Consider the following 115,343-nt stretch of genomic DNA (forward strand, 5'->3'; position numbering starts at 1 on the left):
TCATAGAAAAAACGTGCAAACCAGAGTTCGCGCCCTGAGGAACGCTCCCGCACCACAAATGGGCGAATCAACGGGTCATGGCTGTCCATTTCCACCACGTCGATCAACCACGCCTTGTACAACGTCAAAAGGCCCTCCGAGGTGGGGGCCCCGTGAAGGATCATGCGATTACGGGCCAGCGACGCCTGCTCCTGAAAGCGTATGACTTCGTCATACAGGGCACTGGGTGTGTTTTTGAAAAACTCCAGTAGTTCCTGATGCTTCGGCGAGTCAGCAGGTACTTTCAGTGCATCGATCAGCAAATCTCGTTGCCGGACCATCTTGTTCGCATAGTTCAACCACTCTCTGCGCACCAGTCGTGGTGAGAACCGAGCGAATGCCTCCATCTGGAGGAGCTGGGTAAACTGGTTTCCCGCGCCGCGCCACAAGCGATTGGCTTCACCGCCGATATTCGCCAGTTGCTCATGGGCAGCAAGCTCATCCGCAGCCTTCACAAGCGGCGCAGGCACTTCCCGCCACATCGGTTCCTCCTGCGTACCTTGCTGCTTGAAAGTCCAGATACTGCGGTGGTCAAAGGGTTCAAACACGTCGACATAGGCTTGTACTTCACCCTCCTCCACGACACTGCGACGGTTGCCTATCACTCGACCGACAAGAACATCGTCAATGATGCGCTTTGAGCCGCTCGCGAGCACCGCGTTAACATCCTGGATCCTGGCGGCCTCGTACCGATGATAAACATCAATCAGATCCTGCTCGGCGACCTGCAGCAAATCGCGCACAAAACTGCGGTAGTTGCCCAACGCCCAGCTCTTGATGTAGCGGGGAGGCCGATCCAGTTGATAGGACAACCGGCCGGAGGCCAGGGCCAGCGCGTCCAGCACATCGTTCAACACCTGCACCTGCTGGCTCAGGTTGAAATGACCGGGAGTGAGCAGCTCGCGCCAAGTCATCAGCTTCAGACTGCATAACGATGTGACGTCCTGGATCAGGTCCAATGTGGCGTCACTAAAACACGCCGCGCTGGCATCGAAGCACAGTAGCGCCAACGTCCGAAGTTGCAGTTCCTGCCACTTTAGCGAGTTTCTACGCCCGACCCAGGCACCGGACTGCAACGCCGCTACCGAGGTATCGGCGATGCGTCCATGGCGTTTCATCTCTTCGAATCGTTGCTCGGCATCGAGCACTGCGTCGATGGCCTTCTGTTGCAATGCCGCGTAGTCCGGCAACTTCGCCGCAACGCTACGCAAGGTCGCAGGCGTCAAAACCACGGCAGTCAGGTTGGGTGCATCGAATGAGGCGCTCTGGAGTTGGTGGTCCATCAACATCAAGCTTCGCTTGCCACTGTAAAGCACTGCCTGGTTTCGTCGCGCCCTCACCGCGCCGGCGGAAAACTTGTTGGACAATGCGTTGAAATCCCGCACCAGCACCCGTTGTCGGCGGCGGGTCAACGCGTCCATCAAGGTGATTGCACACCAGTGAGTCACATCGGCCTTGAACAACTCTTCATCGAGCAACTCTCGACTACCCGGCTCGAGATACCGATGCGTGATGCCTTGCAGGGTTTCAGGATCTGTAAGGACTTGAGCATCAAACATCATCGACAATCGGCTGTATTCCGCATCCAGATCCAGCCGCTGCCGTTCGTCGTCCTTGAGTTGAAACAGACGCCACTGCTCCTGTTTCAACGCCAGCTGAAGATCCTCAGGCTGGCTCGGCTCAGCAACGAAGCTCCATAGCCCGGCGCCGGTAGACCGGATTTGCGGCCCCTGACGCCCGGCCATGTCGTCGTTCACAATCCGGAAAACCCCGGCATGGTCTTCAACTTTGAACCAATCACCCTCCATGTCGACGTAAAGGTTGCCATTGGCGCTGTACAAACCACGATGAGAGCCGGTGTGAATACGCTGCGCGTAGGGCAGCATACGGACCTTGTACAACGCCAGTTCAGCCTGGCGAATGACCGAAAGCCGGTTGTACAGACCGCTCCAAGTCTGCTCCAGCGCCCAGTCGCCGCGCGCCAGCAACGAGGAGCCTTGTTCGGCGGGCAATTGCACCTGGGACGCCTTGGTGGAAGCCCCTCCCTCAAGCAGAACTTGCGGCGGTTCGTACCAGTTCATCTCGATGGACGCTTCCACATCGGCACCGTCGGCCATTTCGATCAATGTGTCGGCAGCGCCCAGTGCCGATGCGGGTCGGGAAACGCGCCCCCGACTCAGCAAGACCAAGCCAATGTCGAGCAGCAAGTTGATCACGCTCGACGTGGAACTATGGGCGGTATCGGTGGCGAGCCGGTAGATATCCTGGGTGGCCGACCATGCCACCAACAGCCAACCTGCCGCCCCGCCCAGAGGCCCGCCATATGCTGACAGCAGCAACATCAGGCCCAGGCCGAAGAAGCGCCGCACCCAATCCCAGAATCCAGCCATTGCATCCACCGACTGCGCTCCCGGCAGGCTGGACATGGCGGCAACAGCACTGTTGAACAGGTGCTCCAGATAGTCGCCTTCGACCTCCTCCCGGGACTGGGTGAGCGCAGCATCGGTCCACAGGCTGTCATTGAAATCCACCGACTGAAAGACCTGTGGTCCCGGCACCGTCACACCCGGCACTAGGTAGCGAGCGCGTGCATCCTCCGGCAACCAGGCCAGCACTTGGTACTGCACGGGGCCGGGGCGGCGAATATAGGCGAGGATGGCATCCCAAACCGGGAACTCGATCAGTTTCACCTGCGCCATGGGTCGGTACAGGACATGCGGCCCTGCATGAACATCCCGCGGACCAATGACAAACAGGTTGCGCACCCGGTCCACCGGGCCATCGCCGATCTTGAATGCCAGGGGCCGCAACACGATAGGCTGGCCGTCGACACGGCGCGCCGTCACGGCCGGCCGCAGCACAGCAACAACAGCGTCATAGGCCCAACGCGAGAACGCCTGGGGGAACTTGAGGTGGTATTCCAGCGCGAGCATCGGCAATTGCAGGCGCTGCTGTTCGATGAAGCGGGCCTTGCGCCAGGCGAGTTCCTCCGGGTTCTTGAATGTCTGCGCAAACAATTGACCATAGGTGCCGCTGATATTCGCGCGGTTGATCAGCGTGACAGCCTGCTCGGGGGTCAACCAGACCGGCTGGGCGTCATGGTCACCCAGGATCAGTTCCAACTGTTTGGTATCAACGCCAACGAGCCCCAGCAAGGCGAATCCCGGCAAGCTCCACACCGCATCTTTGAGCAACGGCGGCACATGCCAGAACGGCTTTTGCGCCGGCGGTTGCCCAGGCGCGTCAACGCTCATCCTGACGTTGATCTGCCCAGGCCGCAGCGGCGGCTTATCCGGATAGTCCTTGGCCCACTGCGCCGCCAGCGCCTGGTCGGCGAAATCATTCAGGGAAGGAATGCCCTCGTCAAACGGCTTCCAACCGGGCTGGCTGACGGCTCTTGCCAGTTCCATGGCGTATTGGGCCATCTCCATTTGCCGCTGAGGATCTGCCTGCACCAGCCATGTAGGCAACGCTGCACGCAGCCGAGCCAAGCGCGTCGAATCAATGGGCGTACTGTCAAAATCACTGGTAATCACGCGCAGGGCCCGCTCCAGCACGCGGCGCTCACTTGGATAGCGCCGCACCTGTGGCAGAACCGTACCGATATCTGCCAACTGCTTGGCCAGGAAGGTCAGGCTGAAACTATGGAAGATGTTGCCTTTGGGCTGGTTAAGCCGCCATTGCATGTGTTTGCCGGGGGCGATATCCGTCAACAGGTTGACCAGCCACTCACCCAGTTTTTCCAGGGATTCGAAGACCTGAATCCCCCTGGACAGCGTAAACAACAACACACAGGGAGCGTGTTCGTCCTCTTTGACCAGTACCAGCCCGCGCAGCATTTCCAGGTTGATCGCCCCAGACTCACCCCACTGGTCAACAATGTAGGCCTTGGTGCCATTGGTCAGCTCAGGATCGCTGACCACGCTGATCACCATATCCAATTGCTCGCCCGTGATGCCCGAGCGACCTGACGCAACCAGCAGCGCATTCTTGAGCGTATCCGCCAACCACAGAAAGCGCGCCTTGCCGTGGGTGCCTGATTCCATCCAATAGTTGACCAATGCCTCTTGATAGCGCTCGAGCAACTGCGGGCCACGCTCATTGATCACGGCTTCCACGTCACTGCTTTTGACATGCAGTGGAAGCGGTGAATTCGGCTCCGCACTTTGTGCCAGGAACGTCCCGTCGGAATAGTCGACGAATGTCCCGGTGGCACATCGTTCGATCAACGCATCGACCAATGTCAGGCTGTTGTGGCCGGCCAGCTTGAAGGCCTTGCCGTCAAAGACGTAGACCGGCTCCAGCAGCACCGGGTGAGACGGGTTGATAACCAACCACCGATATTGATTGCCCAAGCTTTGCTGCAAGACGGCAATTGCCACTTCTTGCAGCGTGGGGCAGGAAAGAAAATGGCGCCTGATTTGTTGTATCGGGTACAGCGAGAGCCCATTGAGGGCAGAGGATGCGTGCGTGGCCACGGGACGACTCCTTGTCGTGTCGTGGCGCCCCGTCGATCAGGGCGCCAAGGTCGGCCAGCAGTATCGAGGTATAACGCAGAGGGCCTGTGGTAGCTGTCTATCGCAGGCCGGCAGACAAGATGAAACGTTCGAAGGCTTCGGCAGCGCCATCCTCGACATGACTGCCGGTGACTACGCTGGCCTGACGCTTGACGGCCTCCTCGGCCTGCCCCATGGCAATCGAAAACCCGGCCACCTGGAACATCGCCGGGTCATTGCCGCCATCCCCAATCGCCGCCGTTTGCTCCAGCGGCACTCCGAGGTGGGCGGCCAGAGTCTTCAACGCCTCGCCTTTGTTGGCCAGCATCGCCGTCACGTCCAGGTACACCGGCTGTGAACGCGAGACCTGCGCCAGCCCTTGCACCCTGGGCTGCAACTGCGTTTCCAGTTCAATCAAGCGTTGCGTATCGAGGCTGGCGGCGACGATTTTGTCGATGCGGTCCAGGTACGGCTCGAAACTCTCCACTACGACCGGGCCATAACCCAAGCCATCGGTCTCGCGCTGCACCATCGGCCCTGGTGGGTCGCGGCGCAGCCAGTCACCGTCGGCAAACACCCAGGTTTCGACGTCCGGCGCGGCCGAAAACAGCGCCAGGGCAATCAGCGCCGCTTCAGCAGGCAGATGATGGGCGACAAGCACGCGGCCATCAGGACTGATCAACGTGCCGCCATTGAAGCCAGCCACCGGAATATCGATACCGAAAGTCTCGACCATATGCAGCATGGCCTTGGGCGGGCGCCCGCTGGCCAGGCTGAAAAACACCCCGGCGGCGCGCAACGCACGTACCGTATCAACGGTGCGTTGGCTGGGCCGGTGATCGGGATGCAGCAGGGTGCCGTCCAGGTCGCTGAGGATAAAGCGGATGGGATGAATCGCGGCATCACTCATCCGAGGGAGTGCCATGTGCGGCCATCACGGGCCAGCAACGCGTCTGCCGCGGCGGGGCCATCTTCGCCGGCCTTGTAGGGCTGGATGCCGTCGTCCTGCTTCCAGGCATCGAGGAACGGTTGCACCGCACGCCAGCCGTTTTCGATGTTGTCGGCACGCTGGAACAAGGTCTGGTCGCCGGTCATGCAGTCGTAGATCAAGGTTTCGTAGCCTGTCGACGGCTGCACTTCAAAGAAGTCCTTGTAGGCAAAGCCCAGCTGGATATTGGCCATGTCCAGGGTCGGCCCAGGCTTTTTGGCCAGCAGGTCGAACCACATGCCTTCGTTCGGCTGGATCTGGATCTTCAGGTAGGTGGGCTTGAGCTCATCCACCTCGGTATCGCGGAACTGCGCATAAGGCGCAGGCTTGAAGCAGATGACGATTTCGGTGTCGCGCACACTCATGCGCTTGCCGGTGCGCAGGTAGAACGGCACGCCAACCCAGCGCCAGTTGTCGATCATCACCTTGAGGGCGACAAAGGTCTCGGTACTGCTGTCGGGCGCGACGTTGGCTTCTTCGCGGTAACCGGGCAGTGGCTTGCCGCCGATTGCACCGGCGGTGTATTGCCCGCGTACCGAGTTGGCTCGCGCATCCTCCAGGGACCAGGGCCGCACAGCTCCAATCACCTTGGCTTTTTCACCGCGTACCGCGTCGGCACCAAACGCAGCGGGAGGTTCCATGGCCACCATCGCCAGCAACTGGAACAGGTGATTGGGCACCATGTCGCGCAAGGTGCCGGTTTTTTCGAAGAAATTACCCCGGGTTTCAACGCCGACGGTTTCGGCGGCGGTGATTTGCACGTGGTCAATGTAATGGTTGTTCCAGAATGCCTCGAACAACACATTGGAAAAACGGCTGATAAGGATGTTCTGGACGGTTTCCTTGCCCAGGTAATGGTCGATGCGATAGATCTGCTTCTCGCTCATCACCTTGAGCAGGCTGGCGTTCAACGCTTCGGCGGTGGCCAGGTCGGAGCCGAAGGGCTTTTCGATGACCACGCGGCGAAAGCCATCCTCGGTTTCCGACAATAGCCCCGCGCTGCCCAGGCGCTGCGCCACTTCACTGAAGAAGCGCGGCGCGGTGGCCAGGTAGAACACCGCATTGGCGGTGCCGCTGTCGGCGATCTTCTTGCCGATGTCCACGTAGGTGCTGTCGTCGAGGAAGTCGCCCTCGACGTAGCTGATGTTCTTGGCCAACTGGGCCCACAACTGTGGGTCCAGGGCATTGTCGGCATTGCCCTTGACCTTGCTGGCGGCCTCGGTGCGGATGAAGTCCTCGAGCTTCTTGGCAAAGTCGGCGTCGCTGATGGCGTTGTGATCAACGCCAACAATACGCAGGCCATCGCCCAGCAACCCATCTCGACTGAGGTTGTACAGCGCCGGCATCAGCAGGCGCTTGACCAGGTCACCATGGGCGCCAAACAGAAACAATATGGTGGGTGGAGCAGGTTCGGCCTTGGACTTCTTGCCGTTGGCGGTCATTTTTTGGACGTCTCCACATGGCCACCAAAGCCGAAGCGCATGGCGGAAAGCATTTTGTCACCGTAGGTGCTCTGCTGGCGCGAACGGAAACGGGCGAACAACGAAGTGGACAGCACCGGCACCGGCACGGCTTGTTCCATGGCCGCTTCGATGGTCCAGCGGCCTTCGCCACTGTCGGCCACGGAGCCGGAGTAGCCGTCGAGTTTCGGGTCGGTGGCCAGGGCGTCGGCGGTCAGGTCCAGCAGCCAGGACGACACCACGCTGCCACGGCGCCAGACTTCGGCGATGTCGGCGACGTTGAGATCAAAACGTTGATCTTCCGGGAGGTTGTCCGAGTTCTTGGTCTTGAGGATGTCGAAACCTTCGGCAAACGCCTGCATCATCCCGTATTCGATGCCGTTGTGGATCATCTTGACGAAGTGCCCGGAACCCGCGGGGCCGGCGTGGATGTAGCCCTGCTCGGCGCGCGGGTCAGCGCTGTCTTTGCGGTCTTTGGTACGCGGGATGTTGCCGATGCCCGGGGCCAGGGTCTTGAAGATCGGGTCCAGGCGCTGCACGGTTTCGGTGTCGCCGCCGATCATCATGCAATAGCCGCGCTCCAGGCCCCAGACGCCGCCGGACGTGCCGACGTCAACGTAGTGCAGGCCCTTTTCCGCCAGTGCCTTACCGCGACGCACGTCATCCTTATAGTTGGTGTTGCCGCCGTCGATGATCACATCGCCAGCCTCCAGCAGCGTGCTCAGCTCATTGATGGTGTCTTCGGTGGGCGCGCCTGCTGGCAGCATGACCCATACGGCACGCGGCTGTTGCAGCCCGGCGACCAGTTCCTTGAGGCCGCCGACGCCAGTGGCGCCCTCTTCGCTCAAGGTTTTGACAAATGCTTCGTTACGGTCGAAAACAACGGTGGTATGCCCATTGAGCATCAGGCGCCGTGCAATATTCCCGCCCATGCGGCCTAGTCCGATAATCCCCAGTTGCATGTGCTGATGCTCCTAACTACTAAAAAAATGTGTGACATAGTTTATAGCGCAATGCGCCTAATGAGGATCAGAACCGCACAGATCCATTCAGTTTCATGACAAAAAAATAGCCATCGTTTCAACATCACGGCAGCGAAAGTCACACGACCGCCAAAAATAAAAAAGTTCCCTTGCTGCAAAAAAGAATTCAGACTTGCTCCCGACTGATGCCGAGAACCTCGAATCAAGCGTTCTGGCACCGCGATCCACCGGCTATTTGCGAGGCAAGCAATGAGCACAGCACAGATGACCCGCCCTCCACAGACCCTCTACGTCACTGTCCGTCGCGATGAACTGCGCCAGTTGAAGGATGAGCGCGATCAATTGCAGCAGGAAGTGCTGCGCCTGCGTTCGCACCTGCAAGGCCAGCTCAGCCAAGCCCCAGCCCCGGCACTGAGCGCCTTGTAAGGTAATCCTTACAAATAACTCACAAAGTTTTCACACCCCCTTCTCGATACTCCAGCCCCCAAGGGCCACCCCATGCAAGGGTGGCTTGTGTTGCGTGCGTCCCTGCACACAGCTGAAAAATAACCGGGTTGGAGCGCTGGATGGCGATGTTCAAACGCAGCACTAAGTCTGCGAAAGGCTTTGATTGGGCTGGCCTGTGCTGGCTGTTCCTGTTTTTCTGGTACTTTTCGGGCATTACCCAACTTCTGATCCAATTGACCGGTGTTTCCGGTTTTGCGGGCTTTCGCCAGGCATTCTTCATGAGTGCGCTGTGGCTGGCCCCGTTGTTGATATTCCCGCGCCAAACCCGTTTGCTTTCCGCCTTGATTGGCGTGGTGCTGTGGGCCTGCTCCATGGCCAGCCTGGGTTATTTCTTCATCTACCAGCAGGAATTTTCCCAAAGCGTCATCTTCATCATGTTCGAGTCGAACATCTCTGAAGCCGGCGAATATGCCACCCAGTACTTCGCCTGGTGGATCGTGCTGGCGTTCATTGCCCACACCGCCGTGGCCATATTCCTCTGGACCCGTGTACGCCCGGTCTACCTGCCACGCGGACAGGCGTTGGTGGCGGCCGCCGCTATCGTGATTGCGATTGTCGGCTACCCACTGGTCAAGCAGATCGCTCGCAGCGACACCCTGGAAGACGCCTTCGACCGCTTCGAAGCCCGTATCGAACCGGCGGTGCCATGGCAGATGATCGTCGCCTATCACCGCTACACCCAGCAGTTGGACAACATGCAGGGCATGCTCGACAGCGCCAGCCAGATCCCGCCGCTGCGTAATCTGAAGGACAACATGGCCGGCCAACCGTCGACCCTGGTGCTGGTAATCGGCGAGTCCACCAACCGCCAGCGCATGAGCCTCTATGGTTACCCGCGCAACACCACACCGGAGCTGGACAAGCTGCGCGATCAGCTGGCGGTGTTCGACAACGTCATCACCCCGCGCCCCTACACCATCGAAGCGCTGCAACAGGTCCTCACCTTCGCCGACGAAGAGAACCCGGACCTGTACCTCAAGACCCCATCCATCGTCAGCGTGATGAAGCAGGCCGGTTACAAAACCTACTGGATCACCAACCAGCAGACCATGACCAAGCGCAACACCATGCTGACCACCTTCTCCGAACAAGCTGACGAGCAGGTGTACCTGAACAACAACCGCAACCAGAACGCCCGCCAGTACGACGGCGACGTGTTGCCACCGTTCGCCAAGGCCCTGGCCGACCCGGCCGAGCGCAAGTTCATCGTGGTGCACTTGCTCGGCACCCACATGAGCTACCAGTACCGTTACCCGCCGACCTTCGACAAGTTCACCGACCGCCAGGGCGTACCTGCCGGGATCAGCGACGACCAGTTGCCGACCTACAACAGCTACGACAATGCCGTGCTGTACAACGACTTCGTGGTGTCGAGCCTGATCAAGGACTACGCCAAGACCGACCCGAACGGCTTTTTGCTGTACCTCTCGGACCATGGCGAAGACGTATTCGACTCCGCCGGCCACACCACCCTGGGGCGCAACGAAGGCAAGCCGACGGCACCGATGTACACCATTCCGTTCATGGCCTACGCCTCGCCGAAATGGCGCGAAAGCCACGACTGGAGCTTTGCCGGCGACTTGCAGCGGCCCTACAGCAGCTCGCAGTTGATCCACACTTGGGCCGACCTGGCCGGGCTGAGTTTCGACGAACTGGACCATAGCAAGAGCCTGGTCAGCGACAGCTTCAAGGCGCGCCCACAGATGATCGGCAACCCGTACATGCGCCAGCAGAAGCCGTTGATTGATTTCAGTTTGATCAAACCGAAGAAGACCGAGCCTACGGATGTGGTGGCCAAGTAAACGACCGCTCGTAACAAAAAGATAACAATCATTCTCATCCAGCCCTAAAGTTCGGGCGCTCCTTTCGTCTTTGAGCCAAGGCCTTTTCTTACCGAGAAGGCCTCAAAGACGACAAGGAGTCTTCCGCGATGCTCGCGCCTTTTACCCGTTCCATGACCTTCTCCCTCGGCCTGTTCAGTGCCGCACTGAGCCCGCACCTGCTGGCTGAAACCGACCCCGACGCCACGCCGAGCAAGGCCCTGGAGCTGGGCAGCACCAGCATCACCGCCGAAGGCCTTGGCACCACCACCGAGCACACCGGGGCCTATACGACCGGCTCGATGAGCACCGCCACCCGGCTGAACCTGTCGATCAAGGAAACCCCGCAGTCGATCTCGGTGGTGACTCGCCAGCAGATGGATGATTTCAATCTCAATACACTGACTGATGTACTGCGCCAGACCACCGGGGTTACCGTCCAGCATCTGGATTCGGACCGGGCGGGCTACTCGTCGCGTGGCTACGGCATCGATAACTTCCAGATCGACGGCATGCTCAACACCTTCGGGCGCATGAAGTCAGACGCCGACACCATCATCTACGACCGTATCGAAGTGGTGCGGGGCGCCACCGGATTGACCACCGGCGCCGGCAACCCTTCGGCCACGGTCAACATGATCCGCAAACGCCCCACCGCCCAGTGGCAAGCCAAGACCGGCGTCAGCGGTGCCAGCCATGACAACTACTACAGCTACCTGGACGTCGGCGGCCCACTGGCATTTGACGGGCGCCTGCGCGGGCGTACGGTGCTGGCGTACCGCGACAGCAAGTCGTTTCGCGACAATTACGCGCTGCAACGGGAAGTCGGCTACGGCATTCTCGAAGGCGACCTGACAGACGACACCGTGGTCGCCGTAGGCTTCGATTACCAGAACAAACATGTGCAGGGCAGCTCCTGGGGCACCCTTCCCTATTGGAACAGCGACGGCAGCAAGGCACGACTCTCGCGCTCGGCCAACCTGGCGGCAGATTGGAGCTCCTGGCCACTCAAAGACAAGACCACCTTTGCCTCCATCGACCACAAGCTGTCGGCCGACTGGCGTCTCAAAGCCGCTTATACCCATCGACAAAGCGATACCGACGGCAAGGTGTATTACGGCGGCGCGGGCTTCCCCAATCCGGATGGCAGTGGCATGACCGCCTGGACCAACCAGATGGTCGGCACTTCGAAAATGGACGTGGTCGATTTGAATCTCAACGGCACCTATGCGCTGCTGGGTCGCGAGCATGAGCTGATGGTGGGTTACGGTGAGTCCCAGCAGCGCGATGCTTCGCCCTACCAGCGCTTCACCACGCCTGACGGCTACGAAACCATCGAGGACTGGAAGCACATGGGCGCCATCGCCAAGTTCCCCGACCGCACCACCCACCTTCAGGGCGAACACTCGCGCAAGAAACAGAAGGCCGGTTACCTCGCCACGCGCCTGAGCCTGACCGACAAACTGCACGCCGTGCTGGGCAGCCGTTATGGCAGTTGGGACATCGAAAGTGTGTCGCCGGAGTACGACGCCAGCTTCAACCTGACCAAAGCCACCAAAACCAGCCAGACCCACAACGACATGTGGACCCCCTACGCGGGCCTGCTGTACGACATCACGCCGCAGTACACCGTGTACGCCAGCTACACCGACATCTTCAACCCGCAAAGCGTACGTGATGTCAGCCGCAAATACCTTGAGCCCGTGGTCGGCAGCAACTATGAGCTCGGCATCAAGGGCAGCCTGCTCAATGAGCGCGTAAACCTGGCCGCTGCGTATTTCTGGAGCACCCAGGACAACGTCGCCGAGCTGGACAACGCAGCCGAACCAGACCCAGTGACCCGCGAACAGTTCTACACATCCAGCGGCAAAGGCAGCAAGGTCCAAGGGTTCGAGGCCGAGGTATCGGGCGAAGTGCTGCCCGACTGGAACCTCACGGCGGGCTACAGCTACACGCACTCGCTCAATGGTGATAAGCAACGCAACAACACCAACGTGCCGCTGAACATGCTCAAGGTGTCGACGTCCTACCGCCTGCCGGGCGAATGGCGCGGGCTGACAGTGGGCGGCGGAGTGAACTGGCAGAGTGATTTCTACCAGTTCGCCGACCGCCCCAGCGGTGGCCGGGACGATGAGGGCTACCTGAACACCGAACGCGCCAAGATCACCCAACAGGCCTACACCGTCGTCAACTTGATGTCGCGCTACCAGTTCGACGAGCACGTGTCGGCTTCGGTGAATGTGAATAATCTATTCGATAAAAAGTACTACGAACGCGTCGGCTTTTATAACGGCGTGTATTGGGGCGACCCACGTTCTATTACACTGGCGCTGGACTGGAAACTTTAATCCCCCTGCCCTGCGGCGCTTCGAAACTTAACAAAAATATTAAGTTTCGACGCCGCTCAGTTAAGCCTCTCTTAATAAAGCCTGCACATAATCGGCCCCACGAGTCTGGTCCAAGCGGACCGACACCCCTCAAAACCGACTGGGAATACCGACGATGAAACTCTCTACGCTGATGCTTGCAGGCTTGATGACCCTGACCTCTGCTGCCGCTTTTGCCGAAGGCGGCGCCGAGCGTTCGAAGGAGTTCTACGCCAACTTCAAGTTCATGCAAGAGCAGTCCAATGGCAAAGCCGAGCAAACTGCGGCCAATGACGCAAAACAACCAAAGCCTGAACAAGCGGCTCAACGTGGCGACGAGCAACAACCGAAGATTTAATCAACGCGCAACTTCCTTAGCCTTCCCGCTCCTTTGGCCAAGGTAAACTTGGCGCCAGATTCTGGCGCCTTTTTTTTGCACGCTTAACAACTCACTACTTACAACGGTTTATTCCAGAACAGCATACGGCCGTGCGCCGGATCAAACTTCGAATCGTCAAAACCAAACTTCCGATACGCCGATTGTGCGACTGCATTCCCCTCAAGTACTTCCAGGGTAATCTTGCAGCAACCACGCTGACGGGCGATTTCTTCGACCTTCTGCAGCATTTTCTGGCTGAGACCCAAGCCACGGAACTGTTGCATCACCACCACATCATGGATGTTGACCAAGGGACGGCACGCAAAGGTCGAGAACCCCTCGAAGCAGTTGACCAACCCCGCCGGCTCACCGCCGACAAATGCCAGCACGCTGAATGCGTGTGGGCGCTTGGCCAGCTCGCCAGGCAGTTGCTGCAACAGGTCGGCAGGCAAGCTGTGACCGCCCCCCATCGGGTCTTCGGCGTAATGGTTGAGTACCAGGCTGATGGCCTCGGCGTGCACGGTATTGGTGTAGCTGGCTTGCAGCACCAGAATGTCTGGAGTGTCCATTGCCTTCCTCGATCGCGACAACACGGGAATCGTCTCCCTTTGAGGCGAACGATTGTATGCGCGGTGCAGGCTATAGATGAAGGAGATTTACTACCAATACCCGACAGAAACGGCACAGGTTGTGCGCATCCACACGCACCAACAGGGCAGTGCGCGGATTTTTTCTCACATGCCAAAGCGCTGTAACTGCATCTCCTGCAAGCGGCTGAGCGTGCGACGAAATGCAAATTCCAGGTAGCCTTCGGTGTAAAGACACTCCAGAGGCACCGCCGCCTCGATGAACAACGGCACCTTGCGGTCGTAGCACTCATCCACCAGCGCAATGAAACGCCGCACGCTGTCATCGTGTACCGACAGTTCGGGTAACTCCCGATCCCCCGCCGCCACCCGCTGTGCACCGTCCTCAGTGCCACGTGCAATGCGTCCCGGACGCTTCTGCGCGCTCAGGTTGGGCACCTCGCCCACCAAGATCGCACGGTAACGATCGCACAACTGCATGAAATCCATCGCCGACAGCGGTTGCTCGCATAGGTCGGCATAACGGCACCAGAGCACGGTCTCGCTGGCCTGCACTGCCATGATCGAACGATAACCGACGCTGACCGCCCCCCTGCTAACGGCTTGCCCTTCACTCAAGTGCTTGAACACCTCGGCCAAGGCCTCGGGCCGATTCACCCAATAACGCTGCAGCCCGGTGCCAGGGTGTAGACGGTGATCCTCAGCGCCGTCCACTGCCACCACCTGCATATGCTGTTTGATCGCCGCGATACCCGGCAGGAAACGCTCGCGGTTGAACCCGCCGGCGTACAACTGGTCGGGCGGCTGGTTGGATGTGCAGACCATCACCACCCCCTCGTCAAACATCACCTGGAACAGGCGACCGAGGATGATGGCGTCACCAATATCATTGACGAACAGCTCGTCAAAACACAGCACGCGCACCTCCCGGGCCAACTCTCGGGCCAGGGCTTGCAAGGGATCGTGGATACCCGTGAGCTGAAACGAGCGCTGGTGCACCCAGCCCATGAAGTGATGAAAGTGCTGGCGCCGCGCCGGCACGCGCAGGCTTTGATAGAACTGGTCCATCAGCCAGGTCTTGCCACGCCCCACCGGCCCCCACAGGTAAACCCCGGCGATGGGTGAACGGCCTTGATGCAGCGCCTCGTGACACGCTTGCAACGCCTCCACCGCCCGACGCTGGGCCTCGTCGGTGACGAAACCCCGCTCGGCGATGGCGTGCTGATAGGCGGCCAGTGGCGAATCAAATGCCATGGGCTTTACGCAAGGCTCTTGCTGACCACCTCGAACACGTCGCTCGACAACTCGCCCGAGGCGCGAATGCGCTCCAGCTCTGCCTTCATCAGTGCCTGACGTGCGCTGTCATACTTGCGCCAGCGGGTCAGCGGCGCCAATTGACGCGAAGCAATCTGCGGGTTGAACCCGTTCAACTGGATCACCAGATCCGCCAGGAAGCGATAGCCCGAGCCATCTGCCGCGTGGAAGTTGATCAGGTTCTGCCCGGCAAACGCGCCAATCAATGCACGCACCTTGTTCGGGTTCTTCAGGGTGAACGCCGGGTGCTCCATCAACGCCCGCACCCGCGCCAACCCGCCGGGCAAGGTGCTGCCGGCCTGGACGCTGAACCACTGGTCCATGACCAGCGGGTTGTCCTTGAAGTTCTCGGCAAATACCGCCAATGCCTGGGCCTTCTCGGCGTCAAACGGCGAATTGACCAACACCGCCAGTGCGGTCAGGCGCTCGGTCATGTTGTCGCTGGCGTCGAACTGTTCCAACGTCGCAGCCAACACCTCGGGCTTGCTGCTGAGCATCAGGTAGGACAACGCAATGTTCTGCAACGCACGACGGGCAAAGTGCTCGGCCGCGGCCACGTAAGGGGTCTTCTTCGACAGCTCGCGATTGGCCTGGTAACGCAGCCACAAGGCGTCATGCAGCTTGTCCGCCAATTGTTTGCGGGCAAACTCGCGGGCAGCGTGGATGGCATCGACATCCGCCACTTCGCTGATTTCCGTCAGATAGGCTTCGCCTGGCAGCGCGAGCATTTCCGCAACCATTGCCTGGTCCAGCGATTCATCGCTGAGCACCGTGCCCAGCGCGTCGACCAGGCGCTGGTCCAGCTGCAGGGGCTGACCGGCCTGATGCTGGCCGATCAGTTCCTGCAACACCTGTACCGCCAACTGCTGGCCGGCGTCCCAGCGGTTGAAGCCGTCGCTGTCGTGCTGCATCAGGAACATCAGTTGATCGCGGTTGTACGGGAAGCTCAACTTCACCGGCGCCGAGAAGCCGCGCAGCAGCGAAGGCAGCGGCTGCTCGGGGATGTCGACGAACGTGAAGGTCTGCTCGGCCTCGGTCACCGAGATCACCCGTGACGTAGCACCAGCGCTGGCTTCGCCGGCCAGACGCAAGGCGATAGCCGCGCCCTGCGCGTCCAGCAAGCCCAACGCCACCGGAATCACGAACGGCAGTTTTTCCACCTTGTCCGGGGTTTGCGGACAGCTCTGGCGGAAGGTCAGGCTGTAGGTTTTTGCCACGGCATCGTAGGACTCGCTCACAGCCAGGCGTGGGGTGCCGGCCTGGCTGTACCAGCGCTTGAACTGGGTCAGGTCGGCACCGTTGGCGTCTTCCATGGCCTTGATGAAGTCGTCGCAGGTCACGGCCTGGCCGTCATGGCGTTCGAAATACAGGTCGCTGCCTTTGCGGAAGCCTTCGGCACCGAGCAAGGTATGGATCATACCGACCACTTCCGAACCCTTTTCGTACACGGTCAGGGTGTAGAAGTTGGATATCTCGATAAAGCTGTCCGGGCGCACCGCGTGAGCCATGGGGCCGGCGTCTTCAGCGAACTGGTGCGTGCGCAGGTACGCCACGTCCTGAATGCGCTTGACGGTGGCCGAGTTCATGTCGGCAGAGAATTGCGAGTCACGGTAGACGGTGAACCCTTCCTTGAGCGACAGCTGGAACCAGTCGCGGCAGGTCACGCGGTTGCCCGACCAGTTGTGGAAGTATTCGTGGGCGACAATCGCCTCGACCCGCTGGTGCGCGGCATCCGTGGCGGTTTCGGCACGGGCCAGCACGGCGCTGGAGTTGAAGATGTTGAGGCCCTTGTTTTCCATGGCGCCCATGTTGAAGTCGTTGACGCCAACGATCATGAAGATGTCGAGATCGTACTCACGGCCGTAGGTTTCTTCGTCCCAGCGCATGGATTTTTTCAGGCTGGTCATGGCGTGCTGGCATTTATCGATGTTTTCCGGCTCGACGTAGATGCGCAATGCCACTTCACGCCCGGTCATGGTGGTGAAGCTGTCTTCAACGCACCACAGGTCACCGGCTACCAGCGCAAACAGGTAGGCCGGTTTCTTGAACGGGTCTTCCCAGGTCGCCCAGTGGCGGCCGTCTTCGCCCGGGCCGCTGGCAATCGGGTTGCCGTTGGACAGCAGCACCGGGTAGCTGTGCTGTTCGGCGATCACCGTGGTGGTGAAGGTGCTCATCACGTCAGGGCGGTCGAGGTAGTAGGTGATCTTGCGGAAGCCTTCGGCTTCGCACTGGGTGCAGAACATGCCGCCGGATTTGTACAGGCCTTCAAGGGCGGTGTTGGTTTCCGGGTGGATTTTTACCGTGGTATCCAGGGTAAACGTCTCACTTTTCGGCTGCAGCGTGAGGTGACTGTCGGTCAACTGGTAATCGGCGCCAGTCAGTTGCTGGTCCGCCAGGTTCACGCTCAACAGCTCAAGTTGCTGCCCATCCAGCACCAGCGGCGGCAAACCCTGGCCGCGCTCAGGGTTACGGCGCATTACCAGTTGCGCGTGGACCAGGCTGTGGTCCTCGAACAACTCGAAGGTCAGGTGCGTCTCGTCGATCAGGTAGTCCGGCGCCTGATAGTCCTTGAGGTAAATCATCTTCGGTTGTTCGGTGCGCATGCTTGGTGTCCTTCTACTGATGCACGGCGAGCTGGTAGGCCGTGTACTTGCGGATATTGATGACGCCGGTATCGAAGATCAGGTATTGGCCCTTGACCCCCAGCAGCGTGCCTTCGGCAATCGGGTTCTTGTCCAGATTGAAGCTGACGATCTTGGCGGGATATTGCTCCACCGGGTAGCGGATTTCTATCGGCTCGATGTCGGTAACGGGTTGGATGGCTTGTAGGCCAAAGCGTTCCTGCAAGGCGCTGATGCCTTCGGCACAGGACGTGAACAGTTCATCGCGCACTTGCTTGAGGTCCACGGACGCGGCGTCGCCTTTGAGCAATGCGCGCCAATTGGTCTTGTCGGCCACTTGGCTACGGAACACATCTTCGACGAAACCGGACTGCTGGCGGGTCGCCACGCGCATGATCGGCAGCGCCTGGCTCGCGCCCTGGTCCAACCAACGGGTCGGCAACTGAGTGGCGCGGGTGATACCGACCTTGATCCCCGACGAGTTCGCCAGGTACACCACATGGTCGGTCATGCAGAATTTCTCGCCCCAGGACGGTTCACGGCAGGTGCCTGCGTCGTAATGGCAACGCTCGGGGCTCATGATGCACAGGTCACACTGCGCCAGCTTGGTCATGCACGGGTAGCAATACCCCTGGCTGAAGCTGGTCTTGGTCTTGCGGCCGCAATGGCTGCAATGGATGGCGCCAAGGTATTCCAGGCGGATATGGCTGCCGATCAACGGATTGACCGGCACCTCGGCATCGCCCAGGCGAAACGCGTATTGAACGGTCGGCTCACCGAGTTGCGCCGACATTTTGCTGACTGCACCACGACCGATTTCAATCAATGGATCGCATCCGACTTGAACAGGATGTTCGGTACGGTGGTCGACTTCGACTGGCATTCCTGCGGGCCCATGTAGCCGGTGCGCTGCTCTTCCGGCAGGTTCTGGATTTCCCAGGCAATCATCGCCTGCAACGACAGCTCGCGTTGCTCGGCACTGAGCTTGCGGCCATCGGACCATTTGCCGATTTCCACGGCAAGCTTGAGGCTCGCGTAGATGTCCGGGGTGATGTTTTCGATCATTTCAGCAAAAGAGGACATGAGCTCTTCCTTATCAAATAGAAGATTTGCGGCGATTGTACAAACCACCCAGCAATCCGGTCAGGCAACCGATAACCAAGCCACCGACGTGGGCCGCGTTGGCGATTTCGCCGAAACCGATCATCGAGACCAGCCCGGACATGCACAACACCAGCCACACCAGCATCATCGCCAGCACCCCACGGGGCAGACGATACGCCGGGTTGGGCGACAATAATTGAAAAATCCAGCAATGCCCGAGCAAGCCATACAACACGCCGGATAAACCGCCGAACAGGCTCGGACCGCCGTAAGCGTATTGCGCGTAGTTGGAGACCAGGCTGAACAACAGGGTCAGGCCCAGCAGGTTGATGCTGCCCTGGCGCACTTCGATGCGCCGGCCCAGCTCCCAGTACCACATGCCGTTCATGGCCAGGTGCAGGATGCCGAAGTGGATCAGCATCGGCGTGACCAGGCGCCACCACTGGCCCGACGCAAGGCTGTCGGCCAACGGCGTGAACTGGATGTATTCGCCCATGATGCGAAACGGCAGAAACGTCAGCCAGGCCATGGCCTGCAGGTTTTCACCAAGCAAGGTCACCGCACCAACGATGATGCTCGCCAGCAGCACCAACGCGGTCACCGGGCTGTGGCGCAGTTGCTGCACAAAGCTTGGGCGCGTCACCGGCGCCTGCTCGGGAATATCCAGTTGCTGGTCCGGGTCACCGGCAGGAAAGCGTTGATACAACACGCGCACGTCGTCACTGATGGTTTCCGGCACCCACAACACCTGCTCGCCCGCCTCCTCGCTGACGCGATGGGGCACCTGCATGCGTTGCAGCAGCTTGACGAAACCGCTCAGGTCAACGCTCAGGGGCAAGCGCAATACCGCCACGCTACTCATACAATCACCTCGGGTCGCTCAACGTCGACCCATACGAATTTACGTGGGTCCAGGCGGGTTTCCTGGTCCAGTCGATACGCCACCAACTTGCCGTACAGCACCGCGCTGTAGTCCAGGCAGGCCAGGTTCTCGCGGATCGGTGCCGGTTTACCGCTGCGCCAGTAATGCCCGACGAACAACATTGGCTCGTCGACGCCATAGCGCAGCAGGGAATTCTTTTCGGTGGACGACAACGGCGTACGCGCCACCGGTTCGGGCAGTGCGTCGGGCTGGAACACGATGTCGCCGTAGGTTTTCGGGTCGTCTTCCCAGAATTTGGTGCGAAAAAACGAGCGCGTCAGGCCATCACCGCCGGTCAGCGTCAAGCCGTCCGGCAAGCGCATGTCGGTACCGCGCAACAGGCGATCAAAGGCGTTGCAGGCAAAGCTGCCCGGCACGGCGGCGGCCTGCAGGAAATGCTGGTCGATGCAGCCATCCGGGAACGTCGCACGCAAAGGTTGGATGAAGCCGTCATCCCAACACGCATGCACCACACGAAAGCGCCCGGCGTCGACAAACAGCGGCATGTCGTAGAACCAGCCGAGGAAGTCATGCCAGTCGCCGGGGTGCTGTTCGAATTGGGTCAGCGTCTCGTGGAGCAACCGCGCATGCCGTGGGTTGTGTTCGCGCACGAACTGCTTGCCACTGCCCGGCGGCGCCGGTGTGCTCCAGCCCAGCGCATTGAATTCATGGTTACCCATGATGCACAGCGCCTGGCCTGCTTCGGTCATGTCGTGGACGATATGCAGCGCCTCGCGAATACGCGGACCGCGGTCGATGATATCGCCCAGGAACACCGCCATCCGCGACGGGTGGCGCCAGGTGCCACCCAGCTTGTGGTAGCCCATTTGGTCGAGCAAGTGCTCAAGGGTATGGGCGCAACCGTGCACGTCACCAATCAGGTCGTAGCTACGCGCGGGATCGAGCATCAGTCGCCTCCACCCCCCAAGCGGCTGCCCCAGCCCAACTTGGTGCGGCACACTTCGTAGTAGTTGTGGTCCAGCGGGTGGATCAACCGCAACTTCTGTGCCTTCTTGCTCACGGTGATGGTGTCACCGGGGGCGCAGGTGAAATGGTTCTGCCCGTCGCACGATACCTGCGGGTAGATCTGCATGTCTTTGGACACCACGATTTTCAGCTCACTGTTGCCATCGACCACAATCGGCCGGCTGGACAACATATGAGGGTACATCGGCACGATCACAATGGCATCCAGCTTGGGATGCATGATCGGACCACCGGCGGACAGCGCGTAGGCGGTGGAGCCGGTGGGCGTGGCGACGATCAGGCCGTCAGCCTTCTGGCTGCACACGAACTGGCCGTCGATATACAGCTCGAACTCGATCATCCGCGTGGATTTGCCGGGGTGCAGCACCACGTCATTGAGGGCATCGCCCTGGCCGATGGCTTCACCATGGCGGCGCACTTCGGCTTGCAGCAGGAAGCGGTTTTCCACCAGGTAGTGGCCGTCGAGCACCTTGGCCACTTCGACTTCCAGCTCATCCGGGCGGATGTCCGTCAGGAAACCCAAGCTCCCCCGGTTGATCCCCAGCACCGGCACGTTATGCCGCGCCAACGCCCGGGCAGCGCCAAGCAGGCTGCCGTCGCCCCCGACCACGATGACCATGTCACAGACTTCGCCGAGCATCTTGCGCGACGAGGTCTGCAGGCCATGGCCCGGCAGGATTTCGGCGATGGTGTCTTCGAGGATCACATGCAGGTGGCGTTCCAGCAGGAATTTTTTCAGCCGGCGGACGGTGTCCAGCACCTGGGTACTGCCCAGGCGACCGATAATGCCGATATTGCGAAACTGCTCCATGGGGCTCCTGCGGGGTGTGCGGCGTGGCGGAAACCGCGATTATGGGCGAAAGGCCGCCCCAGGCAAAATCCTTTGTCGCCGCGAAGCCTTGATGACAATGGTTCTCAGCCACCTGCACGGCGGTTATACGGCTATGCTCGGACCATGACTGTGTTCCCGGACCTGCACGACCTGCCCCGCCAGTTGCGCCGCCCTGAGGTGCGCGATCTCGCGTGGGTGATGCTCGCCCCGCCGATGCTCAGCCAGACGCCGTGGCCGCAACGCCATCCATTGGCGGGCAGCGATTGGGTGCAAGCGCCGCATTTGCTGGAAGGCTGGCTACGTCAACTCGATCAAGACAGCAGCGCACTGCAACAGTGGCTGAGTCTGTCCCGCACCCGACGCCTTGGCCTGTACTACGAGCGGTTGTGGCAGTTCGCCGTGCAGCACGCGCCCGGTGTGGAATTGCTGGCCGCCAACCTGCCGATCCGCCGTGCCGGACATACCCTCGGGGAGCTGGATATGCTACTGCGCGACCGCGACGGCGTGCATCATCTGGAATTGGCGATCAAACTGTACCTCGGGCCCCAAGCCGGCGACGGCAGAGACACCGCCTTGTGGCTGGGCCCTGGCTGCCATGATCGGCTGGACCGCAAGCTGACGCACCTGGCCCAACACCAATTGCCGATTTCTGCGCGGGCGGAGAGCCGCGAAGCACTGGACGCTCTGGATATTCAGCAGTTCGACGCGCATTTATGGCTGGGTGGCTACTTGCTCTACCCCTGGCCCGGCGAAGCCGACGAACCCCTTGGCGCCCACCCTCAACATTTGCGCGGGCGCTGGCTGCATCAGCGCGACTGGCAAGCATTCTCCAGCACCCGCCAACCCGGCCGCTGGCAACCCCTGCCCCGCCATGCCTGGCTGGCGCCAGCACATTACCCTGCGAGTGAGGTGTGGAGTGAAGCGCAGATGCAGGGGTGGCTGGAAGAACTCGACCCCATGGCGCCGGCGCAGTTGTTAGTGCGGATGGTGCAGATGGACGGGGATTGGGAAGAGGCGGAGCGGTTGTTTTTGGTGGCGGATCTTTGGCCGGATGTGCCGGGGGGTGGTTAGGCACATTGCGCACCGGAGCGTCCCAGCGAGGCGTCCAAGTCGTTAGCTCCTTGCTTCTAGCTTTTGTCTTCAACTTCCTACTCTTCTCGGAGGATTTGTGGCAGACGCTATTCAAGATAGGTAGCCAGATAGTGCTCAGATCGATGCACAGTCGAACCAACCGCAAAGGCTCAAATTAGATAAGAGGTTTCAGTTGCTGACTCAGAGTTTCAAACTGAACAGCATCAAAATCAAAAATTTTCTTTTTGAGAATCTCACGGCAACTATGTGCATTGTCAATATTCGGCGGGTCGCAGGCGATCAAATTTTCGAATGAAGTTTCTGGAGAGCCAGCAGGGACCGTCTACCCACTCAAATGAAAAAATCTTTTCATAACGTATTCTTCAATTGCTTATATCGCGGAGGGTTCAGGCACGCCGAGTTCGAGCGGCGTCTGAGCGATTTCAAGGACACTTCCCCACTGCTATATCTTTTAAATCCTGCTCCTCCATCCGCTGAAGCAACATAGGCTCTTCTGAACGCAGGACGTCAAGATATATGAAGCCCGATTCATTTTTATCGAGTAAGACCGGAAAGCCAACAGCTTCACGAAAGTTGAAACATCCCGAACGACTTCGAATAACTTTTTGAGGCAATGCATTTTCCAAAGCATCAGCAGACACGTATCTGTCAAAAATCTCAACCTCCCCTATCCTCCCCAACAAAAAGTCCCTGCCCTCGCCACTCTCAATTACCTCCCTAGTATCAAAAGAAAAGATTGAAGACCTCCATTCATTTGAGTAAACCTGGGCGATCTCATCATAATCACTATTCAGAGGCATACTTAGCCCACATACTCCGCCGGATGCCTTTGCTCCATTATAAGAATTTCGCACATCAAAATACGCACAATCGACTAGCACGCCCCCCTCCTCAACTACCAATGTATAGTAGTAGTCATACCTTGAACTCACATGCAGTGCAGAAGCCCCGTTAATACTTATCAACGAACGACCAAATCCTTCTCTATTTCCGATTACATTCTCATATATTTTTTCACGACCATTATCGTGCAACACGATACTTCCTGGACTCCCCCCCGGCAAAACCACTCCTAAAACAACATCGCACCAAGCATAGAAAAAAAACAAAAAAACTGAATGTTTAGACATATTAAAACTCCAACGACAGCCTAGAGGACTTTCGAAGAATAGCCTCAAATTTATTTGCATATGAAGCAATCAAACGCTGCTCATCAACACCATTAATAATCTTTCTGGCCGAGAGATAATCCACGCCTTGAGCATTAATATAGTGGGCCAACTTCCTACCCGGGCCAGAATCCCGGCCGTACGATGGCCGGATCCGCCTGGTACACCGCCCAGTCGCGCAAATGCATGTACAGGCTGTAGAACACCAGGCTTGGCGGGGTGTCTGGGCTACCCTCTATTTTTGGTACCTCAAGACGGTGACGCACCAACACGAAGTTGCGTGAAAACGGCTTTTTCACCGTCAGTTTTTCAAAGAAGTAGGTCGTGCCGGGCGAGTGCTGATCGATGCGATAAGCCACCACTTCACCATCGGCCAGGCAATGCACGCCGGATTGATCCAGAGTCCCCGCTGTGCCACCGTCGAAATGCACGCCACCGTGCCACAGGCCATTGCGTCCCACGGGGTAGTAACCTGCTGCAGCCTTGGCCATTTGGGTCAGTTGCAGAATCGGATGAGCTTTGTCCTTGAAGGGATGGCTCCAGTTCTTCAGTGGCAAAGGTGTTGGCGCAGGCGCAGTTGAATGAGCAGAGCGGCTCTGTGCCGTGGGCGAGTCGGGTAAGTAGATCGGCGTGTGTCGAGCGGGACTGAAGAGCTCGAAAAACCGAGAAAACAAGTTGGCCATGGCATAGTTCACTCCTGGTTTCGCAAGGGAAACAGCCAGAGAAACCCGGAGACCACGGACTTATGCTCGGTCAGTTGAGAGGGCTGAGTTTTGACCCTGGACGACGGCAGATTGAAGCTCGCGGCTCTGCCTAGGTTGAGATCAAAAAATAGTGCAGACAATACGCAGGAAATCATCCCTTCACTCCTGAGCGTGTAAAAACCCAGAGAGTAAAGAGTGGCTATCAACGATTAATGTCGGAATATTCGACTTTAAAAGAACGACCCTTCCCGATCGCGTATCAACACCTACAAGCCATCGATATGCCGGTAATCCAAATTCAGCCCCAACGCCAGGGCTTTCGCCCGCCCCAGTCTGATCGGACCACGCTCAATATCCACCAGCACTCCGGGACACTCCATCGCGGGCAACCCGGCGATGTCCCTGAGTCGCCCATCAGTAATCAGCAACAAGCGCTGTTGCTCAGCCGGATAGCGTTTACGCCGCGCCGCCAACCAATGTCCGGCCTCGGTCAGTGCGGCGAGCAGCGGCGTGCCTCCGCCAGCGCCGAATTGGGCCAGCCAGCCCGCCAAGCCTTTGGCGGCCTTCAGACCCTGCACTTGCCACGTGGGCGCGTGCCCACTGGCCGTCAGCAACGCCATGCGCGCACGCTGGCGATAGGCGTCGTCAAACAACTGGGCCAGTAAGCCCTTGGCGTCGGTCAATGCTTGATGGCGGCGGGTGGAGGCCGAGGCATCGACGATCACCAGCCACAGCTCATGGGCCGAGCGACTGCGCAGGTGAAACAGCAAGTCTTCCCGCGATTGCGGGCGGCCGCCGAGCAGGGTGCCCGGCCAGTTGATCGAGCCGTACTGCGCGCTACGTGCCTTGCCGTGCCGGCCTTTCTCCACGCGTCCTGCCTTGGGTCGGGCATCCGCCCCCGCGTCAGGTCGAGGGCGAATGCCTAGGGCTTTTTTGGCCAGGTGGGGACTTCCCGCCGGGCGCCCGTGGGTAAGGCGGCGGCGGGCATGTCGCCCCATTGGCCTTGGCCGGGAGAGGTGTCAGAGGACTTGGGGGATTGCCCTTGGTTCGGCGGGCTGGCCGGCGGAGATTGCTCTTGGCGGCGATGGCGCAAGGCAAAGTCGGCGACGGCCTCGATGTCCTCTTCGCCAATGGCGCTGGCACCACGCCAGGCCGCATGGGCCCTGGCGCCGCGCAGCCAGACCAGGTCCGCGCGCAAGCCGTCGACTCCGGCGGCGAAACAACGCTCGGTGATCTGCGCCAAGGTCTGGTCATCCAGCGCAATAGCCTCAAGCCGCGCTCGCGCCTCGGTGCAGCGCCTCTGTAGAGCGGCTTGCTGCTCGGCCCACTGCGCGCAGAACGCCGCGGGGTCAGTGTCAAAATCCAAGCGCCGACGGATGATCTGCCCGCGTTCCGTGGGCAAGGTCTGCCCGCTCAGCGCCACGTTGAAGCCGAAGCGATCAAGCAGTTGCGGGCGCAGTTCGCCCTCCTCCGGGTTCATCGTGCCGATCAGTACGAAACGCGCCGAATGGCGATGGGAAATGCCGTCACGCTCGATCAGATTGGTGCCGCTGGCAGCCACGTCCAGTAACAGATCCACCAGATGGTCGGACAGCAGATTGACTTCGTCGACATACAGCACGCCGCCATCAGCCTTGGCCAACACCCCCGGCGAAAACTGCGCCCGCCCCTCCCCCAATGCCGCGTCCAGATCCAGCGTGCCAACAAGACGCTCTTCCGTCGCGCCCAACGGCAAGGTGACAAACTGACCACTGACCAGCAGGTCCGCCAAGCCCCGCGCCAGGGTGGACTTGGCCATGCCACGCGGGCCTTCGATCAGCACACCGCCGATCTTCGGGTCGATGGCGGTGAGGCACAGCGCCAGTTTCAATGCGTCGGCGCCGACCACGGCGGACAGCGGGAAATGGGGAATATCAGTCATCAGCTGTCTTCTTCTATATCCAGCAACAGGTTTTCCAACGCCTCACGGTAAGCCCCCGGCTCCTGCCACATGCCGCGCTGCTGGGCTTCAAGCATGCGTTCGGCCATGTCGCGCAGGGCGGCGGGGTTGTGTTGCTGCACAAAGGCGCGGGTGTCGGGGTCGAGCAAATAAGCGTCGGCGAGCAGCGCGTATTGGTGATCGTCGATCAGCGCGGTGGTGGCGTCGAAAGCGAACAGGTTGTCCACGGTCGCAGCCATTTCAAACGCACCTTTATAGCCGTGGCGTTTCACGCCTTCGATCCACTTGGGATTGGCGGCGCGGGAGCGGATCACCCGGTTCAGCTCTTCCTTCAAGGTACGGATTTTCGGCAAGTCCGGCTGGCTGTGGTCGCCATGGTAACTGGCGGCCTTGTCGCCGCTCAGGGTTTCCACGGCAGCGAGCATGCCGCCCTGGAATTGGTAGTAGTCGTTGGAATCGAGCACGTCATGCTCGCGGTTGTCCTGGTTCTGCAACACCGCCTGTACCTGGCTCAGGCGCTGGGCAAACTGCCCACGGGCGGCGGTGCCCTCGTCGGAGCCGCCATATGCATAGCCACCCCAGTTCAGGTAGACCTCCGCCAGGTCCTCGCGGCTTTGCCACAGGCGGCCGTCAATCGCACCCTGCACGCCCGCGCCATAGGCTCCAGGCTTGGCGCCGAAGATGCGCCAGCCGGCCTGTTTCGCCGCAGCTTCTGCGTCCAGGCCAGACGCCAGCAACGCCTCGCGCTCACTGCGCACCTTGGCCGCCAACGGGTTCAGGTCGTCCGGCTCGTCCAACGCCGCCACCGCCTGCACCGCCGCATCGAACAGGCGGATCAGGTTGGCGAAGGCATCACGGAAGAACCCCGACACCCGCAGCGTGACGTCAACACGCGGGCGGTCCAGCAGGCTGATCGGCAGGATTTCAAAGTCATCCACCCGCTGGCTGCCCGTGGCCCAGACCGGGCGCACGCCCATCAGCGCCATGGCCTGGGCAATATCGTCGCCGCCGGTGCGCATGGTGGCCGTGCCCCACACCGACAAACCGAGCTGGCGTAGGTGGTCGCCGTGATCCTGCAAGTGCCGCTCAAGGATCAGGTTGGCGGATTGAAAACCGATGCGCCAGGCCGTGGTGGTCGGCAGGTTGCGCACGTCCACCGTGAAAAAGTTACGCCCGGTGGGCAGTACATCCAGGCGCCCGCGACTCGGCGCACCGCTGGGCCCCGCCGGCACGAACCGACCGCTCAAGGCATCCAGCAGGCCGCGCATTTCCGCCGGGCCGCAGGCATCCAGGCGCGGCGCAACGACGATGCGCAGGCTTTCAATGACGGCCTTCACGCCTTCCCAGCCAGGCTCCTCCAGTTGCTCAAGCGGGCCTTCCAGAGCCTGTTCGATCAAGCGCGCCGCGTAGAGCTCCAGGCGCTCGCGGGTATCCCCGGCGGTACGCCACAACTGCGGGTCGATCTTCTGCAACACCAGGGGACGGCGACCGGTCCAGGGTTCGGCGAGTGCACAATCCAACGGATCGAAGCCCAACTCGAAGGCCTTGGCCAATACCCGCAGCAAACTCGACTGCGCACCGCGCCCATCACCACGGGGGATACGCAGCAGCGCGAGCAAAGTGTCGATGCGCAAACGGCCGTCAGGCGACTGGCCAAAAATGTGCAGGCCGTCGCGGATCTGTGACTCCTTCAAGTCACACAGATAAGTGTCAAGGCGCGGGAGCCAGATGGCGGCGTCAGCTTCTTTATCCAGTTCAAGCTCTTGATCGATGCGGGTTTCGCGCACCAACTTGAGGATGTCCTTTTGCAGCTCGAGGGCGCGGCGAGGATCGAGCAGTTGCGCTTCGTAATACTCGTCTGCCAGCAGTTCCAGGTCACGCAATGGGCCGTAGGTTTCGGCACGGGTCAGCGGCGGCATCAGGTGGTCGATGATCACCGCCTGGGTGCGGCGTTTGGCCTGGGCACCCTCGCCCGGATCGTTGACGATAAACGGGTAGATATTCGGCAACGGCCCCAGCAGCGCATCGGGCCAGCAGTTTTCCGACAGGCCAACGCCCTTGCCCGGCAGCCATTCCAGGTTGCCGTGCTTGCCCACATGGATAACGCCGTGGGCGCCATAGGTGTGACGCAGCCAGAAGTAGAACGCCAGGTAGCCATGAGGCGGCACCAGATCGGGATCGTGGTACACCGCGCTGGCGTCAACCTGATAACCCCGCGCAGGCTGGATGCCGACGAAAGTCAGGCCCAGGCGCAGGCCGGCGATCATCATGCGGCCGTCGCGGAACATCGGATCGTTATGGGGCGTGCCCCACCGTTCAATAACCGCCTGGCGATTGGCTTCGGGCAGGCGTTTGAACATCGCCTCGTAGTCGTCCAGGCCCAGGCTTTGGTGACAGGGACGCAGATCAATACTGTCGAGGTCGTTGGTGACGCCACCGAGCAGGTCATGGATCAGGGCCGTTCCACTCGGAGGCAATTCGTCGGGCAGCGGATACCCTTCGGCTTGCAGGGCACGCAGGATGTTCAGCGCCGCCGCCGGTGTGTCCAGACCAACGCCGTTGCCGATACGGCCGTCGCGGGTCGGGTAGTTGGCGAGGATCAGCGCGATGCGTTTCTGCGCATTCGGTACCCGTGCCAATTCGACCCAACGGCGCGCCAGTTCGGCAACAAAATCCATGCGCTCGGGCGCGGCGCGGTAACACACCACATCCGACTGGCTGCGCTCACTGCGCCAGGCCAGATCCTTGAAGCTGATCGGCCGGCTGATGATGCGCCCGTCCAGCTCCGGCAAGGCAATATGCATCGCCAAGTCGCGCGGGCCCAGGCCTTGTTCACTGGCCTGCCAGCCCGGCTCGTTGTCTTGGGCGCAAATCGCCTGGATCACCGGGATATTGCGGCGAAACGGGCGCAAATGCGGCGCTTCCGGGCTGGATTGGGCAAACCCGGTGGTGTTCAGGATCAGCCCCGCGCCGACCTCATCGAGCAGGTCCTCGACGACCGTCAGGCAGCCGGGCTCTTTCAAACTGGCCACCGCTATCGGCAACGGGTTCAGGCCCGCAGCCTGCAAGCGTTGGCAAAACACATCGATAAAACCGGTATTGGCCGCCTGCAAGTGAGAGCGGTAGAACAGCACCGCCGCCACCGGAAACTCGGCCTGCCAATCCGCCTGCCAGTCATTCAAGCGGGGGTTGGCTTTGTGCGGGTGATAAATCGCCGTGCGCGGCAGGGTTTGCGGCTCGGCCCAGGCATAGTCGCGCCCCAGGTAAGCGCTGGCCAGGCAGCGATAGAAATCCAGCGCATTGCCCAAGCCACCCTGGCGCAGGAAGTGCCACAGGCGATCACGTTCTTGTGCGCCAACGGTGCTCAAACCGCTGAGTTCCGGGTCGGGGCGATCGTCGCCCGGCACCAGGATCAGTTGTACACCGCGTTCGGCCAGCTCCACCAGACGCTCGATGCCGTAACGCCAATAGCCGATGCCACCATGCAGCGAGATCAGGATGACCTTGGCGTGGCGCAACACCTCGTCGACATACAGGTCGACCGAGGCGTGGTTCTGCACCTGCATGGGGTTGGCCAGGCGCAGGCTCGGGTAATCGTCGGGCAACTGCTGGGCCGCTTCGGCCAGCAGCGCCAGGCTGGAGTCGCCGCTGCACAGGATCACCAGTTCAGCGGGGGTTTGGCCAAGGTCGGCAATATTGTCGTCCGAGACGAAACCACCGGGCTGGGTCCTGAGCAGGTGCATGGGTTAAACGCTGAGCGCAGCGCGCAGTTGCGCTTCGAGGCCCGCCGCATCGAGGTCCTGACCGATCAGTACCAGACGTGTGATGCGTGCTTCGTCGGCCGCCCAGGCGCGATCGAAGTGCTTATCGAAACGCGTGCCTACGCCCTGGATCAGCAGGCGCATCGGCTTGTTCGGGATCGCGGCGAAGCCTTTGACGCGCAGGATGCTGTGTTGCACCACCAGCTGGGTCAGGGCGTCGAGCAAAAGCGCCTCGTCGGCTTGCGGCAGGTCGATGGAAATCGAGTCGAAGGCGTCGTGGTCGTGGTCGTCTTCACCTTCGTGGTGATGATCGTGATGGCTGTGGCGAGCGTCGATATGCTCTTCGGAGCCCGCGCCCAGGCCAATCAACACGTCCAGCGGCAGACGGCCGCTGCTGGCTTCGACGATCTTCACGGCCGGCGGCAGTTCTTCGGCGACTTCCAGGCGCACACGGGCCAGGTCTTCCGGGCTGATCAGGTCGGATTTGTTGAGGATCACCAAGTCGGCGCTGGCCAGTTGGTCGGCGAACAACTCGTGCAGCGGCGATTCGTGGTCCAGGTTCGGGTCGAGTTTGCGCTGGGCGTCGACTTGGTCCGGGAATGCGGCGAAGGTGCCGGCGGCCACGGCTGGGCTATCGACCACGGTGATCACCGCGTCAACCGTGCAGGCGCTACGGATTTCCGGCCATTGGAAGGCTTGTACCAGGGGTTTTGGCAAAGCCAGGCCAGAGGTTTCAATGAGGATATGGTCGAGGTCGCCGCGCCGGGCAACCAGCTCGCGCATCACCGGGAAGAACTCTTCCTGCACGGTGCAGCACAGGCAGCCGTTGGCCAGCTCGTAGACACGGCCGTTGGCTTCTTCTTCGGTGCAACCGATGGAGCACTGCTTGAGGATTTCACCGTCAATGCCCAACTCGCCGAATTCGTTGACGATCACGGCGATGCGACGGCCCTGGGCGTTGTCGAGCATATGGCGCAGCAAGGTGGTCTTGCCCGAGCCAAGAAAGCCGGTAACGATGGTGACGGGGAGTTTGGCCAGTGTTTTCATCGGATGCCCTTGGGGGCGGGCATACGGGACGATAGGCCCTGCGACAGTGCGCAGCAGCGGATTTCGTCACCGGATCACCCCGCCCGGTTGAATTGAAAAATCGATTGCGAGGCAGGTCTCCTGGCTTGGGGCTTGCAGATCTTGCGACCGGCGCTGGCTGCGCCTTCCCGCCTTGTCGGCAGTGGCGTGGCAGTCAACTGGACCCTTTACAGTTGCGGGGGCAGCCGCGGCTTGAACCGCGTTCCCTTCTTAGCTTCGGCCTGGGCCGAAGAACCTCGAGGGTGCAAGGCTACGCAGTGCTTGGGGGATGGTCAATGATGGGGTTGGGTTCGTGTACATATCCGATATTTAGGTAACGGCGACTCCTTACGGCAGCTCACTTTAGGAAAGAGCCCAAAAGTAACCAAAGGGCTCTTGCCCCAATACTCGGCACCTCGCCCAGGCTCGGTGTGCCCTTAATCCGACATGGATTTGGGCGGCCTGACAGCCGGCCTGATCGAGAAAGCGGGCGGGCTCCCCTGTGGGAGCTGGCTTGCCTGCGATGGCATCAACTGGGTGTGCCTGATGTACCGAGGCGCCTGCATCGCAGGCCAGCCAGCTCCCAAAGTCGAGGGTGAACACCATAAAAAATACCGGTCGGCTCCAAGGCCGCCGCGCTCTGGCTTTTGATCTCACTTGCCCCGTTAAACACGCTGGCCGAACGCAGGCTTGAATCCGTGGGCAACCCGGCAGGACGCCGGGTTAGCCGTCCTGGGCCTGGGATGGCCCATGACGGCGGCCCACGGATTCAAGCCGGAGTGAGGGCACACCGAGCCTGGGCGAGGTGCCGAGTGTTGGGGCAAGAGCCCTTTGGTTACTTTGGGGCTTTTCCAAAGTGACCCGCTGTAAGAGCGGAACCATAAGCCGCCGTTACCGAAGAAACGGATATGTACCCCACCACCACCAAAAACCACATCCCAATTGACTCCCCTCCCACCCCCATGCTCTCCTACACATCTTGTTTCGGGTGCCCTGCAAAGGGTGAAACGGGAAACCGGTGACTCATGTGCGCATGACAGTCCGGTGCTGCCCCCGCAACGGTAAGCGAGCGAAACGTCATATCCACTGTGCCCAAGGCATGGGAAGGCGACGTTTTCAGGCATTGAGCCCCTCGCAAGCCCGGAGACCGGCCCGAAAAAATCAGATAACAAACCCGCGGTGGGCGGGCGCTGTTCAGAACCCTGCGTGCCTGGCTCGCGGGGTTTTCATGCGCTCGTTTCACCCAGACACCTGAAAGGGACGCGCCATGTCGATCATCAGCAGCACCTCGCACTCCGCCAGCCGCACTTCTACCCTGAGCCAACGCCTGACCGCCGCCATCGGTGCGTCGATCCTCGGCGCGTGCCTGGTGTATTTCGCCGGTTTCTCGCATATCGAGGCGGTGCACAACGCTGCCCACGATACCCGCCACAGCGCCGCGTTCCCGTGCCATTGAGACCTGCCGACATGATCAAGCGTATTGCGCAAACCGCAGGGTTCAGCGGACTTTTGGCCGCCCTGCTGCTGACCCTGCTGCAAAGCTTCTGGGTCGCCCCGCTGATTTTGCAGGCGGAAACCTTTGAAAAAGCCCCTGCCGAGGTGATGCACGAGCATACCGCCGGCACCGCTGCCCATACCCACGACGCCGAAGCCTGGGAGCCGGAAGACGGCTGGCAGCGCGTACTCTCTACCACAGGTGGCAACCTGGTAGTGGCGGTCGGTTTCGCACTGATGCTCGCCGGCCTGTACACCCTGCGCGCGCCAACCCGCACCGCCCAAGGACTGCTGTGGGGGCTGGCTGGTTACGCGACCTTCGTACTGGCGCCGACCCTGGGGCTGCCGCCTGAGCTGCCGGGCACGGCTGCCGCCGACCTCGCACTGCGCCAGACGTGGTGGATCGGTACCGCAGCGTCCACCGCGGCCGGTATCGCGCTGATCGTATTCGGGCGCAACTGGCTGCTCAAAGCACTGGGGGCGGCAATCCTGGTGGTTCCCCACGTGATTGGCGCACCGCAACCGCAGGTGCATTCGATGCTGGCCCCAGAAGCGCTGGAAGCGCAGTTCAAGATCGCATCGCAGTTGACCAACGTGGCGTTCTGGCTGGCCCTGGGCCTGATCAGCGCCTGGCTGTTCCGCCGCAACCGTGACGATCAATACTCGGCATGACCCTGGTGGCCGGCCTGGGCTGCCAGCGGGGTTGTGATGTTCACACCCTGCTGAGCCTGTTCGACGCCGCCCTCGCCGAGGGTGGTATCGAGCGCCGGCACGTTACGGCCTTGGCGAGTATTGATCGCAAACGCGATGAACCCGGATTACTCGCCCTGGCCGCGCTGCTGAATCTGCCACTGCACTGCTTCAGCGCGGCCGGGCTAGGGGCTTATGCCGACCGCCTGAGCCACAGATCCGCTGTCGCTTTCGCCCATACCGGCTGCTACGGCATCGCCGAAAGCGCCGCCCTGGCACTGGCCGAGCACCTCACTGGCGCCCCTGCGCGCCTGCTGATCACCCGCAAAAAAACCGCCCAGGCCACCTTTGCGTTGGCTTGCGCCGACTAAAATCCCGATAATCGCCCTTCCCGATCATGAGCAATCTTCATGCTCGCCCGCTTTTCAACAGGAATTCCCCATGACCGTCTACTTCATCGGCGCAGGCCCCGGCGACCCGGAATTGATCACCGTAAAAGGCCAGCGGCTGATCCGCAGTTGCCCGGTGATCATCTATGCCGGCTCCCTGGTGCCAGCGGCGGTTTTGGAAGGTCACCAGGCAGGAATCGTCGTCAACAGCGCTGAGTTGCATCTGGAACAGATCATCGAACTGATCAAAACCGCCCACGCCAAAGGCCAGGATGTGGCACGCGTGCACTCCGGCGATCCGAGCCTGTATGGCGCGATTGGCGAGCAGATCCGCTGTTTGCGCGAGCTGGGCATCCCTTTCCAGATCATCCCTGGCGTCACCGCCGTGGCCGCCTGCGCGGCGCTACTGGAGACCGAGCTGACCCTTCCGGACATCGCCCAGAGCGTCATCCTGACCCGCTATGCGGATAAGACCAGCATGCCCCCCGGCGAGGACTTCGACAGCCTGGCGCGGCACGGCACGACCATGGCGATTCACCTGGGGGTCAACCATCTGGAGAAAATCGTCGCTGAACTGCTGCCGCACTATGGCGCAGACTGCCCGATTGCGGTGGTGCACCGGGCGACGTGGCCGGATCAGGATTGGGCGGTCGGGACCTTGAGTGATATTGCCGAGAAGGTCGCAGCCAAGGGGTTTCGGCGTACCGCGCTGATTGTGGTGGGTCGGGTGTTGGCCAGTGACAGTTTCAGCGAGTCATCGCTGTACCGGGCAGGCCACGCACACCTTTACCGCCCATGAAGGAATGCGGGCAAGCCCACTCCCACACTTAAACCCATTTGTTAGAAAAACAGCGTAAGGCGTTGAAAAGCATGCATAAAAAAACGGCGCTCACGGGGCGCCGTTTTTTCTTCGCAGTGAACACCTTACTCAGTAGTAGGCGTTTTCTTTCTGCGTGTGGTCGGTCACGTCACGGACACCTTTAAGCTCTGGAATACGCTCCAGCAGGGTGCGCTCGATACCTTCGCGCAGGGTCACGTCCGCCTGGCCGCAGCCCTGGCAACCACCACCAAACTTGAGCACCGCGATGCCGTCGTCCACGACATCGATCAGGCTGACCTGGCCGCCGTGGCTGGCCAGCCCCGGGTTGATCTCGGTCTGCAGGTAGTAGTTGATACGCTCGTTCACCGGGCTGTCAGCGTTGACATTTGGCACCTTGGCGTTGGGCGCTTTGATGGTCAATTGGCCGCCCATGCGATCGGTGGCGTAGTCGACTACCGCGTCGTCGAGGAAGGCTTCGCTGAAGGCGTCGATATACGCGGTAAAGCTTTTCAGCCCCAGCGCGGTGTCTTCAGGCTTCTCTTCACCTGGCTTGCAGTAGGCAATGCACGTCTCGGCGTACTGGGTGCCAGGCTGGGTGATAAAGACGCGGATACCGATACCCGGGGTGTTCTGCTTGGACAGCAGGTCAGCCAGGTAATCGTGGGCGGCGTCGGTAATGGTTATGGCAGTCATGGAAACTCCTCACAGGCTTGCCGGCAGTTTACGCCAAAATATTACGCAGGTACAAAGTCCTAGTATTTTTGTCGGGAAAGGATGGGCGGCTGATCAATGCCCAACCACTGCTTGAGCCTGCTGTACGCCGCTTTTTCCAGCCAGTGGTAGCTGCCAAATGAGGCGAACGCCGTCACCAGGATGCAAACCGGCAGCATCACGTAGGGATCAACGCCCGTGCGCTCGGCAAACCATCGCCCGGCGCACAGCACCATGGTGTGGAGCAAATACACCGAGTAGGAGCAATCTCCGAGCATCTTCAAGACACGCGAATGACGAAAAAAAGGCTCCAGCGTGACAAAGCAGATGACCAATATCGCGCTGGGCACCCCCCACTCCAGCGCGCGCGGAACGTCCGCGCCGTGATAAATCGCGGCCAAGGCCGCCACGATACCCAGCAACGGCAACCACGCCGGGGCTCGGCACAGGCCACGGTGATACAGCATGCCGATGACGATGCCCATCAGAAATTCGAGGACAATGTCGTTGCGGTAAAAACCGCCAAACAGGTCAAAGGCGGGGCTGATGACGCCACACACCAGGTACAGCAGTGTGGCGACTATCCACAACCGGTAAGCCCTGCGAAAACACAAGGTCAGGGCGAACAGCCCATAAAACAGCATCTCGAAGTTAAGGGTCCAGCCGACATCCACTAGCGGATAACGCCCAAAGCCGCCGGGGTGTTCCGCCGGAATAAACAGCAGCGACTGCAGCACATGGCTGGGCACCACATACGTTTCTAGAAACATCGAAGGCACCGTCATGACCAGTAACGCCATGAGCAGCGTATAGAACCAATACGCGGGAGCGATCCTGGCCACGCGCATGAGCATGAAACGCCCTGGTGTCTGCGCCTTGTCGGCTGTTGCGAGAAAAATCACCAGGCCACTGATGACAAAGAACACGTCCACGCCGATGGCACCTTTATCGGCGAACAAATAGGCCAGCGGGGTATCGACCTCAAAGTTGAAAAACACCTGGATGAAGTGATGCCCCACCACAACCCAAGCCGCCAAGGCGCGTAGTGCCTGCACTGAAACCAGCATCTTCGGGGTACCTTTTCCATTGCTGCATGGTAGATATCCGACTGCTTCAGCACCCGCCTAGAGGGATGAGCGGATCACTGACACCCTTATAGGTTTTCATAGCGATTCATGTCCAGCACGCCCTCTTCCACCGGCGTGGTTTCGCGTATGTACTGCGATAAATCGTGGAAGTACTGCCAGAACAATGGATGACTGCGACGCACACCCCAATGATCGACAATTTTTTCAAAGCGATCGGCATCCTTGGCCCGCTCCATTTCGGCGACGAACTCAGGCACATCCTGCGCCGGAATATTGAACATGAAGTTCGGGTAGCTGCTCAGCACGCCGGGATAGATGGTCACGGTGTCCAGGCCCGGCTGGTAGCGATAGGCCTCACCCAGCAGGAACGCCACGTTACTGTGGGCACGGTTGCGCAGCATGCTATAGAACACGCGCTTGCCATTGCTGGTTTCGATGCGCAGCATCGTCGCTTCCGGCAATTGGTCGATAACCTTGAGCCCCGCCGCCGGGCGCGAGGTCAATCGGCTGAGGGCCTGCTCGGCATCCTGTAGTGCCGGATCGATGCCGTCACGCGAGCAGTAGGCGCCGTTGCAGCGGTTGATCGGGTCCGGGCTGGCGTTGAGGTCGCCGTAGCGGCTGAGCAATTGGTTGGCGAAGTCGCGTTTCGGGTCTTTGGCGTCCAGGTGCAAGCCGCTCGGCTTGTCGTCGTCAATAGCTTCGTAGTCCAGCCACAACTTGAGTTTGCCGCTGTTCTGGTACCAGTCATCGAGGAAATCGTCGCGGGAGTTCGCCGGCATCAACCGCAAGAAGTTCTGCTCGGCACCGTTGCGGATCAGGTCGAAATACAGGCGTGTCTGGGCTTGGTGCGAAACGTTGCCGAACACGTCGAAGTTCACCGCCAACTGGTAATAGGTGCGCTCCAGCAACGGATAGTCGAACAACCACATCGTTTGCGGCACTTCACCGATCAAGCCCTTGTTCACCGAGGCGCTGTCGAAGTGGCGGAAGATGCTCAGCAACGCGTTGTCATTACCGACCCACAGGCTCGACCAGCTCGGCGGCGGTACATCGGCATAACTGTCACGGCGCAGGGCCTCGTATTCGTTGCGCTTGTCGCGGTAGGCCAGCCACAGGCTGAGCACACTGCCGACGTCGTCGTTCTGCCCCGGCATGGCCAGCAGTGGCGTGGCCTGGCCACGATAGCGCGCATCGGTGATGTACAGGTCGTGGTCGGGGTCCTGGAACAGGGTCCAAAAGTTGTCGCGGATGACGTCCGTGGCGATTTGTCCACGGCAGACCGGCCCGCGGATAAAGGTGCGCACGAAGTATTCGGCGTTATCCAGCATGAACTGGTAACGCGCCTTGGCCGGTATGGCCTCGAACGTTTCGAACGGATTGGCGCGACGGCCCGGCCCGTAACCCGGCAAGGCGTTGACCTGCCAGTTGCCGGCGTAGAACAGCGCCTTGATCCGCGCCATTTTCTCGGCACTGAACGGGTACGTGATGTGGGTTTTATGCACGATCACCCCCTGCACCGGCCACAGGCGGTAGTACACGCGGGTGCCCGGGTCATCATTCGGGCGGCGAGTGGCGATCAGGTCAATCGGCTGACCACTGGGCGTGCGCGAACGCACCCACTGGAAGAAATGCCCCGGTTCGCCGTTCTCGAAATAGATATGAGCAAGGAACAAATGCTCGAATAACCAGCGCGCCACCAGGCTCTCACGGGCGCCTGGCTGGTTGAGCAGGTTCTCCCACTGCTGCACTTGCAGGGCTTCCCTGGCACTCGGCGCCAAGCCCTGCTCATCAATCGGCGCGCCGGACGCGAGCCAGCGCTGCAGGGTCTGGTATTGCTGATCGGTCAGGCCGGTGACAGCCAACGGCATGCCTTCCTTGGGATGGGCGCCGGCATAGGCATTGAACTCGCCGGGCATGGCGCACATGTTTTCGCGGTTGAGCCCCAGCACGATCTCTTCAGGCAATTTGGCATTGGGCTGCAGCGGCGCGTTGTGGCCCAGTTCGAGCATGCGCGCCATCAGCGCGGCCTGGCTGCCCTGGGCGTCCAGCACCGAATGGAAGCCTTTCTGCTGCCAGGCGGCTTTGCCAAAAGCGTCATAGAACAATCGGGTGGTCGGGGTGGCCTGGCTGCGCTCGCCGTCATACACCGGCACTTTGCTCGCCCCACGTGCCGCACCCTCGGCGCTGCCCAGGTTGAGCTGGCAGGCCGAGTCGTAGCAGGCATGGCACGCCACACATTTCTCGGTGAAGATCGGCTGGACATCACGGGTATAGGAAATCGCCGGGGCGGGCCCTTGAGCCTGGGCGGTACTGGCAATCAAGGCCAGAACGGCGCTGACGATAAGACGAAGTGACATGTATCCGGTCCCGATTCAATGCGTGCGATGAAAATTTGCCGGTGATTCTACCGGGCCACCCCCCCTGACAACATGAACGATATTCATGCAAAACCTGCACATGCTCCAAATCGGCACAGGTTTGCTATGATTCACGCCCTCCGTAATGCCTGACCTAGAGTAGTCCCATGTCCGATCGTAGCGTTCGTCTGCAAGCCCTTCATCAAGCCCTCAAGGAACGTATCCTGATCCTCGACGGCGGTATGGGCACGATGATCCAGAGCTACAAACTGGAAGAAGAAGACTACCGCGGCAAACGCTTCGCCGACTGGCCGAGCGACGTCAAGGGTAACAACGACCTATTGGTTCTCACCCGTCCGGACGTGATCGGCGGTATCGAAAAAGCCTACCTGGATGCCGGCGCCGACATCCTTGAGACCAATACCTTCAACGCCACGCGCATTTCCATGGCCGATTACGGCATGGAAGCACTGGCCTACGAGCTGAACGTAGAAGGCGCACGCCTGGCGAGAAAGATCGCCGACGCCAAAACCCTGGAAAACCCGGCCAAGCCGCGCTTCGTCGCCGGCGTGCTGGGCCCGACCAGCCGTACCTGCTCGTTGTCGCCGGACGTGAACAACCCCGGCTACCGCAACGTGACCTTTGATGAGCTGGTGGAAAACTACACCGAAGCCACCAAAGGCCTGATCGAGGGCGGCGCCGACCTGATCCTGATCGAAACCATCTTCGACACCCTCAACGCCAAAGCCGCGATCTTTGCCGTGCAAGGGGTGTACGAAGAACTGGGCCTCGAACTGCCGATCATGATTTCCGGCACTATCACCGACGCTTCCGGCCGCACCCTGTCGGGCCAGACCACCGAAGCGTTCTGGAACTCGGTGGCCCACGCCAAGCCGATCTCCGTGGGCCTCAACTGCGCCCTGGGCGCCAGCGAGCTGCGTCCGTACCTGGAAGAGCTGTCGAACAAAGCCAACACCCACGTTTCCGCGCACCCGAACGCCGGCCTGCCCAACGAGTTCGGCGAATACGACGAACTGCCATCGCAAACCGCCAAGGTCATCGAAGAATTCGCCCAGAGTGGCTTCCTCAATATCGTCGGCGGCTGCTGCGGCACCACGCCAGGCCATATTGAAGCCATCGCCCAGGCCGTGGCCGGTTATGCGCCGCGCCCGATTCCGGACATTCCCAAGGCCTGCCGCCTGTCGGGCCTGGAACCGTTCACCATCGATCGCAGCTCGTTGTTCGTCAACGTCGGCGAACGCACGAACATCACAGGTTCGGCCAAGTTCGCCCGGCTGATCCGGGAAGACAACTACACCGAAGCCCTCGAAGTCGCCCTGCAGCAGGTAGAAGCCGGCGCCCAGGTGATCGACATCAACATGGACGAGGGCATGCTCGATTCGAAGAAGGCCATGGTGACCTTCCTCAATCTGATCGCCGGCGAGCCAGACATCTCCCGCGTGCCGATCATGATCGACTCCTCCAAGTGGGACGTGATCGAAGCCGGCCTGAAGTGCATCCAGGGCAAGGGCATCGTCAACTCCATCAGCATGAAGGAAGGCGTCGAGCAGTTCATCCACCACGCCAAGCTGTGCAAGCGCTACGGCGCCGCGGTGGTGGTGATGGCCTTCGATGAAGCCGGCCAGGCCGACACCGAAGCGCGCAAGAAGGAAATCTGCAAACGCTCCTACGACATCCTGGTGAATGAAGTCGGCTTCCCGCCGGAAGACATCATCTTCGACCCGAATATCTTTGCGGTCGCCACCGGTATCGAAGAACACAACAACTACGCCGTCGACTTCATCAACGCTTGCGCCTACATCCGCGATGAGCTGCCGTATGCGCTGACCTCCGGTGGCGTGTCCAACGTGTCGTTCTCGTTCCGTGGCAACAACCCGGTGCGCGAAGCGATCCACTCGGTGTTCCTGCTGCATGCGATTCGCAACGGCCTGACCATGGGTATCGTCAACGCCGGCCAGCTGGAGATCTACGACCAGATCCCGGCCGAGCTGCGTGACGCCGTGGAAGACGTGGTGCTCAACCGCACCCCGGACGGCACCGATGCCCTCCTCGCCATCGCCGACAAGTACAAGGGCGACGGCAGCGTAAAAGAAGCCGAGACCGAGGAGTGGCGCGGCAGGGAAGTCAACAAGCGCCTGGAGCATGCACTGGTCAAGGGCATCACCACCCACATCGTCGAAGACACCGAGGAGTCGCGCCTGTCGTTCGCGCGCCCGATCGAAGTGATCGAAGGCCCGCTGATGTCCGGCATGAACATCGTCGGCGACCTGTTCGGCGCCGGTAAAATGTTCCTGCCGCAGGTGGTTAAATCCGCCCGCGTGATGAAACAGGCCGTGGCCCACTTGATCCCGTTCATCGAGCTGGAAAAAGGCGACAAGCCGGAAGCCAAGGGCAAGATCCTGATGGCCACGGTGAAGGGTGACGTACATGACATCGGCAAGAACATCGTTGGTGTGGTGCTCGGCTGCAACGGCTACGACATCGTCGACCTCGGCGTGATGGTGCCGGCGGAGAAGATCCTGCAGGTGGCCAAGGAGCAGAAGTGCGACATCATCGGCCTGTCCGGCCTGATCACGCCGTCCCTGGATGAGATGGTGCACGTGGCCCGTGAGATGCAGCGCCAGGACTTCCACCTGCCGCTGATGATCGGTGGCGCGACCACCTCCAAGGCGCACACGGCGGTGAAGATCGAGCCCAAGTACAGCAACGACGCCGTGGTGTACGTCACCGACGCCTCGCGTGCGGTGGGTGTGGCCACGCAGTTGCTGTCCAAGGAACTGAAGGCCGGTTTTGTCGAGCGCACCCGCGAAGAGTATGTGGAAGTGCGCGAACGCACCTCCAACCGCAGTGCCCGCACCGAACGCCTGAGCTACGCGGCGGCCATTGCCAAGAAGCCGCAGTTCGACTGGAGCAGCTACACCCCGGTGACGCCGACATTTACTGGCGCCAAGGTGCTGGACAACATCGACCTCAACGTTCTGGCCGAGTACATCGACTGGACGCCGTTCTTTATTTCCTGGGACCTGGCAGGCAAGTTCCCGCGCATCCTGACCGATGAAGTGGTAGGCGAAGCCGCTACCACGCTGTACGCCGACGCGCGGGAAATGCTCAAGAAGCTGATCGACAAAAAACTCATCAGCGCCCGTGCGGTGTTTGGTTTCTGGCCGGCCAACCAGGTCAAGGACGATGACCTGGAAGTCTACGGCGACGACGGCCAACCGCTGGCGACCCTGCATCACCTGCGCCAGCAGATCATCAAGACCGACGGCAAGCCGAACTTCTCTCTGGCCGATTTCGTGGCGCCAAAAGACAGCGGCGTGACCGACTACGTGGGTGGTTTTATCACCACCGCCGGCATCGGCGCCGAAGAAGTCGCCAAGGCTTACCAGGACGCGGGCGACGACTACAACTCGATCATGGTCAAGGCTCTGGCCGACCGCCTGGCCGAAGCCTGCGCCGAGTGGCTGCACCAGCAAGTGCGCAAGGACTATTGGGGTTACGCCAAGGATGAGCAACTGGACAACGAAGCGCTGATCAAGGAACAGTACAGCGGCATCCGCCCTGCCCCGGGCTACCCGGCGTGCCCGGATCACACCGAGAAAGGCACCTTGTTCCAATTGCTCGACCCAGAGGCACGTGAGATGGAGGCCGGCCGCAGCGGCGTGTTCCTCACCGAGCACTATGCGATGTTCCCGGCGGCGGCAGTCAGCGGCTGGTACTTCGCGCACCCGCAGGCGCAGTACTTTGCCGTGGGCAAGATCGACAAGGACCAAGTCACCAGCTACACCGCACGCAAAGGCCAGGACCTGGCCGTGACCGAGCGCTGGTTGGCGCCAAACCTGGGTTACGACAACTGATCCTGGGCACGCCCTTGTAGTGAGCGGGCTTGCCCGCGCTGGGTGGCGAAGCCGCCCCAAACCCAGGCAACTCGGTGTATCAGAAAGACCGAGGCGCCTGGATTTGGGGCGGCTTCGCCACCCAGCGCGGGTACATTCGCAGGATCGTCGGCTATGCTGTCCCTCACACACCTTGTGTCGAGGGATGTATGGACGATCCAGTCAACAACAAGCCTCCAACCTTCTGGCAGATGCTGCACAGCGTCATGGCGGCGGCCTTTGGCGTGCAGAGCGGCAAGAACCGCGCCCGCGACTTTACCCACGGCAAGCCCAGTCATTTTGTGCTGCTGGGTATCCTGTTCACGGCGGTGTTTGCACTGACGCTGTTTGGCATCGTCAAGCTGGTACTGCTACTGGCCGGGGTTTAATGCAGCAGCAGTTGCAGGCTGAACGGGTAGCGGTAGGACTCGGGCTTGCCCTTGGCCGACAGTGCGCGAAAATTCACCGCCGGCAACGGCCCCAACAGTTGCTGGGCCTGCACGCCATCGATCAACTGGAACAGCGCGGCCTGGCGATCGCGCCCGCCGTGGGCGGCCAGATCCACGCCCTTGGCATCGTCACTGATCAAGACCAGCGCCCATCCGCCCAGGGTGAAATGCCCGGCCACCAACGTCGTCAAACGCCCGTCCAGGCGTGCCCGCAATATCTCGGGTGAACTGTTTATCGCGCTGAACAACACGTCCTTTCCCGGCACCCGCCCGCTGCCTTGCAGCGCCTGCATCGCGCCCAGCGCCATCTGATCGTTGGCCGACCACACCAGCGCCGTCTGCGGGTAGCGCTTGAACAACTGAGTGGCTTGCTCGAAAGCCCGCTCACGGTTCCACTCGCCATAAACCAACTGACGCAGGCGCACTTGCGGATACTGCGCCAATGCACGGCGCAAACCTTGTTCACGCAACTGTGCGGACGGCGTGTTCTTCGCGCCGGAAAAGGCCAGCAGGTCGAGGGTCTGGCCGGGGGCTATCGGCCCATGCTTGCGCACCAGATCGACGAGCATCATATGGCCCGCTTCTTCGTCGTTGGGCACCAGGCTGCCGATCCAGTGAGCGTCGTTGCGCTCATTGAGCATCTGCACTTGGTCGGGGGTTGGCGTGCTGTTCACGATCAACAGCTTGACCCCGCTGCCTTGGGCCATGCGCAGAATCTGTGGGGCTACATATTGCTCGTTCACCAGCATCAGATAATCGGGTCGTACGGGGCCTTGCAGCGTGTCCCTGGCCTGCGCCAGGGTGTTGCCGGAATCACGTTCGGCATAACGCACACGCAAATCCAGGCCGAGGTCCTTGGCCGCGGCCTGCATGAATTGCGTGTAGCTGACCCAGAAGGTTTCCGTCGACGTACCAGGGTTGAGAAACACCACGGACGTCGCATGGGCCGCTGCGCCATACGCCGCCCCCAGCAACCACATGCACTTAATCAGAACCTTCAGCATCGTTATCCAAGCCTTGAAGAGTGGCCGCCATGATAGTGGCAATTAACCGCTCAATCGAGGCTCAATCAACGTCGTTTATTGGTGGCTCACCCAGAATACAGCGGTGCCGACCACCAGGATTATCAGAAACAGAATGGCCCAGGCATCAACGGTACTGTCGGGCTTACGGGCTTTGGTTGGATTGCTCATCGCATCGCCTCTTATCGGTTTTATTAGGTGACTGCATCAAGACTCGACCACAGTAAAGTTCAAGATTGCCCGCATGACAAATGTGGGTATAGCGATAACAGTTCTCATTAGTCGATTTGGTTATTTGCATATACTCAAACATCACTTTTGCGCATAAACGCAAACTGGTATCGTGCGGCGGCTCCGTTGGGAGTGCGCGGCCGTGCGCGCAGATTTGCCGAGAACAGGACCTATATGTACGTATACGACGAATACGATCAGCGCATCATCGAGGACCGCGTCAAGCAGTTCCGTGATCAGACCCGACGCTACCTAGCAGGTGAACTGAGCGAAGAAGAGTTCCGCCCTCTGCGCCTGCAAAATGGCCTTTATGTTCAGCGCTTTGCGCCGATGCTGCGGGTAGCCGTGCCTTATGGCCAACTGACCTCGCGTCAGGTGCGCATGATGGCCAAGATTGCCCGCGACTTCGACAAAGGCTACGCGCACATCAGTACGCGCCAGAACGTACAGTTCAACTGGCCGGCGCTGGAAGATGTGCCGGACATCCTGGCTGAACTGGCCACCGTGCAGATGCACGCCATTCAGACCAGCGGCAACTGCCTGCGCAACGTGACCACCGACCAATTCGCCGGCGTTGCCGCCGACGAACTGATCGACCCGCGCCCCTGGTGTGAAATCGTCCGCCAGTGGACCACCTTCCACCCGGAATTCGCCTACCTGCCGCGCAAGTTCAAGATCGCCATCAATGGCTCGACCTCGGACCGTGCCGCCATCGAAGTACACGATATCGGCCTGGAGCCGGTGTACAACGCCGCTGGCGAGTTGGGCTTCCGTGTCCTGGTCGGTGGCGGCCTGGGCCGTACCCCGGTGGTCGGCGCGTTCATCAACGAGTTCCTGCCGTGGCAGGACCTGTTGAGCTACCTCGACGCCATCCTGCGGGTCTACAACCGCTACGGCCGTCGTGACAACAAGTACAAGGCCCGGATCAAGATCCTGGTAAAAGCGCTGACCCCTGAGGTGTTCGCCCAGAAAGTCGACGCTGAAATGGAACACCTGCGCGGCGGCCAGACCACTCTGACCGAAGCCGAAGTACATCGCGTCGCCAAGCACTTCGTCGACCCCGAGTACAAGGCCCTGACCAATCAGGACGCCGAACTCGCCGCCCTCGACGCAGAGCACCCGGGTTTCGCCCGCTGGCGTGGCCGCAATACCCTGGCGCACAAGAAGCCGGGCTACGTTGCCGTGACCCTGTCGCTCAAACCTACGGGTGTTGCGCCGGGTGACATCACCGACAAGCAACTGGACGCCGTCGCCGACCTGGCCGAGCGCTACAGCTTCGGCCAACTGCGCACCTCCCACGAGCAGAACATCATTCTCGCGGACGTTGAGCAGAGCCAACTGTTCACCCTGTGGGGCGAACTGCGCGAAGGTGGTTTTGCCACGCCGAACATCGGCCTGTTGACCGACATCATCTGCTGCCCGGGTGGCGACTTCTGCTCCCTGGCCAACGCCAAGTCGATCCCGATTGCCGAATCTATCCAGCGCCGTTTCGACGACCTGGACTACCTGTTCGACATCGGCGAGCTGGACCTGAACATCTCCGGCTGCATGAATGCCTGTGGTCACCACCACGTCGGCCACATCGGCATCCTGGGCGTGGACAAGAAAGGCGAAGAATTCTACCAAGTGTCCCTGGGTGGCAGCGCCAGCCGCGACGCGAGCCTGGGCAAGATCCTCGGCCCGTCCTTCGCCCAGGAAGCCATGCCCGAGGTGATCGGCAAGCTGATCGACGTGTACATCGAACAGCGCACCGAAGATGAGCGTTTCATCGACACCTACCAGCGCATCGGCATTGACCTGTTCAAGGAGCGCGTCTATGCAGCGAATCATTAAGAACAACGAAGTCCTCGACGAAACCTGGCACCTGCTGCCCAAGGACGCGAGCTTCGACGGCATCTCCAACTGCGACGACCTGATCGTGCCGCTGGCCCTGTGGCGCGAGCACGCTCATGCGCTCAAGGCCCGCGACGGCGGCCTGGGTGTATGGTTGGACGCCGATGAAGAAGCTGAAGAAATCGGCGACGACGTGGAACACTTCCAGGTCATCGCCCTGAACTTCCCGGCCTTCACCGACGGGCGCAACTACTCCAACGCGCGCCTGCTGCGTGACCGCTACGGTTACAAAGGCGAGCTGCGTGCGATTGGCGACATCCTGCGCGATCAGTTGTTCTACCTGCACCGTTGCGGGTTCGATGCCTTCGCCTTGCGCGCCGACAAAGACCCGTACGAAGCGCTGGAAAGCCTCAAGGACTTCTCGGTGACGTACCAGGCTGCAACGGATGAACCGTTGCCACTGTTCCGTCGCCGCTGAGTTTCAGCGCATGATCAAGCCCTGGCCTGCCAGGGCTTTTTTTATCCATTGAATTGGATCGACGCCAGCACCTGCTTCTGCCCCATGGAGCACGGCACGCCTTCCGGCTGCGCCCGAACCGCTTCGATCACACCCAATAACTGGGCCTTGCTGTGGGCCAGTTGCGCCTGCATCTGCTCAATCTGCGCCACCTTGCGCTCCAATGCCTCGATCAGCTCTTCACGCTTGTGTTCGCCCGGCGTCGGCATCAACGCCTTGAGCTCCTGCAAGGTGAAGCCCGCCTGTTGTGCGCTCTGGATCAGTTGCAAGGTCTGCAACGCCTCGGCCGAATAACGTCGATAGCCGTTGGACTGGCGCCCCACCTGACTGATCAGGCCTTGCGCTTCATAAAAGCGGATGCGTGACGCCGCCAACCCACTCTGCTTTGCCAGCTCGCCAATATTCATCACCATCACCTGCTTGACATTAAAGTTAACTTTAAGCTTAGCCTGAGGCCTCCCCCGCTCAGGAGTCAACCCATGTCACCCTTTGAAGCCCTGCAACTGCCCAATGGCCAGATCATCTCCAACCGCATCGCCAAAGCCGCGATGGAAGAGAACATGGCCGATGCGCAACAGGCCCCGTCCCGCGAATTGAAGCAACTGTACAAGGCCTGGGCCGAGGGCGAGCCCGGCTTGCTGATCACCGGCAACGTGATGATCGACCGCCGCGCCATGACCGGCCCCGGTGGCGTGGCCCTGGAAGACGAGCAGCAACTGGACAGTTTTCGCGAATGGGCCGCTGTGGCACGCGACAGGGGCGTGCAGTTCTGGATGCAACTCAGCCATCCCGGGCGCCAGACCCCGGCCAACCTGCGCCAGCAAGCCATGGCACCGTCTGCAGTGGCCCTCGACCTGGGTGGATTCTCGAAGATGTTCGCCAAGCCACAGGCCATGACCGAAGACGACATCCAGGAGGTGATCAAGCGTTTTGCCACCAGCGCGCGCCTCGCCGAAAAGGCCGGGTTTACCGGGGTACAAATCCACGGCGCCCACGGCTACCTGTTGAGCCAATTTCTCTCCCCCTTGAGCAACCATCGCAACGACCGCTGGGGTGGCTCGCTGGAAAACCGTGCACGCCTGCTGCTGGAAGTGATCCACGCGGTGCGCGCCAGCGTCAGCCCGGCGTTTTGCGTGGCGCTCAAACTCAACTCGGCGGACTTCCAGCGCGGTGGTTTTGCAGAGGCCGATGCGCGCGCCGTGGTCGAGATGCTCAACCCGTTGCCCATCGACCTGCTGGAGTTGTCCGGCGGCAGCTATGAAGCGCCGGCGATGCAGGGCGAAGCGCGGGACGGGCGCACGCTGGCCCGTGAAGCGTATTTCCTGGACATGGCCACCGAACTGGCAAGCATCGCCAAGATGCCGGTAATGGTCACCGGCGGCATCCGCCGCCTGCCGATCGTGCAACAGGTGCTCGACAGCGGCATCGCCATGGCCGGCATCGCCACCGCCCTGACCCTGGAGCCGCAGTTGATCCAGCACTGGCGTGAAGGGCGCGACCCCAACCCGCAACTCGAGCCCATGAACTGGAAGCGCAAGCCTCTGGCGTCCCTGGCCATCCTTGCGGTGGTGCGTCACCAGATGCGCCGCCTCAGCCACGGTCGCGCGCCAAGCGCCAAGGTAGCGCCGTGCATGGCGCTGGTGCGTGACCAATGGTTTCTGGCCAGGCGCACCCGGCAGTACCGTGCGGCCATGGCGCAGTCTTCACAATAAAGGCGGAGCATTCGCCGTGATCGAACTGTCCCCTATTGATCAGCAGTTTTTAACCTCACTGACGATTGGAGTTTTTCATGGCGAAAATCAACCTGGCCCAGCAATTGGCGACCACGCTTGAACAGGCGGGTATCAAGCGCATCTGGGGCCTGACCGGTGACAGCCTCAATGGCCTCACCGACGCCCTGCGCACCATGGAGAGTATCGAGTGGATGCATGTGCGCCACGAGGAAGTCGCGGCCTTCGCGGCGGGTGCCGAGGCCGCTGCCACCGGCGAGTTGACGGTGTGTGCCGGCAGTTGCGGGCCCGGCAACCTGCATTTGATCAACGGCCTGTTCGACTGCCATCGCAACCACGTCCCAGTGCTGGCGATCGCGGCGCAGATTCCCTCCACCGAGATTGGCCTGAACTACTTCCAGGAAACCCATCCCCAGGAACTGTTCAAGGAATGCAGCCACTTTATCGAACTGGTGACCAGCCCCGAGCAGATGCCCCACGTGCTGCATCGCGCCATGCGCTCGGCGATCCTCAATCGCGGCGTCGCGGTGGTGGTGATTCCGGGCGACGTGTCGCTGCTAGAAGTGGAAGACAAACTCAAACCGTGGCCGGCCTTGCACGCACCGCGCACCTTGCCAGCGGAACAAGACCTGCTACGCCTCAGCGAAATCCTTCAAAGCAGTCAGAAAACCACCCTGCTGTGCGGCAGCGGCTGTGCCGGTGCCCATGATCAAGTGGTCGCCTTGGCCGACGCCCTTGGCGCCCCCGTGGTACACGCCCTGCGCGGCAAAGAGCATGTGGAATGGGACAACCCGTTCGACGTGGGCATGACCGGTCTGATCGGCTTCAGTTCCGGCTACCATGCGATGCTCGACTGCGACACCTTGATCATGCTCGGCACGGACTTCCCTTACCGTCAGTTCTACCCCACCGATGCGAAGATCATCCAGGTCGACCGCGACCCACAAGCGCTGGGGCGCCGCACCACCCTGGACCTGGGCATCTGCGCCGACGTCAGCGAAACCATCGCTGCCCTGCTGCCGCGCCTGACCCGCAAGGCCGACCGCAGCTTTCTCGAGACCTCGCTCAAGCATTACGAGAAAGCCCGCCAAGGCCTCGACGACCTGGCGCAACCGTCCAAGGCCAATCGGCCGATCCACCCACAATACGTGGCGCGCCTGCTCAGCGAATTGGCGGACGACGACGCGATCTTCACCGCCGACGTCGGCTCGCCCACCGTGTGGGCCGCGCGTTACTTGAAAATGAATGGCAAGCGTCGACTGATCGGCTCGTTCAACCACGGCTCGATGGCCAACGCCATGCCCCAGGCAATTGGCGCGCAGGCGGCGTTTCCAGGTCGGCAGGTTATTTCAATGTCCGGCGACGGTGGCTTTGCCATGCTGATGGGGGACTTCATTTCATTGGCCCAGTTGAAACTGCCGGTCAAGGTGGTGGTGTTCGACAACTCATCCCTGGGTTTTGTCGCCATGGAGATGAAAGCCGCAGGTTATCTGGATGCCGGCACCGAACTGAAAAACCCGGACTTTGCCGCCATGTCCAACGCCATGGGCATCCTCGGGATTCGTGTGGAGCAGTCCGAGGACCTGGAACCGGCCTTGCGCCGCGCCCTGGCCCATGACGGGCCGGTGCTGGTGGATGTGGTAACCGCGACTCAGGAACTGGTGATGCCACCGACGATCAAGCTGGAGCAGGCCAAGGGGTTCAGCCTGTACATGCTCAAGGCGGTCATGAGTGGCCGTGGCGATGAGGTCATTGAGCTGGCACGCACCAATTGGCTACGCTAGACCCAATAAGTAAGAAGGCTTGGCAGCGGACTCGTCTGCCAAGACTGCCACACATCCAAATGTGGGAGCGGGCTTGCCCGCGATGGCGGTGGGCCAGGCAACATTTCTGTCACTGGCACACCGTCTTCGCGGGCAAGCCCGCTCCCACACTTCGGTCTCATTACCAAGTCAGGACTTCTGTTTTTCTACCCAAGAACCATAGGCATCGATAAACGCCTGCAAGAACGGCCGGGTCTTTTCCGATAGCTTGCCAGCCTCATCAAACAAGCTTCCCGCACCGCCCACATAAGCTTCCGGCTGCTGCATGCACGGTACATCAAGGAACACCAGGGATTGGCGCAGGTGATGGTTGGCGCCAAAACCACCGACGGCCCCTGGCGATACACTGATGATCGCACCCGGCTTGCCACTCCAGGCGCTTTGGCCGTATGGACGGGAGCCCACGTCAATCGCGTTCTTCAACGGCGCAGGCACGGAACGGTTGTATTCCGGGGTCACGAACAACACCGCGTCGGATGAACTCACCTGCTGGCGGAAAGTGCTGTAGGCTGCCGGCGGTGTTGCACCGTCGATGTCCTCGTTGTAGAGCGGCAAATCGCCAATTTCGACAATCTTCAACCTGAGGTTGGCAGGGGCCAGTTCGGCCAGGGCCAGGGCGACCTTGCGGTTGATCGACTCTTTTCTCAAGCTGCCAACCAGGACGGCAATCGTGTAGACCTTGCTCATGGAGGTTTTCCCGACGTCTGAATAAAGGAGCTTGTAGTTATAGAGTCTTCGCGGCGGGTTCACCAGAAGGTTTTTGATAATCCTCCAAACGCCCCACCTTGTAGGATTCATCCGAAATCGCCAGAGAATAGTATTTTTTTAACGTAGGTAAACTACACCGCTCCATAACGGTCTACAGAACCGCAAATCGAGTGATTATCTCCAGAGGTTCTAAACAGATGGCAGCAGTACTAGTCGGACAGTTTCATGCCAGAGACGCAGAGGGACGCGTGTATTCGGTGCATGAGTTCCAGGAATCCAATCCGGCGCAGGGCGACCTGGCAGGCTCGACGCCCACCACTACCTACAAGCTGGCCATTGGCGACCGTGTAGAAAAGCTGGAAGGCGATGAGTTCAAGTTGATTCAGTCGGGCATCATTATCGTGCGCGAGTCGCAAACTACCATCGCTTCGTAAGACCTCGCCCTGCCTACCAGCCCAGTCCTGGCCATGCATGGCGTTGGCTGGGCTGGGGTGATCAGGGGCGGCGGATCTCCGTGACTTCGATTTCCCGGCCCCCCGCTGCCTCCTTCAGCGTCACCAGCAACTTGCCCCGCTCGCCCTCCACCGCATACATCGAACGCGTGTAGCCCGCTGCGTTATTGCTGGGGTGCGCGACCACCTGCCTGACCAGCGCAATATCCAGCACCGCGCCTACCTGCTCGATCACCTGCTCCTCAGAGCGGACAAACGCTTCAAGGGTCAGGTTGTCCGGCGCAGTGTCGTCATGATTGTTGAAGAGATAAGCAGCCACGCACCCCACGGTCACCAGGACCAGCAGTTGCTTGGCCGTTACCCCGAGGAATATCGAGGGTAGAGGCATATGAGACCAGACCTGTTCTTGTTGTAAGTGCCGCTAGCCGGCTTTGGTCGTTGTTGATCAGCGCAGCCATTCTATTGAATCCCCGGCGCGCTGCACATAGACTCCGGCGATGCGTTTACGTCATATCGAAGTGATTCAGGCCATCTTGCAGACCGGACACCTCGGCACGGCCGCCGAATGGTTGCAACTCTGCGTGGGCGATGTGGACGCAGCGCTCAAGGACGCCGAGCAACAGCTTGGTTTCATGTTGTTCGCCAGTGTGCGCGGACGCTTGCAGGCCACCCGGGAAACCCTGGAACTGCAAGCCGAAATCGCCCATGTGTACGAAGCGTTGGAGCCGCTGCAACGCCTGGCCAGCCGCTTGAAGCACCATCACGCCCCACCCCTGCGCGCCCTGTGCACGCCACCGCTGGCCAATCAGTTGTTGCCGCAAAGCATCGCGCTGCTGCGCCGACGCTTCCAGGACACCCCGTGCAACCTGTCCAGCCAGCCGACCCGCGACATCGTCCGCAGCCTGCTGTTGCACGAGGCCGAGGTCGGCCTGAGCCTGCATGACCCGGAACACCCGCAAATCCACAGCAGCGTGCTGGCCCAGGGCAAGTTGCAATTGCTCGCGCCCCACGGCTGGCTCAAGCCCAAGCAGAAGTACATCGCCCTGCAAGATCTGGCAGGCCAGTCAATGATCGGCCTGGAAGGCCAGGACCCGCTGAGCCGTCTGCTGGACGCCAAGCTGCAAGCCTTGCGCCCGCTGCCCGTGGTGCAGACCCGCGTGCAGACCTACCAGATGATGCGCAGCATGGTGGAAGCGGGAGAAGGATTGGCGATCGTCGACCCCTTCACCGCGTACGGCGCACGCGACACGGGCCTGGATGCGTGCCCGCTGTCACCGCCCGTGATGGTCAACCTGTATGCGCTGACCCTCAAGGACGGCGTGACGTCCCCAGCACTGAACGCACTGCTGGAGATCGTCACACAGAAGGCTGAAAGCCTGTTGGCCGGTTAAGGTTTGTCGACTTCGGTCTTGAACAGCCGATACCAGAAAATCGCCACCTCACGGGTCTGCGGATCAATGCCGCGATAGCGTAAGTGGTCGATCCCGCCCATTACATAGCCGCAACGCTCATACAAGCGGCAGGCCCCGAGGTTGTTGTTCTGGGTTTCCAGCATCATGCCCGGCAGGTTTTTCTTGCGACTCCAGAACTGCGCCACATCCAGCAACGCCTTGGCCACCCCGTGGCGCCGCGCAGGCAAGGCCACCGCCAGCTCATCGACATGGGCAAAACCATTCCAGTTGGTGCTGACCACGATATGCCCCACCGCCCGGTCGTCGAGGTACGCCATGAAGACCGCGCTGTCGGGCGCATCGCGGAAACTGGCGAACTCCTCCGGATCGATGCCATAACACTTGCGGTACGGCAGGATACGCTCCACACGCCATTGATCGACCCGCGCACCCATCTCGGGCACGCTGTAGCCGCTGACCTCAAAGCTGAAGTCATTGCCCCACACGTAGGCATCGAAGCCTTCGTCGGCGACCCGCACACTGAGCCCTGGATACTTCGGGTTCATTACAGCTTGCATAAACATCCTTAACCCTTGATGCAATCGACGGTGTAACAACGACCACTGCCGTCGTCTTCGTGTTGCAACCCGTGAACATCCGCGACAAAACCAGGAAAGCTGCTATCGAACGTGCGAGCAAACGCCAGGTAGTCGATGATCGACCGCGTCGACTCGGTAAAGCGCTCCCCCGGCATGATCAGCGGGATGCCCGGCGGGTAAGGCACCAGCATTACCGCTGCAATGCGTCCTGGCAAGGCGTCAATGGATACCGCTTCCACTTCACCTCTAACCAATTGGTCGTATGCGTCGGCCGGTTTCATCGCAATTTCCGGCAACACGGTGTACATGCGCTTGAGGTGTTTGGCGGTGGCGTTGCTGCGATAGCAGTTGTGCAATTGGTTGCACAGGTCGCGCAATCCCAGCCCTTGGTAGCGCGCCGTACCTTGGGCATAAACCGATGGCAGGCAACTGGCCAGGCTGATATTGGCGTCGTAGCTGCGCTTGAATTCGAGCAACTCGGTGAGCAAGGTGCTCCACTTGCCCTTGGTGATGCCCATGGAAAACAGCACGAGGAAGGAATACAATCCGGTCTTTTCCACCACCAGCCCACGCTCCCAGAGGAATTTGCTGACCACTGCAGCGGGAATCCCGCAATCGCTCAACGCGCCACCGGCATTGAGGCCGGGCATCACCAGCGTGACTTTGATCGGGTCAAGCAAGACGTAATCTTCGGCAACATCGCCAAAGCCGTGCCAATCATCCCCGGGATGCAACAACCAATCGGCGGTTGCAACCCGATCGATGCCCGCGACGGAGGGCGGCTGCCAGATGGAAAACCACCAGTCTTCGGCGGCGATATGCTGGCGCAGGTTGGCCAGGGCGCGACGAAAACTCAGGGCCTCATCGAACATCTCTTGCAGCAACGAACGCCCGGCCGGGCCTTCCATCATGGCCGAGGCCACGTCCAGCGAAGCGATGATGCTGTACTGCGGCGAAGTGGAGATATGCATCATGAACGCTTCATTGAAACGGTCGCGGTCCAGCTGCCGTGCACCGCCGTCCTGCACATGGATCATCGACGCCTGGCTGAATGCGGCCAGCAACTTGTGCGTTGAATGGGTGGTGAACACCAGAGGGCTGTCCGGCGTGCGCGAAGTGCCCATGCCGTAGCGCCCGGCGAAAAATTCGTGGAACGCCGCATAGGCATACCAGGCTTCGTCAAAGTGCAAGACCTCGACACTGTTGCCCAATTGCTGCTTGATCAGTTCGGCGTTGTAACACAGGCCGTCGTAGGTGGAGTTGGTAACCACTGCCATCTTCACTTTCGGCGCACGGCCACGGGTCAGCGGGCTGGCATCGATCTTCGCGCGGATCGACTCCGGGCTGAACTCACTCAAGGGAATCGGGCCGATGATCCCCAGTTCGTTGCGCTCGGGGCACAGGTACAGCGGGATCGCGCCGGTCATGATGATCGAATGCAGCACCGACTTGTGACAGTTGCGGTCCACCAGCACCAGATCGTCACGGCCGACCATGGAGTGCCAGACAATCTTGTTCGCGGTAGATGTGCCGTTGATCACAAAGAACGTATGGTCGGCGCCGAAGTTACGCGCAGCGCGGGCTTCGGCTTCGGCCAGGGGGCCGGTGTGGTCCAGCAGCGAGCCCAGCTCCGGGACGGAGACCGACAAGTCCGAGCGCAGCGTGTTTTCCCCGAAGAACTGATGAAACGCCTGCCCCACCGGACTCTTGCGATAAGCCACGCCGCCGCCATGGCCGGGAGTGTGCCAGGAATAGTTGGAGTCGGCCGTGTGCTGCACCAGCGCCTTGAAGAATGGCGGCAACAGGCCATCCAGGTAGCCACGGGCAGCACGGGCCACTTGGCGGGCCAGAAACGGTACGGTGTCTTCAAACAGGTAGAGAATGCCGCGCAACTGGTTGAGTTCGCTCATCGCATCGGCCGGAGCGTTTTCCAGGGTGACTTGCTCGCCCAAGGCAAAGATCGGCAGGTTGGGCGCACGCAGCCGTGCCAGGCGGATCAGTTCGACCATATTTTGCAGCAGGTGAGTGTTTTCCCCGGCGCCTTCGGCGGCGATCAGCATGCACGCCAGGCCATGATGGGTAGAAGCCACCAGCCGGCCTTCGGCGTAATCCATTGCAGAGAAAATACTGAAGCCTTCTTGTTCCAACTCCCGAGCAATGCCGCGGACCCGGTCACCGGCAACGGTATCGGCCTTGATGTCGCGGTGCACGATAAGGACAGGGAACTTCAGGTCTTTGTACATGAGTGCGGTTAGTCCAGGGGGCTATGCACTCAAGGGTAGAAGCTGGGAGCGGATGTAGCGAATGAAGATTTCGAAGCCGATATAGATCAAATGTGGGAGCGGGCTTGCTCGCGAATGCGGTGTGTCAGTTAACAACCCTGTAACTGATCCACCGCATTCGCGAGCAAGCCCGCTCCCACACAAGCCAGCTCCCACATGTTGGATGGCATTCCGCCTGGGCTTACTGTTCGCTCAGTTGGGTCCACAACGCCGGCGCACCCGCCGACTTGGCAATCGCTTCCAACCGTGCGGCATGCTCGGCCAGATCCTGCTCGCTGGCGCGAATGATGGTGGTCGGTTTGCGATCCGCCGGCAGGCGGCGGATTTCCGAAGGGCGGTTGCCCGAACCTTCCGCCGAACCACTGCCATCGGACGCGTTACCGGCCAGGGACAGGCTGGTCTGCCCGCCGGTCATGGTCAGGTAGACGTCGGCAAGAATCTCGGAGTCGAGCAAGGCGCCGTGGAGTTCACGGCCGGAGTTGTCGACGCCATAACGCTTGCACAATGCATCGAGGCTGTTGCGCTGGCCCGGGTGCCGCTCACGGGCCATCATCAGGGTGTCGAGGATCGAGCAGTGCTTGGAAATATCCGCACGATCCATCTGGCCCATGAGGGCGAATTCGTTGTTGATGAAGCCTACGTCGAACGCCGCGTTATGGATGATCAGCTGGGCGCCGTTGATGAATTCGAAGAACTCATCGGCCACTTCGGCAAAGCGCGGTTTGCCTTTGAGGAATTCGTCGGTGATGCCGTGGACGCCGATCGCGCCTTCGTCACTGTCACGGTCCGGTTGCAGGTAGACGTGGAAATGACGACCGGTCAGGCGTCGACCCATGAGTTCGACACAGCCGATTTCAATGATCCGGTGGCCGTCGGTCACCGGCATGCCGGTGGTTTCGGTATCGAGTACAACAGATCGGATGGACATCAGGGTTCAGCTCTCAACGGTGTGGTGTGTGTCAAAGGGCACGATGTTAACACGTGAGCCGGCATCAGCCCTGCTTGTAGCCCCGCACTTCGTCCACACCCCGGTTGGCCAGTTGGTCGGCGCGTTCGTTGCCGGGGTGACCGATGTGGCCGCGCACCCATTTCCAGGTAATGTCATGGCGATTGCATTGCTCGTCGAGCAACTGCCACAAGTCGGCATTTTTTACCGGTTCCTTGGCGGCGGTCTTCCAACCGCGTTTTTTCCAGTTGACCATCCACTCGTTGATGCCTTTCATCACGTATTGCGAGTCGGTCACCAGCAGCACGTTGCAACGGCGCTTGAGCTCCTCCAGGCCACGGATGGCACCCATCAGCTCCATGCGGTTGTTGGTGGTGTTCGGTTCACCGCCCCACAGTTCCTTCTCCACGCCTTTGCACACCAGCAACGCGCCCCAGCCGCCAGGGCCCGGGTTGCCTTTGCAGGCGCCATCGGTGAAGAGTTCTACGCTATCGGTCATCGGTTGCTCGGTCTGAAATCAAAAAAGGTTTACGGTTCGCTCTGCTTGCGGTTGACCTTGGCCATCGGCATCGGCACCAGCTTGCCCATGGGCTCGCGTCGCACTTGGCGCACCGGCCGCAGGCCCACCGCGATCTTGCGCGCGACCAGTAAATAGAAGCCGCCACCCGACAGTTGCCAGGTACCCGCACGGCGTTCCCAGCCGGCCAGGCGAGCCTGCCACTTGGTGGAGGCAAGCGGCGGACGATAGCACCCGAAGCGGCGTTTCTCCAGCGCGAAGCCCAGCAGGTTCAGCCAGTCGCCCACCCGTTGGGGCGAGATACAGCGCGCCTGGCGCAGCCCATCGTGGGCGAACACATGGCGCAGCCCCCAACTGCTCCAGGGATTGATGCCGACAATCAACAAATGCCCACCCGGGCGCACGCTGCTCGCCGCTTCACGCAACAGGCCGTGGGGCGACAGGCAGAAATCCAGGCCATGCTGCAACACCACCACATCGGCGGCATGCTCGCTCAGCGGCCAGGCCTGCTCCTCGCAGACAATCTCCACCCCCGGCAGTGGCGCGCCCAGGCGTACATTGCGTTGCACCTGCGGCGCCGAGGGCGGAGTCTCGGCCGACGGGCCGTAATGCACCAGGTAGCCACCAAAGAACCGGCCCAACTCGTCTTCGAGCATGCGCCGTTCTTCATCCAGCAAAAATTGCCCGATCGGCCCGGACAGCCATTCGCGGGCCGCGCTGATCAGTGCCAGCCACTCAGGATCGGCCTGGGCGAACGCTTTATCAGTCATTGCATTCTCCAACTCGCCTAGACGTTCTAAGATGCACCAATGTGTTCAGCTTGGCGAATCGAAGAATGATACAGATCAGTGCCCTGCCCGCCTTCACCGATAACTACATCTGGTTGTTACAAGACTCCCGGAGCCGACGCTGCGCCGTGGTCGATCCCGGCGATGCCGCGCCCGTGCTCGACTGGCTCGAACGCAACCCTGGCTGGGAGCTCAGCGACATCCTGATCACCCACCATCACCATGATCATGTCGGTGGTGTCGAGCAACTGAAAAATGTTACAGGGGCCAAGGTCTACGGCCCGGCCAACGAAAATATCCCGGCGCGGGATGTGGCCCTCCACGATAACGACCGCATCACGGCGCTGGGTTGGGACTTCGACGTTTATGCAGTGCCCGGCCACACCCTCGGCCATATCGCCTTTTATCACCAAGGCGTACTGTTCTGTGGCGACACCCTGTTCGCCGCCGGCTGCGGGCGCCTGTTCGAAGGCACGCCGGAGCAAATGCACACCTCTCTGGAACGCCTGGCCGCCCTGCCCGCCGATACATTGGTGTACTGCACCCACGAATACACCCAAAGCAACCTCAAGTTTGCCCAAGCGGTGGAACCGCACAACGCGGACATCGCCGAACGGGTGGAAAACGTCCGCCAATTGCGCGCTCGTGGCGAGATCACGCTGCCTTCCAACCTGGCGCTGGAAAAACGCACCAACCCTTTTCTGCGCACCGCTGAAACATCCGTTAAACAAAAAGCAGACGAACGGAACGGGCGCGACAACCGCTCTAGGGCCGAGGTGTTTGCTAGCTTGAGGGCTTGGAAAGATAAGTTCTAAGCCAACGCAATCTGATACGTAATTTCTGAATGGTTGACCGGAACCAAACGGGTTTCTAGAATCGCCCGACATTTTTGCCCGGAACTTACTTCCAGCCAATGTCGTCATCTATTCGTAAATCCAACCATTCAGACGCATTGACCCGCCTGGCTCAAGCTGTGGCGGTGGCTGTGTCCGCCACGCTGGCGGGCTGCCAATCAAGCAATTTCACCGCACAATCCACCGTGCAACCCAAGCCAAATCTTAGCGCCAAGATCAAACAGAAACCCGTCATCTGGCTTTCGGAAAAGCCGGCTCCCGAAGTGCCCCAGGATGTTTGGGAGCGTATGCGACGAGGCTTCCAACTGCAGGACGGCGTAGGTGTCAACCCGCGCATCGAGCAACAGCGCCTATGGTTCGCCAGCAATCCATCCTTCCTGGAAAGCGCCGGGGAACGCGGCAGCCTCTACATTCATTACATCGTCGAACGTCTTGAAGAACGCAACATGCCCCTGGAGCTGGCGCTGCTGCCAGTGATCGAAAGTGCCTACAACCCAATGGCCTATTCGCGCAGCGATGCGGTCGGCTTGTGGCAGTTCATCCCCTCCACCGGGCGCTACTTCAACCTGCGCCAGACCCGCGCCTACGATGGCCGCCGTGACATCACCGCCTCCACCACCGCCGCCCTCGACTATCTGACGCGTCTGCACGATATGTTCAACGGCGACTGGCTGCTGGCACTCGCCGCCTATAACGCTGGCGAAGGCACCGTGAGCCGGGCCATCGAGCGTAACGAGAAACTTGGCCTGCCGACCGACTACTGGAACCTGCCGCTGCCCCAGGAAACCAAGGACTACGTGCCCAAGTTCCTGGCACTGTCCCAAGTGGTGCTGGCGCCCGAAGCCTACGGCGTGAACCTGAACCCGATTGCCAACCAGCCGTACTTCGAAGTGGTTGAAGTCAAGCAGAGCATGGACCTGTCCCGGGTCGCGGCGCTGGCCGAGATCGACGAAGACGAACTGTTCCAGCTCAACCCCGCACTGAAACAACGCACCACCCTGGATGGCCCGCAGCATTTGCTGGTGCCGAGTTCCAAGGCGCAGTTGCTCACCAGCACCCTTTCGACGATGAAGCCAGAAGAGTTGCTGGCGATGCGGCCGAAAAAGCAGGTGTTCGACGAAGTCGAGACCGCGCGCGTTGCTGGCCGTACCCGCAGCTACAAGGTACGCAGTGGCGACAACCTGACGCTGATCGCGAAGGCGAACAAGGTCGACGTGCATGACCTGCAGCGCTGGAACAAGCTCAATGGCCAGCAGCTCAAGGTCGGCCAGACCCTGGTGATGCAGGACACCCGCAAGCTGGTGGCCAAGGCCGACGGCAAGAAACCGGTGCAATACAAGGTCAAGAAAGGCGATTCGCTGTACATCGTCGCCAAGCGCTTCAACGTCGAGATGCAACATCTCAAGCGTTGGAACCCGCGCACTGGCCAGGCGTTGAAGCCGGGGCAGATGCTGGTGGTTTCAGGCCCACGCTAAGCCCGCCTACTGACTATATGGAGGCTGGCTTGTGTGGGAGCTGGCTTGCCTGCGATGGCATCACCTCGGTGCTTCAGATGTGCCGTGCCGATGCCATCGCAGGCAAGCCAGCTCCCACATATGCTTTTCACATAGATCAAGCCCTCGGCTCGCCCTACCAACAACCTTTTTCCAACCGGAACAAGCTGTTACTGTACCGATCATAAAGCCCAAGCTGCCTGGATCGGATCCCTGATTTGAAGCGTCCCCTCCTTCTACTAATAAGTCTGGCCTTGAGCTTTGCCGCGAACGCGACGATTACCGAGAGCCACGGTTACACGCAGTTCGGCGTACTCAAATACCCGGCCAAATTCACCCACTTCGATTGGGTAAACCCCGCAGCGCCGAAAGGCGGAACCTTGCGGGTCATGGCCTTTGGCACCTTCGATACGCTCAACCCCTATACGTTCAAGGGTTCCAGCCCGGTTTCCACGCCCAACTTCCTGCAATACGGCGTCAATGAGCTGAACGAACCGTTGATGGTCGGCACCGGCCAATACGCGCCCTCCGGCGATGAGCCCACCTCCAGCTATGGGCTGATTGCCCAATCGGTGGAATACAGCGAAGACCGCAGTTGGGTGGTGTTCAACCTGCGCCCGGAAGCACGCTTCCACGATGGCCACCCGATTACCGCCTATGACGTGGCATTCTCCTATCGCACCCTGTTGACCGAAGGCCATCCGCAATACCGCACCAACCTGCAAGAGGTGGCGCGGGTCGACATCCTCAACCGCCATCGCATCCGTTTCGTGTTCAAGCGCGCCGGCAATCCGCTGCTGATCCTGCGCCTGGGCGAGTTGCCCGTACTGCCCCAGCATTACTGGAAAGACCGCGATTTCAAGGCCACCACCTTCGAGCCACCGCTGGGCAGCGGGCCATACCGCGTGACCAAAGTCACCCCGGGCCGGCAATTGGTGTTCGAACGGGTCAAGGATTATTGGGGCAAGGCCCTGCCGGTCAACCAGGGCTTGTATAACTACGACAAGGTCGAAGTCGAGTTCTACCGCGACAGCGATGTGGCCTTCGAAGCCTTCAAGGCCGGCGAATTCGACATCTATATCGAGCACCAGGCCAAGAACTGGGCGACCGGCTACAACTTCCCGGCGGTCAACCGTGGCGAGGTGATCAAGGCGCAGATCGCCCACCAGATCCCGACCCAGAGCCAGGGCCTGTTCATGAACACGCGGCGCCCGACCTTCAGCCAGGCCAAGGTCCGCGAAGCCCTTGGCCTGATGTTCGACTTTGAATGGACCAACCGCACGCTGTTCAGCAGCGCCTACAAGCGCACCCTGAGCTACTACCCCAACAGCGAATTCTCGGCGACGGGTGTACCGATCGGGCATGAATGGCTGCTGCTCTCGCCCTACCGCGACCAGTTGCCGCTTGACCTCTTCACCCAGCCGTTCAGCCTGCCGCAGACCGACGGGCGCGGCATCCCCCGCGACACCATGCGCCACGCCCTGACCCTGCTCGGCGAGGCTGGCTGGAAGCTGTCCGGCCAACGCCTGCTCAACGCGGACGGGCAACCGCTGCGCTTCGAGATCCTGCTGGTCAACCCGAACCTGGAACGCATCCTGCAACCCTATGTCGAGAACCTGATCAGCATCGGCATCGACGCGCGCCTGCGCACCGTCGATCGCGCCCAGTACAAGCAGCGCCTGGATCAATTCGACTACGACATGATCCTGATCACCCTCAACCAGACCTTGAGCCCGGGCCTTGAGCAGTGGCAGTACTTCCACTCCAGCCAGGCCACGATCAAGGGCAGCAAGAACTACGCAGGCATCGCCAACCCGATTGTCGATCACCTGCTGGAACAACTGCTGGCCGCGCAGACCCGCGACGCGCAACTGGCCGCCGGCCGCGCCCTGGACCGGGTGCTGCTGTGGCAGCACTACAGCATTCCCAACTGGTATCTCAACTATCATCGCCTGGCGTACCGCAACCGGTTCGCCTTTGTCACCACGCCGCCCTACAGCCTGGGCTTGAGCGCGTGGTGGCTGAAAGCTTCGGAGAAAGCCCAATGATGTCTTTGCGACCTGCACTGTTCGCCGGCCTGCTGCTCTGCAGCGCGGCCCACGCCGCCCCGCAACATGCGTTGACGCTCTACAATGAACCGCCCAAATACCCTGCAAACTTCAAGCACACCGACTACGTCAACCCCGACGCCCCCAAGGGCGGCACCTTCCGGGAATCCAGCCTGGCCGGCTTTGACAGCTTCAACCCGTTCATCAGCAAAGGCGTGCCTGCCGACAACATCGGCCTGATCTACGACACCCTCGCCACCCAAAGCCTTGACGAACCGTTCACCGAATACGGCCTGGTCGCCGGCAAGATCGAGAAGGCCCCGGACAACAGCTGGGTGCGTTTCTACCTGCGCCCCGAAGCGCGTTTCCACGACGGCCACCCGATGCGCGCCGATGACGTGGTGTTCAGCTTCCAGACCCTGATCAAGGACGGCACCCCGCTCTATCGCACCTACTACGCCGATGTCGACGAAGTGGTCGCCGAAGACCCGCTGCGTGTGCTGTTCAAGTTCAAGCGCACCAACAACCGAGAACTGCCGCTGATCCTCGGCCAATTGCCGGTATTGCCGAAACACTGGTGGGCCACCCGCGACTTCACCAAGGGCAACCTCGAATTCCCGCTGGGCAGCGGTCCTTACAAGGTGGCCGAGGTCAAGGCCGGGCGTTCCGTACGCTACGAGCGGGTCAAGGACTACTGGGGCAAGGACCTGCCGATCAACAAGGGCCTGTACAACTTCGACCAGCGCATCACCGACTATTACCGGGACGCCACCGTCGCACTGGAAGCGCTCAAGGCCGGGCAATTCGACTACTGGGCCGAGTTCAGCGCCAAGAACTGGGCGAACGCCTATAACGTCCCGGCCGTGACCGAAGGACGCCTGATCAAGGAACAGATCCCCAACGGCAACCCCACCGGCATGCAGGGCTTCGTATTCAACGTGCGCAAGCCAATGTTCCAGGACGTGCGCGTGCGCAAGGCCATCAGCCTGTTGCTGGATTTCGAGTGGAGCAACAAGCAGCTGTTCAACGGTGCCTATACGCGCACCCGCAGCTACTTCGAAAACTCCGACATGGCCGCCACCGGCCTGCCCGGCCCGGATGAGCTGGCGATCCTGGAACCGCTGCGCGACAAGATCCCGCCGCAAGTCTTCACCGAGGCCTTCGAACCGGCCAAGACCGATGGCAGCGGCATGATCCGTGCGCAGCAGCGCGAGGCTTACCAACTGTTACAGGAAGCCGGCTGGAAGATCGTAGAAGACAAGATGGTCGACACCAACGGCAAACCCGTGGTCATCGAGTTCTTGCTGGCCCAGACCGAATTCGAACGCATCCTGCTGCCGTTCAAGCGCAACCTGGCGGACTTGGGCATAGACCTGGTGATCCGCCGGGTCGACGTCTCCCAATTCGTCACCCGCCTGCGTTCGCGGGACTTCGACATGCTGGTGGGCAGTTTCCCGCAGTCCTCCTCGCCAGGTAACGAGCAGCGCGAGTTCTGGAAGTCGACCAGCGCCGACAAGCCCGGCAGCCGCAATTACATGGGCTTGAAAGATCCGGCCGTCGACCAGTTGGTGGAGCAACTGATCGATTCCGACACCCGCACCAGCCTGATCGCCCACGCCAAGTCCCTGGATCGCGTGCTGCAATTTGGCTACTACGTGATTCCCAACTGGCACATCAAGACCTTCCGCGTGGCCTACTGGAACAATCTCGGTCATCCAAAGGTTTCGCCGCTGTACGACGTCGGTATCTCCACATGGTGGAGCAAACCGAATGTGCAACCGCCCGTTCCCCCCCAGACGAGCGCCGATCCGGCGAGCGGAGGCGATTAAATGTTGGCCTATATCTTTCGCCGCCTGTTGCTGATCATCCCCACGCTGTTCGGCATCCTGCTGATCAACTTTGTCATCATCCAGGCCGCCCCCGGGGGCCCGGTGGAGCAAATGATCGCCAAGCTCGAAGGCTTTGACGGCGCCACCAGCCGCATCGCCGGTGGCGGTGCCGAAGTCGCCGTGGCCGGTTCCAGCTACCGCGGCGCCCAGGGCCTGGACCCGGCGCTGATCAAGGAAATCGAAAAGATGTACGGCTTCGACAAATCGGCGCCGGAACGTTTGTGGATCATGGTCAAGAATTACGCGCGCCTGGATTTCGGCGACAGTTTCTTCCGTGACGCCAAAGTCATCGACCTGATCAAGGAAAAGATGCCGGTGTCCATTTCCCTCGGGCTGTGGAGCACGCTGATCATGTACCTGGTGTCGATCCCCCTGGGGATCGCCAAGGCCACGCGCCACGGCAGCCACTTCGATGTGTGGACCAGCTCGGCGATCATCGTCGGCTATGCGATCCCGGCGTTCCTGTTTGCGATCCTGTTGATCGTGGTGTTTGCCGGTGGCAGTTATTTCGACTGGTTCCCGTTGCGCGGGCTGACCTCCAACAACTTCGACGAGTTGAGCTGGGGCGGCAAGATCCTCGACTACTTCTGGCACCTGGCCCTGCCGATCACTGCACTGGTGATCGGCAACTTCGCGACCATGACCCTGCTGACCAAAAACAGCTTTCTCGACGAGGTCAACAAGCAGTACGTGGTCACCGCCAAAGCCAAGGGCCTGACCAACCACCGCGTGCTCTACGGCCACGTGTTCCGCAACGCGATGCTGCTGGTGATCGCCGGTTTCCCTTCGGCGTTCATCGGCATCTTCTTCACCGGCTCGCTGCTGGTGGAAGTGATCTTCTCCCTCGACGGCCTCGGCCTGATGAGCTTTGAAGCCGCGATCAACCGCGACTACCCGGTGGTGTTCGGCACGCTGTTCATCTTCACCCTGCTGGGCTTGATCGTGAAACTGATCGGCGACCTCACCTACACCCTGGTCGATCCGCGTATCGACTTCTCCAGCCGGGAGCATTGAGATGAACCTATCCCCCCTCAATCGCCGCCGGTTCGAACGATTCAAGGCCAACAAGCGTGGCTGGTGGTCGCTGTGGCTGTTCCTGATCCTGTTCGTGCTGAGCCTGGGCGCGGAACTGATCGCCAACGACAAGCCGCTGGCGGTGCACTTCGACGGCGGCTGGTACTTCCCCGCGCTCAAGCGCTACCCGGAGACCACCTTTGGTGGCGAGTTCCCCCTGGAAGCCAACTACAAGAGCCCGTACATCCGGGAGCTGCTCAAGGCCAAGGACGCCTGGACCTTGTGGGCGCCGATCCCGTTCAGCTACCAGAGCATCAACTACGACCTGAAAGTGCCCGCGCCGGCGCCGCCATCCAGCGTCAACCTGCTGGGCACCGATGACCAGGGCCGCGATGTGCTGGCGCGGGTGATCTACGGCTTCCGCGTGTCGGTGCTGTTCGCCCTGACGCTGACCATCCTCAGCTCGATCATCGGCGTGATCGCCGGGGCCTTGCAGGGCTTTTACGGTGGCTGGGTCGACCTGGCCGGGCAGCGTTTCCTGGAGATCTGGTCGGGGTTGCCGGTGCTGTACCTGCTGATCATTCTCGCCAGTTTTGTGCAGCCCAACTTCTGGTGGCTGCTGGGGATCATGCTGCTGTTCTCCTGGATGAGCCTGGTGGACGTGGTACGGGCCGAGTTCCTGCGCGGGCGCAACCTTGAATACGTGCGGGCAGCCAGGGCGCTGGGCATGCAGAACGGCGCGATCATGTTCCGCCATATCCTGCCCAACGCCATGGTCTCGACCATGACCTTCATGCCGTTCATCCTCACCGGCGCCATCGGCACCCTGACTGCGCTGGACTTCCTCGGCTTCGGCTTGCCGGCCGGTTCGCCGTCCCTGGGCGAACTGGTAGCCCAGGGCAAATCCAACCTGCAAGCGCCGTGGCTGGGCATGAGTGCGTTCGCCGTGCTGGCGATCATGTTGAGTTTGCTGGTGTTTATCGGCGAGTCCGCTCGCGATGCCTTCGACCCGAGGAAATGAGATGAATCAGGACAATCTGATCGAAATCCGCGACCTCAGCGTCGAGTTCGTCACCGGCGAACACGCTCACTGCGTGGTGAACAACGTCAGCTTCGACATCAAGCGCGGCGAAACCCTGGCCCTGGTCGGCGAAAGCGGCTCCGGCAAATCGGTGACCGCCCACTCGATCCTGCGCTTGCTGCCCTACCCGCTGGCGCGGCATCCGTCTGGCACCATTGGGTATGCGGGGCAAGACCTGCTGACCCTGAAGGAAAAATCCCTGCGGCATATTCGCGGCAACCGCATCGCGATGATCTTCCAGGAGCCGATGACCTCGTTGAACCCGCTGCACTCGATCGAGAAGCAGATCAACGAAGTGCTCGGATTGCACAAGGGCCTGCAAGGCAAGGTCGCCACCCAGCGCACCCTGGAGTTGCTCGAGCTGGTCGGCATCCCCGAACCGCACAAGCGCCTCAAGGCCCTGCCCCACGAGCTGTCCGGCGGCCAGCGCCAGCGGGTGATGATTGCCATGGCACTGGCCAACGAGCCGGAGCTGTTGATCGCCGATGAACCGACCACTGCGCTGGATGTGACGGTGCAGTTGAAAATCCTGGAATTGCTCAAGGAGTTGCAGGCGCGCCTGGGCATGGCCTTGCTGCTGATCAGCCACGACCTCAACCTGGTACGGCGGATTGCCCACCGCGTGTGCGTGATGCAAAAAGGTTGCATCGTTGAACAGGCCGAGTGCGAAACGCTGTTCCAGTCGCCCCGGCATCCCTACACCCAGGAATTGCTGGCGGCTGAACCAAGTGGCGGCCCGGCCACCAATGTGGTCGGCCCACCCCTGCTGGAAGTGAATGACCTCAAGGTGTGGTTCCCGATCAAGAAAGGCTTTCTGCGCAGCACCGTGGATTACGTCAAGGCGGTGGATGGCATCAACTTCAGCCTGCCCCAAGGGCAAACCCTGGGCATCGTTGGCGAAAGCGGCTCGGGGAAATCCACCCTTGGCCTGGCGATCCTCCGGCTGATCGCCAGCAAGGGCGGCATTCGCTTCGAAGGCCAGCAACTGGACTCACTCACCCAACAGCAGGTACGCCCGCTGCGCCGGGAAATGCAGGTGGTGTTCCAGGACCCGTTCGGCAGCTTGAGCCCGCGTATGTGCGTGAGCGAGATCGTCGGTGAGGGCCTGCGCATTCACAAGATGGGCACGCCGGCCGAGCAGGAAGCGGCGATTATCGCGGCGCTCAAGGAGGTCGGGCTGGACCCGGAATCCCGGCATCGCTATCCCCACGAGTTCTCCGGCGGCCAGCGCCAACGCATCGCCATCGCCCGCGCCCTGGTGCTCAAGCCACGGTTGATCCTGCTGGACGAACCCACCTCGGCGCTGGACCGCACGGTGCAACGCCAGGTAGTGGAACTGCTGCGCAGCTTGCAGGCCAAGTACAACCTGACCTACCTGTTTATCAGCCATGATCTGGCGGTGGTGAAGGCATTGAGTCATCAGTTGATGGTAGTGAAACAAGGCCAGGTGGTGGAGCAAGGCGATGCAAAGGCAATCTTCGCCGACCCGCAACACCCCTACACCCGACAGTTGCTGGAAGCTGCGTTCCTCGTACCGGCCTGACCCGTACGGTTCAACATTTGGCAGCTGGCTTGTGTGGGAGCGGGCTTGCTCGCGATTGCAGTGTGTCATTCGACAGATTCGGCACTGACAGGACGCCATCGCGGGCAAGCCCGCTCCCACATTTGACCGTGCCCAACCCGAACGACAGCCTCAACGGCGGCGATTCGGCACGGGCTTCTATGGCGAGCCACGCAGCCTGCAACGGGCGACCAAATGGGACTTCTGACCTGAAGCCAATACCCCGGGGCCGACGACCTGCACCGGATGACACTCGCGCAATCTTGAAGCCTTGAACATTGCGCGATTTTGTATAACGCTGCCGGTCCGCCTATACGGTTCTTCGCCAGGGAATGCCCGCCATGACCCCTTCCACCGCCCCGCACTTCTGGCGTGACCCTGCGCTGGCGTTTATCGAAGCGCGCACCATCGCCGACGGGCGCAAGGTCACCTACGCGCGGCACGCTCACGAGCATTTTTCCATCGGCGCGATCACCAGCGGGCGCAGCTATTACCACTACGGCACGGACACCTTCGAGATCAGCGCCGGTACGGTGGTACTGATGAACCCTGGCGATGTGCACGCGTGCAATCCGATCCGTAACGAAGCCTGGTCCTATCAGATGCTGTACATCGATACGCCCTGGCTGACCGAATTGCAGCACCAACTGGGCTTCAGCACCGACCAGGGCTACCGGCCGTTCGACATCCCCTACGTGCGCGATGAAGCGCTCTACGCTGGGCTGTTGGAGCTGTACCGGGTCCTGGTGGATACCCAGGCCGAGCACCTGCACAAGCAAAGCGCGCTGGTGGGTTTCTTCACTGAGGTGCAGCAGCGCCTGAACCCGTCCGACGCACCGTTGCGCGAGGTCAACCACAAGCTGGAGCGCGCCGCCGAGTACATCCGCGCGCACTGCACCTGCGCCTTGAAACTGGAAGACATCTGCCTGGCCGCCGAACTGTCGCCGTCCTATCTGATCCGTGCGTTCAAGCAGTATTACGGGTTGACGCCCCATGCGTTCCTGATCAACCAGCGTATCCAGTTCGCCCGCACGCAACTGCGTCAGGGCGAACTGATCGCCGATGTGGCCCTGGCCGCAGGTTTCGCCGACCAGGCGCATTTCCAGCGGGCGTTCAAACAGCATTTTGCGGCGACGCCGGGGCAATACCGCGATGTGCTCAAGCCATCAGCAAATAACCCACACTGGCCACCAGCAACGCGGCCATTGAACGGTTGAACACGCGCACGCCCTGCGGGTTGCCCAGGTAGCGCCGCAAAAAGGTCCCGGCATACGCCCAGCACGCCACCGACAGGTAGCAGATCACCAGGTACAGCGCCGCAAACAGCCACACTTGAGCGGCGTCGCCATCCGCCACAAACAACCCCATCCCCGCCACGCAGGCCAGCCAGGCCTTGGGGTTGAGCCATTGCATAATGGCGCCGTACAGCATCGACGGCGCGGTGGCGGCGTTATCGGCTTGCAGGCGGCCATCGTCGCACGCCAGTTTCCAAGCCATCCACAGCAAGAAAACCACCCCGCCCCACTGGATCAACTGGGTCAGCAACGGCCAGCGCACCAGCACTTCGTGCAAACCCAGGCCGATCAACACCAGCAACAAGGTAAACCCTGCGGCGGCGCCGAATACATGCTTCTGGCTGGCGGCAAAGCCAAAGCGCGCACCGGAGCTGAGGGCCACCACGTTGACCGGGCCCGGTGTGATGGAGGTGGCCAGGGCGAAGGCGGCCATGGAAATGATCAAGCTCATTGCAATTCCCTTTTTCTGTGACGGTGAGGATGACGTCACGGTAAAGGGCGGCACGCGCCAGGTATTGAACAAAATGCCCCTCGGGGCGTTACGGCGCAGGCGCTTGGGTGACGACGTCGTCAACGCCCAGCACGCGGCCGTCCTCAGACACGATCTCGACCTTGCGCAGCGGCTTGAGCGAATGCGCATCCAGCAGCCGCGTGCCGAGCAGTTGCGGCTGAGTGTGGGCCTCACCCCATTGCGCCAGCGTCACCAGCACCGGCATCAGCGCGCGCCCCTTGTCGGTGAGTTGGTACTCGTTGCGCGCGCCGACTTGGTCATCGGCGTGCACCCCGCCTACATCGACACCGACATGGTCGCCGACGTGCAGGCCCCCAAAAGCACGCCCCAGGAAGTGGTCGCCCTCACGCTGCAAGCACTGGCCGAAGGCCGTGAAGAAGTGCTGGTCAGCGACACCAGCCACGGGGTGAAGGCGTCGCTGTCCACGGACAGCCCGGTGTATCTCAACCATTGATCACGGAAATGTGCGGGCTGCCTTAGCGCTGCGCCGGAATGCGGATGTCGCCCTCGCGGCATTGGCTTTTGACGCTGCGCGGGCAACCGGCGAACGCCAGATCCTTGGTCAGGCACACGCGCACTTCCGACAACACCTTGCCCTTGCAGATCACCGCCAGGCCATGGTTGCCCAGGCGCGGGTTGCTCTCGCGAAACAACGCCTCGATCTCGCGGGCCGGCAACGCCGGTGGCGTATTGAACGGTTGCAATTGCGGCGGAATCACCACCACGCCCAGCGCCTGGTCGGTCTTGGCCAGGTAGTCCAGCGGCTCAAGCCCGGAACAGGTGCCATGCTTGGCCCATTCGTGCTTGAGCAGCGCACGTGTGGGAAACAACGCCGCGCCCTTGTCCAATTCCTCGCGGCTCAAGCGCGACTGCGGCGCACACGACGCCGGCCAGCCGCCCCGCGCGTACTGCGGCCACAAACCGTGCAACACAAAGCCGTAGCCCTTGCCCGAACACTGCTCGTTGTCCGGGTGGGTCAGGCAAAACGTCGGCGACCACGACAGCGACAACACATAAAAATCAAACTCCCCAGGCGTGCCTTGGCTACGCGCCGCCGCGCCTGCGCTTGTGGCGATGGCCAGCCACAACAGCATCCAGTATTTCATCGGTGTGTATCCTTGAAAAAATAAACCCTATCGTGCTTACCCAGGGTGATGGGGGTTGCGTTGTAGCACCGCGTCCAGGATCCGGTCGGTTTTCAATGCCTCGATCGCCAACGATGGATGCAGCGCCTCACCGCGGATATGCGCGTTCATGGCCAGCACGTGGTGCCACTGGATATGTGCGTGGCACGGCACCTCCAGGACCTCGCACTCATCCCCCTCAAGCCGCAAGGGTTGGTCATCGAACACCGAGAACTCGATACGCCCCTGGCTGCCGATCAACACGACACGATCTTCACGTCGGTCCGCGACAAAATTCCAGCAGCCCATGCCCAATGCGCCCGAGGCAAAACGCCAGCTGGCGGTCACCGCATCCTCCGCGGCATAACGGCCGGCCTGGCGCGAGGTAAAACCGGCCACTTCGATGATGTCGCCGGCCAGGTACTGGAACAGGTCGAAGCCATGGCTGGCCAGGTCGGCAAAGTAGCCGCCACCGGCAATCGCCGGGTCGGTGCGCCAGTTGTCGGCGTGGGCGTCCGCAACGGCCTGCGGCTTGCACAGGGTCCAGGTGAGGTGACGCAACTCGCCGATGCGCCCTGCTTGCAGCCAATCGCGTACCTGCTGGAAACGCGGCAAGGAGCGGCGGTAGTACGACACAAACAGATGCAACCCGGCGCGCTCGAACGTGCGCTGCATCAACGCGCTCTGCTCGGCATTCATCGACATGGGCTTCTCGACGCAGCAGTGCTTGCCGGCCGCTGCCACCATCAGGCTGTATTCAAGGTGGCTGGCGGGCGGCGTGGCGATGTACACCGCGTCCACCTCAGGGTCGTCGATCAGCGCCTGGGCGTCGGTATAAAAACGCGCAATGCCGTGGCGTGTTGCATAATCGCGCACCGCCGCTTCACGGCGCCCCATCACGGCCACCAAGGCCGAACCTGGCGCTTTGTAGAAAGCGGGTCCACTCTTTAACTCAGTGACACTGCCGCAACCGATCATGCCCCACCGCACGGTGTTCATCTGTTTTCCTCGTCCGTTTTCATCAAGGGCGCAGTATCCACATACCCCGAGGCCCACGCCAGCCGGACTTAGCATGACAATTGCATTACACTTTTATGACAATCATCCACCTGCGGGGGCACAGACGATGAAAATTCGCGCAACGGTCATTTGCGAACACGAGGGGCACATCCTCTTCGTGCGCAAGGCCAGATCAAAATGGGCACTGCCTGGCGGCAAGGTCGAACGTGGCGAGCGCCCGGTCGGCGCAGCCGAGCGGGAGCTGGAAGAAGAGACCGGCTTGAACGTGGACGGGTTGCTGTACTTGCAGGAACTGAAGGCCCGCGACACCCTGCATCATGTGTTCGAGGCCTCGGTAGTCAACGTCGCCGATGCAAAACCTTGTAATGAAATAGTCGATTGCCTCTGGCACGCCTATGCCGCGATGGATCAACTGGACACCACCGACGCCACCCGCCATATCGTCAAATCCTTCTTGCGACGCCTGTAGTCTTCATTTCTGTTTGGCTTTGGCCTGCCCTCGCGAATACAGCGCTTCCACCAGTTTCTGCCGCTCGTCCTGGGGCAAATTGCCCGCGAACTCAGCCAGCGTGGCATCCACCAACGCCCGCAATGCCGCATCGGCCTCACGCGCCTTGGCCAACTCACTCACCAGCCTCTCGCGGTCCAACGTCGGCGCTTGCAGTTGCTGGATCACCCCCAGCCGTGCTTCGCGACCGGCCATGATCAATGGCTGGCTGTCGGCGCGGTTGTGCCGCAACAGTTGACGCAGCTCCCTGCGACGCTCCGGCGGCAGCTTGAACATCGCCTGGCGCAACCCATGCTGGTTGACCACGGCCTCGGCAGGTTTGGCCATGGCCATCCAATGGTAGAGGCCACCGCCCACCCCACCGAGCAAAAACACGTTGAGCAACACCGAGACCAGCAACCACGGTTTAAGCGACTTTGAGGTCATTGCTCGGCTTCCTCGGCGTTGACGGAAAACACCACTTCAGCATCGCCCTGATCGAACACGCTGGGCAGCACTTCCGAGGACAGCATCGGCAGCGGCACGCTCATCGACGCCACGAGCACGCCGGCGACGATGCCCGCGATACCCGCGCCCACCAGGCTGGCGGATGACCACCAGTTGGCGTAACGCGACAGCAATGATGCCCGTGGCGGTGCGGATCGGCGGATCTGCCGCGCCAGCGCCGGATCGGCAGGTGCCAGTTGATGGGCATCCAACTGCCCGTCGAGCCAGCTGGCTTCACGCAACACTGCGCGGGCGTGGGCGTTGCCACTGTCGAGCAGAGCCTGGGCGGCCGTTCGTTCAGCGAGCGGCCAGCGGTGCAGGCTGGCGCCGTAGGCGTCGGCCAAGTGGGCGAATCGTTCGGGCGTCATGGTTTTTCCCTTCCTGGGCGGGCAAGCCCTGGTGTGTCGGCAAGTCTATTGCGCAACTGACGGCGAGCCCGTGACAGCAGGCTCTCCAGTGCCTCGACGCTGATGTTCATCAGCGCGGCGGCGTCGATGTTCGACAGCTCCTGGTAATACTGCAACACAATCGCTTCGCGCTGCCGCTCGGGCAGCGCGGCCAACGCGGCGGCCATCTGCGTGCTGCGGTCGGCGGCTTCGAGTTGCTCGTCCGGCGACGGGGCGCTGTCGGCCACTTCCAGGGCCTCATCCGCCTCCAGCGGGCGCTCCTTGCGCCGGCGCAAGCGGTCCCGGCACAGGTTCAGCGCTACCCGGTGCAACCACGTGTCGAACCGCGCTTCGCCCACTCGCCAGTTGGCCGCCTGGCGCCAGATCCGCAGGAAACTCTCCTGGGCCACGTCCTTGGCCTCGTCGGCATCCCCCAGGATCCGGCTGGCGAGCGCAAGCAAACGCGGGAGTTTGCGCGTCACCATTTCGTTGACGGCCGCAGGTTCGTTGTTGCCGATACGCGCCAGCAGCTCTACGTCCGGATCAGTGTCTTTCAATCGGGTAATTCTCGGTCCGCAGGCTAAGTGGCAGGTTTCAACGCATCCAACGTCCTTCACGCCAGACCCAGTTCGGCCCGTGGGATTCCCAATGCCCCGGCTGCCAACGTGCGTTGCGCATCACCGGCTGCCAGTGGCCCGGCACCCAGGCGTAGGCGCCGCGTTCCCATCGCCAGTGGCCACGGTCCCAGGCATAACCGGGGCGCCCGGCGGGAATCACCTCGACCCGCTCCACCGGCGGCGCCTGGCGAATGATGATCTCGGTCTGGGCAAACGCCGGGGTGCTGACAAACGCGGCGAACGTCAGCGGGATCAGCAAGGCATAACGCAATCGGGCCAGTGTGCTCATGGCAACTCCTTCAGGTGACGAACGAAAATGTCCGCTGCTGATGGGTTGAACGGCACGTGCTGCAGAATCCGTCGCAGGACACGCAGGTTTTTTCCGCACAGTGCGTAAGAGGAAGTATTGCCCACGGGCCGGCAACGCTGGATGAAATGTTTGAAAGGTGTGCGACGGATGTGTGCCGGTGGCGACGTTCAATAGATGACGCACCCCACACCAAGAGGAAATGCCATGTCCCGTCGCCTTTACATGCTCGTTGCCGCCCTGTTGATCGCAAGCCTGAGCGGCTGCGTGATCGTGCCCGAGCACCGGCATTGCTGCTGGCGCTATTACGGCGCGGTGTCGACCACCACCGCCGGCGTCAACAGCTAACCCACCGCCGCAAAACCGCGGCGCCCGGCCTTGAGTTCAGTGCGCAGCTCACCGATAAGGTTTGAGATGGAACGGATGCTGTCCAGACCTTCGGGGGACACGCAGGTCAGCAGCAACTCGACGCGACCGGAGACCGGCTCGAACACGCTGATGCGCAGCGAGCCATCGCTATTGAGGGTGCACTCATTTTTTCCCGCCAAGCGCTGGCGGGCCGGCGCCAGAAAGCCAGCACGTGACCTCTCGTCTGTTGCCCTGACGAAAACTTGACTCCCACCCGCGATCGCCAGACGCTCTGGCTTTATGCCACTCCCCGAGCAGCCGACCATGAGCATCGATCCCCCGAGCCCGCCCGACAGCGACGTTTACAAAACCCTGCTGGAATCGACCAAGGCGATCCCTTGGCGGATCGACTGGCAGAGCATGACCTTCAGCTACATCGGTCCGCAGATCGAAACACTGCTGGGCTGGACGCCGCAAAGCTGGGTCAGTGTGGATGACTGGGTCGCGCGCATGCACCCGGACGATCGCGAGTACGTAGTGAATTTTTGCGTGTCGCAATCGCGCGCCGGCGTAGACCACGAGGCCGATTACCGTGCGCTGACGGTGAACGGCGACTATGTGTGGATCCGCGATGTGGTGCATGTGGTGCGCAAGGACGGCGAAGTGGAGGCGCTGATCGGGTTCATGTTCGACATCAGTGAGCGCAAGAAGACCGAGGAACACCTGATCCGCCTGCAAAAGCAATTGGAGGAATACTCCTTCCAGGACGGCCTCACCGGCATCGCCAACCGCCGCATGTTCGACACCGTGCTCGAACGCGAATGGACCAGCGCCCAACGCAGCCAGTTGCCGCTGTCGTTGATCATTCTCGATATCGACTTTTTCAAGCAGTACAACGACCACTACGGCCATATCAAGGGTGACGAATGCCTGCGCCAGGTGGCCAATACACTGGCGCAGGCGGCCAACCGCCCACGGGATTTCATCGCACGGATCGGCGGTGAAGAGTTTGTGTGGCTGTTGCCGGAGACCGATGCAACCTCGGCCAGGCTGGTGGCGCAACGCTGCCTGCACCTGATGCGTCAACGCCAGATCGAACACGGGTTTTCGCCGGTGTCCAGGCTGCTGACCTTGAGCCTCGGGGTTGGCACTCATATCGTCAGGCCTGCCAGTTCGATGCTGGGGTTTGTCGAGCAGGTCGACAAATTACTCTACAAGGCCAAACACAATGGACGGATGCGCGCAGAGTTCGCCGATATTGAAGTTTGACGCCGAGGTCAAATCGCGGGCAAAAAAAATCCCAAGTAGCTGATGGAAACTTGGGATTTAAAAATGCATAAACCGTGGGAGGTGAACGCCCGACTATAGTAGCGATTGTAAAAAGCTGTAACAAGACTGTTTTAATCCTTTCGTCGGATTAAAACAGTCGTAAGTCATTCAATAACCACACATTTTTTAAGGCGGCCGACATACAAATGCCACTTTTTGGTGCAAGTAAGCTTGATACTTGCGACCTATATTCCCCCTTATAAAAAATGGTTATTAACTAAGGCGCGGTGACACTCTCTGGCGCTTGTGCACCCAATTGCCTGCAACTGTCGCCCAGTTTGATAGCGTGGGTCGTCGTCGCGCTGGCGACTCGCTCCATTTGCCGACAAAGCAGCAGACGCTCGGCCGCCTCGGCCCGATGGCGATCGGCGCTGGCGTTGATATGCATAAAGTAGCCGCCCAACAGCACCGCGACACACAGCACGCCGACCGCATAGTGGCGCAAGCTGTTTGGCGATGAAGGTTCTGGCTGGTACATGGCCCCGTGACGACCTGTTCTATCTGCGACGAAGCGTGCAATTGTATGCAAATAGAAACACAGCAATTGTCGTGGTTTTGTAAAGCACCGGCCTTACACAGACACAGGCTTTTCGTTGGCGCTTGCACGCCCCTTCAACAGCCGATACACCGGCAGGCACGCGGCCTGGATCAGCAGCATTCGGATCACCTGCATCGCCGTCACCAATGTAACCGCCAGCCCCAGCGCCTCTGCGGTCAGGCTCATCTCCGGTGCGCTGCCGGGCATCATGCCCAGGGCCAGCGACAACCATGGCATCTGCAGCCACGTGCCCAACGCCCATGCGGCGGCTGCGGTCGCAACCAGCGAGCCAATCAACAACGCCAGCACCTTGACGAGAAACCCCGGTGCGCGGCGGAAAAAATCCCGCTCGAAGGCGGCGCCCAGCGCACACCCGATCAGCAACTGGCCGACACCACTGAGCCAACCGGGCATGCTCATCGACAAATTGTTACACCCTACCCCCACCGCACAGATCAGGAACGGCCCGAATGTCCAAGGGTTGGGCAGGTTGCAGCGCTTGAAGCCGATAGCGGCCAACAGGCTCATAGCCAGCAGAAAGATCAACCAGGGCCAGATCACCGGCAATGGCGCAGCCATCACAGGATGAGCCAGGCCAAGGCTGGCCAGCGCAGGCACGGCCAGCAGGATCAGCAGCAGCCGTAGACTGTGGGCGGCGGCGATAAAGCTGGTGTCCGCCTGGCGCTGACGACCGAGGTGAACCATCTCCGTAGAGTTGGCCGGCATCAGCGCGAAGAACGCCGTGCCGAAGGCGACGCCAGAGCGGTTCAACAGCCACACCGAGCTCAATGCCAGCACCAGCGTCAACAGCACCGCCGTGACAATCAGCCCCAGGTGCGCCGCCACCTGCTGCATCACCGGCAAGGTGAAATAACAGCCAATCGCCACCGCGACAATCAACTGGCCCGCTTGGCGCCCATGGGGAATTTGCGCCATCCTCGCGCCGCCGCAGCGGCCGATCAGCACAGCCAGCAAAGCACCTATCACCCAGGGCAGCGGCCAGCCGATCCACTGCGCAAAACTGCCGCCCAAGGTGCCCGCGATCAGGGTGACAAGCCAATACTGGCGAAGGTTGAAGGTCATGTTGAGATCCGGCATGGAGAAGTGTGCCGACAGGTTATAGACTCGCGCTCATCACAAAAAATATCCATTTGTGAACATCAACATCACATATTGTTATGCGAGAACCGATGAATCTTAAAGCCCTGGAATACTGCGTCGAGATCGCCCGCCAAGGCAGTTTTACCAAGGCCGCGCAGGCGTTGCATGTGGCGCAACCGGCGCTGAGCATGGCAGTCAGCCGTCTGGAAGATGAACTGGGGGTGGCGCTGTTCAACCGCGCCACACGGCAGATCAGTGTCACAGCGGAAGGCCAACTGTTCCTCACCCGCGCTGAAGCCTGCCTGCAAGGCTTGGCCGGGGCCCGCCGCGAGTTGCAGGACCTGACGCAATTGCACAGCGGTGAAATCCGCGTCGGCATCCCGCCGATGTACGGCATCCGGCATATCCCGGAGTTGCTGATGCAATTTCGCGCGCACTACCCCGGCATCGCCATGCATGTGGTGGAAGGCAGCGCCGATGACATCAGCGCACGCCTGGCAACGCGGGATATTGATGTAGCGTTGCTGGAGTCACGTCGCGTCGACCCGGACTGGAAGTCGGTCTTGCTGGGCAGCGATGAGATGGTGCTGTGCATGCATGAGCAGCATCCATTGGCGAGCGCGGCGTCGGTCACGGCCGAGGGTTTGCGTGGCGAGCAGTTGCTGGTGTTCGACAATACCTTCCTGCAACGGCACTTGCTCGACGCCTTTTGCGACGCTGCCCGCGTGCGCTTCAACATCGCCCTGGAAAGCAACTTCGTGCCGCTGGTGATTGCCGCCACCCGCAATGGCATGGGGGTTTCCACCCTGCTGCGCTCGGTGCAACAACAGGAACCGGGCGTGGCCGGGGTGTCGTTCGAGCCCGCGCAGTTCATGCACTTCAACCTGTGCTGGAGAGGCAGCGAATACCTGTCCCAGGCCAATCGACGGTTTATTGAAACGGCGAAGGTGTATTTCCAGGAAGACGTCAGCTCACCGCTGTCGCACTGAACCGGTCATTTGCGCGCCACTTTGTAGCGCACGCAATCCTGATAGAAGCTTTGGCGAATCGCTTCTGGCTTGAGCCGGGAGCGACTGTCGTAGGTCTGCTCGGTGATGCCCATGGCCATCATGCGCATCCACGACTTGTTGAATTTGAGGGTCTGGATTTTCTGCCGCGCCGCATACAGCGACACACCCGAGAGCTTCAACTCCTGGGCCCTGGCGGCCGTGCCCGCGCCCCAACTGCACATGTACTTGTCACCTTCACGCAGCTCCCGGGCCTGCACGGCAGCCGCGCCGCCGGCCAACGAGCAGGCGACAAGCATGATTCCAACAGTGCGCATTTGCATCCCCACCTAACCACCTGAAAATAAAAGCGATTCTGGCGAGGATTTGGTTACAGAGGGGCCATTAAATTGCCTTATCACCACTGATAAGTCGCACTCGCCTGTACCGTGCGCTGTGAGCCATACCAGCACCAGGAGTAGGAATAGCACGAGGCGACGTACTCCTTATTCGCCAGGTTGGTGGCGTTGAGCGCCAGGCGCAGGTTGTCCTTGAGGTTGGCGAGGTTCGGGATGTCGTAGTGCACCGCCGCGTCGAACAAGGTGTAGCCCGGGACTTTCAGGGTGTTGGCCGTGTCGCCCCAGGACGAGCCGACATAACGCGCCCCTGCCCCGACGCCGAAGCCCTTGAGGTGGCCGTCACGGAAGGTGTAATCCGCCCACGCCGACGCGGTATGGCGCGGTACACCGTAGGTGCTGGTGCCTTTGGCCGGTAGGGCCGGGCCTACACCGATGTCGGTGACGGGCGTGTATTGCACGGCGTTGTTGGACTGGCTGATGCGGTTATCCAGGTAGGCATATGCCGCGCTGATGTCCAGGTTATCGTTGAGGCTGGCCTTGCCTTCCAGCTCAAAGCCACGGGATTGCACTTCGCCGTCCTGGCTCTGGCAGCGGCCACTGCCACACAGGTGCGTGGGGTCCGGGTCGGTGGTCAGCACATTGGTCTGGCGCAGGTCGAAGATCGCGGCGGTGATAAAGCTGTTGCTGCCCGGCGGCTGGTATTTGATCCCGACTTCATACTGCTTGCCCTCGGTCGGTTTGAACACCGAACCGCCGTAGCCGGTACCCGACTGCGGGCTGAAGGACTCCGAATAACTGGCATAGGGTGCCAGGCCGTTGTCGAACAGGTAGACCAGGCCAATGCGGCCGGTGAACGCCTTGCTGTCCAGGGACGACTGGCTCTTGGCGCCGCTGCTCAGGGTCTTGGTAGTGCTGTCGGTACTGGCCCAGTCATAGCGGCCGCCCAGCAGCAGCACCCAGTTGTCCCACTTCATTTGCTCTTGCAGATAAACGCCGGTCTGCTCGCTGCGGGAGGTACCGTCGGTGGTGTAGGCCGGGGTCGCGACCGGACGGCCATACACCGGGTCGAAAATATCCTGGGTCGGCCCGGCACCGACACGTGTCGAGCCTTGCAGGGTGTCGGTGCTGGTGTTCTGGTAATCGACGCCCATCAACAAGGTGTGTTGCAGCGGGCCAGTGTCGAATCTGGCCTGGGCCTGGTTGTCGAGGGTGTAGGCGTCCAGGTTGACGTCGCTGGCGATGGTGGCGCGCTGCATGGTGCGGTAATCGCTCAGCAGGTTGTTGCTGTAGAGACTACGGTAGCGGCCCTCGCTGCGCAGGTAACGGGCGTTCTGGCGCACGGTCCACACATCGTTGAAGTGATGTTCGAAGGCGTAGCCGATGGAGTAGTACTCGCGATCGCTTTTCTCGAAGTCTTTTTCGCCGTCATAGAAATCCACATCGATCTTGCGCCCGGTGGGGCTGCGCAATACCGAGCCCCAGGCAGGTACCGAGCCGTAGGACGCGCCCTTGGGGTCCTTCTGGAAGTGCCCCAGCAGGGTCAGCGAAGTGGCGTCGTCCGGGCGCCAGGTAAAGGCCGTCGACAGCGACTGGCGACGCGTTTCGGTGTGTTCCACCTGCCCGTCGGCGTCGTCGAAAAGCCCGGCCACACGGTAGGAATACACGCCCTGATCATCAATCGGGCCGCTCAGATCGAAGGTGGTGCGCTTCTTGTTAAAGGTGCCGTATTCGACGCCGACCTCATGAAACGGCGTGTCCAACGGGCGCTTGCTGACCATGTTGATCACCCCGCTGGGTGTGCCCTGCCCGTACAGCACCGACGCCGGGCCGCGCAGCACTTCCACGCGCTCCAGATCGAAGGCGTCCTTTTGCGGCGAAGCGTCACGGCTGGAGGGCATGCGCAAGCCGTCGAGGTAGGTGGCCGGCGAGAAACCCCGGATCGTCAACTGGTCCAGCCGCGAAGCCGTAGCGCCACGGCTCTCCGGGACCACCGCGGCGCTGTAGCGCAGGATCTGGTTGAGGCTCTCGGCGTTCTGCGCGCGCATCTGGTCTTTGGTGACGATGGAGATCGACTGCGGGGTTTCGATCACGGCGGTGTCGGTCTTGGTGCCGGACAGGCTGCGGGTGGCCACATAACCCGCCACCGGACCCACGGGGCTCTGGGCCTGATAGCCGCCGCTGATCGTGGTGGCCTGCAACTCCACCGCCCCGCCGTTATCCGGGAGGGCCTCCAGGCGATAGCGGTCGTTGGCGATCTTCAGCGCCTGCAAGCCGCTGCCAGCGAGCAATCGGGTCAGCGCCACCTCAGTGTCGTACTGCCCGCTCAACGCAGCGCTGCGTTTACCACGGGTCAAGCCCGCATCGAACGCCAGCACCAGGCCTGCCTGCTCGGCCAAGCTGTTGAGCGCCTGGCTCAAATCACTGGCGGGAATCGAGAAGCTGCGCACGCTGCTGCGGCTGTCTGCGGCAAAGGCGGACGGGGTATTGAGCAGTGGCATAGCGGCAAAAGCCATCGCCACTGACAGGGCCAGTGGGTGCAAGGGACGAGCAAGCGACATGGGAGGTCCTGGGTAATAGAGGTTCTATTAACCATGACGGGCAGCTCGGCAAATCGGGCAAGAATGAGAGGCGTTTTTATTCGCCGGGTGCTGCCGCAAGCGCTTGGATCGCCTTTTTGCGTGGCCTTTCACCCCCACACAGCGCGATCACCCCCACGCAACGACCAACAACCCCAGCCCCAACACCAGACACAACGGCGAATAAACATAGGTATCCAACCTGGCAAACCGCGACCCGCCGACCTTTTTGAAAAAACCCACCAGCTCCGAATCCCCAATCGCCCGGGCAAACATGACCAGCGCTATCGCACTGATGCCCCATTGCAACGCGCCATGGGACACCGCGGAAAAGTACAAACCGGCGCGCAGGCACACGAGCAAGGCAATCGCCACCAGGCCCATCGCTACGAGGAATGTCATCAGTGCCGACGGTATGAAAGCCGGTCGCGGCCCGCTGGCGAATTCGCCGGGCAGCTCGGGAATGGCGGCCTGGAACCCGAGTTTGCCACCCGCCGCCCAGTACAGGTGCACCATACTGATACCCGTGAAAATACCGACGATCCATCGTGCAATGACAAAGCTCATGGCTGGCTCTCCCTGAAAATGTGCGAACAAGGATAGTCGCCCTGCGTTTTTTTGCAGGTATTTCGTCGGTGGCTGATGGTAAAGTGCCGCCCCATGAAATTCGCCCGCACCGACCGCTCGCTCATTGCCTGGATGCTCTATTGCTGCGTCCTGTTCAATGTGTTCGCCTGCAGTATCGGTCACGGGCAGATGGTCGGGATGCAACTCAACGGCATCGGCGGCCAGTTCTGCACGGTAGACCCGCGCACCCAGGCGCCCACGCCTGCCAACTCCACGGATGAGAGCCTGCCGACGCTGTCCAAAGCGTTCGGTTGCCCGCTGTGTTCCAGTGGAGGCATGGGCCCGGCGCTCAATTCCAGCCTGAATGTGGCGGTGTTGCCACAACCCCACGCGCCACCACCGGCCGTGGTACTCGCCGCTGACATCCCTGCCCGCTTTACCTGGCCCACGGCGCATCCCCGCGCGCCGCCCGCTATTGCCTGACACCTTCGCTATCTGATCGGCACTGACCACCGCATCCCCGAGGGGTGACGGACAGTCGTGCATTGTTTTCAAGCCAAGTTTTTCAGGATTCAACCATGAAACATTTACCCCTGTTGGCGGGCCTGTTCGGCTGCCTGCCCTTCTGCGCCTGGACCGTCGAGCTGGCACCGACCACTGTCACTGGCGAACCAAGCGCCGACCCCGGCCTGACCCTGGATCAATCCAGCGGCATGGCCTCGCGGCTCGGGCTGAGCGTCCGGGAAACTCCCGCGTCGGTGGCCATCGCCAAGCGCAACGACATCGAACGCCACGGTGCCAAGACGTTCCGCGATGCGGCCAACACCCTGCCTGGCGTCAATGCCAGTGCACCGCCGGGGTTTGGCGGGTTTGTCTCTTATCGTGGATTTACCAGCAGCCAGATCACCCAGATGTTCAACGGCATCAACGTCGCCACCGGCCTGGCACGCCCGGTGGATGCCTGGATCTATGACCGCGTGGAACTGGTCGGCGGCCCCTCCTCGCTGATCAACGGCGCCGGCTCCGTGGGCGGCTCGCTCAATTACGTGACCAAGCTCGCCGGCCGTGAAGAACAGGCCGCGCAAGGCCAACTCAGCTACGGCAGCTACGACACCGCTGGCATGGCCCTGGGCCTCAACCACGCCCTGACCGAGCCAGGCAGTGAGGTGCAGCACTACGCGCGCCTGGATGTAAGCCGCAACACCAACCACAGCTACATCGACCGCGATAAACGGGACGCCTGGAGCATGGCGTTTTCCCTGCTCAGTGACCTCACGCCGGACCTGTCCCACACCCTGGCGGTGGAATACCAGGACGAACATGAGGACAGCCCCTACTGGGGCACTCCGGTGCTCAACCCCAAGGCCGGCGAGTTGAAGATCGACAAGCACAACCGCTTCAACAACTACAACGTCGCCGACGGACGTTACGAGCAACGCACGGTGTGGCTGCGCTCGATCATCGACTACCGGCTCAACGACAGCACCACGCTGAAAAACACCCTTTATCACCTCGACAGCCAGCGCGATTACCGCAACCTGGAGACCTATCAGTACAACGCCGACAACAGCGCGGTAAACCGCTCGACCGCCTATCAGGTGCGCCATCAGGGCGAGCAGCAGGGCAACCAGTTCGAGTTGCGCCACGACGCCAGCGTCTTCGGCCTTTCCACCACCTGGTCTGGCGGTTTCGAGTACAAGCTCAACAGCACCACCAACAGCCCGCTGCGCGCGGCGGGCAACAGTGCGGTCGACCCGAACAACTTCGATCCCGGACATTTTTATGCCATCCCCGGCACCAGGCCCGGCTTCAACAAAGACAAGACCAACGAGGTCACCACCAAGGCGCTGTTCGTGGAAAACCGCCTGGGCCTCACCGACAAATTGTCGCTGCTCACCGGCCTGCGTTATGACGCCATCGACCTGGACGTGACCAACCACGGCACGCTGACTGCCACCAGTCCACGGCATTTCAAGCGCAGCTGGGAGCCGCTCACCGGGCGCGTCGGCCTGACCTACCAGTTCATCCCGTCAGCGAATGTGTACGTGCAATACAGCACCGCCGCCGAGCAGCCAAGCACCACGACCCAGGTGTTCGATGTGTCGACCGGCAAGCAATGGGAAGTGGGCAGCAAGTTCGACTATCTGGATGGACGTGGCGCGGCCACCGTTGCCGCCTACAGGATCGAACGCAAGGACTTCGCCGTCACCGACCCGCTGGACCCGACCAACAGCATCCCGGTGGGTGCGCAGTCGTCCAAGGGCATTGAGTTGGCCAGTTCGTTGCGCATCACTCCACGGCTGCTCGCCGAAGGCAATTTCGCCTGGGTGGACGCCGAATACGACGAGTTCAACGAGAAGCTCGCCAGCGGTGCCGTGGTGTCACGCAAGGGCAATACGCCGACCAACGTCCCCAAGCGCGTGGGCAACCTGTGGCTGACCTACGATATTGCCGAGGACTGGCAAGGGGGTGTGGACGCGCGGTATGTCGCCGAGGTTTATGCGGATAACGCCAACACCCAGACGGTGCCAGCCTACACGTTGTTCGGCACGTTCCTGCGCTACAAGGTGGATCAGCACACCACGGTGACGGCGCGGGTGCGCAACCTGACGAATGAGGTGTATGCCGAGTTTGCCCATGTGTCACCGGCGTATTACCTGGGGTCGCCAAGGACCTTCGAACTGGCTGTAAACACTCAGTTCTGAGCCCGGAACACAGGCCAATACGGGAGGGGGCCAGCCCCCTCCTACACTTACTTCAGGCTTGCCTCGACCTTCTGCGCCACCTCTTCGGTCAACCATGCCTTCCACACCTCAGGGTGCTCCTTGAGGAACGCCTGGGCCACGTCCCGTGCAGGCGTGTGGTTTTCGCTCATTTTCGCCAGCGCCTGATTGAGTGGCCCGATGGGAAACTCGACCTTGGTGAAAAACGCGGCAATCTGCGGATGCTCTTTCTGGAACGGCGTCGACACGCCAATACTCAGCTTGGACGCCAACGACCGTGTCGGTTTCGGCTCGGGATTGTCCGCATCCGTCAGCGTCTTCCATGCCTCGGCATCAAATGGCGGTTCTTCCAACTGGATCAACTTGTAGCGCCCCATCAACGGCGTCGGCGACCAATAGTAGAACAGCACCGGCTTGCCCCGGCGGATCGACGAAGCAATCTCGGCGTCCAGCGCCGCGCCTGAGCCACTGCGGAAGTTCACGTAGCTGTCGCTGAGCCCGTAGGCCTTGAGCTTCTGTGCATTGACCACCTCGGACGTCCAGCCGATCGGGCTGTTGAGGAAGCGCCCCTTGCCGGGAGACTCCGGGTCCTTGAACACGTCCTTGTAGCGCGCCAGGTCCTGCACGCGCTTGAGGTCCGGTGCCAGGGGCTTGAGGCCTTTGGCGGCGTCGCCCTTGACCACGTATTCCGGCACCCACCAGCCTTCGGTGGCGCCCTTGACCGTATCGCCCAGGCCCACCACCTTGCCTTCGGCCTCGGCCTTGACCCACACCGGACTGCGACCGGCCCACTCTTCGCCGATCACCTGGATGTCGTTCTTGGCCAGTGCGGTTTCCAGGGTAATGGTGGTGCCGGGCAAGGTGTCGGTAGGCAAGTCATACCCCTTCTCGACAATAACCCGAAGCACTTCGGTAATCAGGCTGCCGCTCTCCCAGTTCAGGTCGGCGAAATGAATCGGCGCCTGGGCCGCCGACACCGGCAATGCTGCAACTGACAGGCCCAGTGTCGCCAGCGACACGGCCAACAGCGATCTCAATCCTTTCATGCCTTCGCACCTCATGTTTAGCAGCCATAGCGGAGGGCTTTGCTGCCAACGCGCGAAGCCTCTGAATAGTTAAGTCAACTCAACTGTAGTAGAGGTTCCGGGAGAAACGGATTACACATTGCGTTTACAAACTACTCGCTGGCCTTGAAGGTCACCAGTTCACCCTTGCGCCACTTGGCGGCCTTGCCGGTCACGGCCTTGAGGGTTTTGGTCAGGCCTTCCTGCAATTGTTCATTGGCGGCAAACACCAGCATGACGCTATGGCCTTCCTTGAACACGATGCCCTGGCCTTCAGCCGACGAAACAAAGGCGTAATCGCCCAGGCCATATACCGTCAACTTAATGTCGCGGAACTTCAATTCAAACTTGCCGCCTTCACGGCTGGGCAGCACGGCCGCACGAAAATGGTCGCCGACCTTGAGTTCCAGGCGCGGTTTGTCATCGACAACCAATGCGGTTTCGGTATCGATTTCGGCGATGTAAATACCTTCCGGCGTTTGTTCAGTGATGTAAACAAAACGCGATTGAAACTGCTTGACCAACTTTGCGCGTAAATCACCCAGCACGAATAACGCGTGCATATCCAGATTACTGACTGCCAAGGAAACGCCCCCACATCAAAAGAAGTGCTGACCGCCACAGCGGGCAGCACAAAAATCCGGCCGTTACGGCACGATCACACAACACATTCATTGAAAAACTGAAGAAGATCCCGCTGCTGAGCCATACGGCTGGTACAGACGTACCCAATGAACCTCGGGCGAGGACACCATGTATCACAGCAGATCACAGGTTTGACGGCTCGAGAATAGAGACCGCACCGCTTCAGAGAATAACCCAAATAAAAAACGCGGTTTCCGACAGCCCACCTTAAACAAAACAACCAGGTGCGGAACCAGACATCGTTCGCCGACGACAATACTAAAACAGCAACACGGGTCAAAACCACCCGAAACGCTGCAGCTGCATCAACACAATCGATCGACAGGAGCTGACCATGCAACGACGTCAACACGATGCTACGTCTTGCCACACTCGCTCGACACTGCATGACGAGCGCCAATACTACTGCGTGCAAGGCCTATACGGGTACTCGAATTCGGTTCTTTACCAAGTTGTGCCGGCGGGGCGTAACTTCTTTCATATTCGCGAAGTCACCAGCGGCCGTGTGCTGGGGTTTCGCAGCGACCATATCAAGGCCTGCCAACTGGCCAAGGAACTGGAAGCCACACTGCAACAGGGTGGCCTCGTTTCGTCACCAGGATGACTTTACCGCGCCGCCACCCACCAACAACTGCCATACTGGCCCGTCGATTGAAGTTTGCCCCTCTGCGGGTCAGGTCTCATCTGTGCAGTTACCTTGAAGGGAAGGCTATACGTGACGGAATTTGATATTGGCGAGTTTTTCATCCATGGCGATGCGAGGGAAGTAGACGGAGAATTCCAGGCGGTCATCGTGATGCGCGCCAAGCCACCGCTGAAAACGGTCACCACGCATCAGGTGGAAAAGGACCGCTGGTTCAAGACTGCAGAAGCTGCCGCCGTCGCGGGCAAAGAATCCGCCCTGGCCCTCAAGACTGCCGTCGATTCAGGGGCATTGACCTCCTGAACCCCGCTCGACGGCCCCCTCCCCGCGCCTACACGCCTTCCGGCCTGTAGCCCAGCCGCAACCCACCCCAGTGCCGGCCCTTGACCATGATCGGCACTGACAAGTCATGCATCAATTCGCCGGTATCGCGGGTATATGTCTGTAGCAGCACCGCTTGCTGGTGGCTGCCACAGCGAATCCCGGTGCGGTCGTCAAACTTGCGCTTGGTGCGGTTCTGCACCGCATCCACCTGGGCATCCCCGGTCAAGTCCTGGGAAAACGCCTTGTTGTGCGTCGGCACATAGCCCTGGGGCGTGCAGGCTATAGCGAAGACCAACCCCTCGTGACGCGGCAACAACGCCTCCTGAATCCCCGGCAACACCTGATCGGTATAACCGTCAAACCGCGTGTGGTACTTACTCGGATGGGTATTCGGGATCAGCGTGTAACTGCGGTCGAACAGGTCGTCCAGGCTGATGCGGTTTTGCTCCACATCGGCCTCGAACTGCGCGGCAATGCGGCTGGCGCCTTCACGGGCCAGGTCGTAGACGCGCTGGTGATAGTCATCCAGCCCGACCTCGGCCAAGCGCTCACTGATGATTTCGGCCTGGCCTTCCATCTGGACGGCGGCGTCGGCCAGCTGACGGGTTTGCTGGTCACTCACGGTCAGGTCGCTGCGCATTTGTTCCACGGCATGGAACAGGCTGTCCAACTGGGCACGGTTGGTGTCGGTGCCCTGGGCGATCTCATTGACCTGCCCTTCCACATCCGCCGCCAGGCTGGCGATGCTCGACAGCTGTTCACCGGCATGCTCGACCTGCTCCACACCCGTATTGAGGTCGGTCGACAGTTGGCGAATCTGCTCCACCACCTGGGCGGTACGTTGTTGAATATCGGCGACCATCACCCCGACCTCATCGGTCGCGGTGGCGGTCCGCCCGGCCAGCCCGCGCACTTCATCGGCAACCACGGCAAACCCGCGCCCGTGCTCGCCGGCACGCGCGGCTTCAATGGCCGCGTTCAAGGCCAACAGGTTGGTCTGGCTGGCGATGGACTGAATCACCAACGTCACTCGCTGGATTTCCTCGCTGCGCTGGCTCAACGCTTCGATCAACTCGCGACTGGCGTTGGCCCGGTCGCTGAGCTGATGCATGCGCGTGATCGACTGCGCCAACACCTCACGCCCTTCGGTGCTGCGTTGATGGGCCTGGCTGGCTGCACCGAGCGCCTGACGGCTGAGCTGTGAGGTGACCTGCTCCGTGCCGATCATCACTTCGGCGCTGCTGACGATCTGCTTGGCCGCACTTAACTGCGATTGCAGGCGCGCAGCCAGTTGCTTGACCGCATAGGCCACGCCGGCGGCAGACAGCGCGTTATGGCTGGTGGTGTGGGACAGGTCACGCGTGAGCTCACCGATGGCGTCGCTGTCCGTGGAAGGTGCGACCGCAGGCGTGCGGGTTTTCAGGCGAGGCAGCCAGATCACCAGCAAGGCCAGCGGCAGGCAGAGGTATATCGACAGGCCGGCAAACGCCAGGCCCAGCAGGACCAGCACCAGGGCGGTGCTCTGCAAGAGCGGCGTCAGCCAACCGGGCAGCCCGCGCACCACCGTCTGCGGTGGTACTGCTGCGCCCATCAGAGATCCGTCTCCAGCCATCTTCGTCACCCCACTGCTTGTCATTATTGTCACTGCATTAGACGCCACTATCAGGCCATTATCCATGGGCCTTTAGTGGGGTGCGTTGCAGCAGATCAATAGACGGGGCGTAACGTGTATCGCCTGGAGGGACGCAGGCGCGCCCCCCAGCTTCAGCGCATCAGGCTTGGCGCTGGTGCTTGTCAATCTGCTCGTGGCGCTCTTGCGCTTCGATGCAGTACTTGGTGGTCGGGCTGATCAGCAGGCGCTTGAGGCCGATAGGCTCGCCGCTGTCGTCACACCAGCCAAAGGAGTCTTCCTTGATGCGTTCCAACGCGCGTTCGAGTTGCGGCAGCATGCGCTGGTCGCGGTCGATGGCGTTCACCAGCCAGGTACGCTCTTCTTCGACCGAAGCGGCGTCGGCCGGATCGGCCGGGGTGTCCAGGCTTTCAATGGCGATACGGTTCTGTTCAATGCGCTCGTGGTGTTCCACTTTCATGTCTTGCAGCAATTGCTCAAAAAAAGCGTGCTGTTCGGCATTCATGTAGTCATCCGCCGGCATGGCCAGCAACTTTTCCTTTGTCATTGATTTCTCTATAAAAAATACGTGCATTAAGGCGAATAAGGGAGCGTTCCGGCCGACCTCTGCAGGTCTCGGAAGGGCGCCGTCCATTTCAAGCGCCACCCGGCACTCAATTTACGAGGGGCGGCAGTCTAAGGCCGACTTGAGAGCGCAGCAACTGAAAAGACAGGCAATTTTTCCGAGATAACCCCTAAAAGCACCAGGACGGGCTTGGCGATTGGTTATCGGAGTGCGTTTATAGCAAGAAATTCAGTGTTGTGGAGCTATATAGAAGACAAACGGTTGGAACGGATCAGCGATAGACCCCATGTGGGAGCGGGCTTGCTCGCGAAAGCGGCGTGTCAGCCGGTACATTCTGTACTGAGACACCGCATTCGCGAGCAAGCCCGCTCCCCCATTTAACCCTGCATCCAGGTCAGCGTTTGAGCTTGCGCTTGTTGCGGTATTGGTCGATCACCACGGCCACCACGATGATCAGCCCCTTGATGATGTCCTGGATGTACGCATCCACACCGACAAAAGTAAACCCGCTGGCCATCACGCCCAGGATCAGCGCGCCGATCACCGTGCCGGTAATGCGCCCTACCCCGCCCGCCAGGCTGGTGCCGCCGATCACGGCGGCGGCAATCGCGTCCAGTTCATAGGACATGCCCATCCCGGCCTGCCCCGTCGCCGCACGTGCCGAGGCAACCACACCGGCCAGGCCCGCCAGCAGGCCGGCGATGCTGTAGACGATGACCAGATGACGCTTGACGTTGATCCCCGAAGTCCGCGCCGCCTGCATGTTGCCGCCGATGGCGTAGGTGTACTTGCCGTACTTGGTGTAACGCAGGGCGATATGGAAGATCACCGCAACCACCAGGAAGATGATCACCGGCATCGCACCATGGCCGATGGCCGTGTACGAGTCCGAGAGCATGCTCACCGGCTGGCCTTCGGTGTAGTAGCGCGCCAGCCCACGGGCCGACACCATCATGCCCAGGGTGGCAATGAACGGCGGGATACCGGTCACGGCGATGATGCTGCCGTTGATCGCCCCCGCCAGCAGCCCTACGCCCAGCCCCATCGCCACCGGGATCCACACCGGCAAATCCGTGAGACTTGGAAACACTGCCCGTGAAAAGTCTGAAGTTTGCGCCAAACTGGCGGCGATCATCGCCGACAGCGCCAACACCGAACCGGATGACAGGTCGATACCCGTGGTAATGATCACCTGGGTCACGCCAATCGCCAGCAGCCCAATGATCGACACTTGCAGGATCATCAGCACCAGGCGCTGGGAGTTCATCAGGAAGCTCTGGTCACGCACGATCCAGCCGAACAGTTCAAACACCAGGCCGATACCGATCAGCACCAGGAAGATGCTCAGCTCGGTCGGCATGCGCCGGCGTGTCTTGGTCGGCACAGTGGCCGGTTTGTTATCCGTTATTGCGTTCATAACCCATCACCTTTTTTATTCTGTACGTCAGTGGACTACGGTCATACCGGAAGCCAGCTGCATGACTTTTTCCTGGGTCGCCTCGGACCGATCCAGGGTGCCCATCAGTTCGCCCTCGTGCATCACCATCACCCGGTCGCTCATGCCCAGCACTTCGGGCAGCTCCGAGGAGATCATGATCACCGCCATGCCTTCGCTGGCGAGGAAGGAAATCAAACGGTAGATCTCGGCCTTGGCGCCCACATCGATGCCACGGGTCGGCTCATCGAGGATCAGCAAGCGTGGATTGGTCATCAACCAGCGCGCGAGCAAGGCTTTTTGCTGGTTGCCACCGGACAAGGTGTCGATGCACTGTTCAAGGGACGGGGTTTTCACCCGCAGCTTCTTGCACATGTCTTCGCACAGCGCACGCAGGGCTTTCTGCTGGATAAATCCGTTGCCGCTATAGTGCGGCAGCACGGCCATCTCCATGTTCTCCAGCACCGACAGGCACGGGAACAGGCCGCTGAGCTTGCGGTCCTCGGTCAACAGCGCAAAGCCCTTCTCGATCGCCATGTGCGGGTCGGTAATGCGCACCGCCTTGCCGTCGAGGGTGATCTGGCCGCTGCTGCTGGGGGTGATGCCAAAAATGGTTTCCGCCACATTGGTGCGGCCCGAGCCCATCAACCCGGCGATGCCGAGGATTTCACCGGCGTGCAGGTCGAACGAAACGTCCTTGAACACGCCATCCAGGCTCAGCTCGCGCACAGACATCAGCAGCGCACCGATGGGCGTCTCGCGCACCGGGAACAACTGGCTCAGCTCACGGCCGACCATCATCGAGATCAGGCTGTCGCTGTTCATGCTGTCGGCGCGTTGCAGGCCGATGTAATGGCCGTCGCGAAACACGGCCACTTCGTCGGCAATGGCAAACACTTCGTTCATTTTGTGCGTGATGTAGACGATGCCTTTGCCCTGGGCCTTGAGGTCGGCAATGATCGAAAACAGGTGGGCCACTTCCTTGTCGGTAATGGCCGAAGTCGGTTCATCCATGATCAGGATGTCAGAGTCGTAGGACACCGCCTTGGCAATCTCGACCATCTGCCGCTCGGCGATACTCAGGTTGCCGACGTGTTCTTCCGGGTCCAGGTTGATGCGCAGACGTGCCAGCAACTCGGCGGTGCAGCGGTGCATTTCGCGGTGGTTGACCATGTGCAGGCCGTTGAGCTGCTCGCGGCCGATCCAGATGTTCTCGGCGATGCTCATGTGCGGCATCAGGTTGAGCTCCTGGTGGATCATCGCGATCCCGGCCTTTTGTGCCGCCAGTGGGGTTTCAAACACAATCGGCTTGCCGCGCAGGCGGATTTCCCCGGCGTCGGGCTGGTAGATGCCGGCGATGATTTTCATCAGCGTCGACTTGCCCGCACCGTTCTCGCCCATCAGCGCCAGCACCGTGCCCGGGCGCACTCGCAGTTGCACATCGGCCAGGGCCACGACGCCGGGAAAGCCTTTGCTGATATTGCTGATTTCCAACAGGTAGGGTTCTTCCAGTTCTACTGGCTGGATACCGGGAGGCTGCGAGAGAGTGGCTTGAGCAAGCATAGGGAGGTACTCCATCGGCAGGGCAACCGCACAGCTGCCCTGCTGGCTTATTGTTGTTATTTGAAGTCTTTGACGTTTTCGGGGGTGATCAGCTGGAACGGGATCACCACGTTCTGCTCGATAGGCTCGTTCTTAGCCATCTTGCGCGCTGTTTCAACCGACTTGTCCGCTTGGCCCTTGGCATCCTGGAAAGCCGACACAGTCATGTCACCCTTAGTGATCGCATTCAAACCATCCGGCGTGCCATCGACACCGGCGATCAGCACGCCTTTCTTACCTGCCGACTTCAGGGCCATGGAAGCACCAATCGCCATCTCGTCGTTGTTCGAGAGCACCGCCTGGAAGTCGCGCCCTTGGGTCAGCCAATCGTTGACCAGGGTCATGCCCTTGTCACGCAGCCATATCCCGGTCTGCTCCTGTTCGATCTTGATGCCAGGGTATTTGGCCAGGACTTCCTTCACTCCTTTGGTACGGTTGGAAGTGGAGTTATTCGCCAAGTCACCCAGCAGGATCACAATATTGCCTTTGCCGTCGAGCTTCTCCGCGATGTACTGCATTTGCAGCTTGCCCGCCTCGACGTCGTCGGAGGTTACCGCCGCTACGCCGGGGGCCAATGTTGCGCTGTCAGGGCGACGGTTGACGAATACCAGCGGGATTTTCGCCGCAGTGGCAGCCTTGATAATGTTCGCAGTCGAGGCTGTATCAACCGGGTTAACGATGATTGCATCGACTTTTTGGCTGATAAAGTTCTCGACCTGACTGAGTTGCTTCACCACATCGGCGCGGGCATCTTCAAACTGCAGTTGCACGCCGTCACCCTTTGGGTAGGACTTGGCTTGTTTGTCCATGTCTTCGCGCAGGTAGGTAAGAAAGGTGTCGTCGAAGGCGGACATACTCACACCTATCTTGAGATCGGCAGCCGAAGCAGCACCACTGCCCAGCAACAGCGATAGGGCTAGCGCGGTAAAACGGATCGGGGTCTTCATGAACGGTCTGTCTCCACTTTCTTGTTGGTTTTTTGGACGTTGCGTTTATCAGAGCTCGGCAGGCAGCCGGACGACGGGCGCACCTGGAATGCAGCACACCAGCGCGCCTTGGTTTTCGACGCACAACACATTGAGGAAAGAGAAGTAGAACGGCCGGGCGCGGGGCAGACCGCGTGGCGTGGAGGCTGGGCGTAAAACTCGCAGTACAGCGTTGAAGATTTTCATCTGACGGTACCTGGTTGTTTTTGATCTTGTTTTTGTTGAGTCGCCGGGGTCGAGCCCAAGACGTACTTTATGCAACCTGGAAAAGACTTTATTGGAAAATAATTTCCATATCAACCTGTTTTAGAATTTTATTCTATTTTTGTTGAAACCACCTGCTGACGCCCCGCGCTAAGGCGTGCGGCGTCCAATATACGGGTGGTTTCCAGCGCGTCATAGACGTCCACCGGCAGTGCTTCCTGGCTGTCCACGGCACGTTGCAACTGGCGATAGAACTGCGTCCAGCAGCCCTTCTCCGATGGCACCCGCTCGCGCTCCTCGCCTTGTTCGAACCAGCCCCAGCGCCGATGTTCTTCGGCGCCCCAGTGCTCGCCTTCGGTCTTCGGCGATTTGCCGGCCAGCAGCGCCTCCTCCTGGCCGTCCAGCCCGTCGACGGTGTAGCAACCGAGGGTGCCACTCACGCGAAAACGCGGGGCCTGGCTGTTTTGCAGAGCGCTGCCCCACAAATGGGAAATCACCCCGTTGGCATGGGTCAGGGACACAAAGAAGCCGTGATCGACGGTCGGGTGTTCGTGGCTGAACTGCAATTGCGCAAACACCCGGTCCACCGGGCCGAACAGTTGCAGCGCCTGGTCCACCAGATGGCTGCCGAGGTCACGCAACCAACCGCCGCCGCTGGCATTGCCGACGGCGTGGGGGGCGTAGCGTTCCACGCGGGATTCAAAGCGGGTAATGGTGCCCAGGGCACCGGCGTCGATCAGTTTGCGCAGGGTCAGGTAGTCCGAGTCCCAGCGTCGGTTCTGATAAACGCTGAGCTTCACCCCATGGCGCTCGGCGGCAGTGATCAGCGCCTGGGCCTGTTCGGTATTGGCGGCGAAGGGTTTGTCGCTGACCACCGTCAGCCCGTGCTCGATGGCTTCCAGCACCAGCGCCGGGCGGCCCTTGAGGGTGGTGGAGATGACCAGGGTGTCGACGCCGGCTTCGACAATCTGGCCGATGGAGTCAAACGCCTTGAGGCCGGGATGATCACAAGCCAACTGCTGGCGGCGCTCGGGGGAGCGTGTGACGACGCCGACAAACGTGGCGCCGGGCAAGGTTGCAATCAGCGGCGCATGAAAAAAGCGCCCTCCGTGGCCGTAGCCCACTAGTCCGATTCGCATGCAAACACTCCTTTTTCAAAGTGAAAACCTAATCTAAATGTGGGAGCGGGCTTGCTCGCGAATGCGGTGTGTCAGCCAAAATTCTGTATCTGAGACACCGCATTCGCGAGCAAGCCCGCTCCCACATTTTTGACTGCATTCCACCTTTGGGGTTGGGGTTAGCCGTAGAAGTGCGGACGATCCGGCAAGCTGACTTTCACAATCTGCTCACTGCTCTGCGCTTCGATACACGCATCCGCCGCCACCGCCGCCGCAAAGCCATCCCACGCCGACGGCCCGCCGACCTGGCCGGCGCGCACGCTGTCGATGAACGCCTGCAATTCCACGTCGTATGCACCGATAAACCGATCCTTCCAGTCCATCAGGATCGCATTGGACAACTTCGCTTCACTGCGCAGCTGCACCTGGGATGGCTCCGGCAGCTTGGCAATGCCGGTCTCCCCCACCACTTCGCACTGGATGTCGTAGCCGTATTGGCAGTTCACAAACACTTCCACGTCGATGCGCGTGCCCTTGGCGGTTTCCAGCAGCACGATCTGCGGGTCGCGCAGGTGCGCGAGGGCCTTGCTCGACTTGCGCGGGAACACCACTTGCACCGACACGTAGTCGTCGTTGAGCAACCAGCGCAACACATCCAACTCGTGGATCAGGGTGTCGGTGATCGCCATGTCGGTCTTGTAGTTCTCGCCCACTGTCGGGTTGCGGTGCGCGCAGTGCAGCATCAGCGGCTCGCCGATCTGGCCGCTGTCGATCACCGCCTTGAGTGCGCGATAGCCTTCGTCATACGGACGCATGAACCCGACTTGCACCAGGCGCTTGCCGTAGGCGACTTCGGCGTCGACGATCTTGCGGCAGCCGGCAGCGGTGACTGCCAGGGGTTTTTCGCAGAACACCGGCTTGCCGGCGGCGATGGCGGCGAGCACGAATTCCTCGTGGCTCGGGCCCCAGGACGTGACAAGCACCGCCTCGACCTGCGGCGAGTTGATCAGCGCGTGGCCGTCGGGGTACACCTCGGCGTCCAGCTTCAAATCGGCCACCACCTTGGCGGCCTGCTCGAGATTGATGTCGGTCACCGCCACCACCTGGCTGTTGAGCAGGGTCTGGCTGCAACGACGGATATGGTCCCGACCAATGGCCCCGGTACCGATGACTCCAAGCTTCAACGACATGTAAAAACTCCTCTTGTTATTAGTACTGCCGGGCCTTCGCCAGCTGTTCATTGAGTTTCTTTGCCGCGGCATTCGTGCGTTCGCTGGTCGACACCTGCGCCACGCCGACCCGCCACCACGACAGGTAGCCGTGCACCATGGTTTTTGGCAGCACCTTGATGTCGATCAGCGTCGACACCGTTTGCGTACGCGCATCGGCCAGCGCCGCTTCAAGTTGCGCCACGGTGCTGACCTTGTAGGTCTTGCAGCCATAGGCCGCCGCGCTCATGGCAAAGTCCACCGGCACCAGGCCGCCGTCGAGCTTGCCGCTCTCGGGGTTGCGGTAGCGGAACTCGGTGCCGAAGCTGTCCATGCCATTGCCGATCTGCAAGTTGTTGATGCAACCAAAGGCCATGTTGTCCAGCAGCACCACGTTGATCTTGCGCCGCTCCTGGATCGAGGTGGCCAGCTCCGAGTGCAGCATCATGTAGGAGCCGTCGCCGACCAACGCATACACCTCCTTGCTCGGCTCGGCGAGTTTCACCCCCAGCGCGGCGTTGATCTCGTAGCCCATGCACGAATAGCCATATTCGACGTGGTAGGTGTTGACGCCCTTGCTGCGCCAGGCGCGTTGCAAGTCGCCGGGCAGGCTGCCGGCAGCGGCGACGATGATCGCGTCGTCGGCCAGGGTCTGGTTGAGTACACCGAGCACGCGGCTCTGGGTCAGGCACGAGCCGGTCAGCTCGATGAATTCACGCAGCACGGCGCGGTCGAGGTGGTCGTCGACTTCGGGCACGAAGCCGTCGCCGCTGTATTCCACCTGATGCACGCGCTCGACTTCGGCGTCGAGCTGCGCCTTGGCCTCGCGCACCTGTTCGCCCCAGCCGCTGCGGTAATCGCCCAACGCATCCGCCAAGGCTTCAAGGGCCAGTTGCGCATCGCCCAGCACTTGCACCGCGTCGAGTTTCAACACATCGCACGGGCTGATGTTGAGGTTGAGGAACTTGACATCGGCATGCTTGAACAGCGATTTGGACGAGGTGGTGAAGTCGGTATAACGCGTGCCGATGCCGATGATCAGGTCGGCCTGCGGTGCCAGCAGGTTGGCCGCCAGGCAACCGGTTTCGCCAATGCCGCCAACGTTCAGCGGGTGGCTGGAAACCACCGCACTCTTGCCCGCCTGGGTTTCGGCAAACGGAATCCCGAAGCGCTCGGCGAACGCCTGCAACGCAGCATTCGCGCCGGAGTACTTGACCCCGCCGCCGCAGATAATCAGCGGCTTGCGCTTGCCACGGAACGCGGCCAGTGCATCGCCGATCATTGCCGGGGTGGCCGGGCGACGGTCGATACGGTGCACGCGTTTTTGCAGGAAATAGTCGGGATAGTCCCAGGCTTCGGCCTGCACATCCTGGGGCAGCGCCAGGGTCACCGCGCCGGTTTCGGCGGGGTCGGTGAGCACGCGCATGGCGTGGATCGCCGCCGTCATCAATTGCTCGGGGCGGTTGATGCGGTCCCAGTATTTGCTCACGGAACGGAACGCGTCGTTGGTGCTGATGCTCAGGTCATGGAACTGTTCGATCTGTTGCAACACCGGGTCAGGCTGGCGGCTGGCGTAGACATCGCCGGGCAACAACAGCAGCGGGATGCGGTTGGCCGTGGCAGTGGCAGCGGCGGTCAGCATATTCGCCGCGCCGGGGCCGACCGACGCGGTGCACGCGTAGATCTTGCGCCGCAGGTGCTGCTTGGCAAAACCGATGGCGGCATGGGCCATGCCCTGCTCGTTGCGGCCCTGGTGCACCACCAGGTCGCCGCTGTCCTGCTCCAGCGCCTGGCCGAGGCCCAGCACGTTGCCGTGGCCGAAAATGGTGAACACACCGGCGACAAACTTGCTCTCTACGCCATCGACTTCGATGTATTGGTTGTCCAGGAACTTCACCAGGGCCTGGGCCATGGTCAGTCGGGTTGTGGTCATGTCGCGCCCCTTAAAGGTCCAGTAGCCAGCTGTGCTGCGGGTCGTTGTGGAAATGCCAGGCGCGCTTGGGGCCGGCCATCACGTTCAGGTAATAGGACTCGTAGCCGTACGGCACGCTGACCGGGTGATACCCCTTGGGCACCACCACCAGGTCGCTGTTTTCCACGGCCATGGCCTGGTCGATGCTGCGGTCGTCGGTGTACACGCGCTGGAACACAAAGCCCTGGGGCGGGTTGATCTGGTGGTAATAGGTCTCTTCCAGAAAGCTCTGGTGCGGCAAGTCGTCGGTGTCGTGCTTGTGCGGCGGGTAGCTCGACGAATGCCCGGACGGCGTACGCACCTCCACCACCAGCAGCGAATGGGCCGGCTCGCTGTCCGGCAGGATGTCGCACACGTAGCGGGTGTTGGCGCCCTTGCCACGCACACTGCGCTTGCACTGTTCGGGGCGGATCAGGCGCGGTTCGTAACCTTCGGCACCGGGGGCGGCGCACACGGCAATCTGCACATCGCTCAACGCGGTGACCTGGGCCACGGTGCCGGGTGGCAAGTAGGCGGCGAACGGCGATTTGTCTTCAAACACCGACTGGCGATCACCGAGGTTCTGCCAGTTGAAGCCCTCGCCCTGGATATTCACCCGGCCGCTGAGCAGCACCAGGCACAGCTCCTTGTCCCCGGCACTGACCGGCAGGGTTTCGCCCAGGCTCAAGCGGTAGGCTTTGAAACCCACGTACTCCAGGCGTCCGTCTTCGAGGGCGACCATGGTTTGCCCGCGTTTGTGGCTCTTGACCAACAGGCTCATGCTTTTGTCCTCTCGGTGAGCAGCGCACGCAGGGTGTCGTAGCCCTTTTTCGCATAGATATAGCTGGGCGCGACGGCCGGGTCCTGCTCGGCTTCGACCACCAGCCAACCTGCGTAGCGGGCGGCCAGCAGCACGTCGAGCAGCTCGCCAAACTCAATGTCGCCATCGCCGGGCACGGTAAAGGTGCCGTTGACGATGCAATCCGGGAAGCTCCACATCTGGTTGCGCGCCAGCTGCACCACCGGCTTGCGCACGTCCTTGAAGTGCACGTGGCAGACACGGTCGATGTGTTTTTTCAGGACTTCCAGCGGCTCGCCGCCCCCCATGTAGCAATGGCCCGAATCGAACAGCAGGCCGACTTCCGGGCCGGTGCGTTGCATCAGCTGGTCGATGTCTTCCGGGGATTCAACGTAAGCCCCCATATGGTGGTGGTACGCCAGGCGCACGCCCTGGGACAGGGTAAAACGCGCCAGCTCAGTGAGCTTGTCGGCGTAGTCCTGCCAGGCTTGTTCACTGTGGAACCGCGGGCGTTCGATCAAGCGGATACGTGACCCCTGGATCGAATCGGCGACTTCGCCGTACACCAGCACCGTGGCGCCGTTTTGTTTGAGCAACTCGACGTGCCCAGCGATGGCCTCGATTTCTTCTGCCATCGAGCGCCGCGCCAGGCGGCTGGAGTACCAGCCGGAGACCAGCGCCAGGTCATACGGGCGCAGCACATCGCCGACGCCCTTGGCGTCCTTGGGGAATTTGCCGTTGAGTTCAAAACCTTCGTAGCCGATTTCCTTGCCTTCGCTCAGCGCGGTGCTCAGGGGCGTTTCACCGCCGAGGGCCGGCAGGTCGTCGTTGCTCCAGGAAATCGGGTTGATGCCAATTCGGATTGCGGGCATGGCTGCACCTTTTGTTTTTATCTAACTTAAGCCGGGTGAGATTTGCTTTATGTGGGAGCGGGCTTGCTCGCGAATGCGGTGTGTCAGATAAAGATGCTGTGACTGATACACCGCTTTCGCGAGCAAGCCCGCTCCCACATTTGATTGCATTCCACATTTGAAACTGGGTTTAGGTTCGGGCACTGCGCCAGGCGTTAATGAGCTGTTCGAACGTCGCCTGGACGCGCTGAATCAATGTCTCATCATCAATATCCCCGGCCAGCCACGCGCGGCTCGGCTCCTGGAAGATCGTGCGACCCACGGCGAAACCACGGCAGGTGCTGCTCTGGCTGGCCTGCCGGAAGCCATCGGCGAGGCATTCGGCCGACGCATTCAGCCCCAGCAACACCACCCCACGGCAATACGGGTCGCGTTCCTGGATCAGTTCGTCGAGCTGTTTCCAGTCCTCGGCCGATTGCGCCTCGATCTTCCACCACGCCGGGTAGATGCCCAGGTTGTACAGGCGCTTGAGGCTGCGATACAGCACATCCGGGTAAGTGGACGGGTGATCCTTGGGCGGGATGACTTCCAGCAACAGCTCATGGCCGCTGACCACGGACGCGTCGTACACCGCCTTGAGTTGCGCTTCCTGCTCCAGGCGCAGCAACGGTTCGTCGTCCGGGTGGTATTGCACCAGGCACTTGATGATTTGTTCCTGGGGCCAGGCGATCAGGTTGCTGCCGAGCGAACGGCCGTGTTCCAGCGCGAGGGGCCGCGAGTTCTGCACTTCCACCGGACGCGCGATCCACCAGCCGCGACCGCTGGCGGCGTTGAGCGCATCCTGGCCGAAGCGTTGGTCTGCCAACAGGCCCACATCGGCGTCGACACCCTGCTCGGCGAGCTTGCGCTCCACGCGTTCGATGGCCTGGATAAACAGTTGCTTGATCGCACTGATGCGCGTGGTGTCCTGGCCGCCGCGTTGCGCCAGGTCGACCAATTGCCAGCGGTGATCGAAAGCAAAGATGAACAACTGCTTCCAGACCTTGCGCGGCACCGTGACGCGGTGCAGGCGTTGCAGGGTTTCGTCCTGGTCGGGACGGGTAATCGGCACCGGGCTGTTGAACAGGTATTCGAGTTCGGCCGGAGTCGGCATGGCCGGGGCGCAGGCGTGGCGCGACACCACGAGGCCGCCGCAGGCGTTGGCCAACTGGCTGCAACGTTCGTCGCTGGCGTCATTGATCCAGCCGCTGAGAAAGCCCGACATGAACGCATCGCCGGCGCCGAGGACATTGAGCACTTCAACGCGCACGCCGGGGTAGATCGCACCGTCTTCCAGGTGCGCAGGGATCGCCCCGTGGATCACCGTGCAGCCCTGCGGGCCAAGCTTGACCACCAGGGTCGCCGGGGTCAGTTCACGCACTCGGCGCAGCGCGGTGAGCAAATCCTCACTGCCGCCGGCGATCAGGAATTCTTCTTCAGTGCCGACGATCAGGTCGAACCGCGGCAGGATTTTCTGCACATGGGCGCTGACATTCTGGTCGGCAACAAACCGCGTCTCGCCATCGGCCTTGCCCGCCAGGCCCCACAGCACCGGGCGGTAGTCGATGTCGAGCACACGCTTGACGTTATGCTTGGCCGCGTAATCCAGGGCCTGGATGCTGGCCTTGTACACACTGTCGGTGGAGAAATGCGTGCCGGTGATCAGCAAGGCTTTGCTGGAGGCGATAAAGGCTTCGTTGATGTCTTCGGCGCGCAGGGCCATGTCGGCGCAGTTTTCGCGGTAGAACACCAGGGGGAAGGTCTCGCGATCCTTGAGCCCGAGCAACACCAGCGCGGTGAGACGTTCCGGGTCGACCTTGATGCCGCTGACATCGCAACCTTCACGGGCCAGGGACTCCACGAGGAAGCGACCCATATGGTCGTCCCCGACCCGGCTCAACATCGCTGACTTGAGCCCAAGCCGTGCGGTGCCGAACGCGATATTGGCGGAGGAACCGCCGAGGTACTTGGCGAAGCTGGACACGTCCTCAAGCCGCGCACCCACTTGCTGCGCATAGAGGTCGACGCCCAGGCGCCCGAGGCAAATCAGATCCAATTGACGCCCACTGGCAAAACGAGTCTGGCCCATGCTGGCTCCTGTTATTTTTATCAGCCTGCGTTGTGCCGCCGTGGCGACGGCAAACGCTCTTGGTGGGAGCAGACTAGAACGTCCGCCGGCAGCAATCAATATTTATTCTAGAATTATTTTTAGTGGAATATTTTTTCCAATACGTCAGCATAGGGGCACGCCAGCCACCGTGCATCGTTTCAGCAGGCCACGCGGGCCGTGATGCCGGGGTATTTTTTTGCGCCTACCCTGTAGACTTGCGCCACCCATCAGCGCAACAGACGAACAAGACAGAAGGATTGCCCATGCCCGAGACCCCTTCACAAGACGCTCTCGCCAGCCCTCCGATCAATGCCGAGCGCCTGTTGCAGCTGATCACCGACGAATACGAAAGCCTGCCGCGCCAGCTCAAGCGCATCGCCAGCTACATGAGCCAACAGAGCGACCGCATCATGGTCGACCGCATCAGCGACATCGCCCGCGAATGTGAAGTGCACCCTTCGGCCATCGTGCGTTTCTCCCAGCGCTTCGGCTTCAGTGGGTTCAGTGAGATGCAGGCGTTGTTCCGCGAGGCCTACACCCACAAGACCACGCCGGTGCAGAACTACCAGCAGCGCATCCGCAGCATGATCGCCAACAAATCCCAGAAGGCCAGCGGCGGCGACCTGGCGCGCGAGTGCGTCAACGCGACCTTGTCCGGCATCGAGCGCCTGGGGCTGGAACTGGACGATGCGGCCTTCGAAAAAGCCGTGGACCTGGTGGTGAATGCCGACAACATCTACGTGGTCGGCGTGCGCCGCTCGTTCGCGGTGGCCGACTATCTGGTCTACAACCTGCAGCACACCAACAAGCGCATCCACCTGATCTCGGGCCTGGGCGGCAGCTACCGCGAGCAGATGCGCAGCGTGCGCGCCAACGACCTGGTGATCGCCATCAGCTTTACGCCCTACGGCAAAGAGACCCAGCACTGCCTGCGCATCGCCCAGCACCATCAGGCCAAGACGTTGATCATCACCGACAGCAACCTGTCGCCCCTGGCCAAGCGGGCGAACGCGGTGCTGTTGGTCAATGAAGGATCGTCGTTTGCGTTTCGTTCGTTGAGCGCGACGTTATGCCTGTGCCAGGCGCTGTTTATTGCCGTGGCGTATCGCCTGGAACTCAAGGTGGATGAAATCCACGAGCAGGTTGGGTTTGACGACTGATACCCGGTACAACACCTGATTGTCGTGTTGTACGGGTCAAGCGGCCGTTAACAATTGCGCAAGTGCACGTCCGTGAAAGCGGATCTGCGCCAGGGTCAACGCGGTGTAGCCGATGATCACCGCCGAGGGCAGGCGCACCTGGGCGCAGAACTTGCCCAGCGGCTGCAACGTCAACCCGACGGCGGCGGCCCGTTGGCAAAAATCCGCTTCCTCGACGCCCGGCGGCAACCACAACACAAAATGCAACCCGGCCTGCTGGCCGCTGACCGTGGAACTGTCCGGCAGGCACGCAAGCAACCCATCGCGCCGTGCCTGATACGCCTGGCGTGAAGCGCGCAAATGCCGCACAAACCCGCCGCTGCGCAGAAACACCTGCAAGCCCAGTTGATCCGTAACACCCACCGAATGCCCGGTGAGTTGCAGCGTGCGCAGCAATGAGCGACGCAATGCCTTGGGCACCACCATGAACCCCACACGCAGGCCGGGGAACAGGTTCTTGTTGAAGCTGCCGCAATAGATCACGCGGTCGTTCGAATCCAGGGACTTGAGCGCGGCCAGTGGCGCGGCGTTGTAGTTGTATTCGCTGTCGTAGTCATCTTCAACCACCCAGGCGTCGGCACGGCTGGCCCAGTCCAACAGTGCCAGGCGCCGCGAAACTGACAGGGTCATGCCCAGCGGCGCCTGATGGGCAGGCGTAACGTAAGCCAGGCGCGCCGTCGGCGGTAGTTGTTCGGTGTCGAGGCCTTCGCCGGTGACGGCAATACTCTGGACCTGCGCCCCCGCCAGGCTGAACAAGCGTCGCGCCGGCAGATAACCGGGGTCTTCGACGCAAGCAATCTCGCCTGGCTTGAGCACGGTTCGCGCGATCAGATCAAGGGCATGGCGGATGCCCGTGGTGACAAGCACTTCATCCGCCTCGCACCTCATGCCGCGATAGCTGCGCAGGTAGTCGGCGATCTGCGCACGCAGTTCAGGCAGGCCCGCGGGATGAGAGGCTTCGAGCACGCCCGGCCCCACCGCCAGCAAGCCTCGGGAAATACAGCGGGCCCAGGTTTTCAGATCAAACAGGCTGGCATCCGGGCGTCGGGCGACAAAGGGGATGTGGCTCTGCACACCTGTGGCCGGCTGATCGGGCACGGCCTCGCGACGCGGCGCGGCATTTGCCGGCGCCGCAATGAACTGTTCCGGAATCACCGCACACACCCGCGTTCCGGAACCGGCCACCCGCTGCACATAGCCTTCGCTGTGTAACCGATCAAACGCTGCCTCCAGGGTGCCCCGGGACACCAGCCAGCGCTCGGCCAGGCTGCGGGTGGACGGCAAGCGACTGCCGGCCGGCAACTGTCGATTCAGGATAGCCCCACGCAGGGCGTCGTAGGCGCCCTGCTGCTTGCCTGTATCCAGGCTGTCGGGGCGCGGCAAATCCAGGGCGGATCCAGCTTTTCCTCGGCTCATAGTGGTCCAGTAAATCCATGGTCAAGTGGCCCTGCGAATTAAACCACAAAGGCAATAGAGTCCGAATCCTACCTACAGCGAAGAAATCTCCTATGACCCAACGCGCCCTTTCCACAGGTTTTTGGCTGGTGCTGCTGACCGTCCTGATCGCCTTGCCGCGCATCACCCTGGACCTGCACCTGCCCGCCTTGCCCGGCATGGCCGACTACTTCCACAGCAGCGACAGCCGGCTGCAACTGACCCTCACGCTGTACACCCTGGGTTCGGCAATCTCGCTGCTGGTCGCCGGCCCGCTCACTGACCGTTTCGGCCGCCGCCCGGTATTGCTCGCCGGACTGTTGCTGTATGTCATCGCCACGGCGGCCTGCGCCCTGGCTGACAGCCTCAGCGTGCTGATCATCGCCCGCCTGTTCCAGGCCCTGGGCGGTTGCTGCACCACGGTGATCGGCCGGGTGATCGTGCGCGACTACTTCGACCGCCACGAACAGGCACGCCTGCTTGGCCTGATTTCCATGGCCATGGCCGTGTCGCCAATGGCGGCACCGGTCCTGGGCAGCCTGATGTTGCCGCTGATCAACTGGCGTGGGCTGTTTGTGTTGCTCGCAGTGATTGGCGTGGCGCTGTGCCTGGTGGTGTATCGCCGCCTGCCGGAGACCCGTCCGCCGGAAGTTGCCGCGGCGCCGCCGAGCAACCTGTTGCGAATCTACGGCCAGTTGCTGTGTGAGCGCTATTTCCTGCGCTACTCCCTGGCCATCGGCTGCGTGTACAGCACCTACTTCCCGTTTATCAGCGAGTCATCGGCGTTGTTGCAGCGCAGTTTTCAGCTCTCTGCCACGGCGTATGCAGGGGTCTTTGCAGCGACTATCAGCGGCTACATGCTCGGCGCACATCTGTTCCGGCGCCTGGTGCTGCGGTTCGAGCCGGATCAATTGATCACAGCCGCCATCGCATTGAACGTGCTCGGCAGCCTGACGCTCGCGGCGACGACCACCGCGTTGCCGGGCGAGTGGCTGGCGATTGTATTGCCGATGGTGGTGATCATGGTGTCGGTGGGAATGGTGATTCCGGCCTGTCAGCTGGCGGTGTTGCAGCCCTACGGCGCGATTGCGGGGACGGCGTCGGGGTTATTCTTTTTTACCCAGATGTTGTTGACGGCAGTCAGCAGTTGGGCGACAGGGCTGTTGTCCGACGGCACCTCTGGGCCGTTGGTGGTGATGACGTCGCTGGCGAGCGCATTGCTGGTCATCAGTTGGCTGACACTACGCAAAACCCAATGTGGGAGCGGGCTTGCCCGCGATGGTGGTGTGCCAGTCAACTGATGAGTCATTGACAGACCGCCATCGCGAGCAAGCCCGCTCCCACATTTTGAGCCGAGCAAGGCTGAGGTTTAATGCATGAAGATAGCGATCAGGATGATGACCGGGATAGGCACACCGAGGAAAAAAAGCAGTATCGAGCGCATGATGTTCTCCTTGAATTAACGGACAAAGTGTTCAGTTTCGACATACACCACTGCATCGCGACGGCGACCGCCGTAGGTGGCAGCGAAGCTGGCAAAGAACGCACCGATCAGCAGGGCAATGAAGGTCCACAGCGACGTGTAGGCAGCGACTTTGGCGGCAGTATCAGCAGCCTGCTTGGCTTTGAGCTTGGCATCCTCGACGGCTTTACGGGCATCGCCATAGACCTTGTCGATGCGCGCTTCGGCGTCGGCCTGGCTGAGGTTGGTGCGCTGGCTGATCAACTGGGCCAGGTAGGCACGGTCTTCGGCGGCGAGCTGGCCGTCGTTGCTCAGGGTGCGGGCGAAGATGCGCGCCACCACGCCGTGGGCCGCGTCATCGCTGACGGCAACCGGGCGGTTGTCGCGGAACAGGCTGTCGACGTAGTAGCCGAAGTCTTCACCCTTGGCCGCAGTGCCAATGGCCTGGGCCGCACCCGACGCCACGCTGGCCGAGGCTTTTACGCCGCCACCGACCACACTGCTGACCGAGCCGACGACCAGCACCGCCGTCACCAACGTGGCCACGGCCCAGGCCAGGAAGCCGTGGGCGGTGTCGCGGAAATACACCTCATCGCCATGCACATTGGCCCACTTCACCCGCAATCGGCCGGCAATGTAACCGCCCAGGCCCGACGCGACGATCTGGGTGAACGCCAGCCAGACAATCGTGGAAATGCCCAGGCCCTTGGCGCTGATACCGCTGTCGGCCCACGGCGATACCGCCGAAAAGCCCAGGCCGAAGCCCAGCAGTACCAGGATCAGGGAAAACGCCGCCGCAGCGGCGGCCCCGGCAAAGATCGCGGCCCAGGAAACCCCGGACTGCGCGCTCGACGCTTCTTGTAGCGTGGATGAGGATGTGATCATTGTTGTTTTGCTCCCGGCAGGAAAAATGGTGTTACATGTCTCAGAAAGGACAAGTGCAGACGCCGTGCCAGTCGCAATAAAATTAAATATCCATAAATATCAACATGTTAAATAACTTGAACTTCCTAGGACCATGCAACTTGCAAGAACAGCCTCCTCCGGGCAGGCGTTATGCAACCTCCAGCCGAACTCGGTCAGTGTGGGAGCGGGCTTACTCGCGAATGCGGTCTATCTGTAACAAGTGTGTTGGCTGGCAGACCGCTCTCGCGAGCAAGCCCGCTCCCACATCGACCAGCGCCAGCCAGTGAAAAATCTGTTGGTTGGGTCAACATGAAGTTTAATTTAGGAAGCGTTCAGGCATTTCTTGGCAAAATGTCCGCACTTCTAGTGTGAATCGCTCACCAGGTAATCCTATGACCCGCATTTTGACCATCGAGGATGACGCCGTAACAGCCCGCGAGATCGTTGCCGAGCTGAGTAGCCATGGACTGGACGTAGATTGGGTAGATAACGGCCGCGAAGGCCTGGTCCGCGCCGTGAGCGGCGATTACGACCTGATCACCCTCGACCGTATGCTCCCGGAGCTCGATGGCCTGGCCATCGTCACCACCCTGCGCACCATCGGGGTGTCGACGCCGATCCTGATGATCAGCGCCCTCTCCGACGTCGACGAGCGCGTGCGCGGCTTGCGCGCCGGCGGTGATGACTACCTGACCAAACCTTTCGCCTCCGATGAAATGGCCGCCCGCGTCGAAGTGCTGCTGCGACGCAAGAGCACGGTCAAGGAATTCGAAACCGCCCTGCGCGTGGCCGACCTGGAGCTGAACCTGATCAGCCGCGAAGCCAGCCGCGCCGACCAGCCGTTGAGCCTGCTGCCCACCGAATACAAGTTGCTCGAATTCCTGATGCGCAATACCGGGCAGATCCTCTCGCGGATGATGATTTTCGAGGAAGTCTGGGGCTATCACTTCGACCCCGGCACCAACCTGATCGACGTGCACATCGGCCGTCTGCGCAAGAAGATCGATCCACCGGGCCTCACGCCGCTGATCCGCACGGTACGAGGTTCCGGTTATGTCATTGCTGAACCCCTCTAAGGGCTGGCGCTCGTCCAGCAGCCGCTTGCTGGCGCTGTACAGCTCACTGTTCGTGGCCTGGAGCTGCATCCTCATGGGGGTGCTGTATTACGAAGTGTCCGGTTACCTGAGCGACTTGTCGCGCCACTCGCTGATGCAACGCCAGCACCTGTTCCAGCGCTTCGACGGTGAGGAACTGGTGGAAGCGCTGACCACCAGCATGACCTTCGACATGAAGGGCGTGGACGCCTACGGCCTGTTCGACGAGCAATTCAACCCGCTCAGCGGCCCGATCCGCGCCGTGCCGCCCGACCTGCCGCTGGACGGCAAGATCCACACCCTGGCCAACTGCGTCGACTCCAACGACCCCAAGTTGCCCAAGGACAGCTGCGACGCCGTCGCCACCCACACCGACGACGGCCGCTGGCTGGTGCTGGTGCGCGCCAACGGTTCGCTGTTTGGCGTGACCCGGATCATCTGGCATGCGCTGCTATGGGCGCTGTCGTTGACCATCATCCCCGGCGCCGCCGGCTGGCACCTGTTGCGCCGTCGCCCGTTGCGGCGCATTCGCGGCATTCAGGCCAGCGCCGAGGCCATCGTCGCCGGCGACCTGACCCACCGCCTGCCGCTGTCGAATCGGCGGGACGAACTGGACATGCTCGCCGCCATCGTCAACGCCATGCTCGACCGCATCGAGAAGCTGATGAACGAGGTCAAGGGCGTGTGCGACAACATCGCCCACGACCTGCGCACCCCGCTGACCCGCCTGCGCGCGCAGCTCTATCGCATCCGCCAAGAGGCGGAACAGGACTCCAACTACGCGGTAAAACTGGACGATGCGATCACGGAAACCGACACCCTGATGGCGCGCTTTCGCGGTTTGCTGCGCATCTCGGAGCTGGAAGACCACCAGCGCCGCTCGGGCTTCCTGGTGATGGACCCGCTGCCGCTGCTGCGCGAACTGCATGACTTCTACCTGCCGCTGGCCGAAGAAGGCGAGCTGCAACTGGTGCTCGATACGCCGGAGTCGCTGCCGTGGATCACCGGCGACCGCGCCCTGTTGTTCGAAGCCCTGGCCAACCTGCTGAGCAACTCGATCAAGTTCTCCCCGCCAGGCGGCGAAGTGATCCTGCGTGCGCTGAACGACGCCGGCAGCACCCGCATCGAAGTGCACGACTCCGGGCCCGGCATCCCGATTGCCGAACGCAACGCGGTGTTCCAGCGCTTCTATCGCGTGGATGAAAACGACCAGCAAGGCGGGTTTGGCTTGGGCTTGTCGATTGTCGCGGCGATCATCAACCTGCACGGGTTCAAGCTGGAAGTGGGCAGCAGCGCGAGCGGTGGTGCGCGGTTGGTACTGGAGTGCCGGCAGCAGCTGATGCCCGAGTAACCCAGGCACCACAAAACCTTGTGGGAGCGGGCTTGCCCGCGATAGCGGTGTGTCAGTCAAAGATATATTCACTGAACCACCGCAATCGCGGGCAAGCCCGCTCCCACATTGGACTTGCAGCGCCAGCCAGATCAGGTCAGAAGTTCGCCCGCAGCGCCTCAACCCCACCCTTGTAGACACCGGCAAACAGCTCTTCCACCGCCGCATCCGTCACACCGTCCACCGGCGTGAACACACCCGACCAGGTGACTTTGGCCGACGCGTCAGTCAATGCTTCAACCTGCAACGTCGCCAGATACGCACTCACCGGAAACGGCGACTGTTCAATGGTGTAGCTGTAGGTGCGCACCACGTTGTCAAACGTCTGCATACGCTCCACGATCACACCACCGTCGGCGGTCGTCAGGTGACGCAGACGCCCGCCTTCACTCGGCTCACTCTTGACGATCAGCGGCAGCCATTTGGGCAGATCGTTGAAGCCACCGACCAATGCCCAGACCTTGTCAGCGGATACCGGGATTTCAATTACTGCGGATGCTGTTGGCACGTCAAATCTCCAAAAGTCATAGGAAAACCTCGCCCAGCCTGCCACGCCAAGCGCTTCAATGCATCAACTCCCGCAAGCGATACCACAACATGCCCAATGCCAACAGCGGCGAACGCAACACCTTGCCGCCGGGAAACGTCATGTGCGGCACCCGGCTGAAAACGTCTAGGCCCTGGCTGTGCCCGGCGTGGATGCCTTCGGCGAGCAGGCGCGCGCACCAGTGGGTCACGTTCAACCCGTGCCCCGAATAACCCTGGGCGTAAAACACATTGGGGTACTGCTGCAGGCGCCCAACCTGGGGGAAACGGTTGGCGGTGATGCCGATCTTGCCGCCCCACTGAAACTCGATGGTCGTGCCTGCCAGCTGCGGGAACACCTTGAGCATTTTCGGCTGCATATACGCGGCGATGTCAGCCGGATCGCGGCCGGAATAGTGGCAAGCGCCGCCAAACAACAGGCGCCGGTCGGCGGACAGACGGTAGTAATCCAGGCCGACCTTCTGGTCGCACAGCGCAAGGTTTTGCGGGATCAGTTCATTCGCCAATGCTTGCGACAACTGCTCGGTGGCGATGATGTAGCTGCCCGCCGGCAGCACCTTGCCGCTCAGGCGTGGCTCCAGCTCGTCGAGGTGCGCGTTGCAGGCCAATACCAGGCGGGTGGCGCGTACCGTGGCGCTGGCGCAACGCACTTGCACGGTGTCGCCATGGATCAGTTCCAGCACTTCGGTGTGCTCGAAAATCCGTACCCCGAGGGACTCGGCCACCTGCGCCTCGCCCAACACCAGGTTCAGCGGATGCAGATGCCCGGAGCCCATGTCCACCAGGCCACCGGCATACATGGTCGAACCCACGATCTGCGGCATATCCTTCGCGCCGACGAGGCGGGTTTCATGGGCATATCCCATCGCCGCCAAATGCTCCTGCTCACCCTTGAACGCAGCGAATTGCGCCGGCGTATTCGCCAGCTCACAAAAGCCCCAGCGCAGGTCGCAGTCGATACCATGCGCGCGGATGCGCTCGCCCACCAGCGCCACCGACTCGATCCCGGCGCGCTCCAGGTAACGCACGCCCTCCTCGCCCACATGCTTGGCGAACCCCGACACATCGTGGCCGATGCCGCGAATCAACTGCCCACCATTACGCCCGCTGGCGCCCCAGCCAATGCGCCGGGCCTCCAGCAGAATCACCGAGAGCCCGCGCTGGGCCAGTTCGATGGCGGTGTTCACCCCGGTGAAACCGCCGCCGATCACACACACGTCGGCACTCAGGTCGGCGTCCAACCGCCCACGCTCGGGCATGGCATGGGCACTTGCCTGGTAATACGAGCGGGCGTGACTCATTTGTTGGTCTTCACTTTGCTCCAGGCGCGGGTCATCAGGCGCATGGTCGTCGGGGTCGGCGTGGTGGAAATGTAAAGTTTGTCGAGCACCGCCTGGGACGGGTACACCTCAGGGTTGTTCACCAGCTCAGGGTCCATAAAGGCCTTGGCCGCCGGGTTGGCGTTGGCGTAGCCCACCGAGGCGCTGACCTTGGCGATCACTTCGGGGTCGAGCAGGTAGTTGATGAAGGCGTGGGCTTCTTTGGGGTTGCTCGCATCGGCGGGGATCGCCAGCAGGTCGAACCACAGGTTGGAGCCTTCCTTGGGAATCGAATAGGCGATGTTCACCCCGTTCTTGGCTTCCTTGGCGCGGTTGGCGGCCTGGAACACGTCGCCGGAATAACCGAACGCCACGCAGATGTCGCCGTTGGCCAGGTCCGAGATGTACTTGGACGAATGGAAATAGGTGATATACGGCCGCAGCGTCAGCAGCTTGGCCTCGGCCTGCTGGTAATCCGCGGCGTTTTCGCTGCGCGGGTCCTTGCCCATGTAATTGAGGATCGCCGGGAACAGCTCATCCGCCGAATCGAGAAAGGCCACGCCGCACTGATTGAGCTTCTTGAGGTTTTCCGGCTCGAACAGCACCGCCCACGAGTCGATATGGTCGATGCCCAGCACCTGCTTGACCTTGTCGACGTTGTAGCCGATGCCATTGGTGCCCCACAAATAAGGCACGGAGTGGGCGTTGCCCGGGTCGTTCTTCTCCAGCAGCGCGAGCAATTTGGGGTCGAGGTTCTTGAAGTTGGGCAGTTGCGCGCGGTCCAGCTTGAGGAACGCACCGGCCTTGACCTGGCGCGCCAGGAAGTGGTTGGACGGCACTACCACGTCATACCCGGTACGCCCGGCGAGCAGCTTGCCCTCCAGGGTTTCGTTGGAGTCGAACACGTCGTAGATCGGCTTGATCCCGGTCTTGGCCTGAAAATCCGCCAAGGAGGTCTCACCGATGTAGTCAGTCCAGTTGTAGATACTGACCGTCGGCGCCGCCTGGCTGGTGCTACAGAAGGCGGCCACCAAGGCCAGCGGAAGAAGCTTGTTCGCAAGACGCATATCAACACCCCTTTTGATGGATTTTTAGACGCTCAACAACAGGAACTCTCGCTCCCAGGAACTGATCACCCGCTTGAAATTCTCATGCTCGGCGCGCTTGACCGCGACGTAGCCACGCACAAATTTGTCGCCCAGGTACTGCCTGACCGTGGCGCATTCCTCCATGCGTGCCAGGGCGTCTTCGATGGTGATCGGCAGGCGCAGGTTGCGCCGCTCATAGGCACGGCCTTCCACGGGCGCGCTCGGTTCGAGCCGCTCAATCATCCCCAGGTAGCCACACAGCAGACTGGCGGCAATTGCCAGGTACGGATTGGCATCGGCGCCGGGCAGGCGGTTTTCCACGCGCATCGCGTCCGGGCTGGAGGTGGGCACGCGCAGGCCGACGGTGCGGTTTTCTTCGCCCCACTCGACGTTGACCGGTGCCGATGTGTCCGGCAGGAAGCGGCGGAACGAGTTGACGTTGGGCGCGAACATCGGCAGCAGCATGGGGATGTACCTTTGCAGGCCGCCGATATGGTGAAGGAACAGTGGGCTCATCTTGCCGTCGGCGTCGACAAACACCGGTGTGCCGGTGGCGATGTCCACCACGCTCTGGTGCAGGTGCATGGCGCTGCCCGGCTCGTCGGCCACCGGCTTGGCCATGAAGGTCGCGGCCACGTTGTGCTTGAGTGCGGCCTCACGCAGGGTGCGCTTGAACACGGTGATCTGGTCGGCGAGGTCAAGGGCGTCGCCGTGGCGGAAGTTGATTTCCATCTGCGCCGGGCCGTCTTCGTGGATCAGCGTATCGAGGTCCAGGCCCTGGGCTTCGCACCAGTCGTAGACATCTTCGAACAGCGGGTCGAATTCGTTGGCGGCGTCGATGGAAAACGACTGACGCCCGGTTTCGGCACGCCCGGAACGGCCCACCGGGGTTTTCAGCGGCAGGTCGGGGTCTTCGCAGCGCTGGGTCAGGTAGAACTCCATTTCCGGCGCGACAATCGGCTGCCAGCCCTGCTCGGTGTACAGCCGCAAGACCTTCTTGAGCACGTTGCGTGGCGACAGTTCGATAGGGTTGCCCTGCTTGTCGAAGGTGTCGTGGATCACGATGGCGGTGGGCTCGATGGCCCAGGGCACCACGTAGGTGGCGTTGGCCACCGGGCGGCAGACCATGTCGATGTCGGCAGGGTCGAGCAGGTCGTAGTAGATGTCGTCGTCGACAAAATCCCCGGTTACCGTTTGCAGCAGCACACTTTCCGGCAGGCGCATGCCGCGCTCATGCAGGAACTTGTTGGTGGGCGCAATCTTGCCGCGTGCGATACCAGTCAAGTCACTGATCACGCATTCGACTTCGGTAATCTTGTGTTCTTTCAGCCAGGCGGACAGCTGATCGAAGGGGGCGTTCATAAAGACCTCGGCATGGGTGGGGGGCATGCGCCGGCTTGTGTCGGCGGCGCATTGAGGTCTATCTTGGGCCGGCCTTCGAAACGCATCTATCCACTTTGCACGAACCACAACGCACCAATAGAGTGCGTACGGATCTCCCATGACCCAGGCAACCGCCGCTCGCGTACAGGCCTTCACCACCGCTGATGTGGTCGCCCAATGCAGTGCGACACCCGGTTGGGTGCAGCACTATCAGCAGATGTCCCCGGGGCATTTCTCCGGGCAGGTCCGCTACCTCGATCTGGATGGTGTGCAGGTGTACGAAGAGTGCATGAACACCCGTGTCGAGCAGCATTTCAACGCGCCGCCTGGCTCGCTGGCGTTCTGTTTCGATGGCAGCGACAACGCGCTGTACCTGCTCAATGGCGAAAGCCGCAACACCTGGATCACCCCGGAAAACTACCGCGAGGTAGCAGTAGTGTTCGGCCCGCAGTTTGTGCAACGCCATGGCCTGGATGTGGCGAAGTTGGAAGGCCTGTTCATGGCGCCGCTCAGTGGCCAGCAGAACGGGTTGTTTGCCCGCTGGCTCAGTGGCACGTTGACGCGCCTGCCCACGCAGATCGACCCACTGCCCCTCACCCGGCAACTGCTCGACGACTGCCTGTTCATCCTCGACAACGCCTGCGTGTGCCTGGACCGCAGTTCATTGCAACGGCGCAGTGAAGAGCGCCGCGTGATGGCCCGCATCGGCGAATGGGCGGCGGACGCACCGGATGCAACCGTCAACCTGCTGGAGCTTGCGCAGATTGCCGGCGTGCCGTTGCGTCAATTGCAGCAAGGATTCAAGACCTACACAGGGATGAGCCCGGCGCAGTGGTTGCGGTTGCGCAGGTTGAATGGGGCGCGGCGGGAGTTGTTGAGCGGCGCCGACACCACCGTGGCCGAGGTGGCGATGAACTGGTCGTTCTGGCATTTGGGGCGGTTTTCGAACAGTTATCGCGCGCTGTTCAAAGAGCTGCCCAGTGAAACCCTGAAGCGCCAAAGTTGAAATGCAGTCAAAAACTGTGGGAGCTGGCTTGCCTGCTCCCCCACACGCCAATTCCCACAGTTAGAGCCCGATCAGGCTTGGGATTTGAGGAAGGTTGCCATGCGTTGGTTGACCTGCTCTGCCGCTTCCAACTGCACCATGTGCGCCTGCCCCGGCAAGATCTCCACCTGGGCCTCCAGCCCCTGTGCATGCCGCACCGGGATGATGGCATCGTCACTGCCCCAGATCACCAGGCTCGGCTGGCGACCCACCACATGGCGCAAGTCCACCTTCTGCTGCCCGCCGTCAAACAGCGCGCTGTTGAGTTGGCGCAACGCTTGATCCACACCCTCCAGGCGCTTGAACTTGAGCATGTCCTCCAGCATCTGCCGCGTCACCAGTGCCGGATCGCTGAACAGTTGAGTCAGTTGCGGCTTGAGGGCATTGCGATTGTTCGCTTCGGCAAAGCCTTGCAGGTAATCCGCGTTGATGTCCGCGCCCAGGCCGGCGCTGGCGATCAGCGTCAGCGAAGCCACGCGCGCGGGCGCCTGGTCGGCAACCGTCAGCGAAACCAGCCCGCCCATGGAGTGGCCGGCCAGGTGCACCCGATCAAGGTTAAGGTGATCGAGCAAGGCCAATACGGCCTGGCTCAACTCCGCGGCATCACCACGCTGCAGTTGCTTGCCTGACTCGCCATGCCCCGGCAAGTCGAGGGCAATTACCCGGCGCTCGGCGGCCAACGCCGGTTGGTTGAACAGCCAGTTGTTCAGGTCG

The 115,343-nt window shown here is 61.1% G+C and carries 104 protein-coding genes and 2 riboswitches (2 of these 106 running past the window's edge); of the genes, 39 read left to right on the top strand and 65 right to left on the bottom strand.

Features of this window, described 5'->3' with window-relative positions; genetic code table 11:
* The 4 genes from IB241_RS18475 to gnd form a co-directional block, all read right to left on the bottom strand.
* On the bottom strand, nt 1-4,517 hold the 5' portion of the coding sequence (locus IB241_RS18475) for a dermonecrotic toxin domain-containing protein (RefSeq protein WP_192299663.1). Its footprint begins 202 nt before the window's first position; the window shows 4,517 of its 4,719 coding nt (coding positions 1-4,517); the start codon lies at nt 4,515-4,517; its stop codon lies off the left edge, out of view.
* Nucleotides 4,518-4,614: 97 nt separating this feature from the next.
* Nucleotides 4,615-5,445 (bottom strand): HAD family hydrolase, encoded by an 831-nt coding sequence (locus IB241_RS18480; RefSeq protein ID WP_192299664.1) that lies wholly within the window; start codon nt 5,443-5,445, stop codon nt 4,615-4,617.
* Nucleotides 5,442-6,965, bottom strand: a complete 1,524-nt coding sequence (zwf, locus tag IB241_RS18485; protein ID WP_192299665.1) for a glucose-6-phosphate dehydrogenase — start codon at nt 6,963-6,965, stop codon at nt 5,442-5,444. The genes IB241_RS18480 and zwf overlap by 4 nt, the downstream gene beginning before the upstream one ends.
* Nucleotides 6,962-7,945 carry a phosphogluconate dehydrogenase (NAD(+)-dependent, decarboxylating) gene (gene gnd / locus IB241_RS18490; protein ID WP_192299666.1) on the bottom strand — a complete coding sequence of 328 codons (984 nt, stop codon included), beginning with the start codon at nt 7,943-7,945 and terminating at the stop codon, nt 6,962-6,964. The genes zwf and gnd overlap by 4 nt, the downstream gene beginning before the upstream one ends.
* Nucleotides 7,946-8,215: 270 nt before the next feature.
* On the opposite strand from gnd, the gene IB241_RS18495 reads away from it, so the two are divergent.
* The 4 genes from IB241_RS18495 to IB241_RS18510 all read left to right on the top strand — a co-directional run bounded on the left by IB241_RS18495 (nt 8,216) and on the right by IB241_RS18510 (nt 13,017).
* The gene (locus IB241_RS18495; RefSeq protein WP_263864823.1) at nt 8,216-8,392 is read left to right on the top strand and encodes a DUF6026 family protein; all 177 of its coding nucleotides are present in this window, start codon (nt 8,216-8,218) and stop codon (nt 8,390-8,392) included.
* A 140-nt stretch (nt 8,393-8,532) separates the two neighbouring features.
* Nucleotides 8,533-10,275, top strand: coding sequence for a phosphoethanolamine transferase CptA (locus tag IB241_RS18500; RefSeq protein WP_192299668.1), 1,743 nt, complete (start codon nt 8,533-8,535; stop codon nt 10,273-10,275).
* 128 nt (nt 10,276-10,403) lie between these two features.
* A complete protein-coding gene (locus IB241_RS18505) occupies nt 10,404-12,641 on the top strand; it encodes a TonB-dependent siderophore receptor (RefSeq protein WP_192299669.1) in 2,238 nt (745 codons plus the stop codon).
* 154 nt (nt 12,642-12,795) lie between these two features.
* Nucleotides 12,796-13,017, top strand: coding sequence for a hypothetical protein (locus IB241_RS18510; protein WP_192299670.1), 222 nt, complete (start codon nt 12,796-12,798; stop codon nt 13,015-13,017).
* Nucleotides 13,018-13,115: 98 nt separating this feature from the next.
* On the opposite strand, the gene IB241_RS18515 is transcribed toward IB241_RS18510, so the two are convergent.
* The 8 genes from IB241_RS18515 to IB241_RS18550 all read right to left on the bottom strand — a co-directional run bounded on the left by IB241_RS18515 (nt 13,116) and on the right by IB241_RS18550 (nt 21,384).
* Entirely contained in the window at nt 13,116-13,607 is a 492-nt protein-coding gene (locus IB241_RS18515) for a GNAT family N-acetyltransferase (protein ID WP_192299671.1), read from the bottom strand.
* A 165-nt stretch (nt 13,608-13,772) separates the two neighbouring features.
* Nucleotides 13,773-14,879, bottom strand: coding sequence for a cell division protein ZapE (gene zapE / locus IB241_RS18520; RefSeq protein WP_192299672.1), 1,107 nt, complete (start codon nt 14,877-14,879; stop codon nt 13,773-13,775).
* Nucleotides 14,880-14,884: 5 nt separating this feature from the next.
* Entirely contained in the window at nt 14,885-17,542 is a 2,658-nt protein-coding gene (gene pepN, locus IB241_RS18525; RefSeq protein WP_192299673.1) for an aminopeptidase N, read from the bottom strand.
* Between the two features lie 13 nt (nt 17,543-17,555).
* Nucleotides 17,556-18,386 carry a DUF2797 domain-containing protein gene (locus IB241_RS18530; RefSeq protein WP_192299674.1) on the bottom strand — a complete coding sequence of 277 codons (831 nt, stop codon included), beginning with the start codon at nt 18,384-18,386 and terminating at the stop codon, nt 17,556-17,558.
* On the bottom strand, nt 18,383-18,643 hold the full coding sequence (locus IB241_RS18535) for a YeaC family protein (RefSeq protein ID WP_065927897.1): 261 nt from the start codon (nt 18,641-18,643) through the stop codon (nt 18,383-18,385). Before IB241_RS18535 ends, IB241_RS18530 begins: the two co-directional genes overlap by 4 nt.
* A 13-nt stretch (nt 18,644-18,656) precedes the next feature.
* The gene (locus tag IB241_RS18540) at nt 18,657-19,526 is read right to left on the bottom strand and encodes a rhomboid family intramembrane serine protease (RefSeq protein ID WP_192299675.1); all 870 of its coding nucleotides are present in this window, start codon (nt 19,524-19,526) and stop codon (nt 18,657-18,659) included.
* Nucleotides 19,523-20,494, bottom strand: a complete 972-nt coding sequence (locus IB241_RS18545) for a metallophosphoesterase (RefSeq protein WP_192299676.1) — start codon at nt 20,492-20,494, stop codon at nt 19,523-19,525. The genes IB241_RS18540 and IB241_RS18545 overlap by 4 nt, the downstream gene beginning before the upstream one ends.
* Nucleotides 20,494-21,384, bottom strand: coding sequence for an NAD(+) kinase (locus IB241_RS18550; protein ID WP_003217892.1), 891 nt, complete (start codon nt 21,382-21,384; stop codon nt 20,494-20,496). Before IB241_RS18550 ends, IB241_RS18545 begins: the two co-directional genes overlap by 1 nt.
* 144 nt (nt 21,385-21,528) lie before the next feature.
* Here IB241_RS18550 and IB241_RS18555 point away from each other — a divergent pair, with 144 nt between their 5' ends.
* Nucleotides 21,529-22,476 carry a DUF1853 family protein gene (locus IB241_RS18555; RefSeq protein WP_192299677.1) on the top strand — a complete coding sequence of 316 codons (948 nt, stop codon included), beginning with the start codon at nt 21,529-21,531 and terminating at the stop codon, nt 22,474-22,476.
* A gap of 443 nt (nt 22,477-22,919) precedes the next feature.
* Here the strand turns inward: IB241_RS18555 and IB241_RS18560 are convergent, their stop codons facing one another.
* From IB241_RS18560 to cobW, 6 genes are all read right to left on the bottom strand, one after another.
* Nucleotides 22,920-23,627, bottom strand: a complete 708-nt coding sequence (locus IB241_RS18560) for a hypothetical protein (protein WP_192299678.1) — start codon at nt 23,625-23,627, stop codon at nt 22,920-22,922.
* A 155-nt stretch (nt 23,628-23,782) separates the two neighbouring features.
* Nucleotides 23,783-24,223 (bottom strand): hypothetical protein, encoded by a 441-nt coding sequence (locus tag IB241_RS18565; protein ID WP_192299679.1) that lies wholly within the window; start codon nt 24,221-24,223, stop codon nt 23,783-23,785.
* A gap of 413 nt (nt 24,224-24,636) precedes the next feature.
* Nucleotides 24,637-25,239, bottom strand: a complete 603-nt coding sequence (locus IB241_RS18570) for a vWA domain-containing protein (protein ID WP_318652602.1) — start codon at nt 25,237-25,239, stop codon at nt 24,637-24,639.
* Nucleotides 25,240-25,292: 53 nt separating this feature from the next.
* Nucleotides 25,293-26,291, bottom strand: coding sequence for an ATP-binding protein (locus IB241_RS18575; protein WP_192299681.1), 999 nt, complete (start codon nt 26,289-26,291; stop codon nt 25,293-25,295).
* Nucleotides 26,291-30,052, bottom strand: coding sequence for a cobaltochelatase subunit CobN (cobN, locus tag IB241_RS18580; RefSeq protein ID WP_192299682.1), 3,762 nt, complete (start codon nt 30,050-30,052; stop codon nt 26,291-26,293). Before cobN ends, IB241_RS18575 begins: the two co-directional genes overlap by 1 nt.
* A 3-nt stretch (nt 30,053-30,055) precedes the next feature.
* Nucleotides 30,056-31,117 carry a cobalamin biosynthesis protein CobW gene (gene cobW / locus IB241_RS18585; RefSeq protein ID WP_192299683.1) on the bottom strand — a complete coding sequence of 354 codons (1,062 nt, stop codon included), beginning with the start codon at nt 31,115-31,117 and terminating at the stop codon, nt 30,056-30,058.
* Between the two features lie 92 nt (nt 31,118-31,209).
* A riboswitch (cobalamin riboswitch) is annotated at nt 31,210-31,410 on the bottom strand.
* 694 nt (nt 31,411-32,104) lie between these two features.
* Nucleotides 32,105-32,306: riboswitch (cobalamin riboswitch) on the top strand.
* Between the two features lie 96 nt (nt 32,307-32,402).
* Between cobW and IB241_RS18590 the strand changes: the two genes are divergently transcribed.
* From IB241_RS18590 to cobM, 4 genes are all read left to right on the top strand, one after another.
* A complete protein-coding gene (locus tag IB241_RS18590; RefSeq protein WP_192299684.1) occupies nt 32,403-32,591 on the top strand; it encodes a CbtB domain-containing protein in 189 nt (62 codons plus the stop codon).
* 11 nt (nt 32,592-32,602) lie between these two features.
* A complete protein-coding gene (locus IB241_RS18595) occupies nt 32,603-33,301 on the top strand; it encodes a CbtA family protein (protein ID WP_192299685.1) in 699 nt (232 codons plus the stop codon).
* Entirely contained in the window at nt 33,298-33,690 is a 393-nt protein-coding gene (locus IB241_RS18600) for a cobalamin biosynthesis protein (protein WP_192299686.1), read from the top strand. The genes IB241_RS18595 and IB241_RS18600 overlap by 4 nt, the downstream gene beginning before the upstream one ends.
* A 70-nt stretch (nt 33,691-33,760) precedes the next feature.
* On the top strand, nt 33,761-34,507 hold the full coding sequence (cobM, locus tag IB241_RS18605) for a precorrin-4 C(11)-methyltransferase (protein WP_192299687.1): 747 nt from the start codon (nt 33,761-33,763) through the stop codon (nt 34,505-34,507).
* Between the two features lie 129 nt (nt 34,508-34,636).
* On the opposite strand, the gene nfuA is transcribed toward cobM, so the two are convergent.
* The 3 genes from nfuA to IB241_RS18620 form a co-directional block, all read right to left on the bottom strand.
* Nucleotides 34,637-35,221, bottom strand: coding sequence for a Fe-S biogenesis protein NfuA (gene nfuA / locus IB241_RS18610; RefSeq protein WP_003190728.1), 585 nt, complete (start codon nt 35,219-35,221; stop codon nt 34,637-34,639).
* A 59-nt stretch (nt 35,222-35,280) separates the two neighbouring features.
* Nucleotides 35,281-36,306 carry an acyltransferase family protein gene (locus tag IB241_RS18615; RefSeq protein ID WP_192299688.1) on the bottom strand — a complete coding sequence of 342 codons (1,026 nt, stop codon included), beginning with the start codon at nt 36,304-36,306 and terminating at the stop codon, nt 35,281-35,283.
* A gap of 86 nt (nt 36,307-36,392) precedes the next feature.
* Nucleotides 36,393-38,684 (bottom strand): fatty acid cis/trans isomerase, encoded by a 2,292-nt coding sequence (locus tag IB241_RS18620; protein WP_192299689.1) that lies wholly within the window; start codon nt 38,682-38,684, stop codon nt 36,393-36,395.
* A gap of 167 nt (nt 38,685-38,851) precedes the next feature.
* On the opposite strand from IB241_RS18620, the gene metH reads away from it, so the two are divergent.
* The gene (gene metH / locus IB241_RS18625; RefSeq protein ID WP_192299690.1) at nt 38,852-42,562 is read left to right on the top strand and encodes a methionine synthase; all 3,711 of its coding nucleotides are present in this window, start codon (nt 38,852-38,854) and stop codon (nt 42,560-42,562) included.
* A gap of 188 nt (nt 42,563-42,750) precedes the next feature.
* Nucleotides 42,751-42,969, top strand: coding sequence for a DUF2970 domain-containing protein (locus IB241_RS18630; RefSeq protein ID WP_192299691.1), 219 nt, complete (start codon nt 42,751-42,753; stop codon nt 42,967-42,969).
* Here IB241_RS18630 and IB241_RS18635 read toward each other — a convergent pair.
* Nucleotides 42,966-44,033 carry an ABC transporter substrate-binding protein gene (locus tag IB241_RS18635; protein WP_192299692.1) on the bottom strand — a complete coding sequence of 356 codons (1,068 nt, stop codon included), beginning with the start codon at nt 44,031-44,033 and terminating at the stop codon, nt 42,966-42,968. The genes IB241_RS18630 and IB241_RS18635 overlap by 4 nt on opposite strands.
* Nucleotides 44,034-44,456: 423 nt before the next feature.
* On the opposite strand from IB241_RS18635, the gene IB241_RS18640 reads away from it, so the two are divergent.
* Nucleotides 44,457-46,115: a nitrite/sulfite reductase gene (locus IB241_RS18640; RefSeq protein WP_192299693.1), complete on the top strand. Its 1,659-nt coding sequence runs from the start codon at nt 44,457-44,459 to the stop codon at nt 46,113-46,115.
* The gene (locus IB241_RS18645) at nt 46,099-46,593 is read left to right on the top strand and encodes a DUF934 domain-containing protein (RefSeq protein ID WP_192299694.1); all 495 of its coding nucleotides are present in this window, start codon (nt 46,099-46,101) and stop codon (nt 46,591-46,593) included. Before IB241_RS18640 ends, IB241_RS18645 begins: the two co-directional genes overlap by 17 nt.
* Nucleotides 46,594-46,634: 41 nt before the next feature.
* Here IB241_RS18645 and IB241_RS18650 read toward each other — a convergent pair whose 3' ends face one another.
* Nucleotides 46,635-47,039, bottom strand: a complete 405-nt coding sequence (locus IB241_RS18650) for a MerR family transcriptional regulator (RefSeq protein ID WP_192299695.1) — start codon at nt 47,037-47,039, stop codon at nt 46,635-46,637.
* A 72-nt stretch (nt 47,040-47,111) separates the two neighbouring features.
* Here IB241_RS18650 and IB241_RS18655 point away from each other — a divergent pair, with 72 nt between their 5' ends.
* Nucleotides 47,112-48,344, top strand: coding sequence for an NADH:flavin oxidoreductase/NADH oxidase family protein (locus tag IB241_RS18655; protein ID WP_192299696.1), 1,233 nt, complete (start codon nt 47,112-47,114; stop codon nt 48,342-48,344).
* A gap of 77 nt (nt 48,345-48,421) precedes the next feature.
* Nucleotides 48,422-50,146, top strand: a complete 1,725-nt coding sequence (poxB, locus tag IB241_RS18660) for a ubiquinone-dependent pyruvate dehydrogenase (RefSeq protein ID WP_192299697.1) — start codon at nt 48,422-48,424, stop codon at nt 50,144-50,146.
* Nucleotides 50,147-50,314: 168 nt separating this feature from the next.
* On the opposite strand, the gene IB241_RS18665 is transcribed toward poxB, so the two are convergent.
* Nucleotides 50,315-50,872 (bottom strand): NADPH-dependent FMN reductase, encoded by a 558-nt coding sequence (locus IB241_RS18665; protein ID WP_192299698.1) that lies wholly within the window; start codon nt 50,870-50,872, stop codon nt 50,315-50,317.
* A gap of 218 nt (nt 50,873-51,090) precedes the next feature.
* Here IB241_RS18665 and IB241_RS18670 point away from each other — a divergent pair, with 218 nt between their 5' ends.
* A complete protein-coding gene (locus IB241_RS18670) occupies nt 51,091-51,327 on the top strand; it encodes a hypothetical protein (RefSeq protein ID WP_192299699.1) in 237 nt (78 codons plus the stop codon).
* A 61-nt stretch (nt 51,328-51,388) separates the two neighbouring features.
* Here the strand turns inward: IB241_RS18670 and IB241_RS18675 are convergent, their stop codons facing one another.
* Nucleotides 51,389-51,733, bottom strand: a complete 345-nt coding sequence (locus IB241_RS18675; RefSeq protein ID WP_192299700.1) for a hypothetical protein — start codon at nt 51,731-51,733, stop codon at nt 51,389-51,391.
* A gap of 109 nt (nt 51,734-51,842) precedes the next feature.
* On the opposite strand from IB241_RS18675, the gene IB241_RS18680 reads away from it, so the two are divergent.
* Nucleotides 51,843-52,736 (top strand): LysR substrate-binding domain-containing protein, encoded by an 894-nt coding sequence (locus tag IB241_RS18680; RefSeq protein WP_192299701.1) that lies wholly within the window; start codon nt 51,843-51,845, stop codon nt 52,734-52,736.
* Here the strand turns inward: IB241_RS18680 and IB241_RS18685 are convergent.
* The 5 genes from IB241_RS18685 to IB241_RS18705 all read right to left on the bottom strand — a co-directional run bounded on the left by IB241_RS18685 (nt 52,733) and on the right by IB241_RS18705 (nt 57,850).
* On the bottom strand, nt 52,733-53,314 hold the full coding sequence (locus IB241_RS18685) for a GNAT family N-acetyltransferase (RefSeq protein ID WP_192299702.1): 582 nt from the start codon (nt 53,312-53,314) through the stop codon (nt 52,733-52,735). The two genes, IB241_RS18680 and IB241_RS18685, sit on opposite strands and share 4 nt — an antisense overlap.
* Before the next feature lie 8 nt (nt 53,315-53,322).
* On the bottom strand, nt 53,323-55,578 hold the full coding sequence (locus tag IB241_RS18690) for an Orn/Lys/Arg decarboxylase N-terminal domain-containing protein (protein WP_192299703.1): 2,256 nt from the start codon (nt 55,576-55,578) through the stop codon (nt 53,323-53,325).
* 220 nt (nt 55,579-55,798) lie between these two features.
* Nucleotides 55,799-56,539 carry a DNA polymerase III subunit epsilon gene (gene dnaQ / locus IB241_RS18695; RefSeq protein ID WP_192299771.1) on the bottom strand — a complete coding sequence of 247 codons (741 nt, stop codon included), beginning with the start codon at nt 56,537-56,539 and terminating at the stop codon, nt 55,799-55,801.
* Nucleotides 56,540-56,609: 70 nt separating this feature from the next.
* Complete coding sequence (gene rnhA / locus IB241_RS18700) at nt 56,610-57,062, bottom strand: ribonuclease HI (protein ID WP_192299704.1); 453 nt, start codon at nt 57,060-57,062, stop codon at nt 56,610-56,612.
* 29 nt (nt 57,063-57,091) lie between these two features.
* Complete coding sequence (locus IB241_RS18705) at nt 57,092-57,850, bottom strand: class I SAM-dependent methyltransferase (RefSeq protein WP_192299705.1); 759 nt, start codon at nt 57,848-57,850, stop codon at nt 57,092-57,094.
* Between the two features lie 65 nt (nt 57,851-57,915).
* Here IB241_RS18705 and gloB point away from each other — a divergent pair, with 65 nt between their 5' ends.
* The 8 genes from gloB (at nt 57,916) to IB241_RS18745 (ending at nt 69,025) form a co-directional block, all read left to right on the top strand.
* The gene (gloB, locus tag IB241_RS18710) at nt 57,916-58,683 is read left to right on the top strand and encodes a hydroxyacylglutathione hydrolase (protein WP_192299706.1); all 768 of its coding nucleotides are present in this window, start codon (nt 57,916-57,918) and stop codon (nt 58,681-58,683) included.
* Between the two features lie 98 nt (nt 58,684-58,781).
* Nucleotides 58,782-60,197, top strand: a complete 1,416-nt coding sequence (locus tag IB241_RS18715; protein ID WP_192299707.1) for a lytic transglycosylase domain-containing protein — start codon at nt 58,782-58,784, stop codon at nt 60,195-60,197.
* Nucleotides 60,198-60,433: 236 nt separating this feature from the next.
* On the top strand, nt 60,434-62,263 hold the full coding sequence (locus IB241_RS18720) for an extracellular solute-binding protein (RefSeq protein ID WP_192299708.1): 1,830 nt from the start codon (nt 60,434-60,436) through the stop codon (nt 62,261-62,263).
* Nucleotides 62,260-64,092, top strand: coding sequence for an extracellular solute-binding protein (locus IB241_RS18725; RefSeq protein WP_192299709.1), 1,833 nt, complete (start codon nt 62,260-62,262; stop codon nt 64,090-64,092). Before IB241_RS18720 ends, IB241_RS18725 begins: the two co-directional genes overlap by 4 nt.
* A complete protein-coding gene (locus IB241_RS18730; protein WP_192299710.1) occupies nt 64,093-65,166 on the top strand; it encodes a microcin C ABC transporter permease YejB in 1,074 nt (357 codons plus the stop codon). It begins immediately after the preceding gene.
* A 1-nt stretch (nt 65,167) separates the two neighbouring features.
* Nucleotides 65,168-66,187: an ABC transporter permease gene (locus tag IB241_RS18735; RefSeq protein WP_192299711.1), complete on the top strand. Its 1,020-nt coding sequence runs from the start codon at nt 65,168-65,170 to the stop codon at nt 66,185-66,187.
* Nucleotide 66,188: 1 nt separating this feature from the next.
* Entirely contained in the window at nt 66,189-67,790 is a 1,602-nt protein-coding gene (locus IB241_RS18740; protein WP_192299712.1) for an ABC transporter ATP-binding protein, read from the top strand.
* 359 nt (nt 67,791-68,149) lie between these two features.
* Nucleotides 68,150-69,025, top strand: coding sequence for an AraC family transcriptional regulator (locus IB241_RS18745; RefSeq protein ID WP_192299713.1), 876 nt, complete (start codon nt 68,150-68,152; stop codon nt 69,023-69,025).
* Here the strand turns inward: IB241_RS18745 and IB241_RS18750 are convergent.
* Nucleotides 68,967-69,554, bottom strand: coding sequence for a LysE family translocator (locus IB241_RS18750; protein ID WP_192299714.1), 588 nt, complete (start codon nt 69,552-69,554; stop codon nt 68,967-68,969). The genes IB241_RS18745 and IB241_RS18750 overlap by 59 nt on opposite strands.
* An 88-nt stretch (nt 69,555-69,642) precedes the next feature.
* Nucleotides 69,643-69,885, bottom strand: a complete 243-nt coding sequence (locus IB241_RS27675; RefSeq protein WP_263864824.1) for a winged helix-turn-helix transcriptional regulator — start codon at nt 69,883-69,885, stop codon at nt 69,643-69,645.
* On the opposite strand from IB241_RS27675, the gene IB241_RS27680 reads away from it, so the two are divergent.
* Complete coding sequence (locus tag IB241_RS27680) at nt 69,880-70,068, top strand: hypothetical protein (protein WP_263864825.1); 189 nt, start codon at nt 69,880-69,882, stop codon at nt 70,066-70,068. The two genes, IB241_RS27675 and IB241_RS27680, sit on opposite strands and share 6 nt — an antisense overlap.
* Nucleotides 70,069-70,090: 22 nt before the next feature.
* On the opposite strand, the gene IB241_RS18765 is transcribed toward IB241_RS27680, so the two are convergent.
* Nucleotides 70,091-70,720 (bottom strand): ribonuclease T2 family protein, encoded by a 630-nt coding sequence (locus IB241_RS18765; RefSeq protein WP_192299715.1) that lies wholly within the window; start codon nt 70,718-70,720, stop codon nt 70,091-70,093.
* Between the two features lie 36 nt (nt 70,721-70,756).
* Entirely contained in the window at nt 70,757-71,737 is a 981-nt protein-coding gene (locus IB241_RS18770) for a Gfo/Idh/MocA family protein (RefSeq protein ID WP_192299716.1), read from the bottom strand.
* 127 nt (nt 71,738-71,864) lie between these two features.
* Here IB241_RS18770 and IB241_RS18775 point away from each other — a divergent pair, with 127 nt between their 5' ends.
* Nucleotides 71,865-72,227 carry an NUDIX hydrolase gene (locus IB241_RS18775; RefSeq protein WP_192299717.1) on the top strand — a complete coding sequence of 121 codons (363 nt, stop codon included), beginning with the start codon at nt 71,865-71,867 and terminating at the stop codon, nt 72,225-72,227.
* Between the two features lie 3 nt (nt 72,228-72,230).
* Here IB241_RS18775 and IB241_RS18780 read toward each other — a convergent pair whose 3' ends face one another.
* From IB241_RS18780 to IB241_RS18795, 4 genes are read right to left on the bottom strand one after another with little or no spacing between them, the layout of a single operon-like run.
* On the bottom strand, nt 72,231-72,692 hold the full coding sequence (locus tag IB241_RS18780) for a periplasmic heavy metal sensor (protein ID WP_192299718.1): 462 nt from the start codon (nt 72,690-72,692) through the stop codon (nt 72,231-72,233).
* Nucleotides 72,689-73,120, bottom strand: coding sequence for a hypothetical protein (locus IB241_RS18785; RefSeq protein ID WP_192299719.1), 432 nt, complete (start codon nt 73,118-73,120; stop codon nt 72,689-72,691). Before IB241_RS18785 ends, IB241_RS18780 begins: the two co-directional genes overlap by 4 nt.
* Nucleotides 73,117-73,695 carry an RNA polymerase sigma factor gene (locus IB241_RS18790; RefSeq protein WP_192299720.1) on the bottom strand — a complete coding sequence of 193 codons (579 nt, stop codon included), beginning with the start codon at nt 73,693-73,695 and terminating at the stop codon, nt 73,117-73,119. The genes IB241_RS18785 and IB241_RS18790 overlap by 4 nt, the downstream gene beginning before the upstream one ends.
* 37 nt (nt 73,696-73,732) lie before the next feature.
* A complete protein-coding gene (locus IB241_RS18795) occupies nt 73,733-74,044 on the bottom strand; it encodes a YXWGXW repeat-containing protein (protein ID WP_192299721.1) in 312 nt (103 codons plus the stop codon).
* 225 nt (nt 74,045-74,269) lie between these two features.
* Here IB241_RS18795 and IB241_RS18800 point away from each other — a divergent pair, with 225 nt between their 5' ends.
* Nucleotides 74,270-74,410 (top strand): hypothetical protein, encoded by a 141-nt coding sequence (locus tag IB241_RS18800; protein WP_192299722.1) that lies wholly within the window; start codon nt 74,270-74,272, stop codon nt 74,408-74,410.
* On the opposite strand, the gene IB241_RS18805 is transcribed toward IB241_RS18800, so the two are convergent.
* On the bottom strand, nt 74,407-74,610 hold the full coding sequence (locus tag IB241_RS18805) for a DUF1652 domain-containing protein (protein WP_318652603.1): 204 nt from the start codon (nt 74,608-74,610) through the stop codon (nt 74,407-74,409). The genes IB241_RS18800 and IB241_RS18805 overlap by 4 nt on opposite strands.
* Nucleotides 74,611-74,734: 124 nt before the next feature.
* Between IB241_RS18805 and IB241_RS18810 the strand changes: the two genes are divergently transcribed.
* Nucleotides 74,735-75,679 carry a GGDEF domain-containing protein gene (locus IB241_RS18810; protein ID WP_192299723.1) on the top strand — a complete coding sequence of 315 codons (945 nt, stop codon included), beginning with the start codon at nt 74,735-74,737 and terminating at the stop codon, nt 75,677-75,679.
* A gap of 277 nt (nt 75,680-75,956) precedes the next feature.
* Here the strand turns inward: IB241_RS18810 and IB241_RS18815 are convergent, their stop codons facing one another.
* A complete protein-coding gene (locus IB241_RS18815; protein ID WP_192299724.1) occupies nt 75,957-76,217 on the bottom strand; it encodes a hypothetical protein in 261 nt (86 codons plus the stop codon).
* 93 nt (nt 76,218-76,310) lie between these two features.
* Nucleotides 76,311-77,360 carry an AbrB family transcriptional regulator gene (locus IB241_RS18820; RefSeq protein ID WP_225595593.1) on the bottom strand — a complete coding sequence of 350 codons (1,050 nt, stop codon included), beginning with the start codon at nt 77,358-77,360 and terminating at the stop codon, nt 76,311-76,313.
* A gap of 107 nt (nt 77,361-77,467) precedes the next feature.
* Between IB241_RS18820 and IB241_RS18825 the strand changes: the two genes are divergently transcribed.
* Nucleotides 77,468-78,367, top strand: coding sequence for a LysR family transcriptional regulator (locus IB241_RS18825; RefSeq protein WP_192299726.1), 900 nt, complete (start codon nt 77,468-77,470; stop codon nt 78,365-78,367).
* 5 nt (nt 78,368-78,372) lie between these two features.
* Here the strand turns inward: IB241_RS18825 and IB241_RS18830 are convergent, their stop codons facing one another.
* From IB241_RS18830 to IB241_RS18840, 3 genes are all read right to left on the bottom strand, one after another.
* Nucleotides 78,373-78,702 (bottom strand): hypothetical protein, encoded by a 330-nt coding sequence (locus IB241_RS18830; RefSeq protein WP_192299727.1) that lies wholly within the window; start codon nt 78,700-78,702, stop codon nt 78,373-78,375.
* Between the two features lie 80 nt (nt 78,703-78,782).
* Nucleotides 78,783-81,281 carry a TonB-dependent siderophore receptor gene (locus IB241_RS18835; RefSeq protein ID WP_192299728.1) on the bottom strand — a complete coding sequence of 833 codons (2,499 nt, stop codon included), beginning with the start codon at nt 81,279-81,281 and terminating at the stop codon, nt 78,783-78,785.
* Between the two features lie 147 nt (nt 81,282-81,428).
* Nucleotides 81,429-81,866 (bottom strand): DUF3995 domain-containing protein, encoded by a 438-nt coding sequence (locus IB241_RS18840; protein ID WP_192299729.1) that lies wholly within the window; start codon nt 81,864-81,866, stop codon nt 81,429-81,431.
* 93 nt (nt 81,867-81,959) lie between these two features.
* Here IB241_RS18840 and IB241_RS18845 point away from each other — a divergent pair, with 93 nt between their 5' ends.
* The gene (locus tag IB241_RS18845) at nt 81,960-82,349 is read left to right on the top strand and encodes a DUF2946 domain-containing protein (RefSeq protein WP_192299730.1); all 390 of its coding nucleotides are present in this window, start codon (nt 81,960-81,962) and stop codon (nt 82,347-82,349) included.
* A gap of 95 nt (nt 82,350-82,444) precedes the next feature.
* A complete protein-coding gene (locus tag IB241_RS18850) occupies nt 82,445-84,571 on the top strand; it encodes a TonB-dependent receptor (RefSeq protein WP_192299731.1) in 2,127 nt (708 codons plus the stop codon).
* A gap of 47 nt (nt 84,572-84,618) precedes the next feature.
* Here IB241_RS18850 and IB241_RS18855 read toward each other — a convergent pair whose 3' ends face one another.
* Nucleotides 84,619-85,635 (bottom strand): ABC transporter substrate-binding protein, encoded by a 1,017-nt coding sequence (locus IB241_RS18855; protein WP_192299732.1) that lies wholly within the window; start codon nt 85,633-85,635, stop codon nt 84,619-84,621.
* 131 nt (nt 85,636-85,766) lie between these two features.
* On the bottom strand, nt 85,767-86,216 hold the full coding sequence (locus IB241_RS18860) for a hypothetical protein (protein ID WP_064452050.1): 450 nt from the start codon (nt 86,214-86,216) through the stop codon (nt 85,767-85,769).
* A 416-nt stretch (nt 86,217-86,632) separates the two neighbouring features.
* On the opposite strand from IB241_RS18860, the gene IB241_RS18865 reads away from it, so the two are divergent.
* Together IB241_RS18865 and IB241_RS18870 are read left to right on the top strand one after the other, a co-directional pair.
* On the top strand, nt 86,633-86,902 hold the full coding sequence (locus tag IB241_RS18865) for a hypothetical protein (RefSeq protein ID WP_192299733.1): 270 nt from the start codon (nt 86,633-86,635) through the stop codon (nt 86,900-86,902).
* Between the two features lie 111 nt (nt 86,903-87,013).
* Nucleotides 87,014-87,244, top strand: a complete 231-nt coding sequence (locus IB241_RS18870; protein ID WP_192299734.1) for a hypothetical protein — start codon at nt 87,014-87,016, stop codon at nt 87,242-87,244.
* Between the two features lie 28 nt (nt 87,245-87,272).
* Here IB241_RS18870 and IB241_RS18875 read toward each other — a convergent pair whose 3' ends face one another.
* From IB241_RS18875 to IB241_RS18930, 12 genes are all read right to left on the bottom strand, one after another.
* On the bottom strand, nt 87,273-88,943 hold the full coding sequence (locus tag IB241_RS18875; RefSeq protein ID WP_412547880.1) for a methyl-accepting chemotaxis protein: 1,671 nt from the start codon (nt 88,941-88,943) through the stop codon (nt 87,273-87,275).
* 94 nt (nt 88,944-89,037) lie between these two features.
* Nucleotides 89,038-89,442 (bottom strand): TraR/DksA family transcriptional regulator, encoded by a 405-nt coding sequence (locus tag IB241_RS18880; RefSeq protein ID WP_010564800.1) that lies wholly within the window; start codon nt 89,440-89,442, stop codon nt 89,038-89,040.
* A 412-nt stretch (nt 89,443-89,854) separates the two neighbouring features.
* Complete coding sequence (locus IB241_RS18885) at nt 89,855-90,877, bottom strand: ABC transporter permease (protein WP_192299736.1); 1,023 nt, start codon at nt 90,875-90,877, stop codon at nt 89,855-89,857.
* A gap of 27 nt (nt 90,878-90,904) precedes the next feature.
* Entirely contained in the window at nt 90,905-92,458 is a 1,554-nt protein-coding gene (locus tag IB241_RS18890; RefSeq protein WP_192299737.1) for a sugar ABC transporter ATP-binding protein, read from the bottom strand.
* Nucleotides 92,459-92,514: 56 nt separating this feature from the next.
* Nucleotides 92,515-93,444 carry a sugar ABC transporter substrate-binding protein gene (locus IB241_RS18895; RefSeq protein ID WP_017735809.1) on the bottom strand — a complete coding sequence of 310 codons (930 nt, stop codon included), beginning with the start codon at nt 93,442-93,444 and terminating at the stop codon, nt 92,515-92,517.
* 48 nt (nt 93,445-93,492) lie between these two features.
* A complete protein-coding gene (locus tag IB241_RS18900) occupies nt 93,493-93,669 on the bottom strand; it encodes a hypothetical protein (protein ID WP_192299738.1) in 177 nt (58 codons plus the stop codon).
* A 128-nt stretch (nt 93,670-93,797) separates the two neighbouring features.
* Entirely contained in the window at nt 93,798-94,826 is a 1,029-nt protein-coding gene (locus tag IB241_RS18905) for a Gfo/Idh/MocA family protein (RefSeq protein WP_192299739.1), read from the bottom strand.
* A 158-nt stretch (nt 94,827-94,984) separates the two neighbouring features.
* Nucleotides 94,985-95,995 (bottom strand): Gfo/Idh/MocA family protein, encoded by a 1,011-nt coding sequence (locus IB241_RS18910; protein WP_192299740.1) that lies wholly within the window; start codon nt 95,993-95,995, stop codon nt 94,985-94,987.
* 19 nt (nt 95,996-96,014) lie between these two features.
* On the bottom strand, nt 96,015-97,946 hold the full coding sequence (gene iolD, locus IB241_RS18915; protein ID WP_192299741.1) for a 3D-(3,5/4)-trihydroxycyclohexane-1,2-dione acylhydrolase (decyclizing): 1,932 nt from the start codon (nt 97,944-97,946) through the stop codon (nt 96,015-96,017).
* 10 nt (nt 97,947-97,956) lie between these two features.
* Complete coding sequence (gene iolB, locus IB241_RS18920) at nt 97,957-98,745, bottom strand: 5-deoxy-glucuronate isomerase (protein ID WP_192299742.1); 789 nt, start codon at nt 98,743-98,745, stop codon at nt 97,957-97,959.
* Nucleotides 98,742-99,635 (bottom strand): myo-inosose-2 dehydratase, encoded by an 894-nt coding sequence (gene iolE, locus IB241_RS18925; protein WP_192299743.1) that lies wholly within the window; start codon nt 99,633-99,635, stop codon nt 98,742-98,744. The genes iolB and iolE overlap by 4 nt, the downstream gene beginning before the upstream one ends.
* 169 nt (nt 99,636-99,804) lie before the next feature.
* Nucleotides 99,805-101,742: a bifunctional 5-dehydro-2-deoxygluconokinase/5-dehydro-2-deoxyphosphogluconate aldolase gene (locus IB241_RS18930; protein ID WP_192299744.1), complete on the bottom strand. Its 1,938-nt coding sequence runs from the start codon at nt 101,740-101,742 to the stop codon at nt 99,805-99,807.
* 284 nt (nt 101,743-102,026) lie between these two features.
* Here IB241_RS18930 and IB241_RS18935 point away from each other — a divergent pair, with 284 nt between their 5' ends.
* Nucleotides 102,027-102,923: a MurR/RpiR family transcriptional regulator gene (locus tag IB241_RS18935; RefSeq protein WP_192299745.1), complete on the top strand. Its 897-nt coding sequence runs from the start codon at nt 102,027-102,029 to the stop codon at nt 102,921-102,923.
* 36 nt (nt 102,924-102,959) lie between these two features.
* Here IB241_RS18935 and IB241_RS18940 read toward each other — a convergent pair whose 3' ends face one another.
* Complete coding sequence (locus tag IB241_RS18940) at nt 102,960-104,378, bottom strand: PLP-dependent aminotransferase family protein (RefSeq protein WP_192299746.1); 1,419 nt, start codon at nt 104,376-104,378, stop codon at nt 102,960-102,962.
* A 92-nt stretch (nt 104,379-104,470) separates the two neighbouring features.
* On the opposite strand from IB241_RS18940, the gene IB241_RS18945 reads away from it, so the two are divergent.
* Nucleotides 104,471-105,697, top strand: coding sequence for a multidrug effflux MFS transporter (locus IB241_RS18945; protein WP_192299747.1), 1,227 nt, complete (start codon nt 104,471-104,473; stop codon nt 105,695-105,697).
* Nucleotides 105,698-105,855: 158 nt separating this feature from the next.
* On the opposite strand, the gene IB241_RS18950 is transcribed toward IB241_RS18945, so the two are convergent.
* The gene (locus IB241_RS18950; RefSeq protein WP_192299748.1) at nt 105,856-106,743 is read right to left on the bottom strand and encodes a hypothetical protein; all 888 of its coding nucleotides are present in this window, start codon (nt 106,741-106,743) and stop codon (nt 105,856-105,858) included.
* A gap of 413 nt (nt 106,744-107,156) precedes the next feature.
* Here IB241_RS18950 and IB241_RS18955 point away from each other — a divergent pair, with 413 nt between their 5' ends.
* Nucleotides 107,157-107,840 carry a response regulator transcription factor gene (locus IB241_RS18955; RefSeq protein WP_010564812.1) on the top strand — a complete coding sequence of 228 codons (684 nt, stop codon included), beginning with the start codon at nt 107,157-107,159 and terminating at the stop codon, nt 107,838-107,840.
* Complete coding sequence (locus tag IB241_RS18960) at nt 107,818-109,209, top strand: sensor histidine kinase (protein ID WP_192299749.1); 1,392 nt, start codon at nt 107,818-107,820, stop codon at nt 109,207-109,209. The genes IB241_RS18955 and IB241_RS18960 overlap by 23 nt, the downstream gene beginning before the upstream one ends.
* Nucleotides 109,210-109,345: 136 nt before the next feature.
* Here IB241_RS18960 and IB241_RS18965 read toward each other — a convergent pair whose 3' ends face one another.
* Genes IB241_RS18965 through IB241_RS18980 form a run of 4 tightly spaced genes read right to left on the bottom strand, consistent with a single transcriptional unit; the run spans nt 109,346 to nt 113,563 of the window.
* A complete protein-coding gene (locus IB241_RS18965) occupies nt 109,346-109,756 on the bottom strand; it encodes an SRPBCC family protein (RefSeq protein ID WP_192299750.1) in 411 nt (136 codons plus the stop codon).
* Between the two features lie 55 nt (nt 109,757-109,811).
* Nucleotides 109,812-111,095, bottom strand: coding sequence for an NAD(P)/FAD-dependent oxidoreductase (locus IB241_RS18970; protein ID WP_192299751.1), 1,284 nt, complete (start codon nt 111,093-111,095; stop codon nt 109,812-109,814).
* Nucleotides 111,092-112,180, bottom strand: a complete 1,089-nt coding sequence (locus IB241_RS18975) for a polyamine ABC transporter substrate-binding protein (RefSeq protein WP_192299752.1) — start codon at nt 112,178-112,180, stop codon at nt 111,092-111,094. The genes IB241_RS18970 and IB241_RS18975 overlap by 4 nt, the downstream gene beginning before the upstream one ends.
* A 24-nt stretch (nt 112,181-112,204) precedes the next feature.
* Nucleotides 112,205-113,563 carry a glutamine synthetase family protein gene (locus IB241_RS18980; RefSeq protein ID WP_192299753.1) on the bottom strand — a complete coding sequence of 453 codons (1,359 nt, stop codon included), beginning with the start codon at nt 113,561-113,563 and terminating at the stop codon, nt 112,205-112,207.
* A gap of 139 nt (nt 113,564-113,702) precedes the next feature.
* Between IB241_RS18980 and IB241_RS18985 the strand changes: the two genes are divergently transcribed.
* Nucleotides 113,703-114,590, top strand: coding sequence for a helix-turn-helix domain-containing protein (locus IB241_RS18985; RefSeq protein WP_192299754.1), 888 nt, complete (start codon nt 113,703-113,705; stop codon nt 114,588-114,590).
* Between the two features lie 71 nt (nt 114,591-114,661).
* Here the strand turns inward: IB241_RS18985 and IB241_RS18990 are convergent, their stop codons facing one another.
* A protein-coding gene (locus IB241_RS18990; RefSeq protein ID WP_192299755.1) for an acetoin dehydrogenase dihydrolipoyllysine-residue acetyltransferase subunit crosses the window boundary here: on the bottom strand, nt 114,662-115,343 show its 3' portion. Its footprint extends 422 nt past the window's final position; the window shows 682 of its 1,104 coding nt (coding positions 423-1,104); its start codon lies off the right edge, out of view; its stop codon occupies nt 114,662-114,664.

Source organism: Pseudomonas sp. PDM05 (assembly GCF_014851685.1).
Lineage (GTDB): Bacteria > Pseudomonadota > Gammaproteobacteria > Pseudomonadales > Pseudomonadaceae > Aquipseudomonas.

Bases quoted from the DNA above. Each gene is read 5' to 3' on its own strand.
- IB241_RS18480 (WP_192299664.1), bottom strand. From the start codon at position 5,445: ATGAGTGATGCCGCGATTCATCCCATCCGCTTTATCCTCAGCGACCTG.
- zwf (WP_192299665.1), bottom strand. From the start codon at position 6,965: ATGACCGCCAACGGCAAGAAGTCCAAGGCCGAACCTGCTCCACCCACC.
- gnd (WP_192299666.1), bottom strand. From the start codon at position 7,945: ATGCAACTGGGGATTATCGGACTAGGCCGCATGGGCGGGAATATTGCA.
- IB241_RS18495 (WP_263864823.1), top strand. From the start codon at position 8,216: ATGAGCACAGCACAGATGACCCGCCCTCCACAGACCCTCTACGTCACT.
- IB241_RS18500 (WP_192299668.1), top strand. From the start codon at position 8,533: ATGGCGATGTTCAAACGCAGCACTAAGTCTGCGAAAGGCTTTGATTGG.
- IB241_RS18505 (WP_192299669.1), top strand. From the start codon at position 10,404: ATGCTCGCGCCTTTTACCCGTTCCATGACCTTCTCCCTCGGCCTGTTC.
- IB241_RS18510 (WP_192299670.1), top strand. From the start codon at position 12,796: ATGAAACTCTCTACGCTGATGCTTGCAGGCTTGATGACCCTGACCTCT.
- IB241_RS18515 (WP_192299671.1), bottom strand. From the start codon at position 13,607: ATGGACACTCCAGACATTCTGGTGCTGCAAGCCAGCTACACCAATACC.
- zapE (WP_192299672.1), bottom strand. From the start codon at position 14,879: ATGGCATTTGATTCGCCACTGGCCGCCTATCAGCACGCCATCGCCGAG.
- pepN (WP_192299673.1), bottom strand. From the start codon at position 17,542: ATGCGCACCGAACAACCGAAGATGATTTACCTCAAGGACTATCAGGCG.
- IB241_RS18535 (WP_065927897.1), bottom strand. From the start codon at position 18,643: ATGTCCTCTTTTGCTGAAATGATCGAAAACATCACCCCGGACATCTAC.
- IB241_RS18540 (WP_192299675.1), bottom strand. From the start codon at position 19,526: ATGAGTAGCGTGGCGGTATTGCGCTTGCCCCTGAGCGTTGACCTGAGC.
- IB241_RS18545 (WP_192299676.1), bottom strand. From the start codon at position 20,494: ATGCTCGATCCCGCGCGTAGCTACGACCTGATTGGTGACGTGCACGGT.
- IB241_RS18550 (WP_003217892.1), bottom strand. From the start codon at position 21,384: ATGGAGCAGTTTCGCAATATCGGCATTATCGGTCGCCTGGGCAGTACC.
- IB241_RS18555 (WP_192299677.1), top strand. From the start codon at position 21,529: ATGACTGTGTTCCCGGACCTGCACGACCTGCCCCGCCAGTTGCGCCGC.
- IB241_RS18560 (WP_192299678.1), bottom strand. From the start codon at position 23,627: ATGTCTAAACATTCAGTTTTTTTGTTTTTTTTCTATGCTTGGTGCGAT.
- IB241_RS18575 (WP_192299681.1), bottom strand. From the start codon at position 26,291: ATGACTGATATTCCCCATTTCCCGCTGTCCGCCGTGGTCGGCGCCGAC.
- cobN (WP_192299682.1), bottom strand. From the start codon at position 30,052: ATGCACCTGCTCAGGACCCAGCCCGGTGGTTTCGTCTCGGACGACAAT.
- cobW (WP_192299683.1), bottom strand. From the start codon at position 31,117: ATGAAAACACTGGCCAAACTCCCCGTCACCATCGTTACCGGCTTTCTT.
- IB241_RS18590 (WP_192299684.1), top strand. From the start codon at position 32,403: ATGTCGATCATCAGCAGCACCTCGCACTCCGCCAGCCGCACTTCTACC.
- IB241_RS18595 (WP_192299685.1), top strand. From the start codon at position 32,603: ATGATCAAGCGTATTGCGCAAACCGCAGGGTTCAGCGGACTTTTGGCC.
- IB241_RS18600 (WP_192299686.1), top strand. From the start codon at position 33,298: ATGACCCTGGTGGCCGGCCTGGGCTGCCAGCGGGGTTGTGATGTTCAC.
- cobM (WP_192299687.1), top strand. From the start codon at position 33,761: ATGACCGTCTACTTCATCGGCGCAGGCCCCGGCGACCCGGAATTGATC.
- nfuA (WP_003190728.1), bottom strand. From the start codon at position 35,221: ATGACTGCCATAACCATTACCGACGCCGCCCACGATTACCTGGCTGAC.
- IB241_RS18615 (WP_192299688.1), bottom strand. From the start codon at position 36,306: ATGCTGGTTTCAGTGCAGGCACTACGCGCCTTGGCGGCTTGGGTTGTG.
- IB241_RS18620 (WP_192299689.1), bottom strand. From the start codon at position 38,684: ATGTCACTTCGTCTTATCGTCAGCGCCGTTCTGGCCTTGATTGCCAGT.
- metH (WP_192299690.1), top strand. From the start codon at position 38,852: ATGTCCGATCGTAGCGTTCGTCTGCAAGCCCTTCATCAAGCCCTCAAG.
- IB241_RS18630 (WP_192299691.1), top strand. From the start codon at position 42,751: ATGGACGATCCAGTCAACAACAAGCCTCCAACCTTCTGGCAGATGCTG.
- IB241_RS18635 (WP_192299692.1), bottom strand. From the start codon at position 44,033: ATGCTGAAGGTTCTGATTAAGTGCATGTGGTTGCTGGGGGCGGCGTAT.
- IB241_RS18640 (WP_192299693.1), top strand. From the start codon at position 44,457: ATGTACGTATACGACGAATACGATCAGCGCATCATCGAGGACCGCGTC.
- IB241_RS18645 (WP_192299694.1), top strand. From the start codon at position 46,099: ATGCAGCGAATCATTAAGAACAACGAAGTCCTCGACGAAACCTGGCAC.
- IB241_RS18650 (WP_192299695.1), bottom strand. From the start codon at position 47,039: ATGAATATTGGCGAGCTGGCAAAGCAGAGTGGGTTGGCGGCGTCACGC.
- IB241_RS18655 (WP_192299696.1), top strand. From the start codon at position 47,112: ATGTCACCCTTTGAAGCCCTGCAACTGCCCAATGGCCAGATCATCTCC.
- poxB (WP_192299697.1), top strand. From the start codon at position 48,422: ATGGCGAAAATCAACCTGGCCCAGCAATTGGCGACCACGCTTGAACAG.
- IB241_RS18665 (WP_192299698.1), bottom strand. From the start codon at position 50,872: ATGAGCAAGGTCTACACGATTGCCGTCCTGGTTGGCAGCTTGAGAAAA.
- IB241_RS18670 (WP_192299699.1), top strand. From the start codon at position 51,091: ATGGCAGCAGTACTAGTCGGACAGTTTCATGCCAGAGACGCAGAGGGA.
- IB241_RS18675 (WP_192299700.1), bottom strand. From the start codon at position 51,733: ATGCCTCTACCCTCGATATTCCTCGGGGTAACGGCCAAGCAACTGCTG.
- IB241_RS18680 (WP_192299701.1), top strand. From the start codon at position 51,843: ATGCGTTTACGTCATATCGAAGTGATTCAGGCCATCTTGCAGACCGGA.
- IB241_RS18685 (WP_192299702.1), bottom strand. From the start codon at position 53,314: ATGCAAGCTGTAATGAACCCGAAGTATCCAGGGCTCAGTGTGCGGGTC.
- IB241_RS18690 (WP_192299703.1), bottom strand. From the start codon at position 55,578: ATGTACAAAGACCTGAAGTTCCCTGTCCTTATCGTGCACCGCGACATC.
- rnhA (WP_192299704.1), bottom strand. From the start codon at position 57,062: ATGACCGATAGCGTAGAACTCTTCACCGATGGCGCCTGCAAAGGCAAC.
- IB241_RS18705 (WP_192299705.1), bottom strand. From the start codon at position 57,850: ATGACTGATAAAGCGTTCGCCCAGGCCGATCCTGAGTGGCTGGCACTG.
- gloB (WP_192299706.1), top strand. From the start codon at position 57,916: ATGATACAGATCAGTGCCCTGCCCGCCTTCACCGATAACTACATCTGG.
- IB241_RS18715 (WP_192299707.1), top strand. From the start codon at position 58,782: ATGTCGTCATCTATTCGTAAATCCAACCATTCAGACGCATTGACCCGC.
- IB241_RS18725 (WP_192299709.1), top strand. From the start codon at position 62,260: ATGATGTCTTTGCGACCTGCACTGTTCGCCGGCCTGCTGCTCTGCAGC.
- IB241_RS18730 (WP_192299710.1), top strand. From the start codon at position 64,093: ATGTTGGCCTATATCTTTCGCCGCCTGTTGCTGATCATCCCCACGCTG.
- IB241_RS18735 (WP_192299711.1), top strand. From the start codon at position 65,168: ATGAACCTATCCCCCCTCAATCGCCGCCGGTTCGAACGATTCAAGGCC.
- IB241_RS18740 (WP_192299712.1), top strand. From the start codon at position 66,189: ATGAATCAGGACAATCTGATCGAAATCCGCGACCTCAGCGTCGAGTTC.
- IB241_RS18745 (WP_192299713.1), top strand. From the start codon at position 68,150: ATGACCCCTTCCACCGCCCCGCACTTCTGGCGTGACCCTGCGCTGGCG.
- IB241_RS18750 (WP_192299714.1), bottom strand. From the start codon at position 69,554: ATGAGCTTGATCATTTCCATGGCCGCCTTCGCCCTGGCCACCTCCATC.
- IB241_RS18765 (WP_192299715.1), bottom strand. From the start codon at position 70,720: ATGAAATACTGGATGCTGTTGTGGCTGGCCATCGCCACAAGCGCAGGC.
- IB241_RS18770 (WP_192299716.1), bottom strand. From the start codon at position 71,737: ATGAACACCGTGCGGTGGGGCATGATCGGTTGCGGCAGTGTCACTGAG.
- IB241_RS18775 (WP_192299717.1), top strand. From the start codon at position 71,865: ATGAAAATTCGCGCAACGGTCATTTGCGAACACGAGGGGCACATCCTC.
- IB241_RS18780 (WP_192299718.1), bottom strand. From the start codon at position 72,692: ATGACCTCAAAGTCGCTTAAACCGTGGTTGCTGGTCTCGGTGTTGCTC.
- IB241_RS18785 (WP_192299719.1), bottom strand. From the start codon at position 73,120: ATGACGCCCGAACGATTCGCCCACTTGGCCGACGCCTACGGCGCCAGC.
- IB241_RS18795 (WP_192299721.1), bottom strand. From the start codon at position 74,044: ATGAGCACACTGGCCCGATTGCGTTATGCCTTGCTGATCCCGCTGACG.
- IB241_RS18800 (WP_192299722.1), top strand. From the start codon at position 74,270: ATGTCCCGTCGCCTTTACATGCTCGTTGCCGCCCTGTTGATCGCAAGC.
- IB241_RS18810 (WP_192299723.1), top strand. From the start codon at position 74,735: ATGAGCATCGATCCCCCGAGCCCGCCCGACAGCGACGTTTACAAAACC.
- IB241_RS18815 (WP_192299724.1), bottom strand. From the start codon at position 76,217: ATGTACCAGCCAGAACCTTCATCGCCAAACAGCTTGCGCCACTATGCG.
- IB241_RS18820 (WP_225595593.1), bottom strand. From the start codon at position 77,360: ATGACCTTCAACCTTCGCCAGTATTGGCTTGTCACCCTGATCGCGGGC.
- IB241_RS18825 (WP_192299726.1), top strand. From the start codon at position 77,468: ATGAATCTTAAAGCCCTGGAATACTGCGTCGAGATCGCCCGCCAAGGC.
- IB241_RS18830 (WP_192299727.1), bottom strand. From the start codon at position 78,702: ATGCGCACTGTTGGAATCATGCTTGTCGCCTGCTCGTTGGCCGGCGGC.
- IB241_RS18835 (WP_192299728.1), bottom strand. From the start codon at position 81,281: ATGTCGCTTGCTCGTCCCTTGCACCCACTGGCCCTGTCAGTGGCGATG.
- IB241_RS18840 (WP_192299729.1), bottom strand. From the start codon at position 81,866: ATGAGCTTTGTCATTGCACGATGGATCGTCGGTATTTTCACGGGTATC.
- IB241_RS18845 (WP_192299730.1), top strand. From the start codon at position 81,960: ATGAAATTCGCCCGCACCGACCGCTCGCTCATTGCCTGGATGCTCTAT.
- IB241_RS18850 (WP_192299731.1), top strand. From the start codon at position 82,445: ATGAAACATTTACCCCTGTTGGCGGGCCTGTTCGGCTGCCTGCCCTTC.
- IB241_RS18855 (WP_192299732.1), bottom strand. From the start codon at position 85,635: ATGAAAGGATTGAGATCGCTGTTGGCCGTGTCGCTGGCGACACTGGGC.
- IB241_RS18860 (WP_064452050.1), bottom strand. From the start codon at position 86,216: ATGCACGCGTTATTCGTGCTGGGTGATTTACGCGCAAAGTTGGTCAAG.
- IB241_RS18865 (WP_192299733.1), top strand. From the start codon at position 86,633: ATGCAACGACGTCAACACGATGCTACGTCTTGCCACACTCGCTCGACA.
- IB241_RS18875 (WP_412547880.1), bottom strand. From the start codon at position 88,943: ATGGATAATGGCCTGATAGTGGCGTCTAATGCAGTGACAATAATGACA.
- IB241_RS18880 (WP_010564800.1), bottom strand. From the start codon at position 89,442: ATGACAAAGGAAAAGTTGCTGGCCATGCCGGCGGATGACTACATGAAT.
- IB241_RS18885 (WP_192299736.1), bottom strand. From the start codon at position 90,877: ATGAACGCAATAACGGATAACAAACCGGCCACTGTGCCGACCAAGACA.
- IB241_RS18890 (WP_192299737.1), bottom strand. From the start codon at position 92,458: ATGCTTGCTCAAGCCACTCTCTCGCAGCCTCCCGGTATCCAGCCAGTA.
- IB241_RS18895 (WP_017735809.1), bottom strand. From the start codon at position 93,444: ATGAAGACCCCGATCCGTTTTACCGCGCTAGCCCTATCGCTGTTGCTG.
- IB241_RS18900 (WP_192299738.1), bottom strand. From the start codon at position 93,669: ATGAAAATCTTCAACGCTGTACTGCGAGTTTTACGCCCAGCCTCCACG.
- IB241_RS18905 (WP_192299739.1), bottom strand. From the start codon at position 94,826: ATGCGAATCGGACTAGTGGGCTACGGCCACGGAGGGCGCTTTTTTCAT.
- IB241_RS18910 (WP_192299740.1), bottom strand. From the start codon at position 95,995: ATGTCGTTGAAGCTTGGAGTCATCGGTACCGGGGCCATTGGTCGGGAC.
- iolD (WP_192299741.1), bottom strand. From the start codon at position 97,946: ATGACCACAACCCGACTGACCATGGCCCAGGCCCTGGTGAAGTTCCTG.
- iolB (WP_192299742.1), bottom strand. From the start codon at position 98,745: ATGAGCCTGTTGGTCAAGAGCCACAAACGCGGGCAAACCATGGTCGCC.
- iolE (WP_192299743.1), bottom strand. From the start codon at position 99,635: ATGCCCGCAATCCGAATTGGCATCAACCCGATTTCCTGGAGCAACGAC.
- IB241_RS18930 (WP_192299744.1), bottom strand. From the start codon at position 101,742: ATGGGCCAGACTCGTTTTGCCAGTGGGCGTCAATTGGATCTGATTTGC.
- IB241_RS18935 (WP_192299745.1), top strand. From the start codon at position 102,027: ATGCCCGAGACCCCTTCACAAGACGCTCTCGCCAGCCCTCCGATCAAT.
- IB241_RS18940 (WP_192299746.1), bottom strand. From the start codon at position 104,378: ATGAGCCGAGGAAAAGCTGGATCCGCCCTGGATTTGCCGCGCCCCGAC.
- IB241_RS18945 (WP_192299747.1), top strand. From the start codon at position 104,471: ATGACCCAACGCGCCCTTTCCACAGGTTTTTGGCTGGTGCTGCTGACC.
- IB241_RS18950 (WP_192299748.1), bottom strand. From the start codon at position 106,743: ATGATCACATCCTCATCCACGCTACAAGAAGCGTCGAGCGCGCAGTCC.
- IB241_RS18955 (WP_010564812.1), top strand. From the start codon at position 107,157: ATGACCCGCATTTTGACCATCGAGGATGACGCCGTAACAGCCCGCGAG.
- IB241_RS18960 (WP_192299749.1), top strand. From the start codon at position 107,818: ATGTCATTGCTGAACCCCTCTAAGGGCTGGCGCTCGTCCAGCAGCCGC.
- IB241_RS18970 (WP_192299751.1), bottom strand. From the start codon at position 111,095: ATGAGTCACGCCCGCTCGTATTACCAGGCAAGTGCCCATGCCATGCCC.
- IB241_RS18975 (WP_192299752.1), bottom strand. From the start codon at position 112,180: ATGCGTCTTGCGAACAAGCTTCTTCCGCTGGCCTTGGTGGCCGCCTTC.
- IB241_RS18980 (WP_192299753.1), bottom strand. From the start codon at position 113,563: ATGAACGCCCCCTTCGATCAGCTGTCCGCCTGGCTGAAAGAACACAAG.
- IB241_RS18985 (WP_192299754.1), top strand. From the start codon at position 113,703: ATGACCCAGGCAACCGCCGCTCGCGTACAGGCCTTCACCACCGCTGAT.